The sequence below is a fragment of the Burkholderia sp. Bp9015 genome, from assembly GCF_003853505.1.
Taxonomy (GTDB): domain Bacteria; phylum Pseudomonadota; class Gammaproteobacteria; order Burkholderiales; family Burkholderiaceae; genus Burkholderia.
Genome location: NZ_QTPZ01000021.1, coordinates 1 through 112,696, shown reverse-complemented (window position 1 = coordinate 112,696; position 112,696 = coordinate 1). Strand labels below are relative to the sequence as shown.

Genomic DNA, 112,696 nt, shown 5'->3' with positions numbered 1-112,696 from the left:
TATCGTGCAGCGGATGCACGGCGCGGCGGCACATGGCGCTCCCGCGCCCGATACGCCGCTGATCGACTGGCCGCACGTGCTGCCGCTGAAGCTGCGCCGCTTGCGCGCGTGCTTCGATGCGTGGCGCGCGAACGGCGGGCCGTTGCGCGACGCGTTCGAGCAATTCCGTGCGGCAGGCGGCGCGGCGCTCGACGCACACGCGCGCTTCGACGCGCTGCAGGCGTTCTGCATCGAACACGGGATCGGCGCGGACTGGCGGCAATGGCCCGCGCCGTGGCGCATGCCGGACTCGGCCGAGGTCGACGCCTTCGCACACGCGCATGCCGAGACGATCGCGTTCCATGCGTTCCTGCAATGGTGCGCGTCGGACGCACTCGGCAACGCACAGCATGCGGCGTGCGAGGCCGGGATGGCGATCGGGCTGATCGCCGATCTCGCGGTCGGCTCCGATCGCGCCGGCAGCGACGCATGGGCGCACGGCACGACGCTGCTACGCGGCGTGTCGGTCGGCGCGCCGCCCGACCTGTTCAATGCGGACGGCCAGGCCTGGGGCGTGACGACGTGGACGCCCGCCGCGCTGCGCGCGACCGGCTTCGCGCCGTTCGTCGACCTGTTGCGCGCGGCCTTCGCGCAGGCGGGCGGGGTTCGTATCGACCACGTGCTCGGCTTCGCGCGGATGTGGATCGTGCCGGACGGCGGCTCGCCGCGCGACGGCGCGTACTTGCACTATCCGCTCGACGATCTCGTGCGGCTGGTCGCGCTGGAGGCGGCACGGCATCGCGCGGTCGCGATCGGCGAGGATCTCGGCACGGTACCGGCCGGGTTTCGCGAGCGCCTCGGCGCGCGGGGGATCGCGGGAATGCGCGTGCTGTGGTTCGAGCGTGAGGCGGATGGCGCGTTTCGGCCGCCATCGGCGTGGGATCGCGACACGATCGCGATGACGTCGACGCACGATCTGCCGACCGTGGCGGGTTGGTGGCGTGGTGTCGATCTCGAGTGGCGGCGGGGGTTAGGTGATGCAGATGCAGATGCCTCCGAGGATGCACGCACCGACGACGGGAGCGGCCAAACGCAACGCACCGCGAGCGCGCGTAATGTCGGTGACGACATCGGTCGCGCCGCGGCCGCACACGGAGCGGGACGTTACGAACGAAACAAACCTGCTTTGCGTGACGAGCACCCCGCCAAGGATGTCGGTCACGGCGTACCCCAACCGCGCGACACGCCGCCGCCCGCCCCCGACCTCGCCCTCACTGCGGCCCGGGCCGAACGCGCGACCGAGCGCGCGGCACTATGGCGCGCGTTGCAGCAAGCGGGCTGCGCGCCGCCCGGCGATCCGGTACCGCCTGCCGGCACGCCACCCGTCGATGCAGTCCTCGCGTATGTCGCGCGCAGCCCGTCGCCGCTCGCGATCGTGCCGCTCGAGGATCTGCTCGCACTGGACGCCCAACCGAATCTCCCCGGCCCGCCGCGCGGCCATCCGAACTGGCTGCGCCGGCTGCCGCGCGCGGTCGACGCGCTGTTCGACGCCGACGTACGCAGACGCATCGCGGCGCTCGAGCGCGCACGCCGCGCCCGGGAGCAGGACGTATGATTCCGCGCGCGACCCTGCGACTGCAACTGCACGCCGGCTTCACGTTCGACGACGCGGCCGCGCACACCGACTATTTCGCGCGGCTCGGCGTGAGCCACCTGTACCTGTCGCCGATCACGACGGCCGAGCCCGGTTCGCTGCACGGCTACGACACCGTCGACCATCACACGATCAGCGCGGAACTCGGCGGCGCAGCCGGCTTCCGCCGCCTCGTCGACGCGTTGCACGCGCGCGGCCTCGGCGTGATCGCCGACATCGTGCCGAACCACATGGGCGTCGGCGGCGCATCGAACGGCTGGTGGAACGACGTGCTCGAATGGGGGCCGGCGAGCCCGTACGCGCGGTACTTCGACATCGACTGGCATCCGCCTGACGCGACGCTCCACGACAAGGTGCTGCTGCCCTGCCTCGGCGCGCCCTACGGCGACGCGCTCGCCGCCGGCGACGTCGCGCTCGGCGCCGAGCCGTCCAGCGGGCGTTTCTTCATCGCATGCCCGGGCAGGACGCTGCCGGTCGCCGCCGCGACCTACGCCGAGATCCTGCGCATCGCCAACCGTGCGGACCTGAACGCGCTCGCCGAACGGTTCGTCGCCGCGCCGGTGCGCGGCAGCACGCGCCTCGCGGACGCGCACACGGCACTGCGCGAATACGCCGCCGCACAGGGCCCGCATGCGTTCGACGCGATACTGCGCGGCGCCGATCCGCGCCGCGCACGCTCGCGCGCGTGCCTGCATCGATTGCTCGAACGCCAGCACTACCGGCTCGCGTGGTGGCGCACGGCCGCCGACGAGCTGAACTGGCGACGCTTCTTCGACATCGCGACCCTCGCGGCCGTCCGCGTCGAAGACGAAGCGGTGTTCGACGCGGTGCACGCGCTGCCGCTGGCGCTTCATGCGGCCGGCTGCCTCGACGGCCTGCGTGTCGATCACGTCGACGGCCTCGCCGACCCGGGCGCGTACTGCCGCCGCCTGCATGCGCGGCTCGCCGCGCAGCGCGACGAGCGGCCGTATCTCGTCGTCGAGAAGATCCTCGCGCCGGGCGAGACGCTGCGTGAAGACTGGCGCGTCGACGGCACGACCGGCTACGACTTCATGAACGACGTCGCCGCGCTGCTGCACGATCCGGCCGGCGCGGCGCCGCTCGCCGCGCACTGGGCGGCCGTGTCGGGATCGGCGCGGTCGTTCGCGCAGGAGGCGGTGGCCGGCAAGCGGCGCGTGCTGAAGCGGCAGCTCGCCGGCGAGCACGAACGTGTCGCGCGGGCGTTGCACCGCATTGCGCGCGCGGCACCCGCGACGCGCGACCTCAGCCGGATCGCGATTCATCGCGTGCTGGGCGAACTCGCGGTGCACCTTCCCGTGTACCGGATGTACCCGACACCCGGCAACGAGCCGACCGGCGCCGATCGTCGCGTGCTGGCGCACGCGTACGACGCGGCGTGCGCGACGATCGATCCGTCCGACCGCTACGCGCTCGATCGCGTCGCCGGCTGGCTCGGGCTGCCGGGCCTGCGCGCGCCGCGCGCGGATGCCGCGGCGCTGCACGCGGCGCGCGTCGCGTTCGCGCAGCTCACCGCGCCGCTCGCCGCGAAGGGCGTCGAGGATACCGCCAACTATCGCTACGGCCGGCTGCTGTCGCGCAACGAGGTCGGTGCCGATGCGGGCGATTTCAGCCTGTCGCGCGGGGCGTTCCATGCGCGCAACCGCCGTCGCGCGCGCACCGTTCCGCATACGCTCGTCGCGACCGCGACCCACGATCACAAGCGCGGCGAAGATGCGCGCGCGCGGCTCGCGGTGCTCAGTGAAGTGCCGGACCTGTGGCGTGCGGTGTCGCTCGACTGGTCCGCGCTGAACCAGCCGCGGCGCGGCGGCGCGCATCGCGATCTCGTGTGGGCGCCGGGGCCGGCTGCGGAAGCGCTGCTGTACCAGACGCTCGTCGGCTGCTGGCCGCCGGCGCTCGCGCCCGACGATGCGGCCGGGCTGGCTGCGCTTGCCGGGCGCGTGGTGCGCTGGCAGACGAAGGCGCTGCGCGAAGCGAAACAGCATACGGACTGGCTCGCACCCGACGCGGACTACGAGCGCGATTGCGAACGGTTCGTCCGCGCGATCCTGACGCCGCATGGCGCGGGCGATTTCGTGCACCGGCTGCATGGGTTCGTCGCGCGGATCGCGCCGGCCGGTGTCGTCAACAGCCTCGCGCAGGCGGCGCTGCGGATGGCGTCGCCGGGTGTGCCCGATCTGTATCAAGGTACCGAGTCATGGGATCACTCGCTCGTCGATCCGGACAACCGGCGCGACGTGCCGTTCGCGCAGCTCGCGGCCGAGCGGGTCGACGAACCGGTCGCCGCGTACCTGCGGGATTGGCCCGACGCACGCGTGAAGCGCGCGCTCGTCGAGCGGATGCTCGCGCTGCGCGCCCGCCGGCCGGCAACGTTCTCGGATGGTGCGTATGTGCCGCTGCGCGTGCGCGGCAGGCTCGGGCGGCATGCGCTCGCGTTCGCGCGCTGCGACGCGACGGCGACGGTCGTGGTCGTCGTGACGCGGCTCGCGTGCCGGTTGCTCGGCGAAGTGCCGGAGTTGCCGCGCATCGCGCCTCAGGAATGGGGCGATACCGCGATCGTGTTGCCGCGCGGCACGAGCGAGCGGTGGATCGACTGGCTGAACGACGGGAGCGAAATCGAGGCGCCGGACGGCATGCTGCGGCTCGATCGCTGTCTTGCCGCGTTGCCGGTCGCGGCGCTGGTGGCAGCCGATACGATGAGCCGGTAGCGGTAATCGGATTTGTGCAAAGACGGTCGGCGCCCCGAGGCAAACCATCTCACCGCGTTCCAGCATTTCCGCTCAACACGCCAACAACATGGCAGTGGCAGCGTCCGGACACACGCCTTGAAACTGGCTGGACGCCAGCAACGGGCGCGGTACATCCTCGCGGGCGACGCGCACGAAACCAAAACCGTCGAAATAGTCCTCCGCGGTCGTCGTCAGCAACCCGATCGCATGGACCGAGCGTGCGCGGCACGTCGCGATCAGCCGCGCAACGATCGCGCGGCCGACGCCGCTCCCTTGCGCGCGCGGTGCGACGGCGATCGACCGGATCAGCGCGAAGTCTCCGTGGTATTCCATACCACCGCATCCGGTCAACGCGGGCGGATCGGCGAGCACGATGAAGTTTTCCAGATGCTCCGCGACACCCGCAGTCGGCAGGTTCGACGCGCGAAGCAATGCCTCGATCGCGGCCAGGTCGGATAACGCTGCAGAACGAAGTTGCATGACATCGATTCCCGATTGGATGAGCGGTACCCGTACGGTTCAAATCCCCCGCTGATTCACCCGCTTCGACAACGCCTCCGCGCTTTCCTTCCGTTCGCTGTACCGGTCGACCAGATACGGGCCGATGTCGCGCGTCAGCAGCGTGAACTTCACCAGTTCCTCCATCACGTCGACGACGCGATCGAAATAGGCCGACGGCTTCATCCGCCCCGCTTCGTCGAATTCCATGAACGCCTTGGCCACCGACGACTGGTTCGGGATCGTCAGCATGCGCATCCAGCGTCCGAGCACGCGCATCTGGTTCACCGCATTGAACGACTGCGATCCGCCGCTGACCTGCATCACCGCGAGCGTCTTGCCCTGCGTCGGCCGCACCGCGCCGACCGACAGCGGAATCCAGTCGATCTGCGACTTCATGATGCCGGTCATCGCGCCGTGTCGTTCCGGCGAGCACCAGACCATCCCCTCCGACCACATCACCAGCTCGCGCAATTCGACCACCTTCGGGTGACTTTCGGGCGCATCGTCGGGCAGCGGCAGGCCGCTCGGATTGAACACGCGCACCTCGGCGCCCATCGCCGTGAGCAGGCGCTCGGCCTCCTCGACCAGCAGGCGACTGAACGAACGCTCGCGCAGCGAGCCGTACAGCAGCAGGAAACGCGGCGGATGGCCGGACGGCGACGCCGGCCGCAAGCGGCTCGCGTCCGGTACGCGGAAGAGTTCGGCGTCGAGTTGCGGCAGGTCGGTCAGTCGGTCGGTCATGAATGGCTTCCGTGGTTGGCTCAAGTGCGCTCGTACCAGCCCTTCGACCGGTTCACGACGCGCACCACCAGCAGCATGACCGGCACCTCGATCAGCACGCCGACGACGGTCGCGAGCGCCGCGCCGGAGTGGAAACCGAACAGGCTGATCGCGGCCGCGACGGCCAGCTCGAAGAAGTTGGACGCGCCGATCAGCGCCGACGGGCATGCAATGTTGTGCTTCTCGCCCACGGCGCGATTGAGCCAGTATGCGAGCGCGGCGTTGAAGAACACCTGGATCAGGATCGGCACCGCGAGCAGCGCGATCACCAGCGGCTGCCTCAGGATCGCTTCGCCCTGGAACGCGAACAGCAGTACGAGCGTGGCCAGCAGCGCGGCGATCGACCACGGGCCGATCTTCGCCATTGCTGCATCGAATGCCGCCTGTCCCTTCGAGAGCAATACCTTGCGCCAGATCTGCGCGAGGATCACCGGAATCACGATGTAGAGCACGACCGACGTGAGCAGCGTCGCCCACGGCACGGTAATCGCGGACATCCCCAGCAGCAGCCCGACCAGCGGCGCGAACGCGATCACCATGATGCTGTCGTTCAGCGCGACCTGCGACAGCGTGAACAGCGGATCGCCGCCGGTCAGCCGGCTCCACACGAACACCATCGCCGTGCACGGCGCGGCGGCCAGCAGGATCAAACCGGCGATGTAGCTGTCGAGCTGGCCCGCCGGCAGCATCGGCGCGAACAGATGCCGGATGAACAGCCAGCCGAGAAACGCCATCGAGAACGGCTTGACCAGCCAGTTCACGCTGAGCGTGACGCCGATCCCTTTGACGTGCTGACGCACTTCATGCAACGCCCCGAAGTCGACCTTGACCAGCATCGGGATGATCATCACCCAGATCAGCAGCCCGACCGGCAGGTTGACCTGCGCGTACTCCATGCGGCCGATCTGCTGGAACACGCCGGGCAGCATCTGGCCGAGCGCGATGCCGGCGACGATGCACAGCGCGACCCAGAGCGTCAGGTAGCGTTCGAAGAAATTGATCGCGGGCTTCGCAATGGCGTGGCGAGGCGGGATCGCGTTGGACGTGTTCATCGAAGAGGATTCCGTGCGGGAGCAACGCACGCGGCACGCCGGTTCACGCGCGCCGCCGTGCGAGCGCTCAGTTTCGCGAGATGGCGGTCAACGCCGCCTGCAGTTCGGCATCGCTCATGCGCTCGAGCGGCAGCGCCAGCAGTTGCAGCATCCGGTAGCCGAGCGCCTCGCGCGTCAGTTCGAACGCGAGCCGCTTGCCGGCATCGCCGCCCTCGGCGTTCGACGGATCGGCGTAGCCCCAATGCACGTTCACCGGGCTGCCGGGCCAGTACGGGCAGGCCTCCGCGGCCGCGCTGTCGCATACCGTGATGACGACGCGCAGGCGCGGCGCGCCTTCGCCGACGAATTCGTCCCAGCTCTTGCTGCGGTATCCGGTGACGTCGACACCGGCGCGCGTGAGCGCATCCAGCGCGAACGGATTGAGCCGGCCGCTCGGCGCGCTGCCGGCGCTGTAGGCGCGCACGTCGCGGCCGAGTTTCCGGGCCCAGTGGTTGAGCATCCCCTCCGCGAGCACGCTGCGCGCGGAGTTGTGGGTACAGAGAATAAGGACGTTGGTGGTCATGGGGGGGCGGGTGTATGCGTACTCAGGTCTGGCCGGAGCAGGACGTCGAACAGGCAGACACCGGCGTGCACGGATTGCCGCCGCAACAGTTCTCGGTGAGGTAGCCGATCAGCCCGTTCATCGTCGCAAAGTTCGCGCAATAGAACACGAAGCGGCCTTCCTGGCGGCTCGTGACGAGCTGCGCATGGGCCAGTTCCTTCAGATGAAACGACAGCGACGACGGCGGCACGTCGAGCAGCGTCGCGATTTGCCCGGCCGGCAAGCCCGACGGGCCGGCCTGCACGAGCGCGCGGAAGACGGCGAGGCGCGACTCATGCGCGAGTGCCGCCAGGGCGGCGATGGTCTGGTTCGTTTCCATGTTTCGATAATACTCGAAATATGGAAACAATGGCAGTAACGTATCGCGTCCCGCCGCCGCGCGTCACACCGTCACGACCATTCTTCGGGCGGCATCGCGCCGCCGTCATCCTCCCACTGCGGCTCGCCCGCCCCTTCCCTGCGACTCGGCGCCACCGGCCCGTTCCCGCTGCTGCGTTCGTTTCGCCGCGTGCCGTCGCGGGACGTCGCCGCGCGCACCCGCGCCAGCGTGCGGGTCGGTGCGACGGTCCGCTGTTCGCTACCGCGGCGCTCGTCGGTCGACGCCGCGTCCTGGGTCTGTCGCGCATTCGAAGCTGCGTTCATGTGTGCCCTCCCGGCTCATTGAAAGAGACCTTCGTTGAAACGCGCAGCAATTCGGGTGCCGCCTGTCGGGCAAGCGCCTTGCTTCCCCGTTTCGTACCGCAACCCTTTCCGGAGCCGACCATGCCGATCGACCGCAGCACGCCGCCCGCAACGCGTCACCGTCTCGGCGAATGGATGGCCCGCGAGGAATCGCAGATGGCCGGGTACCGCGCGAACATCGCGAACGCAGCGCGCGCGCAGGCCGGCGAACAGCTGCGCACGCCGGCCGTGCAGGCGCTCGCGCGGCTGTTCGACGACCACGCGGTGCTGCGCATGAGCCTCACCCGCGCGATCGACGAGGCGCTCGAAGCGGGCCGCATGCTCGGCTACGCATCGATCGGCGAACTGATGACCGTGATCGACCACCTGATGACCTACACGCCGCCGTTCAGCGAAACGAGCCTGGTGGTGTGCCCGCTGAACGCGTTTCTCGACTGGCCGATGTGCATGCCGTCAGGCCACGCGGTGTTTCGCGACGCGGCGGTCAACGCGCACCTGAAGCAGGTGCTGAACGTGTGGTGCGACTTCCTCGGCGGCCCGCATTCGCGCGCGCATCTCGATACGTCGTCGCCCGACGGCTGGTTCTGCGATGCAGCGCGCACGCGCCTCGGCCTGTCGCAGTTCCAGTATCGCGAGGACCAGCCGCACTGGGGCTTCGACTCGTGGAACGACTTCTTCACGCGGCGCTTTCGCGCGGGTGCGCGGCCGGTCGCGGCGCCGGACGATCCGCACGTGATCGTCAGCGCGTGCGAGGCCGCGCCGTATCACACCGAATCCAGCGTGAAGATCCGCGACAGGTTCTGGATCAAGGGGCAGCCGTATTCGCTGCGCGACATCTTCACGCCCGCGCGGCTGCCGCTCGCCGAGCGCTTCGTCGGCGGCGACCTCTACCAGGCGTATCTGAGCGCGTACAACTATCACCGCTGGCACGCGCCGGTGCGCGGCACCGTCACGCACGCGTACCGGGTCGACGGCACCTACTACTCGGTCGCGGAAGCGGAAGGCCCGGACCCGGCCGGGCTCAACGACTCGCAGGGCTACATGACGGCCGTCGCCGCGCGCGCGGTGGTCGCGATCGACTGCGACGACCCGGGGATCGGGACGGTCGCCGCGGTGTTCGTCGGGATGGGCGACGTGTCGTCGTGCGTGATCGAGGTCGTGCCGGGGCAGCGGATCGACAAGGGCGACGAGATCGGCTATTTCCAGTACGGCGGCTCGACCTGCTGCCTGCTGTTCGAACCGGGCGTGATCGACCGCTTCCAGTGCGCGCCGCCGTTCGACGGCGATACGCCGGCCGTACAGGTCAACGCACCGGTCGCGATCGCGCACTGAGCCGCGCGGTTCGGCATCACGCGTCGGCACTGCCGAACCCGCGCCCGGCGTGCCGCAGCATGCGCTGCACGATCGACAGCCCGTCCGGCGTCAGGGCGAGCCGGCTCGCGCCCGATGCGTCGGCGCGCATCTCGATCAGGTGTTGTTCCACCAACGCGACGATATCTTCGCGGTCGGCCTGGATCTGTTCCGGCGCGCGATGGACCAGGAATAGTGCGGCAAATTCATGTGCGGTCAGCATGTTGTCTCCCCCATTTGACGGCTTGGCGCGATACGACGATGGCATCGCGCCGGCGCAGGCGCGAATCGTGCGCCGCGATTTGAGGAGACATGCAGGGAGTGTGCCAGTATCTGGGACGGAGCGGCCCGGCGCCCGGCCGGCGCGCGGCGTGATGTGTCACTTCAAGGCGCTCGGGAGCCGCTGCAAACTTTTCAACGGCGTGTAATGGCGCCCAATGGTGCGAATGGAACCGGACGGGCGCACTGCGGCACGCGCCGCATGCCCCACGACTCACGACTTCCGCGAACGGAACATCCCGGCGCGGGCGGTTTTGCCCGCCGCCTTGTCGCGCACGCGGAAGTAGCCGCTGTGGAGTTCCACGCCGCCCTTGCCGTCGACCAGCACGTCCGCGCAAGCGGCCTCGATGCGCGCGCGGCCGCGCTCGAACGCGTCGCGCAAGTCGGCTTCGAGCGCGGAGCGCGCGCCGAAATGATCCTCGAGCGCTTCGACCGTGATCGTGCAGGTTTGCGGCTTCCCGTCGACCTCGACGACGAAACGCATCAGCAGCGCCGCGCCGTCGAACTCGGGCGGCGCGTCGGTCAGCGTCACGTGGCGAACGGGTTCGGCTGGCATCGCTCAGGGCCCCCGCGACGCGAGGCACTGCACCAGCGCGCCGTTGAATGCGGGCAGGTCGGCCGGCTTGCGGCTCGTGATCAGGTTGCCGTCGCGCACGACCTCCTGGTCGACCCACTTGCCGCCCGCATTGCGGATGTCGTCCTGCAGGCTCGGCCAGCTCGTCATCGTGCGGCCGTCCACCAGCCCGGACGACACGAGCAGCCAGCCGCCGTGACAGATCGCGGCAATCGGCTTGCCCGCGCCGACGGCCGCGGTCACGAATTCGCGCGCGGCCGGCAGCATCCGGATCGCGTCGCCGTTGACCACGCCGCCCGGCAGCACGACCGCGTCGTAATCGCCTTCGCGCGCATCGTCGAACGTGCGGTCGACCTTCACGCGATCGCCCTTGTCGACGTGCCTGAACCCCTGGATCTCGCCGCGCTTCTGCGAAATCACGTCGACCTGCGCGCCCTCTGCCTTCAGCGCGCGCTGCGGTTCGACGAGTTCGGCTTCCTCGAAGCCGTCGACCGCGAGTATCGCTACCTTGCAATGATCCAGCTTGCCGATCATGGATCGCTCCCTTTCGTGTTGTGGCACCGGGTGTGCCGTACCCTGCCGTATCCATCGAAGCAGCAACGGGCGTGCCGCGCCCGTCGGGATGGCGGCCGGCGCGGTGCCGCCTTGAAGGGGCGCGACCCGCGATCGGCGGTTGGCGGCGCGCACGCGCGTCGCGGCGTGATGCGTGCCCCCATTGGATAGCGCCGCGCCTGCAAAGATTTCAACGGGATGTAACGTGACGCCGGCAATACCCGCGACTATCGGCGGCAGCCGCCCGGTGGCCTGCATGCGAGGCCGTACCCGCCGCCGGCCGGTGCCGGCCCGCCGCGCTCACTGCAGGTGACGCGCGGCGTCGAGCATCGCGTCGGTCAGCTCGATCGTCAGCGTCAGGTCCTCGGTGACGTCGGGCAGCGCGTCGAGCGTGGCCTGCACGCTGTCGTGCAGCATCGCGTGCACGCGCATCCGCGCGGGCTCGTCGAGGTCCGCATAGCGCTCCATCGTGTCGCAGTCGAGCGCGAGCACGACCGCGTGCCGCGCGGTATCGCGCGGCGCATCGGGCGCGAGCGCCCACGCCGCATGAAACATGATCCTGCCGGTCGCGACGTCGACATGAACCGTCGTATCGAGACCCTCGGTCTCGGCGGCGTCGGCGTCCAGCGCATCGTCGTCGAGCGAGATCCGGGAATTCGATTGCATGTTGTCCTCCTGCGTGGTGGCGACCGGCCGGCCTCGCGCGCGGTGTCCGCCAGCGCGCCGCGCCGGGGCGCCGGCGCGACGCCGAGATCGTCAATAGCTGCTGGAACCCGCGCTGCCCGTGCCACCGCCCGAGCCGGTCGCCCCCGGCAAGCGGCTAGTGCCGGCGCCCGCGCCGGTTCCGCCCGGGGCCGCACCGGCACCGCCCATGCCCGCGCTGCCGCCGGCACCGCTCGTGCCGGTGCTGCCCGTACCGGGGGTGCCCGTTCCGGTGCTACCGGTACCGCTGCCGGTACTGCCCGTTCCGGTGCCGCCGGTGCCGCCCGTCGCGCCGCCGCCCATGCTGCCGGTCCCGGCGCCAGTCATGCCGCCGGGCTTGCTGCGCACGTCCGGTTGACCGCGCGGACCCGTGCCGCGCGGCGCCTGCATGCGGGTCGCGGGCGGCGGCGCCGCGGTGTTGCCGTTCGACAGGTTGCCGCCGCTGCCCTGCGCCGACGTGTCCGGCGGCGACAGGATCGGCGCGCCGGTGCCCTCGTCGGAACGTTGCGAATTCTGTGCCCATGCGGCCGGTGCGGCCGCGACGAGCGCGACGGCCGCGCACGCGAGGATCCGGCGCGCGGCAGATTTCGATTCGGATGCTGGCTTCATGGAGCGCTCTCCCTCAATGGAACCGCCGTAGTGGAATGGCCTGCGCCTTCGATTCAGCAAGGCCCGTGCCGCCACCGACAGGCGGCACGCGAATTGCGGCACCACCCGGACACTCGAGACCCGCGATCCATCCCGATTCCATAGGGAGAGCCCTGCCATGCCTTCAGCTTCCGCTTCCCATCCGCACGGCAAACGCGCGACGCGCCGCCCGGGCCGTGCGCGCAGCAACGATCCGCAGCACCGCAAGCGCTGGTCCGCCGACGTCATGCAAAGAAGCGATGCGCTCGACATCGAGCCCGAGATCTTCAAGTCCGACGACCCGGGCAGGATCGCCGCGTCGCTCAAGCGCTCGGCCGAACACAGCCGCCGCCGCAAGGGGACGCCGTTCCAGTCGGCGATGTCGATGCTGAACTTCTACGTGAACCGCGCGGGCCGCAACCTGCCGAAAACGCGCCGCGCGACGCTCGAACGCGCGAAGCGCAAACTGCGCGAGGCGTTCGGCCGCAAGCCGTGACGGCCACCGCCGGTTCGCCGTCGACCTGCCCGGCCTGCCCGCATGCATGAAACGCTGTGGTATCTGATCATCGGCGCGGTGCTGATGGGCATGGGCATCGTGACGTCGGCGCTGCGTCATCTGCCGTGCAGCAGCGCGATGATCTATCTTGCTCTCGGTGTCGCGCTCGGCCCGTCCGGCGCCGGGCTCCTGCATCTCGACATCCAGCGCGACGCGCCGCTGCTGCGCGAGATCGTCGAGGTCGCGCTGCTGGTATCGCTGTTCGCGATCGGGCTGCGGCTGCGCGTGCCGCTGTCCGACCCGCTGTGGCGCGTGCCATGCCGGCTCGGCCTGCTCGCGATGATCGTCACGGTGCCGCTGCTCGCCGGCTGCGCGGTACTGACGCTCGGGCTCGGCTGGGGCCCCGCGCTGCTGCTCGCGGCGATCCTCGCGCCGACCGACCCGGTGCTCGCGCACGACGTGCAGGTGCATGATCCCGGCGATCGCGACCTGGTGCGCTTCGCGCTGTCCGGCGAAGGCGGGCTGAACGACGGCATCGCGCTGCCGTTCGCGCTCGCGGGCCTCGCGCTGTGCGGCGCGTCCGATACGCCGCATGGGACGCCGCCGCTGTCGGGCACGTTCGCACTGGCCGCGCTGTGGGGCATCGCGGGCGCCGCCGCGATCGGCGGCATGCTCGGCGCGGCGACCACCACCGCGATCGGCTGGCTGCGCACCCGTCATGCGCAGGCACTCGGCTTCGAAGGCTTCTTCGCGCTCGCGTTGATCGTGCTGTCGTTCGGTGCCGCGCAGCTCGCGCATACGTTCGGCTTCATCGCGACGTTCGCCGCGGGCGTCGCGATGCGCCGCGTCGAGCATCGCGCGAGCGGTGACCGCCGGCCGCGCGAAGTGATCGGCCGGGTCGATTCGGAAGACGTGGTCGCGACCGAGAAGCACCCGGAAAAGGCGCACGCGTTCATGACCGAATCGGTGCTCGACTTCACGATCGAGCTCGAGCGGATCGCCGAGGCGCTCGTGATGACGATGATCGGCGGCGTGCTCGCCACGCTGACGACGCCGCTCTTCACGTGGGGCTCGGCGGCGCTCGCCGTCGGGCTGTTCGTCGCCGTGCGGCCGCTCGCGGTGCTGCCGGCGCTCGCCGGCTCGCGCGCGACGCCGGCGCAGCGCCGGCTGCTGGCATGGTTCGGGATACGCGGGATCGGCTCGTTCTACTACCTGCTGTTCGCGCTCGAGCACGGGCCGTCGAGCGCCGTGCGGCCGCTCGCGGCGCCGGTGCTGGCCGTCGTGTCGGCGTCGGTGATCGCGCACGGCGTGTCCGCGACGCCGCTGATGGACTGGTATCACCGCCTGCAGCAGCGTCGGCGCTGACGGCGCCGTCACGACATGCCGAGACGCGCACGCATCTGCGCGGTGATCCGCTGCCGCGTGCCGGCATAGTCTTCCCAAGGGTCGCGCTTGAGCCGGTCGAGCCGCTCGTGCAGCGTGTCGATCGTCCATTGCGCGCCGCCCGTGGTGGTTGGCACCTCGTCCCAGCGCAGCGGCACCGACACGCCCAGCCCGGGCCGCGCCCGCACCGAATACGCGGCGATTGTGCTCGCACCGCGGCCGTTGCGCAGGTAGTCGATGAAGATCTTGCCGCGCCGGTGACGCGCGCCCATCGTCGCGGTGAAACGGTCGGGCAGCGCGCCCGCGACATGCCGCGCGAGCGCGCGCGAGAAGTCCTTCGCGTCGTCCCAGCCCAGGTGCCGCGCGATCGGCACGACGACGTGCAGCCCCTTGCCGCCGCTCGTCTTGCAGAACGACGCGAGGCCCAGTTCGTCGAGCAGCCCGCGCACGAGCTGCGCGGCGTCGGTCATCGCGCGCCACGGCAGCGCCGGATCGGGATCGAGGTCGAACACGATCCGGTCCGGCCGCTCGATGTTCGACGCGTGCGCGTTCCATGTATGCAGCTCGATCGTGCCCATCTGCGCGGCGCCGAGCAGCGCGTCGACGCTGTCGAGCGACAGCAGCGGACCGTGGCCCGGATCGAGTCCTGCGTGCTGCGTGACGAACGGGATCTCGCGGCGCTCCGCATGCTTCTGGAAGAACAGCTCGCCCGCGATGTCGCCGGGCGCGCGCACGAGCGCCACGGGCCGGCCCTTCAGGTCCGGCAGCAGCCACGGCGCGACCCATTGCCAGTAATGCGCGAGATCGATCTTGCGCGTGCCGCTCTGCGGATCGAGCACGCGCTCGGGATGGGTGATGCGCACGCGGCCGAGCATGTCGGAACCGGCATCGTCGCGTGCTGCGTGGGGGGACGGGCGTGAACGTGCGTGGTGCTTGCGAGCGCTCGCATCGTGCTCGGCGCGATCTGCGTGATCGGCATGCTCGGCATGCGACGCGTGATCGACGTGCTCCGTGTGCGCCGCGTGCTTGCGTTCGTGCATTTCGTGATGCGTGGTCTGGCGTCGCTCCATCACCCCCTCCGTTTCCGGTTGCTTCGGCACTTCGCGGACGATCTGCGACGCCGGCTTGTCCTCGCGCAGCGCGATGAACGCGGCCTGCCGCACGATGCCGTCGCCGGTCCACTCGGCGAATTCGCATTCGGCGACGAGCGTCGGCTCGATCCAGTGCACGCGCGTGCGCGAGCGTTCGCGCGGCGGCGGATCGAACGGCGTCGTATCGCGTTGCTGCTTGCGCAGGATCGGTGCGAGCCGGTCGAGCATCCGCGTGTCGAAGCCGGTGCCGACGCGGCCGACGTAGCGCAGCGGCGCAGGCCCGCGCCGCCGCTTGCCGGCCGCTGCCGGCTCGTGCACGCCGAGCAGCAGCGCGCCGAAGCCGTGCCGGCTGCCCGACGGCTCGGTGTAACCGCCGATCACGAACTCCTGCCGGCGCCGGCATTTGAGCTTGATCCACGCGGGCGAGCGACCGCCGCGATAGCGCGATTCCGCGCGCTTGCCGATCAGCCCTTCGAGGCCGGTATCGCAGGCGCTCGCGATCAGCGATGCGACGTCGTCGCCGAGATCCGGCGAAAAGCGCAGCCGCGCGGGGTCGCTGTCGGCGAGCAGCGCTTCGAGCAGGGCGCGGCGCGCGGTGAGCGGTGCGTCGCGCAAGTCGTAACCGTCGAGACAAGGCAGGTCGAACACGAACAGCGTGATCGCATCCGAATGTCCGGCGCCGATCGCGTTCTGCAGCGCCTGAAAGTCGGGGAGACCGTTCCTGCCGAGCACGACGGCCTCGCCGTCGAGCCAGGCGTCGTCGACGTCGAGCGCCGCGAGCGCGTCGCGCTGCGCGCGCAGCTTCGCGGTCCAGTCGCGGCCTTCGCGCGTCATCAGCTTCACATGCCGGCGGGCGCCCTTGCCCGCAATGCGCGCGAGGATCCGGTAGCCGTCGAATTTCAGTTCGTAGCGCCAGTCGCCCTGCGTCGGCGGGCCGTCGACCAGCGTCGCGAGTTGCGGCGCGACGCGCTCGGGCAGCGGCGCACGTACCGCACCGTCGATCTCGGACGGATCGGCGGGCCGGCGGGCGCGGCTTTCTCGGCTTTCTCGGCTTTCTCGGCTGTCTCGGCTGTCTCGGCTGTCTCGGCTGTCTCGGCTGTCTCGGCTGTCGCGGCTGTCGCGGCTGTCGCGGCCATCACGGCAATCACGGCCATCGCGGCCATGATCGTCATGCGCTGCGGCGCGCGTGTCGGTCGAGTCGCGCCGGCCGCGTTGCGCTCCGCGCGCGCGCGTCGAGCGGCCCGCGGCATCCGCACGCGTCGCCGACGCCGCCCCGTCATGCACACTCCCCGGCAGTTCGCCGACGACGTCGAATTCGGCCTCGCTGCGCGCGTCGTCGTCGCGCTCCTTGATCAGCAGCCACTGCACCTGCCGCCCCTCCTGCCGTCCGCTGCGCACGAGCGCCCAGCCGCCGTGCAGCTTTTCGCCGTCGAGCCGGAACGTCAGCTTGCCCGCGCGATAGCCGTCGCGTGCCTGCGCGAGACCGCCGTCCGGCGTCCACGTGCCTTCGTCCCATACGACGACCGCTCCCGCGCCGTAATGCCCGGCCGGAATCTCGCCTTCGAACGACGCGTATTCGAGCGGATGATCCTCGACCTGCACGGCGAGGCGCTTCACCGACGGATCGACGCTCGGCCCCTTCGGCACGGCCCACGACTTCAGCGTGCCGTCGAGTTCGAGCCGGAAGTCGTAATGCAGGCGCCGCGCGTGGTGCTCCTGGATCACGAAGCGCAGCGGGTGGCCGGCACGCCGGGTCGCCCGCCCGGAAGGTGTCGCGTTCGCCTTCGCGCGCCGCCGCCCGTGCGCGCCTTCGGGTTCCGGCGTCGCGTCGAAGCGGCGTTTGCGGCGATAGGGATCGAGCTTGCCGGCCATCGTGTCACCTCGCGTCGCCGCGCATCATGCGGCGTGCTTGCGGCGCGCGGCGGTTTTCTTCGCCGCATGCTCGCCGGTCGCGGCACGTTTCGCGGCCGGCCGCTTCGCCGCCGGCGTCTTCTCGGCGGAGCCTTTCGGCGCGGCCTTCGAAGCCGGCTTGCGGCGCGCGCCGCCGCGCGACGACGCAGAAGAAGACGACGCGGAAGAAGACGACGCTTCCGCCTCCGCGCCCTCGTCGTCGCCCGCATTGCGCGGGCCCGCCGCGCGCGCGCCACCGCCGCCGCCCTTCAGGCTGCGTTTCAGCAGCTCGGTCAGGTCGACCACGTTGGTCGCCGCGCGGCCCGTCTGCGGTGGCCGCTCTTCGATCTCCTCGATCTTGCCCGCGCGCACCTTGCGCTCGACCAGCTCGAGAATGTCGTCGCGAAACGTGTCGTGATACTCGTCCGGCGTCCACTTGCCCGCCATCTCGTCGATCAGCTTCTTCGCCATCCCGAGCTCGCGCGCGGTCACGCCCGCGTGTTTCGCGTCGTCGGCCGGCACCGTCAGTTCGTCGAGCGGCCGCAGTTCTTCCTGCCAGCGCAGCGTGTCGAGCGCGAGCAGCGGCCCGACCGGAATCAGCGCGCCGAGATGCTGGCGGTCGCGCATCACCACGAGCGCGATGCCGATCTTGCCGCTGTCCTTCAGCGCGTCGCGCAGCAGCGCATAGACCTTCTCGCCCTTGCGGTCCGGCACGAGGTAGTACGGCGTGTCGAGATACAGGAACGATACCGCGTCCGCGTCGACGAACGTCAGGATGTCGACGGTTTGCGTCGATTCCGGATTGGCCGCGCGAATCTCCTCGTCGGTCAGCACGACGTAGCGTTCCTTCTCGTACTCGTAGCCGCGCACGATGTCCTCGCGCGCGACCTCCTTGCCGGTGCGCTTGTTGATCTGCCGATAGCCGACCGGGTCCATCGAGCGCTTGTCGAGCAGCCGGAACGACGGCTTCACGGTGCGCGTCGCGGGAAACAGCTGCACGGGCACGTGAACGAGCCCGAAGCTGATCGCGCCTTTCCAGATCATCCGCGATGCCATGCGTGTTCTCCTTTGCCGGGTGCGCGAGCGCGTGGCGGCACACACCAGAAACCGTCACGGGCATGGATGCGCCGCACGGCGCGTGTCGCGACGGCGGCCAAAGCGTCGATGCGGGCTGCGTCGGTCAGGGCGCGCGCAACGCGCGGTCGAGTTCGGCGCGCGTCACGTCGAGCGCGACGCTGCATTCGATCTCGGCGTCCTCGACGCGCGGCTTGTGCTCGTCAACCGCGCGCCGCGCGAGGTCGCACAGCTGCGTGCGCACGCGCAGGCGATCGGCCGCGCCGAGCGACGCATAGCGCGTGAGCACGTCGGGATCGAAACGCAGGTCGACCGCGCAGCGCCATTGACGCGCGTCCTCATCGGACGGCACGCGCACCCACGACACCTGGATCGTCAGCCGCCCGGACGCGTCGTCCGCGTGCACGACGACGGTCGACTGCGACGGAAAGCCGTTCGCGAGCGCATGCTCGAGTTCCGCGATGCGCTGCGAACGGTCGGGGGCGGTCGTCATCGCCTGACAACCCCCAGCAGCAGCGTGACGAGGAAGATCACGACGAAGATGTAGAACAGGATCTTCGCGATCTCGGCCGCGCCGGCCGCGATGCCGCCGAAGCCGAACAAGGCGGCGACGAGCGCGATGATGAGGAAGATGATGGCGTAACGAAGCATGAATGCCTCCTGGAGTCCTGAAGAACGGTGATCGTCGATGCGTGTCGCCGTCGATCACGAATCGTGCTTGTGCCTGGGTTTGCCGTGGACCGGCGTCGAAGCCATTTTTTCGAGTTCCTTTTCGCTCATCGACTTGGCCATCGACTTCGCAGGCGGCTTCAGGTCCTTCATTTTCGTGTCGCCGCGCTTGGCCGACAGGGCGGCTCCTGCGGCGCGTTGCTGTGCCTGGGACTTGGCTGGCATGGCTTTCCTCCTCTCGGTGACGCGCGACGTCCGTGTGGCTCACGGGCGGGCCGCGCGCGGTTCGGACGGTATCGTCATGCGGCGTCGCGCCGGCGCAGGTCGGCCGGCGGAATCTTCATCGCCTGGCGATACTTCGTGACGGTACGACGCGCAAGAAGGATGCCGCGGCCCGCGAGGTTCTGCGCGAGCGCGACGTCGGACAGCGGATCGTTATGGCGCTCGGCGGCGATCATGTCGCGGATCAGCACCTTCGCGGCCGATGCCGAGCACACGCCCTTGCCGGCCGCCTCCAGCTTGCGGGGGAAGAAATGCTTGAATTCGAACGTGCCGTGCGGCGTGGCCATGTACTTGTTGCCCGTCGCGCGCGAGACCGTCGATTCGTGCAGGTCGAGCTCCTCGGCGATGTCGCGCAGCACGAGCGGCTTCATCGCGATCTCGCCGTAGCGGAAGAAGTCGCGCTGCCGCGCGACGATGCATTCGCCGACCCGCTGGATCGTGTCGAAGCGCTTCTGTACGTTGCGGATCAGCCAGCGCGCTTCCTGCAGCTGCTGGCCCAGCGGCGAATCGCGCTCGCCGCTCGACTGCGCGAACAGCGTCGCGTAGCGCTCGTGCAGCCGCGCGCGCGGCAGCACGGCCGGGTTGATCGTCACGATCCATTCGTCGCGCACCTGGCGCACGATCACGTCGGGTATCACGTAGTCGCCGCGCGTGCTGCCGTAGTGATTGCCGGGGCGCGGATCGAGCGCGCGCACCAGCGCGCAGGCGGCCTGCATCGTCGCCTGGTTGCAGCCGAGGCGCCGCTGGATCTCCGCCGTCTCGCGGCGCGCGAGCCGTTCGAGATGGTCGCGCGCGATGGCCTTCGCTTCCGCGAGCGCCGGCGTGCCGGCCGGAATCGCGTTGAGCTGCAGCAGCAGGCACTCGGACAGCGAGCGCGCGGCGATGCCCGGCCGGTCCAGCATCTGCACGAGCCGCAGCGCGACCGTGAGATCCTGTTCCGACAGCAGCCGCGCCGGATCGGCCGCGACCAGCAGCTCGCCCAGCTCCTGACGCAGGTAGCCGTCTTCGTCGAGCGCGTCGATCACGATGCGCGCGGCCTCGCGGTCGCGCCGGTTCAGCGGATAGAGCCGCAATGCCTCGTGCAGCTGCTGGTGCAGCGACGGCTCGGCGGCCATCCACTCGCCGGGCGACTGGTCGCCCGCGTCGTCGGCCTGTCGCCCGGTGCCTCGCGTGGTCGGCGCGGCCGTGTACGACACGTCGCCGTCCGGCGGGCGCACTTCCTCGTGCTCGGGTGGCGGCTCGGGCGGTGCGGCTTCGGCCTCGGGTTCGGGCGCGTCGGCGGCTTCTTCGTCGCCCTGCCCGTCTTCGAGAAACGGATTCGAGTCGAGCGCCTGTCGCAATTCCTGCTGGAATTCGAGCGAAGACAACTGCAGCAGGCGAAGCGACTGCTGAAGCCTCGGCGTGAGTGCCAGATGCTGTCGCATCTGGAGCGCAAGCGTGACGGACATCGATGCCCTCCTGACGGTGTGCGGAATGCGTTTATGCGAATCCATGCAGCTACCGTGCCAGGAAGGCGAAGCGCCGTCCGGCGGGGCTCTCGCGGGTTCGTACCCCGTCGGCCGCGGCCCCGGGCGCCCCCTTTTTTACAAGCGCCAGCAAGTTAGGGGGCACGGCATTCGCTCCGCGCGGATATGCCGTCGCCGTCGCGCAAATATGCCTTCGCAGGCGATATCGTTGCGCGGCATCCGTGCAGGGTGCCGCGGTCAGTACTGCATCGGCGGCGGCGTGCCCGGCAGCGTTTGACCGCCCTGCACGCCGTTCGGCCCCGGCGGCGGCACGTCGACCGGCTCGCCGCCGGTCGCGCCCGGCGGCAGCGTGTTGTACGGCGACGGGCGCGTGTCGTAACGCGTATTCGCGTCCGGCATCGTCGTGGTCGGCGACGCGCCGTGGCCGTCCGGTGGCGCCGGCGGTGCGCCACGCGTGCCGTAGGGGCCCTGCGGTTGCGTGCATGCGCCCAGCGCGCACGCAGCGGCGAACGCACAGGCGCACACGCGTATCGTCTGGATCGGTTTCATCGGAACCTCCTCCGTGAAGTGCGGTGCGCGGCACCGGGCCGGCCGTGACGGCGCGGCTCAGAGCCGGTTGAAATGGAAATCGCCCGCATACGCGTTCGGTGCGCGACGGGCCATCATCGTGTCGAATTCGGCCGCGACGCGCATCAGTGCGCCGCGTTGCCGCTCGATACCGGCCTGCTCGAGCGCCGCGAACGCGTCGGCGTCGAAAGTCACGGTCAGCGACGCCGGATGACCGTCGACGCGAAAGCCGAAATGCAGCGCGCCGGCCGGCTGCTCCTCGGCATGGAACGGCATCGCGCGCGCCTCGAAATGACGGCCGAGCGTCTCGGCCACGTCGCGCAGCATGCCGGGTTTCACGCTGATGCTCATCGTGGGCTCTCCGTGGGTGGGATGGACGCAATCGGCGGCCCGCCGGTCGACGGCGTGTGGACCGGCGGCGCGTGAATGGGCGGCACATGAATCGGCAGCGCGTGAATCGGCCGCACAGGAATCGGCGGCGCAGGAATCGGCAGCCCGTGGTTCGGCCGCGCGTGAACCGGCGGCGCCCGCGTCGGCGGCTCACGCTCCGGCGGCGGATGCCCGGGCGGGTCGCCTTCCGGATCCTGATAAGGCTCCGGCGTGCCGGGCGGCAGGTCATCCGGCGCGGGCGGCTCGGGGTCCGGTTCGACGTCGGGGATCGGCGGTTCGGGCCGGTGCAGCGACTGGGCGGGGTCTCGGTTCATCGGGGGGCATTCGATCGTTGCGTCGTCCTCGCGGGGCCTGATCGATTGGCGCGGCGTGCGCCGCCCGATCGTCCACGAAAGGCAGGGCCGCAAGCTGCGTGCCGTCTGCGTGCCGGCGTGCACGCCGCCTCGCACGCCGCCTTTCCGTGCGCCGGCGCGCGGTCGCGCGCGCCATCCCGCCGTACGCCGTGCCTTCGCTACACCACGCGCTGCAATTCTTTCAAGGGCAGCGCGCTACGCGTCGTACGCGGCCATCACGAGCCACAGCTCGTGGTCGTCGTCGCGCACCCGCGCGGCGAGCGCATACGGATCGGCCGGCTCGCACGCGCGCTGCAGCGCGAACCGCGCCGGCTCGGTCGAGCCGAACGTCTCGTCGCCGAGCGGCCGCACGTCGGCCTTGCCTTCGAACATCCGGCGATCGGGCCGGTAGATCAGCGGCTCCTGTTTCCACGCGCTGAAATGGCTCTTCACCGACTCGAACCCGCCGCCGCATACGTTGATCTCATAGCGCACCCCTGGCCGCCGTTTGGGAATCGTCATCGTGCCTCCCGCTTGATTTGCGTGTGTGTGTGTGCGGAGCATTGCACCGCGCGTTGTGGCCGGCATCCTGCGTCGTCGTCCTGCGTAGTCATCCATCGAAGAAGCGGCAAGTCCCGTGCCGCGCGGTCGCGACAGGCACGGCCGTTGCGCGATCACCGCGTCATCGTCACCGCCTCGGAGCCCCGCCATGAAGGAATCGACCCGAACCGGCCGCGACGCGCCGCACCAACCGCAGCGCGATCCGTCGCCGCCGTTGAAGGACCAGGATCAAACGAAGACGCGCCACTCGGAGCGCCATATCGACAAGCAGCTCGAGGACACGTTCCCCGCGAGCGATCCGCCCGCGACCGGCGGCGTCACGCGCATCGAGCCCGACACGCCGCCGGGCACGCACGACGACGGCCCGTGGCAGGACCCCGCCCGACGCCGCGACGAATGACGGCCGGCACTCGACGGACACCGCTGCCGAACGGCACGCCGCTTGCTGCCCGCTTGTTGCCCCGCACGGCCCGGATTCAACCCGCAAGGAGGACTTCATGCAACGCGTCAACGAAATCATGTCGCAGGACGTCGTGCGCATCGCGCCGACCGACTCGATCCGTCATGCGGCGCAATTGATGGAGCGCTATGACATCGGCGCGCTGCCCGTATGTGACAACAACCGGCTGATCGGCATGGTCACGGACCGCGATCTCGCGGTGCGCGCGATCTCGGCCGGCAAGCCGCCGGAAACGCGGATCCACGAAGTCGCCTCGGGTCCGATCGAATGGTGTTTCGAGGACGATTCGCTGGAAGAGATCCAGCACTACATGGCCGACGCGCAACTGCGCCGCCTGCCCGTCGTCGATCACGACAAGCGGCTCGTCGGCATGCTGTCGCTCGCGGACATCGCGACGCGCACGGCTGGCCCCGCACGCGACGACGTCGCGAACACGCTCGAAGGCGTGTCGCAACCGAAGCAGACGTGACGGGGCCATTCGCGCCCCGCCCCGACTACCCGCGCGACCCGCAGGGCCCATCCCGGGCACGGTCGCGCTCCACGCAGCCAGGAGGACAACCATGCAGACTCAAGGACAGACCCGCATCGTCGGCAAGGGGGCCGCAACCGCGGCCGGGCCCGGCCCGGACGTGATGGCGGCCGACACGCTGGAAGGCGACAAGGTCTATACGACCGATGGCGACGACGTCGGCAAGATCAAGGACATCATGCTCGATGTGCGCTCGGGCCGCGTCGCGTACGCCGTGCTGTCGAGCGGCGGCCTGCTCGGCATCGGCGACAAGCTGCTTGCGATTCCGTGGAGCGCGCTCACGCTCGATACCGAGCGCAAGTGTTTCCTGCTGTCGGTCTCATCCGAGCGAATCCGCAACGCGCCGGGCTTCGACAAGGATCACTGGCCGGCGATGGCCGACCCGCAATGGGCCGAGCCGCTGCACGAGTACTACGGCAGCACGCCGTACTGGAGCGCGGGCGACGAGCTCGGGCTGACCGATCCGACCGAGGACCTGAACGATCCGCGCGCGCGCGACCAGCATTGATCGCTCTCGATTTGCCGGTGTATTAGCCGACGTGCCCCGCGAAAGCGGGGCTTTTTTTGGGCTTTCTTCGTGACGGATCGCCGGGCCGGTCCGGTGCTGTGAAGCCGGCGTCGCGGCCACCTGCCGGGCGCGCGACAGTCGTGGCGCGCGCCGCCCGATTGATAACCAAACAACATCAATCCTTCCAAAATTCGCACTTAACGTTTCCCCGTCTCCGGGCGAACATTGCCAAAACGACAATCGGTCGCGCCCCGCGCCATTCCCGTATTCTCTGGAGACACCCTGATGCACCCCTCGCCCAGCCTTTCGACCGGACGTTCGAAGGCCGCCGCGGTATTCCGCGTGACGGCCGGCAACTTCCTCGAGCAGTTCGACTTCTTCCTGTTCGGCTTCTACGCGACGCAGATCGCCGCCGTGTTCTTTCCCACCGCGAACGAGTTCGCCTCGCTGATGATGACCTTCGCGGTCTTCGGCGCCGGCTTCCTGATGCGGCCGCTGGGCGCGATCGTGCTGGGCGCGTACATCGACGACGTCGGCCGCCGCAAGGGCCTGATCGTCACGCTCGCGATCATGGCGAGCGGCACCATCCTGATCGCGTTCGTCCCCGGTTATGCGACGATCGGCCTGCTCGCGCCCGCGCTCGTGCTGATCGGGCGACTGCTGCAGGGCTTTTCGGCAGGCGCGGAACTGGGCGGCGTGTCGGTCTACCTCGCCGAAATGGCCACGCCCGGCCGCAAGGGCTTCTTCACGAGCTGGCAGTCGGCCAGCCAGCAGGTCGCGATCGTCGTCGCGGCCGGCCTCGGCTTCGCGCTCAATCAATGGCTGAGCGCATCGGCGATCGCCGCGTGGGGATGGCGCGTGCCGTTCTTCGTCGGCTGCATGATCGTGCCGTTCATCTTCATGCTGCGCCGCAACCTCGAGGAAACGCAGGAGTTCAAGGCGCGCCGGCACCGCCCGAGCATGAAGGAAGTGTTCGGCACGCTGGCGCACAACTGGGGTGTCGTGGTCGCCGGCATGATGCTGGTCGCGATGACGACCACGAGCTTCTACCTGATCACCGTCTACGCGCCGACGTTCGGCAAGACGGTCCTGCACCTGAGCACCGCCGACAGCCTGCTCGTCACGCTGTGCGTCGGCGTATCGAACTTCGTGTGGCTGCCGATCGGCGGCGCGCTGTCCGATCGCATCGGCCGCCGGCCGCTGCTGGTCGGCATGACGCTGCTCGCGATCGCCACCGCGTACCCCGCGCTGTCGCTGCTCGCACATGCGCCGTCGTTCATCAACATGCTGCTCGTGCTGCTGTGGCTGTCGTTCATGTACGGGATCTACAACGGCGCGATGGTCGTCGCGCTGACGGAAGTGATGCCCGTCGAGGTGCGCGTGGCTGGCTTCTCGCTCGCCTACAGCCTCGCGACGGCCGTGTTCGGCGGCTTCACGCCTGCCATCTCCACGGCGCTGATTCACATGACCGGCGACAAGGCCGCACCCGGTTACTGGATGAGCCTCGCCGCGGTGTGCGCGCTGCTCGCGACGTTCGTACTCTATCGCCGCCATCCGGCGACGCTGACACCGGCGCACTGACGCCGCATTCCGAATCCCTGCCCCGACTTCGCACGACCCAGGCCACGACCACGACCATGAAGAACCTGCTCCTGAAACTGTGCGCGACCGCACTCGTCGCCACCTCCGCAATCGCCGCGAACGTGCAGGCCGCCGAGCTGCACGTGATGAGCTCGGGCGGCTTCACCGCCGCCTACAAGCGGCTCGGCCCGCAGTTCGCGGCCCGCACGGGCAACACGCTCGACACCGCGCTCGGCCCGTCGATGGGCAAGTCGCCTGAAGCGATTCCGAACCGGCTGGCGCGCGGCGAGCCGGCCGACGCGGTGATCATGGTCGGCTACGCGCTCGACGACCTGATCAAGCAAGGCAAGGTGATCCCCGGATCGCGCGTCGAGCTGGCCGATTCGCGGATCGGCATGGTCGTGCGCGACGGCGCGGCGAAACCCGACATCAGCTCGGCCGACGGCCTCAGGGAAGTGCTGCTGCATGCGAAGTCGATCGCGTACTCGGACAGCGCGAGCGGCGTCTACATCGAGCGGGAATTGTTCAAGAAGCTCGGCATCGAAGACCAGGTGAAATCGAAAGCGAAGATGATCCCGCGGATCCCGGTCGCCTCCGTGGTCGCGAACGGCGACTACGAAATCGGCTTTCAGCAGGTGAGCGAACTGCTGCCCGTGAAGGGCGCGACCTTCGTCGGCAAGATTCCCGAAGCGCTGCAGTCCGTCACGCGCTTCGCGGCCGGCATCCCGGTCGGCGCGCAGCATCCGGAGGAAGCGAAGGCGCTCCTCGACTATCTCGCGTCGCCCGACGTGCAGGCGGAAGTCAAATCGACCGGGCTGGATTCCGTCTCCGCGCATTGAGCCCGCAACCCGGGAAGGCGCGCGTCAGACCGCCTTCCCGTCGCGCCCGGCGCCGGCCCCGGCATCGTCGGCGCCATTCGGGCCTTCCGGCCCGGCCGCGTTCAGCACCCGCACGAGACGCGCACGATCGCACGCCCCTTCCCACGACGATACGAAGATCACCGCGCACGCATTGCTGATCACGCTCGTCAGCGCACGCGCCTCGGACATGAAGCGATCGATGCCGACCAGCAGCGCGACCCCGGCAACTGGCAGGTCGGGCATCACGGCAAGCGTCGCGACGAGGGCGACGAGCCCGCTGCCGGACACGCCGGCCGCGCCCTTCGACGTCAGCAGCATGACGGCCAGCATCGCCGCGATCTGCGGCGCGGACAGCGGCACGTCGCACGCCTGCGCAATGAACAATGCCGCGAGCGTCAGATAGATCGCGGTGCCGTCCAGGTTGAACGAATAGCCGGCCGGCAGCACGAGCCCCACCACGCCCTTGTCGCAACCGAGCGACTCCAGCTTGACGATCAGCCGCGGCAATACCGGCTCCGTCGACGAGGTCGCGAGGACGATCAGCAGTTCCTCGCGCAGGTAGCGCAGCAGCCGCCACAACGCGAATCCGTGCAACCGCGCGAGCGGTGCGAGCACCAGCGCGACGAACAGCCCGCAGGCCACGTAGAACGACATCATCAGCCGCGCGAGCGAGCCGACCGAGCCGATGCCGAAGCGGCCCACCGTGAAGGCCATCGCGCCGAATGCCCCGAGCGGGGCGAGCCGCATGATCATCGCCAGCACGCGAAAGACGATCTGCGCGACGCCGTCGATCAGCGCCAGCACGGGCCGGCCCGCCTGCGGAGCCGCATTGAGCGAAAAGCCGAACAGCAGCGCCAGCAGCAGCACCGGCAGCACCTCGCCCTGCTGGAACGCGCCGAGCATCGTGTCCGGGATCACGCTCAACGCAAACTCGACCAACCCGCGCGGCGGCGCATGCCGCGTATAGGGCGCAAGGACGCTCGCGTCGAGATGGCGCACGTCCACGTGCATGCCGGCGCCCGGCTGCAGCACGAACGCGGCGACGAGCCCGAAGGCGAGCGCGGCGGCGGTCAGCAGATAGAACAGCACCAGCGCGCGGACGATCGTGCGCCCGATGGCGGTCCCGTTCGCCAGCGACGTGATGCCCGACACGATCGTGCAGAACACGACCGGCGCGATCATCATCCGCACGAGGCCGACGAAGGCATCGCCGAGCGGCTTGAGCATCGCGCCCGCCGACGGCCAGAAATGGCCGACGCTCACGCCGAGCACCATCGCCAGCAGAACCTGCACGTAGAGCGAACGAAGCGGTCTTGCCAGCGTCACGATGCGGTCTTGCCCGATGTTCCGGCCGTATTCGCCGCATGCGCCACCTGTTTCGATCCATCGCCGCGCTTCGCATCGACGACCGCCTGGTGGAACGCTTCCGCGGCCGGTGTGAGCGGGCGTCCGCGCCGTTTCACGATGCCCACGCGGCGCTTGACCGCCGGCTCGACGAGCGGCACGCTCGTGAGCAGCGGATGGTCGTGCCCGGGCATCGCCATCGACGGTACCGCGGCGACGCCGAGCCCTGCCTCGACCAGCCCGAGCATGGTCGTCACGTGGCGCGTCTCGCACACGCTCGGCGCCCGCGGCGCGACGCTCGTCAGCGCCTGGTCGAGCAACAGGCGGTTGCCGGACGTCTTGTCCACCGACACGTACTCGTACTCGTAAAGCTCGTTCCAGGTCACGCGCTTCTTGCGCGCGAGCGGATGGTCGCGCCGGCACGCGGCGACGAACCGCTCCTGCAGCAGCAGCTTGAATTCGACCTCGGGCTCCTGGCTGCCCATGAAGCTCACGCCGAAATCGGCCTCGCCGCTGATGACGGCGCTCAGCACCTCGTTCGCGCTCGCGTCCAGCAGCTTGACCCGAATGCGCGGAAAGCGGCGGTGATAGCTTGCGATCACGTTCGGCAGAAAGTAGTAGGCGACCGACGGCACGCACGCGATCGTCACGTGACCGAGCCGGCTCGACGAAACGTCGCGGATGCCGAGCAGCGCGACGTCGAGATCGTCCAGCAACTGCTCGGCGCTCGGCGCGAACACGCGGCCGACGGTGGTCAGCGAGACGCTGCGCGTGGTGCGCTCGAACAGACGCACGCCGAGCGCTTCCTCCAGTTTGTCGATCCGGCGGCTCAACGCGGGCTGCGAAATGCTGATCGCCTCGGCGGCCTTCCGGAAGCTGCCCAGCTCCACCACCGCGCGAAACGCCTGCAAATCGGTCAAATCGAAGTTGATTCCCACGGGCCGTGTCTCCACATCTCGAATGCCCGGTATTTTGCATGATTCGGGCAGCCACACCCAGCCCGGAGATGCCGGCTCCGCCGCCCCGCTACGCGCGATGCCGCAACGCATCGATCACGATCGAAAACGCGCGCGACGCCTGGCGGCGGCTCGGGTAGTACGCGTGATAGCCGGGAAAGACCGGGCACCAGTCCGGCATCACGATGCGCAGCCTGCCGGCGTGCACGTGGTCGAGCACGATGTCCTCGGTGACGAACGCGATGCCGAATCCGTCGAGCGCCGCCTGCAGCATCTGCGGCTGCGTGTTGCAGGTGATCCGCCCGTTCACGCGCGCCTGGATCTCGTTCCTGCCCTTCTTCAGCTCCCATGCGTAGATGCCCTTCGCGGTCGCGAGCCGCAGCGTCACGCAATCGTGATCGAGCAGGTCCTGCGGCGTCTTCGGCGGCTTGCGGCCGTCGAAATAGGCCGGCGACGCAACCATCGCCATCCGGATGTCCGGGCTGATGCGCACCGCGATCATGTCCTTCGCGACCTGGTTGCCGTAGCGCACGCCGATGTCGTAGCGCTCCTCGACGATGTTCGACAGCCCGTAGTCGACCGAGAACTCGACGCGGATGTCGGGGTAGTCGGGCAGCACGTTCCTGAGCTTCGGCCAGATGATCGTGTCGATCGGATGCTCGGTGGCCGTGATCCGCACGACGCCGGCCGGCTTGTCGCGGAAATCGGCCACCGCGGCGAGCTTCGTTTCGATCTCGTCGATGCGCGGCGCGACAGTCCGGAACAGTTCCTCGCCCGCTTCGGTCGTCGCCACGCTGCGCGTCGTGCGCGTCAGCAGCCGCACGCCGAGCCGCGCTTCGAAATCGCGCACCGTCTGGCTCAGCGCCGATTGCGACACACCGAGGCGCGCCGCCGCGCGCGTGAAGCTCCGGTCGCGCGCCACCGCGAGAAACGCCAGCAGATCGTTGAGGTTTTCGCGCGGCATGTCGGACGGCTCCTGTCGAAACGGACGCCCATCCTAGCACCGACGCCGCCGCGCGCCACCCGGTACGGCTTCCGTCTATTCATTAGCCTGACTTATAAGTCCAAGCTCAGTGCGCTACTTAATCGATCGATCGTGGGTCGATAGACTGCGAAGCCTTCGGGTCCCCGTGCGGCCGTAGCCGACTTTTGGGGAGCTCCCCTGCATTCCTTTCCGGAGTCCGTCTCGTGAAATCCGCTCTTCGCCTTCTCGTCGCCGCACTTGCCGTGTCCGGCCCGTTGTTCGCCCATGCGCAGGGCCTGACGCGCGAGCAGGTGCGCGAAGACATGATTCGCTACGAAGCCGCCGGCTTCAATCCGGCACGCGCGAATCCGCGCACGTGGGTGGACGATGCCCAGGCCGCGTCCGTACGCGTCATGGCCGCGCACGATGCCGGCGCCCGCACGCATCTGGCCGATCGCGGCGCGGCCGCCGCGCGCTGCGACTGACCGACGCCGCCCCTTCGCCCACGATCCGCACCGCTTCGACGATGCAAGCCGTTGCCACTTCCGACCGGCGCCCCGCGCCCGTTCAAACCGCCGCATGGGGCGCCGTCCTCGCGATGGCGCTCGGCGCGTTCGCGCTCGTCGCGTCCGAATTCATGCCGGTCAGCCTGCTGACGCCGATCGCCACCGACCTGCACGTCAGCGAAGGCCAGGCGGGCCAGGCCATTTCCGTGTCCGGCGCCTTCGCGCTCGTGACGAGCCTGTTCATCGCGTCGCTGGCCGGGCGGCGCGATCGCAAGCGGCTGCTGCTCGTGCTGACGCTGCTGACGATCGTCTCCGGCACGATCGTTGCGTTCGCACCGAATTACGTTGCCTTCATCGCGGGGCGCGCACTGATCGGTGTTGCGATCGGCGGGTTCTGGTCGATGTCGGCCGCGACCGCGATGCGGCTGGTGCCCGATGGCGAGGTGCCGCGCGCGCTGGCGATCGTGAACGGCGGCAACGCGCTCGCGACCGTCGTCGCGGCGCCGCTCGGCAGCTTTCTCGGCGGCATCGTCGGCTGGCGCTGGGCATTCTTCTGCGTCGTGCCGGTCGCGGCGCTCGCGTTCGGCTGGAAACTCGTCAGCCTGCCGCCGATGAAAGCCGCATCGCACGCGGCGCCCGCCAATGCGCTCGCACTGCTCGGCCGCGTGCCGGTCGCGCTCGGCATGGCGGCCGTCAGCCTGCTGTTCATGGGACAGTTCGCGCTGTTCACGTACCTGCGGCCGTTCCTCGAAACGGTGACGCACGTCGGCAATGCCACGCTGTCGCTGATGCTGCTCGCGATCGGCGTGGCCGGGGTCGCGGGGACGATCCTGATCGGTGCGTGCCTGAAGAACGGGCTGTACCGCACGCTCGGCGTCACCCCGCTGCTGATGGCCGCGATCGCCGTCGCGCTCGTGTGGTGCGGCGCGTCGACCGCCGCCACCGCGGGCCTGCTTGCCCTGTGGGGACTGACCGGCACGGCCGCGCCCGTCGGCTGGTGGACGTGGCTCGCGCGCGCGCTGCCGCATGACGCGGAAGCCGGCGGCGGCCTGATGGTCGCGGTCGTGCAGCTCGCGATCGCGCTCGGCGCGACGACAGGCGGCCTGCTGTACGACCTGCACGGCTATCGCGCGACCTTCGCGATGAGTGCGGCGCTGCTCGTTTGCGCCGGCGTGGCGGCGTTCGCGGCGGGACGCGCCGCCGCTGCGCGCACGGCAGGCGGCTGAGCACCGCACGACGGCGCTCTAGGCCGCTCCGGGCCGCTCGATGCCGTTTTGCAAGTCGTACCGTGCAAGGCGGCTGGAACATCGCCGGGGGCTGCCTGGATCCCCTGTCCCCCGCCATCACCGGATGCGGCTCCGACACACGACGCGTCCATCTCGACCGCACGCGGCATGCCGGTTGCTGCATCTCGTCGATATCGACGATACGGGAGCCGCCGATGCACACACTGCCGATGTTCCGCCCCGGCAACGCCTTCGATCGGCCTGTCGCGCGCGCCCGAGCATGCCGCTTCGCGCGCGCGGCGTCGGCCTGCACCGGAGGACTGGCATGAAGCGCGACGCGAGCACGAAACCGGCGGCGGTCCCGGCCGCCGCCGACACACCGGCCACGCTCGACGCCTGCCGCCGCTGCGGGCTGTGGGAACATGCGACCCAGCCGGTGCCCGGCGCCGGGCCCGTCGACGCACGCATCATGCTGGTCGGCGAACAGCCGGGCGACCAGGAGGACCGCGCGGGCATCCCGTTCGTCGGCGCGGCGGGCCGCATGCTCGACCGCGCGCTCGACGAGGCCGGTATCGCACGCACGAGCGTCTACCTGACCAACGCGGTCAAGCACTTCAAATGGGAACCGCGCGGCAAGCGGCGGCTGCACAAGACGCCCGCGCAGCGCGAGGTCGCCGCCTGCCGCTACTGGCTCGAACGCGAGCTCGGCGCGGTGAACCCGCGCGTGATCGTCGCGCTCGGCGCGACGGCGCTGCGCGCGGTGCTGCAGGACAACGACGCGACGGTGGAGCGCACGCGCAAGCCGGTGCGCTCGCCGGATGGCTGTCTCGTCGTCGCGACCTATCACCCGTCCTACGTGCTGCGCACGCGCGGCGCCGATTCGCGCGAGCATGCGTACCGGACGCTCGTCGACGCGCTGCGCACCGCGTCGCGCCTCGCGCGCGGCAACGGCGGCGCGCACGAGGCATCCGGAGACGCCGAATGAGCAACCTGCGCGGCGGCGCGTCGCGCGACACCCCGGCCGCCACAACCGACCCGGCCGCCACCACCGCCGCGAAGCCCTGGTACCGGCGGCTCGGCCCCGGCCTGCTCGCGGGCGCGTCCGACGCCGATCCGAGCAACGTCGCCGTCTATGCGCAGGCCGGCAGCCAGTTCGGCTTCCACATGCTGTGGATGATCGTGATCACGCTGCCGATGATGGTGGCCGTGCAGCTCGCGGCGGCATTCATCGGGCGCGCCAACCGCGAAGGCCTCGTGGCCGGCATCCGCGAGCAGTTCTCCGTCCGCCTCGCCAAGGCCCTGATCGTCATGGTGGTGATCGTCAATGTCGTGAACGTCGGCGCCGACCTCGCCGCGATGGGTGATGCGACCGCGCTCGTCGCCGGCGGCCGCAGCTACTGGTATGCGCCCGTCTACGGCATCGCGTCGCTCGCGCTGCAGGTGCTGCTGTCCTACGAACGCTACGCGCGCTGGCTCAAATGGATGACGTTCGGCCTGCTCGCCTACGTGCTCGAACTCGGCTTCGTGCACATCGACTGGCGCGGCCTGCTGCACGCGATCGTCCTGCCGCACATCGCGTTCAGGCACGACTATGCGACGACGGCGGTCGCGGTGCTCGGCACGACGCTGAGCCCGTACCTGTTCGTATGGCAGGCCGCGCTCGAAGTCGAGGAAACCCAGGCCGAGCGCCGCAACGGCGACACCGCGTGCACGCCCGGCGTGCGCCGTGAAACCGGGCGGCGCATCACGTTCGACACCTGGACCGGGATGATCGTCACCAACGCGGTGTCGTTCTGCATCATGGTGATCGGCGCGGCGGTGTTCTTCTCGCACGGCAAGCACGACATCGGCTCCACCGCGCAGGCTGCCGAGGCGCTGCGCCCGATCGCCGGCGAGGCGGCATTCGTCGTGTTCGCGTTCGGCATCGTCGGCTGCGGGCTGCTCGCGATCCCCGCGTTCGCGGGCAGCGCCGCATACGGTTGCGCGGAGGCGTGGCGGTTCCGCGAAGGGCTGAACGAACCGGTGCGGCGCGCACCCGCGTTCTATGCGGTACTGGCCGGCTGCGTGGTCGTCGGCATCGCGATCTGCTTCAGCCCGGTCGATCCGATCAAGGCGTTGTACTGGAGCGCGGTGCTCAACGGCGTCGCGGCAGTGCCGATGCTGGTGCTCGTGATGCTGCTGTCGCAGCGGCGCGATGCGGCCGGCCAGCCGGGCAGCGGCATCGCGTCGAAGGTGTTCGGGTGGCTGGCGGTCGCGCTGATGGCGGCATCGGTGGTCGTGATGGCCGCGGACATGCTGAGCTTGAGCTGATTGGGGCGGCATGGTTGCGCCTGCAACCGTTCACGCGTGACGGACGGCGTGGAAAGCGAACGCCCCTGAGGGTCGGGTGGCAACCGGGCACGCCGCGCGAGCGGCGTCGCCCGGCTGCCCGACCGGCAGCGTCACATCATCTTGCCGCGCGACTTTTCGGCCCGCGCCGCATCGGCCGCCGACTCGACCTTCTTCACTTCTTCCGGCGGCGGCAGCACCGCCTTGAAGCCCATCGAGTCGATCCACATCTCGCGCGCCCAGCCGCGGGTGTGATACAGGTGATGGTCCTCGTCCGCCTCCACCTCGTCGTGCGCGGCCTTCAGCGCCTTCGCCGCGTCGCGATCGCGCAACTGGTCGGCCGCATAGCCGATCAGCTCCCAGTTCAGGTGGTCCTTCGTCTCGGCGAGCACCACGCACTCGGCCGCGACGATCTGCGCGACCGCCGGGTCGGCCTGCTTCTTCGCCTGCTCGATCACCTGGACGAGCGACTTGCCGGTCGCCGCGACGGCGGCGCGCCCCGGCGACTGCGTATCCGGATCGAGGCCGAGCGTGTCGAATACCTTGCGCAGCACTTCCTGGTGATGCATCGTTTCGCGGTGGTACTTCTCCCATTCCTTGTGCAGGTCCTCGTCGGTCGCACACTTGAGCGCGGCCTCGTAGATCTTCGCGCCGCCGAGCTCGGTTTCGTATGCCTGGCACAGCAACGCCAGGATGCCTTCGTGCTTCGATTGCCGTTGGCCCATGACTGCTTCTCCGAAAAAACGGGCCGCCCGCGCGGCCCTGGGGTTGAACCGGGCACGCGTTACTGCGCGCCCACCTTGCGCTGAAGTGCTTCCGCCATGCTCAGGTGATGCCTGAGCGTCGGCAGCGCGGCGGTCGCGAACGCCCGCAGCTGCGCGTCCTGGCCGCCGCGCGCCTCTTCTTCGAACAGTGCGACCGCCTTCTTGTGCGCGTCCGGGCCAGCCGCGGCCACATACGCCGTGTCGAAGTCGTGTCCGCTCTTGCCGCGCAGCGCTTCGACGTCCGGGTCGTGGATCTGCTCGACCTGCGGCTTCATGCCCGCGCGCGCGGCGACCTCGTCGAGCTTCGCGTTCGCCTTGCCGTGGTCGGCCACCATGCGTTGCGCGAACGCGCGCACGTCCGGCGACTGCGCCTGCTTCAACGCGAGCTGGCTCGCCTGCACTTCGGCCTTGCCGGCCAGCGCGGCCTTGTCGACGAATTCCGCATCGCCGCGCTGCGGCGTCTTCGCGATGCCCGGATCGCCCGCGCCGGCGGCGCCCGACGACGGGTTGATCACGCCGCCCGGCACATGCGAATTCGACGCGGGCGGCTCGCTCGGCGCCTGTGCCTGCGCGAGCCCCGCCATGGCGAGTACGCCCGCGGCGAGCGCCGCGATCGTCCAGTTGGGTTGTTTCATGCGCTTTCTCCTGGTGTGGCTCGATCGTCACCCGCCGACGATCGAGCCGCCGTTCGGATGCAAGGTCTGTCCCGTCATGTAGCTCGCGCCGTCCGACGCGAGCAGCACATAGCAGCCGATCAGCTCGTCCGGCTGCCCCGGCCGCTTGAGCGGCACGTTCGAGCCGAACGTCGCGACCTGTTCGGCGGTGAAGGTCGACGGGATCAGCGGCGTCCAGATCGGCCCCGGCGCGACGGCGTTCACGCGAATGTCGCGCTCGGCCAGCTCGATCGACAGCGAACGCGTGAACGCGACGATCGCGCCCTTGGTCGCCGAGTAGTCGGGCAGCTTCGGGCTGCCGTGATACGCGGTCACCGACGCGGTGTTGACGATGCGCCCGCCCGCTTTCATGTGCGGCAGCGCGGCCTGCGTGCAGAAGAACATGCCGTACACGTTCGTGCGGAACGTGCGCTCGAGCTGTTCCTCGGTCACGTCCTCGATGCCCGGCTGCGGATGCTGTTCGCCCGCGTTGTTGACCAGCACGTCGAGGCGCCCCAGCCGCTCGACCGTGCGCGCGACGGCATCGCGCGCCTGCCGGCGGTCGCCGACGTCGCAAGCGATGGCCTCGCAGCGCCGGCCCGCCTGCTCGATCAGGCGCTTCGTGTGCGCGGCATCGTCGGATTCGTTCAGGTAGACGATCGCGACGTCCGCGCCCTCCTTCGCGAAACCGATCGCGACCGCGCGGCCGATCCCGCTGTCGCCGCCCGTCACGAGCGCGACCTTGCCGGCGAGCCTGCCGCTGCCGACGTAGTCGGCCGCCTCGTCGCGCGGCTTCGGATGCATGTCCCGCTCGGTGCCTGGCTGCCGGGCCTGTTCCTGGGGTGGCAGGGTCTTTGCCGTCGTCATGGGTTCCTCCTTGAACGGGTGTCGGCGAGACGTCGCAAGCGGCATGCCGCGCGGCGGCCCGGCCCGGTGCACGCGCGATGCCCGCGCGCCGCGCGCCGCGTTGCAAGCGCGTGCAGAAACGGCATGCTCAGCGCGGCGTGCCCTGCGTCGTGCCGTCCGGCCGGCGCACCGGATCGAAGTCGCGCCATTCGCCGTCCTGCCAGTCGCCTTCGACACGTTCGATCGCTTGCGCACCGGTCGCACGCAGCACGTCTTCCGCGGTGGCCGCGGTCGTCGACGTCACGCGCGCGGCCAGGATCACGCCGGTTTCGGTCTTCGCGAGCGCGCCCTTGCCTTCGGCCTGCTCGCCGCGCATCCGGCCGAGCGCGCCGCCGAACGCACCGAGATAGGCACCGGCGAGCGCACCGGCGGCCGGCACGAACCAGTAGCGCACGCCGAACGCATAGACGATCAGCCCGACGATCGCGCCGATCAGCAGCCCGCGCAGCGCGCCGACCAGCGCGCCGCGCCCGCCGGGCTTCGCGGCCGTATCGGCATACACGTCGCCGCCGATCGGAAAGCGCGCGTGCTGGCCGCCCGGGTTCAGGAAGAAGATCGACACGTCGTCCGGGCCGAACGCGCGCTCGTAAAGGTGGCGCGCCCCACCTTCCGCTTCATCGAACGTCGTGAAGCGGCCTGCGACGATCATCGCCATGGTCGTGCTCCTCGTGGCCGTAGGGTGCCGCGCACGCGAGCGCGGGCGCGACGCGACGCGGGGGCGCTCACATGAGCCGCCCGAGTTCCTTCGATACCGATGCCGGCGTGCCGTATTCCCGGTCGGGGATCTGCCTGAGCATGTCGAGTACGCGCGGGTCGGCATGCGAGCGCTCCGCGCACTCGACCACCTCCGCCTTGCTCGCCGGATAGTCCATCCCCTTCAGCGCCTTCTGCACGTCGACCGGGCTCGGCGCCTTGCCGTGCCCGCTCTGGTGGCCGCCCTTGTCGTGATCCTGCTGCTCGCGCTCGCCTTCATGCGCGCGCGCGTGGCTGTATTCGTGGCCCGTATGTTGTCGGGATGACATGGAAACCTCCTTCGATTGAAAAACGGAAAGGCACGCCATTACGTCGGGCTGCGCCGCGACCGCGCGAACGCGGCAACCATCAGCGCCGCCGCGCCCAGCGCGACCGCGCCCGCGACCTTCGGCCGCTGCACCACCGCGTTGTATGCGCAAGCGCGCAGCACGGGCCCGTCCATCCCTTCGCGCTCGTGCAGCGCATGGCGGGACTCGTACAGCGCGTTGTCGTCGCGCGGCCGCGCGGGGCGCACCGTGCGCTGGCCGCGCGAGAACAGCGTGGCCGCGATGCGATCGAACAGGCGCGGCGCGTGATACGCGCCGGCCGACGTGAGCTTCGCGGCACCGCCGACGAACAGCGCGCGGCGCGGGTGCGCCGCCGCGAACAGGATCGCGTCGGCGACGAGCTCCGGGTCGTAGATAGGCGGCGGCAGCCGCGCCTCGACGTTCATGTAGTTCTTCGCGTGCATCACGAACATCGTGTCGATCGCGGCCGGCTTGATCAGCGTGACGGACACCGGCAGGCGATCGGACTCGAGCTCGAGGCGCAGCGAATCGGTGAAACCCTTCACCGCGTGCTTCGATGCCGCATACGCGCTCTGCAGCGGCACCGGCGCGTCGGACGCCTCGCTGCCCATGTTGATGATCGCGCCGCCGTGGAAATCGCTCTTGCGCCGGAAATGATCCGACGCGACGAGCGAGCCGTGCACGACACCCCAGTAGTTGGTGTCGAACAGCCGGCGCTGATCCTCGAGCGGCACCGCCGCCGCCGTGCCGAAGATCGACACGCCCGCGTTGTTGACCCAGGTGTCGAAGCCGCCATAGGTATCAGCCGCCGTCGCGGCCGCGCGCTGCAGGTCCTCGAGAATGCCGACGTCGCCGGCGACCGGCACCGCGAGGCCGCCGTGCTGGCGGATTTCCTCGCACAGCGTGTTCAGCGCGTCCGCGTTGCGCGCGAACAGCACCAGCTTCGCCCCGCGCCGTGCCGCCTTGCGCGCGGTGACGAGGCCGATGCCGCTGGTGGCGCCCGTGATCACGATCGTCTGCTCGCCGACCGGTTTGAGCATGCAGTTCATCACTGGACTCCTTCTGCGGGGCCGGTTATTTCGGGCGGATGGTCAGCTGGTCGCGCACGTCCTGCACGCCGTCGATCTGCCTGACCACGCCGACGGCCTGCGTGCGCTGCTGCTCGTCCGGCACGCTGCCGGTCAGCATCACGACGCCGTGACGCGTCTTCACGTGAATGTCGCCGGCCGACAGGCCGCTCGTGCCGACCAGCTCGGCCTTCGCCTTGGTCGTGATGGTCGCGTCGCGGATTTTCGTGCCGGTGCTCGAATGCGTCATCGACGACGATGACGACGACGACATGGATGACGATGCCGAGCCGTCGTCTCCGGCGGCGAACACATTCGGCGCGACGGCGATACAGGCGGTGGCCGCGGCGATCGCGACCGCCATGCCGAGACGGCTGGCGGGATGACGGCGGAATCGCGGTGCGCGGGCTTGCAGCGGGAATACCTTCATCGTGACCTCCTATCGTGAGGCCGGCGTGGCCGGCGGACGTCCGGGTGTCGCAAATCGCGTGCCGCGCGCAACCGGCCGCATCCCCGCTCGGCCCGCCGATCGGACGCCCTTTCATCCAACCCGTTGTAATTTTTTCGGCACCTGGGCGGGGCGTGCCGCCCGCAAAGTGACGGGCATGGCGATTGCCGCAGAGGGACGCAACGGGGCTCGCCGGCGCGGGCCCCGACCTCGGGAGCACTACCATGCAAAGAATCGCGTTGATCAGTGAACATGCGTCACCGCTGGGGGTGATCGGCGGCGTGGACGCGGGCGGCCAGAACATCTACGTCGCGAACGTCGCGAAGCAGTTGGCCGAGCGCGACCTCGACGTCGACGTCTACACCCGCTGCGACGATCCGCACCTGCCGGAAGTCGTGCAGATCGGCCCGCGCATGCGCGTGATCCACGTACCGGCCGGGCCGCCCGCCGCCGTGCCGAAGGAACGGCTGCTGCCGTACATGGGTGCGTTCGCGGACTACATGACCGCGCGCATGCGGCGCGAGCCCGACCCCGTCGACGTGATGCACGCGAACTTCTTCATGTCGGGCGAGGCCGCGCTGCGCGTGAAGCAGCGTCTCGGGATTCCGCTCGTCATGACGTTCCATGCGCTCGGCCGCGTGCGCCGGCTGCATCAGGGCGCGGCCGACGGTTTCCCCGACGAACGCTTCGCGATCGAGGACACGCTCGCGCGCCGCTCGGACCGGCTGATCGCCGAGTGCCCGCAGGATGCGCTCGACCTGACCACGCACTATCGCGCCGACGCCGCGCGCATCGAGATCGTGCCCTGCGGGTTCGATGCGGGTGAATTCCGGCCGGTGCCGCGCGTCGATGCGCGTGCGCGGCTCGGCTGGCCCCACGATGCATTCGTCGTGCTGCAGCTCGGGCGGCTCGTGCCGCGCAAGGGCATCGACACCGTGATCGACGCGCTCGCGCGGATGCCACGTGACCCGAACCGGCCGACGCGGCTCTACATCGTCGGCGGCAGCCACGCGACACCCGACCCGGCGCGCGATCCGGAACTCGCACGCCTCGCCGCGCTCGCGCACGACGCCGGCATCGCGGAACGCGTGACGTTCGTGGGCCGGCGCGAGCGCGACGCGCTGCACCTGTACTACAGCGCGGCGGACGTCTTCGTGACGACGCCGTGGTACGAGCCGTTCGGCATCACGCCGGTCGAGGCGATGGCATGTGCCGCGCCGGTGATCGGCAGCGACGTCGGCGGCATTCGTACGACGGTCGACGACGGCGTCACCGGCTACCTGGTGCCGCCGCGCGACCCGGCCGCGCTCGCCGGGCGGCTCGTGCAGCTGCGCGCGCAACCGGCGCTGTGCGATGCGCTCGGCCGGGCCGGTTATCTGCGCGCCCACCGCTTCTACACATGGCGCGGCGTGACCGACCGCCTCGTCGACATCTACCGCGACGTCGCGCATCCGCAACGTGCCGGCACGGCGGCCGGCAGCCGCCGCACGCCCGTCGCGACCACGCCGGGCGTACTCGCCCACCGCAAGGAGAATGCATGATGAAGGGCTACGATCGCAAACGGGTACTCGTCACCGGCGGCGCCGGGTTTCTCGGTTCGCATCTGTGCGAACGCCTCGTGACGGCCGGGCACGACGTGCTGTGCGTCGACAATTTCTACACGGGCGCGAAGGACAACATCGCGCACCTGCGCGATGCGCCGAACTTCGAGCTGATGCGGCACGACGTGACGTTTCCGCTGTACGTCGAGGTCGATGAAATCTACAACCTCGCATGCCCTGCGTCCCCCGTGCACTATCAGCGCGACCCGGTGCAGACGACCAAGACCAGCGTGCATGGCGCGATCAACCTGCTCGGCCTAGCGAAGCGCGTGAAGGCGCGCATCCTGCAGGCATCGACGAGCGAAGTGTACGGCGATCCCGACGTGCATCCGCAGGACGAGCGCTACTGCGGCCGCGTGAACCCGATCGGCATCCGCGCGTGCTACGACGAAGGCAAGCGCTGCGCGGAAACGCTGTTCATGGACTATCACCGCCAGTACGGCGTCGACGTGCGGATCGCGCGGATCTTCAACACGTACGGGCCGCGCATGCATCCGGCCGACGGGCGCGTCGTGTCGAACTTCATCACGCAGGCGCTGGCCGGCGAAGCATTGACCGTCTACGGCGACGGCAGGCAGACGCGCTCGTTCTGCTATGTCGACGACATGGTCGATGCGCTGATCCGGCTGATGGACGAACCCGGCGACGCCTGCGAGCCGGTGAACCTCGGCAGCGACGACGAGATCGCGATGATCGACGTGGCGCGCGAGGTCGTGAGGATCGTCGGCGCGACGGTCGCGATCGAGTTCCGTCCGTTGCCGTCCGACGATCCGCGTCAGCGCCGGCCCGATCTCGACGCCGCGCACCGGCGCCTCGGCTGGCGCGCGACGACGCCGCTCGCGAGCGGGCTCGCGCATACCGCGCGGTATTTCATCCATCGGCAGGTCGCGAATCACACGCCGGGCGATCTCGTGCGCAGCACGCGGATCGCGTCGCACATGCTCGCGCAGATCAGCACACGGAACCGGCCGGGGGCGGCGACGTGAACGGCACGACGTGACACGACGCTGCGTCGTCGCGCGCCCGGGGCGACGGGCGCCGCGCATCGGCCGACGCGCGTCAGCCGTCGCGCGTCGTCACGCGCGCGATCCGGCGGGCCAGCTCGCGCACGTCGACCGGCTTGCACAGATAGCCGTCGAAGCCCGCTTCGAGCGCACGGCGTTCGTCGCCGAGGCCCGCGTGCGCGGTGACCGCGAGCACGCGCAGGTTGGGCGGGCTGCCGCCGTTCGCGCCGCCGCGGCGCAACGCATCGAGCAGCCAGAAGCCGTCGCCGTCGGACATCGCCAGATCGGACAGCACGACGGTCGGCTTCACCTCCGCGACGATGGCGAGCGCGTCACGGCCCGACGACGCGACCGCGACGACCGCACCGAGCGTCGCCAGCGCGGCGGTCAGGCTCGCACGCGTGGTCGGGTCGTCGTCGACGATCAGGATGCGCTGCGACTCGAGCATCGGCGTACCGCGCGCGACGTCGTCCGGCGTGACGCTCCACGCCATCGCCCCCGCCGGCTGCCAGCCGGCCGGCAACGTCACGGTGAACGTGGCGCCGCGATTGCGGCCCGGGCTCGCGACGCTGACCGTGCCGCCGTGCAGCTCGGCGATATGCCGCACGATCGACAGGCCGAGCCCGAGCCCGCGCCGCGACGAGGCAGGCGACTCGTCCGCGCGGCGGAACATGTCGAACACGTACGGGATGAAATCCGGCGCGATGCCTTGCCCGGTATCGGCGACGGTCAGCATCGCGTGCCCGGCGTCGCGCGACAGCGTGACCGTCACCGCGCCGCCGGCCGGCGTGAATTTCAGCGCGTTCGACACGAGGTTCGACAGCATCTGCCGCAAGCGCTCCGCGTCGCCCGACACCACGCATGTGGACGTGGCGCAGTCGAATTCGAGCGCGATGCCGGCCGACGACGCGGCCGTCTGGAACGTGCCCGTCGCATCGGCGAACAGGCGCACCACGTCCACCGGCATCGAATCGATCCGCAGCTTGCCGGTCGCGAGCGACGATGCGTCGAGGATGTCGCCGACCATGCGCGTGAGCGAACGCGCGCTGCGATCGATCGCGTCGATCGCCTGCTGCTGCAATCCTTCTTCGCGCGAATTGCGCAGCACCTCGACCCAGCCGTAGATCACGTTCAGCGGCGTGCGCAGTTCGTGCGACACGGTCGCGAGCAATTCGTCCTTCAGGCGGTTCGACGTATCGGCCTGGTCGCGCGCGTCGCGCGCGCCCTGCAGCGAGCGGTGCGCGCGCAGGTCGCGGCGGCGCTGTGCGCCGGTCTCGCGCAGCGTCAGCGACAGCGCGACGCTGGCGCGCAGGTCGCCGCGCACCGGGCATGCGGACACCGTTGCGCGAAAGCGCCGGCCGTCGCGGCGCACGCACAGCAGTTCGAGCGGGCCGACCGGTTCGCGCATCGCGTCGAACGTTTCGGCCAACGGATTGCGCTGCAGCCAGCGCATCGCGACGAGCGATTCGAACGGGCGCCCGTAGGCCTCGGACTCGTCGTACCCGAAGATCCGCTGCGCGGCCGGGTTCCAGCTGACGATGCGGCCCTGGCCGTCGACCCCGACGATCGCGTCCGGCGATGCCTCGACGACCGCGAGCTGCAGCCGCGACTTGTCGGCGCGCGCGCGCGCCACGCCGGCATCGCAGAACAGCAGCACCGCGCCGTCGATGTTGCCGTCCGCATCGGCGATCGGCGCCGCCGCCTCGGCGATCGGCACCGGCGTGCTGCCGGCCGCGCCGTGCAGCCAGTGCCGGTCGGACAACGCATGCACGCCGCCGAGCGCCCGCTCGAGCGGCGTGGCCTGCACGCGCCGGCCGTCGTGATCGAACAGGCGCAGCACGTCGCTCACGGGCCGGCCCGTCGCCTCGTCCACGCCGCAGCCTGCCAGCTCGGCCGCCACCACATTCAGGTAAGTCACCCGGCCTTTCCCGTCGGTCGCGATCACGCCGTGCGGCAGCGACTGCAGCACGGCTTCGAGCTGCCGCCGCGCGGCCGCGTCACGCCGGCGCGCGACGTCATTCGTGAGCCGCGCGTGGTGCAGCATCGCCGCGCCCGCGCAGACCAGCATGCCGACCAGCAGGAAGACGAAGAGCTGCACGAGCCGGGCCGACAGCGGCCCGGTGTACGCGGCCGGATCGGACAGGAACAGCGTCCAGATCAGCAGCCCGCTGACCACGGTCGACACGATCCCGAACAGGAACGACGTCACCCAGGCCGCGCCGGCCAGCATCGGGTAGTACAGGATCAGCGACAGGTTCACGCCGCCGAAGCGGATCGCCAGCGCCTGCAGCACGGTGGCGATCGCGACGAACATCACGGCGGTTGCGTAATTTCCGACCTGCGGCCGTGCAAATTCAAACATCGGACACGCTCCTGCCGACCCGCCGGCGGCAGCCGGCCACGCGCAGCCGGACGGGCACGTCACCTGCTCGGCCGCCTGTGCTGACCTGGGAGACCTTCATACCATGACCGCTCCGACACGCTGGCTCGTCGTCTCGCCGCACCTCGACGACGCCGTATTCAGTTGCGGGCAGCTGCTCGCGCAGGCACCGGGCTCGGTCGTCGTCACGGTGTTCGCGGGCATTCCGGAACACGGTACGGCCGCGCCGCCGTGGGACCGTCGCGCGGGATTCCGCACGGCCGACGACGCGATGCGCAGGCGCCGCGACGAGGACCGTCATGCGCTCGCGCTGCTCGATGCGCGGCCCGTCTGGCTCGACTTCCTCGACGACCAGTACGGCACGCCGGCCGCGTCGGCGGCAATCGCCGCGCGCGTGGCCGACGCGATCGACGCGCACCCGGGCTTCGGCGTGCTGGCGCCGGCCGGCCTGTTCCATCGCGATCACCTGCAGGTGCAGCGGGCCGTGCTGGCACTGCTGCGCGATCACGGCCGGGCCGGCGACGCAGCGCGCGTGTGGCGCTTCTACGAGGATGTGCCGTACCGGCGGATCGACGGGTTGATGGCCCGGCGCGTGACCGGCTGGCGCGAGCACGGCTGGATCGGCCACCCGGTCGGCGCGCCGGGCGGCAACGGCATGGACGCGGCGGCAGCGAAGGCCGCTGCCGTCGACGCGTATGCGAGCCAGATTGCGCTGTTGGAGCCTCATATGCGTGCCGATCTCCGTGAACCCGAAACATACTGGCGGCTCGAATGCGACGGCACGTCCGCGTGACGCCCGCGCGTGTCGTGCTGCCGCCGCGCGAACCACGCGTGACCGCGGTGGTGCTGACCTGCCGGCGCTCGCTGGAGCTCGCGCGCACGCTGGCGCGGCTCTCCGCGCTGCCCGACCGGCCGGCGATCGTCGTCGTCGACAACGGCTCGGACGACGCGACCGCGGCGCTCATGCACAGCCGCTTTCCTCATGCGACGCTGGTGCATGCGCCGGCCAATCTCGGGGCCGCCGGCCGCAACCTCGGCGCGGCCGTCGCCCGCACGCGCCACGTCGCGTTCTGCGACGACGACACGTGGTGGGCGCCCGGTTCGCTCGCCGAAGCCGCGAACCTGCTCGATGCGTACCCGCATGTCGCGGCCGTCACCGCGCGCGTGCTGGTCGGCCCCGACCGGCGCGAAGACCCGACCTGCCGGCTGATGGCCGACAGCCCGCTCGATGCGCCCGTCGCGCTGCCGGGCCGCCCGATCCTCGGGCTGCTGGCCGGCGCGAGCGCATTCCGGCGCGACGCGTTCGTGGCCGCGGGCGGCTATCATCCGCGCTACTTCCTCGGCGGCGAGGAAGCGCTGCTCGCGCTCGACCTGTATCGCGCGGGCGCGTGGCTCGTCTATGCACCGCGTCTGACGGTTCATCATTACCCTTCGAAGCAACGCGACGTGCAGACGCGCGCGAGCGTGTCCGCCCGCAACGCGGTGTGGACCGCGTGGCTCAGATGGCCGGCCCGCGCCGCGCTCGCGCATACCGTCCGCATGCTGCCGCGCCTGTGGCGCGAACGCGGCATCGTGCCCGCCTTCGCGGGCCTGCCGTGGATCCTGCGCGAACGGTGCGCGCTGCCGCCGCACGTCGAACGCATGCGCCGCCGGCTCGACGACGACGCGCGTCGCCGCGCGGGCGGGCGCGCATGAGCGCGCCCGGCATGACATCAGGAGTCCGGTTTTTCCGCTTCGTCTTCCAGTTGCGCGAGCCGGTTGTAGATCGTCTTCAGGCTCACGTCCAGCACTTCGGCCGCCTGCGCCTTCACGCCGCCGCATTTCGCGATCGTGCCGAGAATCAGCTTGTGGTCGACTTCCTCGAGCGGCGTGCCGAACGGCACCGTCACGCGATCCTCGTGCGCGTCGACCATGTTCGACAGTTCGTCCATGATCGGCGGCGGCAGCGTGTCGATCACGTCCGCGTCGGCGAAGATGCTCGCTCGCTGCACGAAGTTGCGCAGCTCGCGCACGTTGCCGGGCCATGCGTAGGACTTCAGCGCTTCGCGCGCGGCGGGCGCAAAGCGCAGATTGCGGCCGCTTTCCTCGTTGTAGTGCTGCAGGAACGCGTCGGCGAGCATCGGGATGTCGTCGCCGCGCTCGCTCAGCGACGGCAGCGGAATCGGGAACACGTTGATCCGGTGATAGAGGTCGGGCCGCAGCTTGCCGTCGGCCATCGCGGCTTCCGGATCGCGGTTGGTCGCCGCGACGATGCGCACGTCGACGTCGATCTCGCGCGTCGAGCCGAGCCGCGTGAGCCGCCCGGTTTCCAGCACGCGCAGCAGCTTGACCTGCGATTCGACCGGCATCTCGGTGATTTCGTCGAGGAACAGCGTGCCGCCGTCCGCGCGTTCGAAGAAGCCCTTGTGCTGCCGCTCGGCGCCGGTGAAGCTGCCGCGGTCGTGGCCGAACATTTCGCTCTCGACGAGATTCGCGGCGATCGCGCCGCAGTTCACCGCGAGGAACGGGCCGCGGCGGCGCAGGCTCAGGTCGTGCACCGTCTGCGCGGCGAGTTCCTTGCCGGTGCCCGACTCGCCGGTGAGCAGCACCGACGCCTCGGTGCGCGCGACGCGACCGATCGCATCGTAGACGGCCTGCATCGCGGGCGAGCTGCCGAGCATCCGGCCGAAGCGGCCGAGACGCTTCAGTTCGGAGCGCAGTTCGGCGATTTCCTCATGCAGTGCGGTGGTGCGCGGCACGCGCGCGAAGATGCTGTTCAGCCGCTGCATGTTGATCGGCTTCACCAGATAGTCGGTCGCGCCGCGCCGCAATGCGTCGATCGCGGTTTCGAGGCTCGCGTGACCGGTGGTCAGCACCATTTCGCAATGCGCGCGCTTCGGCAACGCGTCGAACAGATCCATGCCGTTGCCGTCCGGCAGCACGAGATCGCACAACACGAGATCGGGGGTGTGCGTCGAGACGAGCGTGCGCGCTTCTTCGAGCGTCGCGGCCGTGTCGCATGCAAGCTGCTGCGCTTGCGCGAGGGTCGCGAGCATCGTTCGCGTATCGGCGTCGTCTTCGACGATCAGGACATAAGGCATCGAAGCTCCTGGTGGGTGCGGCCCGGGCGCAAGGCGTCGGCCGAAACCGCGGCGGGCGTGCGATGCGGGGTACGACGCCGGAACCCGGCGGCACATCCGCACCGCACACGAATGAGCAAATTAGCTGTCCTGCAGTGACAAACGCGTGCCTAGAAGTATAGAAGAAGTGCGTCGTGCCTTCGCCGATCATCGAATAAATCTATCTGTCGTCGACCACCGCATTGCCAGATTCAATCCGGCGAAACGGGCATAAAAGGTATGCTTTCCACATGAAAAAATGATGCGTGGCGGTCATTTTTTCGCGTGCTCCTCGACGGTTTCGGTCAATACTTCCAACTCGATACACTCATGTCGAAATCCGACGATGACGGCGCGCGGCTGTTCGGCCGCTCGTCAACGATTCAGGACCTGCTGCTGAAGGTAGCGCGTGTCGCCGCGACGCGCGTCAGCGTCCTGGTGGTCGGCGAGAGCGGCGCCGGCAAGGACATCGTCGCGCGGCTCATCCACGACATGAGCCCGCGCCGGCGCGGGCCGTTCGTGCCCGTCAACTGCGGGGCGATCCCGAAGGACATCGCGGAATCCCATTTGTTCGGACATGAAAAAGGCAGCTTCACCGGCGCGATCGCGCAACATGTGGGCATGTTCGAAGCCGCGCGCGGCGGCACGCTGTTTCTCGACGAAATCGCGGAAATGCCGGCGGAATTGCAGGTGAAACTGCTGCGCACGCTGGAGACGAACACGATCGTGCGCGTCGGCGGTCACGAAGCGATTCCGCTCGACGTGCGGATCGTCGCGGCCACCCATCACGATCCGGTCGAGGCCGTGCGCAGCGGCCGGCTGCGCGAGGATCTGTTCTACCGGATCGCGACGATCGCGCTGCACGTGCCCGCGCTGCGGCAGCGCGAGGACGACGTCGGCGACATCGCGCTGCAGATCGTCGAGCGGCTGAATGCGCGGCATCGCACGCGCAAGCGTCTGTCGCTGCAGGCGATGAAGGCGCTGCGCGCCTATACGTGGCCCGGCAACGTGCGCGAGCTGCGCAACGCGCTGGAGCGCGCGTTCATTCTCGCCGACGAGCAGATCGAACTGCAGCTGCCGCGCCGCCAGCCGCCGCGCGAGGAGGTGCGTCACAACGCGATGACGCTCCATATCGGCACGACGCTCGCGCATACGCAGCAGCGCTTCATCGTCGCGTCGCTGCGCCATTTCAACGGCGACAAGCCGCGCACCGCGAAGGCGCTCGGCATCAGCCTGAAGACGCTGTACAACCGGCTCGCGCTGTTGCCCGAACACGAGCGCAACGCGGCGAGCGGCGCGGCTGCGCCGACGCCCGCCGCGAGCAGCGCAAGCGGCGCCGGCGGCACCGCCGGTGCCGCCGGTGCGGCCGGCAGCCCGAGCGCCGGTATGCCGCCGGGCGCAACGAACCCGTAACCGGGCCGCGACGGCGGCCGCCCGGTCTACGCCGCGACGTCGCACAACGCGCTGTCCCACTCGCGCACGAACCGCTCGATCCCGAACCGCTCGCACGCGTCGCGCTTCGCCGCCGCGCCCCACTCGCGCGCGAGATCCGGATCGCGGAGCAGCATGCGCATCGCGTCGATCAATACGGCAGGCCGCGTATCGGCGACCCCGTTGCAGCCGCTCCTCACGAGCTGCGCCATCTCCGTCGTTGCGAGCGCAACGATCGGCAGCCCGATCATCATCGCCTCGATCACCGCGAGCCCGAGGCTCGTGTAGCGGATCGGATTGAAGAAGAAGCGGTAGTGCGACAGGAACTGCGGGAGCGCCGGATTCGGCACCTCGCCGATGCCGCCGAGTTCGGCCGAGCCCATCCCGACCAGATCGAGCGGCACGCTGTGACGCACGGTCTCGAACAGGTCGGCGCCGAGGCGCCGCCCGCGTCGCGCGAGGTGGTTCACGACCGTCACGCCCTTGGGCAGCGTGCCGCGATACTCGACACCGTCGGGCAGCAGCACGCCGTGCTCGATCACGCGCGTCGGCGTGACGCCGCTGTCCCACATCAGCGCGTTGAACGGCGTCACGTGCACCAGCAACACGTTCGGGTCCTGCACGGGGTGCAGCGTGTCGGTCGGGTGCTCGCGCGGCGGATCGTGTTCGACGAACAGCGCCGGCAGCGCACGCTGCGCGTCGCTCAGGAGCCGCAACCGGTCGTGCGCGTAGTGATTGTGATGCTGGTACAGCACGCAGTCGAACTCGGTGTCGCGCACGCACTCGACGGGCACCTCGTACACGTTGTCGCCCCACGGCAGGTGCCCGACCCGACCCGCGTAACCGGGCGGATGCTGCGGCTTCGTCACGATGTAGAAATCGTGCGGCGCCTGCGACAGGTAATACAGATAGTTGCCATGCACGTGCCAGGTGAGCACGCGCAAGCGCTTACGTGACATGACGTCTCTCCTCCGCGAGCAGCTTGCCCGCCCGCTCCATCACGTCGTCGACGCCGATCGCCGTCGCGCACTCGTGCCCGTACGGGCAGGTGTCGAACGCGCACGGCCGGCAGGCCGGATAGTGCGCGAGCACGCGATGGCGTTCGGCGTCGAGCGGCGCCCAGCGGGCCGTGTCGCTGCCGCATGCGACGACGATGCTCGGCGTGCCGAACGCCGCCGCGACATGCGACACGCCCGTGTCGTTGCACAGCACGAGCCGCGCGCGGCCGATCAGCGCGGCCAGCGCGCCGAGCGGCGTGCGCCCGCACAGGTTCACGCACGGCCGCGCGAGATGTTCGACGAACGCGCCGGCCAGCGCGAGTTCCGCGCGCGTGCCGGTCAACACGATCTGCCAGCCGTCGTCCGCGAGCTGGCGTGCCGCGCTCGCGAAACGCTCGACCGGCCAGCGCCGCGACGCCATCCGCGCGCCCGGATGAACGATCACGTAGCGGCCCGGATCGAGCGCATGCTCGTCGCACAGCACGTGCCACAGCGCGTAGTCGAGGCCGCCCAGCGGAAATTCCAGGTAGTCGCCCCAGTCCGGATAGCCGAGCTTGCGGGTCAGCGCCAGGTAGCGCGTGACCTCGGGCTCGCCGTCGCGCCAGACGAGCGCACAGTCGAGCGCGGTCGTGCCGCCGTCGGGCGGCACGAAACCGGCGGTGCGCGTCGCACCGAGCGACGCGACGATCGCGTTGGTCTGCACGCCGCTGCCGTGCAGCTGGATCGCGAGATCGAAGTCGCGCGCGCGGCATTCCGCGACGAATGCCTCGCGCGCGGCCGGCTCGGCGTCCGGCTGCTCGCCGAGGCCCGGCGCGCCTGGAAACGCGATGAAATTGTCGATGTAGTCCGAGAAGCGCGATGCGAACTCGCGCGCCCACGGCAAGCCGATCAGCGTGATGCGCGCATCCGGCTCGCCGCGCCGCAGCGCGCGCAGCGCCGGCACCGCGCACAGCATGTCGCCGAGCTGCAGCGCGCGGAACACCGCGATGCGCATCGGACCGGACGACGAAACGGATTCGAGCATCATAGGAAGAACACCCGGAAGTGGAGCGCACCGCGCACGCGCCAGTACAGCGACACGGGCGGAATCGCGATCGACGTGACGATCATCTCGGCGACATGCGACGGCGTGAGCCGCGTGCCGCGCAGCCGCTTCGCGCAGAATGCGGCCGTGATCACGGCCCAGGCCGCCGCGCATGCGATGCCCGGCACGCGCCATCCGGCCGCGAAACAGCCGAGCGCGCCGAGCGCGAACAGCACGGCCGCGTAGTAATTCCACGGCGGCATCGCGCGAATATGACGCCGGTAGGTCGCGCGATGCTTCTTGTACAGCAGCGCGTCGAAATACACCTTCGACTGCTGGCCGATGCTCGCGCCCCAGCGCGCGGGACGCACTGGATGCACGATCCGCGCGGCATCGACGCCGACGATCGGCCCCGCATGCTCGCGCAGCGCGAACATCAGGTCGGCGTCCTCGCGCCATGCGCGCGTGAAGCGCTCGTCGAACCCGCCTACGCGCTCCAGCGCCGCGCGCCGCACGAAGCAGTTCGCGGTCGCGAATTCCGCATGCGCGAGGCCGGCCGCGTCGCGCTCGTGGTCGGTCGGGCGCGCTCGCAACGGCACGTCGATGCGCCCGGCCGCGGCCGCCGCCGACGGTTCGGCCAGCAGCGCGGCAGCGCCGTGGCGCAGCCAGGTCGGATCGGGAATCGTGTCGTCGTCGGTGAACGCGATCAGCGCGCCGCGCGCGCTGCGCCAGCCGATGTTGCGCGCGCCCGCCGGCCCCTGCGTATCCGGCGCGGTCATGTAGCGGATCACCGGCACGTCGGTCATGCGCGCACGACACGCGTCGACGGTTTCCCATGCGCTGCCGGCCGGGTCGTCGTCGACGACGACGATCTCGTAGGTGGTCGGATCGAACACCTGCGCGCACAGCGCGTCGAGGCAGCGTTCGAGCAGGCGGGGCCGCCGGTACGTCGGCACGACGACCGACACGACCGGCGGCAGTTGCGTGTCGCGCATGTTCATCTCGGCTTCTCCAGCAGGAACGAACCGATCACGAGCGCGTCGAGCGGCGAAGTCCAGAAGCACTCGAGCGCGTCGCGCGGCGTGCAGACGATCGGTTCGCCGCGCGTGTTGAACGACGTGTTGACGAGCACCGGCACGCCGGTCAGCGCGTCGAACTCGGACAGCAGCGCATGCAGCAGCGGATGCTGGTGTGCGTCGACGGTCTGCACGCGCGCGGTGCCGTCGATGTGGCGCACCGCCGGAATCGTCGCCTCGGCGCCGGGCGCGATGTCGTACACGAACAGCATGAACGGCGCGCGCAGCGGCGTGCGCCGCCCGCCGTTGAACCAGTGGTGTGCGTGGCTTTCTAGCACGACCGGCGCAACCGGCCGGAAGTCCTCGCGATCCTTGATCCGGTTCAGCTTGCGCTGCATGTCCGGATCGATCGGCGACGCGAGGATCGAGCGCGCACCGAGCGCGCGCGGCCCGAACTCCATGCGGCCCTGGAACCAGCCGATCACGCGGTTTGCCGCGAGCAGCGCGGCCGTCTGGCTGGCGACGTCCGCGAGCCGCCGGTACGGCAGCCGCGCCTCCTTCAGGAACGCCTCGATCGCATCGTCGCCGTACGACGGCCCGAGATACGCGTGATCCATCCGCCAGTCGCCGCGCATCCCGCGCATCCGGAAATCGGTCCACAGCGCGGCGCCGAGCGCGGTGCCCGCGTCGCCTGCCGCCGGTTGAACCCACACGTCGTCGAACGGGCCGCGATCGCGGATCTTCGCGTTCATCACGCAGTTCAGCGCGACGCCGCCCGCCATCGCCAGTTGCTGCTCGCCGCTCTCGGCCGCGAGCCAGTCGACCGCCTGCAGCGTCGTTTCCTCGAGCACCAGCTGCAGCGCATGCGCGATGTCGCAGTGATGCGGCTCGATCGGTCCGCCGCGCTCGCGCGGCGCGCCGAACAGCGCGACGAGATCGCCGTCGGCAACCTCGTAGCGCCCGTCGCCGTTGTAGCTCACCAGCTTGCGCATCGCGTCCGCGAACACCGGCTTGCCGTACGACGCGAGCGCCATCACCTTGTACTCGTCCGACGAATGCAGGAAGCCGAGGTAGCGGGTCACGCGCTCGTACAGCAGGCCGAGCGAATGCGGCAGGTTGACCTGGCCGAGCCGCCGGTACGACTGGCCGTCGAACACGCCGTAGCTCGTCGTCGCGCGTTCGCCGCGTCCGTCCATCGTCATCACCGCGCAGTGCTCGTACGGCGCCGCGAGAAACGCGCTCGCCTCGTGCGCGAGATGGTGCTCGATGAAATGCCAGCGAAACGGCCCGTCGTGCGCGACGCCGCGAAAGCGCCGCTGCAGGTGGTGCGGCGCGCCGCCCGCGAGCTGGCGCGGCGCGTTCACGATCGACGACAGGAACAACGGATGCCACGGCGATGCGCCGTCGGCACGCCGCGCATGCGCGGACGGTGCGAGCGGCAGCGTCAGCTCGGGCGCGTCGCCGTGACGGTCCAGTTCGAGCCACGGATCGTACGAATACGCGACATGGTCGACGTCCGCGAGCGCGATGCCCGCTTCCGCCAGACAATAGTCGATCGCGTGAAACGGCAGCTCCCAAGTCGAGAACGGCACCGGCCGCTTCGCGTGCTTCACGTGCGTGAAGCGTTCGTCCTCGGCCGCCGCGATCACCGCGCCGTCGCGCACGAGGCACGCGGCGCTGTCGTGAAAGGCGGCATTGATGCCGAGCGTATAGGTCGGAGCAGGCATGCGTCAGGTCCTCGTGATGACTTGCGCGAACGGAATCACGTTCGACACGCTCGACGCGTTCGCCGCGACTGGCTCGGCAGCGTGCAAGGTGGCGCGCGCGGCCGCGTGTTGCGCATGGCGCGCGCTGCGGCGCAACAAGCCGTGCGTCGCCTCGACGACATCGTCGACGCTCACGCCGAGCAGGCACGGATGGCCGGGCTGGTTGCAGACGCTGCGGTAGCAGTTGCGGCACGGCACGTCGACGTTCAACGCGCGGTGCGGCACACGCCACGGCGTGTGCTGCGGATTGGTCAGCGCGTACAGATCGACGACCGGCGTGCCGAGCGCGGCCGCGAGATGCACGGGACCGCTGTTGTTCGTCAGCAGCAGGTCGGCCGTCTCGATCAGCGCGCCGAGCTCGCCGAGCGGCAGCACGCCGGCGAGCGGCACGGCGCGCGGCCCCGCGCGTTCGCACACGGCATCGACGAGCGCGCGCTCGTCGGTGCCGCCCGTCACCGCGATGCCGTCGAACAGCGGCGCGAGCCGCGCGGCCACGTCGCCGAAGCGCTCGGCCGGCCAGCGCCGCGATGCCGCGCTCGCGCCCGGATGCACGACCAGCCAGCGCGTGCGCGCCGGCGCCGGCCGGCGCGGGCCGCCGATGCGCAGCAGCGCCGCGCGCAAGCGCGAGTGCAGCGCGCGTCGCGCCGCATCGCCCGGCTCGAACGCCATGCGCCAGTCGCACGTCTTCGCGCCGATCGCGCGGACCAGCGCAAGCTGGCGCGCGACTTCGTGGCGCACGCGCGAATCCGGCTCGGTCTCGGGCACGCGGTCGGTCAGCAGTTCGTAGGGGTTCTCGCGGCAATGCGCGAGCCGCAGCGGGATGCCCGCGAGCCAGCACATCATCGCGGCCGGCAACGGACTCTGGCTGTATACGGTGAAGATCACGGCCGCGTCGAAGCGGCCGGCCAGCAGCCGGTCGATCATGTCGAGATCGACGACCGGATCGCCGCGCACGTCCGGATGCTTGACCCACGGCGCGTCGTACGTCCACACGTCGTCGACCATCGGCAGGTGTTTCGCCAGCGCGGCGCCGGTGCGCGACGTCAGCAGCGTGAGCCGGCGGCCGCGCCCGCTCTCCTTCAGCGCGCGCAATGCGGGGGTCGTCATCAGCACGTCGCCGAGGCTGTCGAGGCGCACGCACAGAATGCGCCGCGCGCGATCCCAGGCGGCGCTCATCGCCGCACCCACGAGCCGTGGCGGCGCACGGCCTCGCGCGCGACGAGGTCGGCGGCGAGGTCGAGCCGGTCGACCACATGGTGCGGCGTGCGCGCGGCATCGAGCCGCCATTGCGTCTCGTTGCCGCGGTCGACGAGTATCGTGCCGCAGCGCGCGGCGCGGCCGGCCTCGACGTCGTCGAGAATGTCGCCGATCATCCAGCTCCACTCGGCGACCGCGCCGAGCGTGGCGATCGCGCGGCGCACCATCCCCGGGCGCGGCTTGCGGCAGATGCAGTCGCAGGTGTAGCGCGGCACGCTGCCCGCCGGGTGATGCGGGCAATAAAAAAAGTCCGCCAGCACCGCGCCGTTCGCTTCGAACAATTCGGCGAGACGCTGACGGACCGCGCCAAGCTTCGATTCGGCAAAGTAGCCGAGCGCGACGCCCGGCTGGTTCGACACGACCGCGATCGGCATGCCCGTCGCGCCGAGCGTGCGCAATGCGCGCGCGGCGCCCGGCGCAAGCTGCATCCGCGCGGGGTCGACGTTGTACGGCAGGTCCTCCAGCAGCGTGCCGTCCTTGTCGAGCAGCACCGCGCCGGGCAGCCGTCGCGCGCGACTCACGGCCATGACGTCTCCTTCATCGGCAGCACCATCAGTTCCGGCACGACGGTGCCCGGCGGCTGCGTCAGCACGAAACGCACGGCCGCCGCGACGTGTTCCGGCGGCTGCAGCGTGTCCACGTCGATGTCGGGGAAGCGATCGAGGAGGAACGGCGTGTGCATCCCGCCCGCGACGATCGCCGACACGCTCACGCCGGCCGGCCGAAGCTCCGCATGCAACGCATGCGACAACCCGAGCAGCCCCCACTTCGTCGCGTGATACGCGGACGCATTCGGCCATGCGCGCTTCGATGCGGTCGACGCGATGTTGACGATGTGGCCGCTGCCGCGGGCCTTCATCATCGGCACGGCCGCGTGGCACATCAGGTACGGGCCGAACAGGTTGGTCATCATCACCTGCTGCCAGGCGGCGACGCTGACGTCGTCGATCGGCGCGGTCACGTCGATCGCCGCGTTGTTGACGATCACGTCGACGTCGCCGAGCGCCTCGCGCGCGTCGTGCATGACCTGCAGCACCGACGCCTCGTCGCGCACGTCGAGCGGCCGACCGACCGCGCGACCGCCATGCCGCTCGAGGCGCTGCGCGACGGCCGCCGCGCGATCGCCGTCGAGATCGGCAACGATCACGTGTGCGCCGTGTCGCGCCAGTTCCTCGCAAATGGCCTCGCCCAGGCCGCGACCGCCGCCCGTCACGAGCGCGGTGCGACCGGCGAGCGACGCTCGCGCTGGATCGTGAGTCGCGTTCAACATGCACCTCCTGTAAGCGTCCGGAATATCGAGGCGTTGACACTTGTCGTGACAAACGTCGTACCAGAGGTACAGCGAAAACCGTGCCATTGCGCGAACGCCCGCGCCACATCGCGCTCCCCCCGCGCGCCCGCTGGCTTTTTTATAACCGGCTGTAAAAACCGGCCCGCTCGCCCCGCGCTCAGATCGCGAGCGCGTCCGGCGTCGCCTGCGCGCGGTGTTTCGCGAGCGCACGCAGGCAGTGCGCGATGCAGCCCGCGAACGCCTCGTCGAACCAGGGCTGCGCACCCGACACGCCGACCACGATGCCGTGCTGCGCGACGCCGCCCCACAGGTTCGTGTCGCCCGCGCGCAGCCGGTACGGCTCGAGCGCCTGCACGACGTGGCCGTCGCGGCCGGTTTCCCACGACAGCCGCGCCTTCGCGCGGGCGTACGCACGATAATCGGCATCCCAGTCCTTCGGATCGGGCAGCGAGAACTCGTACAGGATCGCATCCTCGAACGCCGCGTCGCGCGGGCCGAGCGCCGGATCCATGATCACGACGTGCAGGCAGCCGCTGTCGCCGACGAAGTCGCTCTGCAACGCGGCCGACAACGTCGGCAACAGCAGCTCGACGGCGGCGACCGCGGCCTGGCGGTCGGCGAACGCGCTACCGGCGCGGCGCTCGGTCAGGACTTCGGGGGGCGTCGGATTCGAAAGGTTCGGCATGGATATCTCCGGAGGAAAGCGCGAGCGCCCGCAGCGTCGCGATCAGGTCGGCCGCTGCCGCGGGCTTGGTCAGATAGGCGTGGAAACCCGCTTCGACCGCGCGCGTGCGGTCGCGCTCGCGGGCATGGCCCGACAACGCGAGCGCTTCGAGCGGCGCCCGGCCGTCGCGCGCACGCTCGGCGTCGAGCTGGCGCACGCGGCGCATCACCGTGTAGCCGTCTTCCTCGTCGGCGCCAAGGTCGATGTCGCATACCAGGAGCGCCGGCCAGTCCGCGCGGCGCATGTTCCGCATCTCGTCGAGCAGCGCGTGGCCGGACGCGAACACACGCACGTCCGCACCGGCGACCTGCAGCAGCGCGGCAAGCGCTTCGCGCGCCTCGTCGTGATCGTCGACGCACGCGATGCGCACGCCGTCGAGCGGCTTCGCGTCCGCGGCCGCAACGGCGCCCGGCCCGGGATTCGGCGCGGCAGCGTCGGCCGGTTGCAGCGACGCCGGCGCAACCGCGCACAGCGGCAGCGACAGGTGCAACGTCACGCCGACGTCGTCGCGCTCGCGAACGACGTAGCCGCCCGCGTCCTCGATCGCGCCCTGCAGCCGTTCGAGATCGGCCAGCGACAGCTCCGGCGCGTCGACGCCGGTGCACGTGATCGTGATCCGCGCGTCGGGGTCGTGCCGCGCGGTGCGCACCTCGACCCGCCCGCCGCCGCTCGTGTCGATCCCGCCGCGACACAGCTCCCACACGAAGCGCCGCAGTGCGGCCGGATCGGCCTTGACGACCAGGTCCTCGTTCGACAGCTCGCGGAACACCGGCACGCCGCGGCGCGCGGCGGCTTCCGCCAGCGCATCGAGCACCTGCGCCACCAGCGGGTTGATCCGCACCGGCTGCAGCGCGAACTTCGCCTCGGTGCGCTCCAGTTCGCGCTGCTTCGCCTGCAGCGACCACATCTGCGCATACACGCCGTCGCTCGCCAGCAGTTCGTCGTGGGTGCCCTGCTCGACGAGCCGGCCATGCTCCATCACGAGGATCCGGTCCGCGTCGACGATCGTCGACAGCCGGTGCGCGATGACGAGACTCGTGCGGTGCCGCGCGACGCGCATCAGTTCCTGCTGGATCGCGCGCTCCGAGCGCGTATCGAGCGCCGACGTCGCCTCGTCGAACACGACGATCGGCGGCGCCTTCAGCAGCGCGCGCGCGATCGCGACACGCTGCCGCTCGCCGCCGGACAGCCGCACGCCGCGCTCGCCGACACGCGTGTCGTACGCATCGGGCAGCCGCTCGATGAACGCGTCGAGTTGCGCGCCGCGCGCGGCCGCGATCACGTCGCCACGCGTCGCGTCGCGCTTGCCGTATGCGATGTTGTAGGCCAGCGTGTCGTTGAACAGGATCGTGTCCTGCGGCACGATGCCGAGCGCATCGCGCAGGCTGCGCTCGGTCACGAGGCGCAGGTCCTGGCCGTCGATCCGGATCGTCCCCGCATCGGGCTGGTACAGCCGGAACAGCAGCCGCGCGAGCGTCGACTTCCCCGAGCCGCTCCCGCCGACCACCGCGACCGACTGTCCCGGCTCGACGCGAAACGACACGTCCCACAGAATCTGGCGGCTCGGCTCGTAGCCGAAGTCGACGTGCTCGAACTCGATCGCGCCGCCGCGCACCGCGAGCGGCTGCGCGCCGGGCGCGTCGCCCTCCTCGCCCGGCTTGCCGCGGGCGTCGAGCAGGCCGAACAATCGTTCGATGTTCGTCATCGCGTCGTGCGCCTCGCGGAACACGAAGCCGAGCGCGTTCAGCGGCAGGCTGATCTGGATGATGTACGCGTTGATCAGCACCAGATCGCCGACCGTCATCGTGCCGCGCGCGACATGCTGGCCGGCGAGCAGCATCACCGCCGCGATGCCCGCACCGATGCATGCGCTCTGCCCGATATGCAGCGCCGACAGCGCGTACTGGTTGTCGACGCCGGCCTCGCGCCATGCGTCGAGCACGCGTTCGAGCCGGCTGCGCTCGACGTCCTCGCGCGCGAAGTACTTGACCGTATCGACGTTGAGCAGGCTGTCGACCACGCGCGCGTTCGATTCGGCCTCGAGCACGTTCACGCGACGCTGGTAGCGCATCCGCCGGCGCGTGAAGACGGTCGTGTAGGCCGCATAGACGGCGAACGTGACGAGGATGATCGCGGTGAAGCCGCCGCCATACTTGCCGATCACGATCACCAGCACCGAGCCGATCTCGATCGCGGTCGGCACGACGGTAAACACCGCGACGCCGAGCAGGTAGCCGATCCCGGCCGTGCCTTTCTCGAGGTCGCGCACGACGGCGCCGGTCTCGCGCTGCGAATGAAAGCGCGCGCCGAGCCGGTGCAGATGACCGAACGTGCGGACCGTAAACGACGCGACCGCGTGCTGCGTGACCTGCACGAACGTCATGTCGCGCACTTCGTTCAGCGCGTTCGCCGCGAAGCGCACGACCGCATACGCGAACAGCAGCAGAACCGGCAGCGCGACCGGCTGGCCGGCCGTGCGGCCCAGCCCGTCGACGATGTCCTTCAGCAGCAGCGGCACCGAAACGGCCGCCGCCTTCGCGAGCAGCAGCAGCGCCAGCGCGGCCAGCACGCGCGCGCGGTAATGCCGGATCGCGCGCCACAGCTCGACCGCGATGCGCGCGCGCAGGCCACGTGCGTCGCGGCCGCGACCGTCGCGCGGCGCGCTGGCGCTCGAGTCGCGATCGTCGCGAATGTCGCCGTCGTCACGCGGTCCGTCGTCAGAGCCGGTCGTCATGCGCGCATTGGCTGTGTCCGTGGCCTTGGCCGAGTCGTCCCGCGCATCGGCCGTCAACGGCGCGGATCGCGCTCGCGACCGGCGCCGCTACCCGGTTCGGGATCGCGCGCCGCAGGCTGCGTCGGCGTGACCGTGCGTTGGGACGGATGCAGCACCATGCCCGTATCGGGTTGTTCGCCGTCGCGGCGCACGCGCACGCGGTTCTCGACGTCGCGCACGCCCATGCAGCCGTCGGCGATGTCCTCGATGTCGTGCTTCATCCAGCGCTGCGGCACGGTGCCGTCGAGTTCGACGCGGCCGTCGCGCACCTGCACGGAGACATCGCTCACGTCGATGTCGAGCGCATGCGCGAGCCGCTCGCAGACGTCCTCGCGAATCCGCTCGTCCGAACGCGTGTAGCCTTTCGGGCCGCGCCGATGCCGCATGGCCTCGCGTTGCGCGGCGTCGCCGAAGCGCGACAGGCCGGACGTATCGGCACGGCGCTGGTCGCGCCCGTTGTAGGCGTCGTAGTCGCCCTCGCCGCCATGCCAGCCCGTCCGGTGCTGGCCGCGGAACCGCGGCTGGTCGGCATGGGCGCCTTCACGTCCCTGGCCGCCTTCCGCTGTGCGGCCGCGGTTGCCGTAGCCGCGCCCGGACTCCCACGCCGGATCGCGCGAACCGCCGGGGCCGCCCGGCCCGCCCGGCGCACCGCGCCAGTCGGCGCCGGCGTCTGCGCCGCGCTGTTCGGCCGACGAGCGGGCCGAGCGCTCGCTCCATTCGCTGCCCCAGTCTTCCGGGCCGACGTCCTCGCTCGCGAACCGCCGGTACGCGGATTCGTAGTCGGCATCGTGGCGCCGGGATTCGTCGCCGCGAAAATCGCGCTCGCCGGTGTCCCGGTACGCGCGTTCGCCGCGCTCCTGCCAGTCGGGCGGGCCGCTCCGTTCGGCTTGCCGTCCGGGAGATCGTCGTTGCATCGTGTCCCTCCTTGATCGCGCCTGTGCCTGATCGCGCGTGTGCCGCGTGCGGACCCGGACCCATGTCGCGTCGCGGCGCACGTCGGTCAGGTTGATGCAAGTCGCGTGCCGCCCGTTGGCCAGCACACCGCGGGGGCGCGGCGAAGCCCAGGGCGGCACGCCCGCGCCGACGATCGCGGTCCACGTCGCGATCGCCGCGCAGCGCGCTGACGGGGGCAATGCGGATCGTCGCGCCTCGGCGGGTGTCCCTGGCAGGGCGCACCTGGCCGGGCACCCTTTGCGCGGTGCCCCTGGCCGGACGCCCCTATCTGCAACGCAATTGCAGTTTTTGCGCGGAGGGTCGCGGTACAGCGACCCTATGCGCCGCCCGCACCCGGTTCGTCCGGCGCATCCGGATCCTCGGTGCCGCCGGGCTCGCTCAGCCGTTCCGTGCGATCCGGCTCGATATCGGCGCCTTCCTCGAGCCCCGCGTCGCCGTCCGCCGACGCGCGCTCGCCAGTGCCCGCGCGGTCCGTATCGCTGTCGAGGGCCGCGTCGCCGCGCTCCAGCGCGTGCTCGTCGAGCGGCGAATCGACGTCGAACGGATGGCGCCGCGCGCCGGCCGTGTCGCTGCCGCTGTCGGACGAATCGCTCGGACCCAGCGCGCGGCCGTCGCGGCCGCGCCGTACGTTGTCGTCGTCCGGGCCGGCCGGTTCGTTGTCGGGGTTCAGTGTGCTGTTCATGTCGATGCCCTCGGGTAGCCGTGAAGCGGCGCGCCGCCGCCGGAGGCCGGCTTTCGCGCCGGGCCGGCCGCGGCGTGCGGACCGGAGGGCGACGCAATCGGCATGCCGCGCCGCCGTCGCCGGGCCGCCACCGGCAGGATTTCGCACTGCGGGCGCGACGCGGCACAGGCCATGCGCCCCCATTGATCAGGCGATTCGACCTCCCTTATGCTTTCGGGGTGTCAATCCGATTTGAATGGCCGCAGCCGGCTCGTCCGGCCGCGGCGGGGCGGCGTTTCTCCGCCCGCATCCGACTTGCCGTTCCGATGAAGAAAGACGACGCCATTTCCGATCTCCACCCGCCGCTCGGGCCCGCCGATGCACGCGACCTGCTGCACCGCTTCGCCGAGTTCCGTTTCGAGACCGTCGTCGGTGCGATCACCGACTATGCGGTGTTCATGCTCGACGCGCACGGTAACGTCGCGACGTGGAACGCGGGCGCGGAGCGCATCAAGGGCTATCGGACGGCCGAGATCGTCGGCCACCATTTCTCGCGTTTCTATCCGCCCGATGCGATCGTCGCCGGGCGGCCCGCATTCGGGCTCCGCGAAGCCGTCGTGCACGGCCGCTTCGAGGACGAAGGCTGGCGCGTGCGCAAGGACGGTTCGCTGTTCTGGGCCAGCGTGACGATCACGGCCGTGCACGACCATGCGGGCCAGCTGGCCGGCTTCATCAAGATCACGCGCGACATGACCGAGCGCAAGCGGCTCGCCGAACTCGAGGTGTCGACGCACCGGCTCAGCGTGTTCATCGCGATGCTCGCGCACGAGCTGCGCAACCATCTCGCGCCGCTGCGCAATTCGGTCGGCGTGCTGCAGAGCCTGCCCGATCCGGCACCCGCGCTCGCGCAATGCCGCGACGCCGTGCATCGCCAGGTCGGCCAGCTGACGCGGCTGGTCGACGACCTGCTCGACGTCGGGCGCATCACCGCCGGCAAGGTCCAACTCGACCACGCGCCGGTGACCGTGCGCGACGTCGTCTGCCGCGGCGTGGAAAGCGTCCAGCCGAAGCTGGCCGCACGCGAGCAGAACATTCGCGTCGACCTGCCGGCCGATCCGCTGGTGGTGCGCGGCGACGCCGCGCGGCTCGTGCAGGTGCTGCACAACCTGCTCGACAACGCGTCGAAATTCTCGCCGCAGGGCGCGCGCATCGACGTCAGCGCGAGCGCCGAAGGGGCGGTCGTCGCGATTCGCATCACCGATCACGGCGTCGGCATCGCGCCGGGTTCGCTCGAATCGATCTTCGACCTGTTCGAACAGGAAAGCGTGCCGGGCCGGCGCGCGTCGGACGGCTTCGGGCTCGGCCTCGCGATCTGCCGGTCGTTCGTCGAGCTGCACGGCGGGAGGATCACCGCGGAAAGCGCCGGCCCCGGCCACGGCGCGACGTTCACGGTGCGGCTGCCGCTCGAGCGCGCGATGCGCCCGACGCCGGGCGACGCGCCGGCGCCGGCGCCGCGCACGACCGAGCCGCCGGCCGGCGCGCCGCTGCGCATCGTCATAGTCGACGACAATCGCGACTCCGCCGACACGCTCGCCGTGCTGCTGCAGATCAAGGGCCACGCGCCGCGCGTCGCGTACCACGCGGACGACGCGCTGGCGCTCGCGCGCGACATCGTTCCGCACCTGATGCTCGTCGACTTGTCGATGCCCGACGTCGACGGCTTCACGCTGCTGCGCGAACTGCGCGCGATCGATGCGCTGGCCGGCACGACCTGCGTCGCGTTGTCCGGCCATGCGAGCCCGGCCGACTTCGCACGCACCGCGAGCGAGGGCTTCGACGATCACCTCGTGAAGCCCGTCGAGATGGCGGTGCTCGACGCGCTGCTGGAGCGCGTCGCGCGCAAGGTTCACGGCGCGCCGTAGCCGCTCATGCCATTGCGCGGCACATCGCCGCGCACGCATCGCATGCCAGCGCGCAGCGCCGGCAATGGTCGTGCGCATGCAGCAGGCATTCGGCCGCGCACACCTCGCACGCACGCGCGCACAGGGCGCACACCTGCGGCGCGAGCACGCTGTCGCGAGCCATCGCGGCCGAGGCAAGGCGGCACAGCTGCGCGCACTCGATGTCGAGCGCGATGCAAGCGGCCAGGGCGTGCGTGTCGGGGTCCGCCAGGCACCCCGCCGTACACGCGTCGCATGCATGCGCGCACGCATCGCACGCGGACATGCAGTTGTCGTAGAGATCATGGAACCCGTTCATGGCAGCACTCCTCGTTGCGGTTCGCAGCGTCATGGCGTCAGCTTCACTTTCAGCCAGCCCGGCTCGCGCACGTCGAACGCGCGATACGCGTCGATCGCGTTCGTCAGCGGCTCGCAGCGCGTCAGCACGGACGCCGGGTCGAACGCACCGCTGCGCACGAGCTCGATCAGGTGCGGCGTGACGGTCCGGTGATTGCAGTTGCCCATCTTGATCGTGAGGTTCCGGTTCATCGCCTCGCCGACCGGAAACACGCGCGCCTGCGGCGGATACACGCCGATCACCGCGACCGTGCCCGCCTTCGCGACCGCGCGCACCGCCCATTGCAGTACCTGCGAGGGCCCGTCGCCGGGCGTCCAGTAGCGGCCGTCGGGCTTGCGGCGCGGCGCGACGGCGTCGACTTCCGCATCGAATGCACGCGCCGCGTCGTGGTCGGCGGCGGCCGGCCCATGCGTCGCGCGCATCGCGTCGACGCCCACCGCATCGATCGCACGATCGACCCCGATCCCGCCGGTGAGCCGCAGCACCGTGTCGACGGGGTCTTCCTCGGAGAAGTCGATGGTCTCGGCGCCCTGCGCGCAGGCCATCTCGAGCCGCGACGCGATGCGGTCGATCGCGATCACGCGCCCGGCGCCCATCAGCTTCGCGCTCGCGATCGCGAACTGGCCGACCGGCCCGGCGCCGAACACGGCCACCGTGTCGCCCGGCTTCACTTCCGCGAGCTGCGCGCCGAAGTAGCCGGTCGGAAAAATGTCGGACATCAGGATCGCCCGGTCGTCGTCGATCGCGTCCGGCAACCGGATCAGGCTCGCGTTCGCGAGTGGCGTGCGCGCGTATTCGGCCTGCAGCCCGTCGAACGGCCCCGTGTCGGCCGGGCCGCCGTAGAACGCGGTGCCCGCGCGCGGCCCGCCCGGGTTCGCGACGTCGCATTGCGCGGTGTAGCCCGCGCGGCAGTACACGCAGCTGCCGCACGCGATCGTCGACGGAATCAGCACGCGATCGCCGCGCTTCAGGTTGCGCACGTCGCGCCCGACCGTCTCGACGATGCCGACACCCTCATGGCCGAGGATCGTGCCGGGCTTCATCCCGCCGAGCGTGCCGCGCACCATGTGCAGGTCGGTGCCGCAGATCGCGCTGGCCGTCAGGCGCACGACCGCATCGGTCACGTCGACGACTTGCGGGTCGGGTACCGTATCGATGCGAATGTCGCCGATGCCGTGAAATACGACTGCTTTCATGTCAGGCCCTCCTTGTCGAAAGCGGTAACGGTGCAAGTACCGTCACACTGTTCGAGCAAGGCGCGCGCCCGTGCGCGCAGGGGTCGGTGCGGTGCGTGGTCAGCCGGCCGGTGCGTCGTCGTCGATCGACATGCCGATCGCGGCCGGCAGCGCGGCCGTGCGGCGCATCGTGTCGACTGCACCTCCATGTCGGCACCGGAAATACCGGAATGTTCACGCTCGGGTTCATGATCGCGAACGGCGCCGCGATCACCTCGGTCGAGAAACCGCAGTCGAGAGTCACGGGAGTCTGTCCGGCTCGGCGGTCTCTGCGCAAGCCGCGACGATGCGATGACAGTTGTGTGCGCAACTCTTTTTTCCAGAGCGTGTACCGGTCAGCGCACAGTCGGCAGCCCGTTCACGCGCGCGTCGTGCCCTGCTGCTCGAGCGCCGCTTCCGCGCGCAGGCAGTCGAGATCGCGGCCGATCGTCGCGACCGCGAGCCGTGCGTTGCCGCGCCAGAACGCGACCGAAGCGTCATGCGTGCGCAGGTCGCCGTCGATCTCGACGCGGTCCCATTGCTCCGCATGTCCGACATAACGGACCGTCAGGTCGTAGTGCTGGCTCCAGAAGAACGGCACCGCGTCGAACGGCCGCTGCTGGCCGAGCATGTTGCGCGCCGCGGCGATGCCCTGCCGCTCAGCAACGACCCAGTGCTCGACGCGTATGCGTTCGCCCGTCAACGGATCGGGCCAGCGCGCGATGTCGCCGGCCGCGTAGATGTCCGGTGCGCTCGTCCGCAGGAAACGGTCGACCGTCACGCCGCGATCGACGGCGAGCCCCGCATCCTGCGCGAGCGCGAGGTCCGGATGCACGCCGATGCCGACCACCACCACATCGGCCGGCAGCGCGTCGCCGTTCGACAGCGTCACGCGCTCCGGCGCGATCTGCGTGGGCGTCGCGCCGAGATGGAACACCACGCCGTGCGCTTCGTGCAGCGCGCGGATCGTGTCGCCGAGCGCTTCGCCGAGCACGCGCGCCATCGGATGCGCGTCGGGCGCGACCACCTGCACGTCGAGCCCGCGCGTGCGCAGCGCGGCGGCCGCTTCGAGGCCGATGAAGCTCGCGCCGATCACGACGCAGCGCCGCGCCGTCTTCAGCTTGCCGATCAGCGCCTCGCAATCGGCCCGCGAACGCAGCACGCACACGTGCGGCAGATCCGCACCCGGCACGGTCAGCCGGTTCGGCTCGGCGCCGGTGGCCAGCAGCAGCGCGCCGTAGCCGACGCGGCTGCCGTCCGCGAGCTCGACCGCGTGCTGCGCGGGATCGATCCGCGTGACGCGCATGCCGCAGCGCACGTCGATGCGCTGGTCGGTATAGAACGACGCGCCGCGCAACGGCAGCCAGTCGGCCTCGGCCGTGCCGGCCAGATAGTCCTTCGACAGGTTCGGCCGGTCGTACGGCGGCTCGCTGTCCGCGCTCAGCAGCGTGATCGCATGCGGATAGCCTTCCTGGCGCAGCGTCACGGCCGCCGCGATCGCGGCCGCACCGCCGCCGACGATCACCACCGATGCGGGCAGCCCCGCCGCGTTCAGCGCGGGCGGCGATGCGGCTGGCCGCGCATCGAGCACGACCGCGCGGCCGTCGCGCCGCTCGACGCGCCAGCACGTCAGGCCGTCGAGCGCCGGCGCGCGCAACAGCTCGCCGGTGCGCAGGCAGAACGCCGCGTGATGCCACGGACAGCGGATCGTATCGCCGACCAGCAGCCCGTCGGCGAGCGGCGCGCCGTAGTGCGGGCATTGCGCGCCCACGGCAAACAGTTCGTCGGCGCGGCGCACCAGCAGCACCGTGGCGTCGCCGACCTGGCCCTCGATCATCGCGCCGTCGGCGAGGTCGTCGAGCGCGATCCCCTGCGCGAGATCGGGACGTGAAGACGAGGCGTCGCTTCCGGACATGGCGTGGCTCCCGGAGTGTGGGGTAACGATCCCATTATCGGCGTCCTTCCCGAAAAGAACAGGTACAGACGACCCCGCAGCGCACGCAAACACGGACTGTGGCTTGTACGCGATCCGCGACCGGCGTAGAACGTCATCGACGTTGCGGCGCAACACGCCGGATGCCCGTGCGCGGGGGGCCGGCGAGCCGAGCAATCCGCGTACCGCCCCGCCTTCATCCCGTCACGAGGAGCGACCCGATGGCGACCGTTCTATGCGTGCTCTATCCCGACCCGGTCGACGGCTATCCGCCGCATCACGTGCGCGACGCGATTCAGGTCATAACGCGAGCTTGCCGACCGTGACGATCGCGCGTTCGATCTCCGGCGACCACGGGCTGCTGTAGTTCAGCCGGATGAAATTGCGGTAGGTGTCCGCGATCGAGAACATGTAGCCGGGCCCGATCGTGATCCCCTGCTCCAGCGCGAGCTGGTACAACCGCATCGCATCGACCTGCGCCGGCAACTCGACCCACAGCACGTAGCCGCCCGCCGGGCTCGAGATGCGCGTGCCTTCCGGGAAGAACCGCGACACCATCGCGCGCATCAGGTTCGCTTGCTGCGCATACGCCTTGCGAATCCGCCGCAGGTGATGCTCGTAACCGTCGCGTTCGAGGAACTCGGCGATCGCCAGCTGCGGCAGCGACGGCGTCGCCAGCGTGTTCAGGAACTTCAGCTTCTCGACCTGTTCGCGATAACGGCCCGGCAACGCCCAGCCGATCCGGTACGCGGCCGTCAGGCTTTTCGAGAACGACGCGCAGTGCAGCACGATCCCGTTGCGGTCGAACGCCTTCAGCGCACTCGGGTGCGCATTGCCGAAATACAGTTCGTTGTATACGCCGTTCTCGATCACCGGCATATCGGCTTTCGTTGCGAATTCAACCAGTTCGCGCTTGCGCTCGTCGGGCATCTGGAAGCCGAGCGGATTCTGGAAGTTCGGCATCACCATGCATGCGGCGATCGGCTGCGACTTCGCGATCGCCGCCAGCGCCGCGATGTCGATTCCGTATTCAGGATGGGTCGCGACCTCGATCGCCTTCATCCCCATCCGTTCGATCGCGTGCAGCATCGCGTAGAACGTCGGCGACTCCACCGCGATCGTGTCGCCCGGTTTCGCGACCGCCTGCAGGCACAGGTTGATCGCCTCGGTCGCGCCGACCGTCACGATGATCTCGTTCGGGTCGACCGACATCCCGTTTTCCAGGTAGCGCCGTGCGATCTGCCGGATCAGGCGCGGATGGCCGGGCGGCAGCCCGTCGGTCACGCCCCACAGCGACTTGTCGCGGCCGGCCGCGTACGCGTAGCGGTTCAGCTTCTCGAACGGGAACAGGCTCGGGTCCGGGTACGGCGAGCCGAGCGGCACCGCGTCGTCGGTGCCGATCGCGCGCAGCGTGGACAGCACGAGCCGGCTCATGTCCACCGACGACGAGATCGCGATCGGCTTCGACGGCCGCAGCTCGCGCACCGGCGCGTGCCCGTCGTCGTTGCGCAGGTTCACGAAGTACCCCGACTGCGGGCGGCTCTCCAGCAGCCCGCGGCTTTCGAGCAGCAGGTACGCGTGCAGCACGGTCGTGATGCTGATCCGGTGCTGCTGGCTCGCCTGCCGCACCGACGGCACACGATCGCCATGTCGATACACGCGTTGCCGGATGAGTCTCTCTATGTCGTTCGCGAATTTCTCGTAGAGCTTCATCCGCCTCGCCCCGCCAGCGGTGAACCAGCCTGCGACGCGCAGGTGCGCGTGCCGTGCCGCTGCACGAAGCCGCATAGCCGTGTCCGGCCGCGGGCGTTCCGGTGCGAGCCACGTCCATTACCGAAATTGAAGGCGGATAGCAATGCGAAATCCATCATGAGAAGGATCGGCATCCTACTGCGTCATTTCGGCGAATGTAAGTGACAGTTTGGCGATCAAACCTCAAATCGCACACGTGTGGTGAACAGATGGAAACGCGGCAGCCGCGAGTCGGCGCCGCACCGAATCAATCTCGGTATAACGAAATGAACTACCGAACCGACACCCCCATCGATCGGCCCCGCACACACACGCATCACCGACGCGCGTGCACATCGTCCTCGACGTCGTCGACCTCCGCCGGAAAGCGATGCTGGCCGAAGCTGAGGATCAACACGCCTACCGCGAGCAGCACGATTCCGAACGTGGTCATCAGCATCCGCTCGGGGCTGTCGGTGGCGCCGCGCAGGATCAGGTCGCGCGCGAGCGACGTCATCGCAATGAACAGCGGAAAGCGCACCGGCAGCCGGCCGAGCCGCAGGTAACGCACGTTCATCGCGAGCACTTCGAGATAGAGGAACATCAGCAGCAGGTCGGTCAGCGACACCTCGCCCGCGAGCACGACCTTCCACGCTTCCTGCGTCATCGCGAACGCGGTCGCGAGGCCGATCACGATCAGCCCGGCCAGCTCGGCCGCGTGGAGGAAGTGTCCGAAGCGGCGGCGGATGCGCTCGGCGGCCGTATCGGCGGAAACAGTGGACGTATTCAAGGCGATGACCGGTGCAATGAGGGTTGTGCCGCGATCGACGCTGGGTCGACACGGCGGATGGTTTCGGGCGGCGGAAAGCCCGCGACGCGCGCATCGGGAAAGGTTGCGCACGCACCGGCCGCGGTGGTGGCCTGCGCGACCGCGGACAGCGTGCGCCGGCAGCACTGGTGGAACGCGACGCCCGCATCGGTACACGCCACGTCGCCGCCCGCACGCGCCAGCAACAGCTGGCAGCCGAGATACCGTTCGAGGCGGTCCAGCCGCTCGCTGACTTGCGCGCGTCCGAGCTTCAGTTCGGACGCCGCGGCGGACACCCCGCCATGCTCGACCACCGCGACATAAATACGCATCGCTTCCAGCAGGTTCATCATGATGGTCCTCGTCGGCGGGCGGAGCGAACCTAATCTACTGCACGCGCCACGCCCGCTCAAGAGCACAGCGCCGCGGGTTTCAGGAGTACAGCTGCAGGCCCGCGACGCAGAATCGGACCCCGATCAACCCATTCGAATGACAGATTGGCGATACGTGTTCCAAAGACCCGCCGAAGCTGCTAGATTGCATGCTCGACGACGTTACGCGGTGCGGCGAGGTCGCGCGCCGGGCGAACGCGCGGCCACCGAGCCTGCCTCCCCCTTGCGCGCCCGGGCGGCAGGCCGCCGCCGCTGCGGCCCGTTGCGCGATGCCCGCGCAACGTCCTTCATCCGCATGTCACAAAGAGAACAGTCGCATGACACAGTCCAACCGTTCGTCTTCGCGCGCCGCGGCATCCGCGGCCCGTCCGTCCCGACATGACTGACCGGCAGGCCGCGATGCAAACCCGTCCCCCGCTTTCCCAGGCCGTTCACAGCCCGGTCACGCGCAGCGCGATCTTCCTCGTTGCCACCGTCAACCCCGGCGCCGAGCGCGCCGACACGATCCGCGCGTGGTGCGGCGACATCGCCGCGCTCGTGCGCTCGGTCGGCAAGCGCGTGCCGGACGGCAACCTGTCCTGCGTATGCGGCTTCGGCGCCGACGCCTGGGATGCGCTGTTCGGCGATCCGCGCCCCGCGTCGCTGCATCCGTTCCGCGAATTCGGCGCCGGCCAGCGCGTCGCGATCGCGACGCCCGGCGACATCCTGCTGCACATCCGCGCCGACGCGATGGACCTGTGCTTCGAACTCGCGACCCAATTGCTCGGCGCGCTCGGCGACGCGGTCACGGTCGTCGACGAGGTGCACGGCTTCCGCAACTTCGACCAGCGCGCGATGATCGGCTTCGTCGACGGCACCGAGAACCCGGAGGGCCGCGACGCGGTCGACTTCACGGTGATCGGCGACGAAGATGCCGAATTCGCGGGCGGCAGCTACGTGATCGTGCAGAAGTACCTGCACGACATGGCCGGCTGGAATGCGCTCGCGGTCGAGACGCAGGAGCGCATCATCGGGCGCACCAAATTGTCCGACATCGAGCTCGCGCCGGACGTGAAGCCGTCGTGCTCGCACAGCTCGCTGACCACGCTCGACGAGAACGGCCAGGAAGTGAAGATCCTGCGCGACAACATGCCGTTCGGGCGCCCCGGCTCCGGCGAATTCGGCACCTACTTCATCGGCTACGCGCGCTCGCCGGCGCCGATCGAGCAGATGCTCGAGAACATGTTCGTCGGCCGCCCGCCCGGCAACTACGACCGGCTGCTCGACTATAGCCGCGCGGTCACCGGCTCGCTGTTCTTCGTGCCGTCGGCCGACCTGCTCGAGGCGCTCGCCGATCGCCCCGCACCGGGCGCCGAAGCCACCGCCACCGCCGCGCAGCCGGCCCCCGCATCGCCCGAGTCGCGTCGTGACGGCTCGCTGAACATCGGATCGCTGAAAGGAGCCAAAGCCTATGAATAACCTGCACCGCGAACTCGCGCCGATTTCCTCGTCCGCCTGGGAGCAGATCGAGGAAGAAGTCGCACGCACCTTCAAGCGCTCGGTGGCCGGGCGCCGCGTTGTCGACGTCGAGGGCCCGGCCGGCCCCGAGCTGTCGGCCGTCGGCACCGGGCACCTGCGCGAGGTCGCGGCACCGCGCGAGCTGGTCGGCGCACGGCTGCGCGAAGTCCGCACGATCGTCGAGCTGACGGTGCCGTTCGAGCTGAGCCGCGACGCGATCGACAGCGTCGAGCGCGGCGCGCGCGATGCCGACTGGCAGCCGGCGAAGGATGCCGCGCAACGGCTCGCGTTCGCGGAAGACGGCGCGATCTTCGACGGCTATCTGGCCGCGGACATCGTCGGCATCCGCGAAGGCACGTCGAACCGCAAGCTCACGCTGCCGGCCGACGTCAGCGCATATCCGGACGCGATCAGCGACGCGCTGGAAGCGCTGCGGCTCGCCGGCGTGGACGGCCCGTACTCGGTCGTGCTCGGCTCGGACGCCTACACGGCGCTCAGCGAGGCGCGCGACCAGGGCTATCCGGTCCTCGGCCACATCAAGCGCATCGTCAGCGGCGAGATCATCTGGGCGCCGGCGATCAGCGGCGGCTGCGTGCTGTCCACCCGCGGCGGCGACTATGAACTGCACCTCGGCGAAGACGTGTCGATCGGCTACACGAGCCATACCGACAAGGTCGTTCGCCTTTACCTGCGCGAAACGTTCACGTTCCTGATGCTGACGAGCGAGGCATCGGTGGCCGTGGCGCCGCAGGGCAACCCGGCGACCTGACGTTCCGCCCGCGCGATGCCCGACCGGCATCGCGCCCACCGGCCGCATGGCCGGCCGCACGTTCGTCGCCGATCGAACCATCCTGCATGGAGCGAGAAATGAGCGAATCGAATGAAGCACTACAGGCACTGCAAGCGTCGATCGACAGCCTGAAGCAGGCCGTCGACGCGAACGCGAGCCGCCAGGCCGGCGACACCGCCGTATTGTTCACCGTGGTGGCGCTGATGCTGGCCGAACTGCCGCCCGACACCCGCAACCTGATCGAGGATTCGTTCTCCGTCTGGGCCAATGGTCTGCAGAATGCGGCACTGTCAACCGACGTGAAGCAGATCGCACGGCAGAAACTTGCGATGACGCTCTCCGACTGACGCCGCCGCCTCGTCACGGTTGGGCCATGTCCGGCCCGCACCGTGCAAGCCGCCCGCTTCGCCAGCGGCCGCGCGCCACGCACCGGTTGCGGTGCGCGCGCGGCCCGGCCTGACCCGTGCGCGCACGCTGCCGCGCTGCGCGCTCGCGCCGATGCGCGCGCGCCGCGTTGCGTCGCGCGTCCCCCTTCCCGTTGGCTCCCTGCCGGCGCCCTGCGCGCCGATGTCGCACCGCGCTTCGCGCGCGTCGCACGCCGCCACGTTTGCGCAGCCCGCACGCCGCACCCGCATGCGCGCTCGTCTGTACTCCTTGCGTCTCATGCTCGCACGCTTGTGAGGGTGCAATTCCCGGCCGGGCCGATGCGGAACTGTGTCTTGGAGGCCCCGGGCCGATTCGCTATTTTGAACGCAGTCGAAGTGATGGCGCAGGCGCCGCGAAGCAACGGTATTGCCGGCGTCGAGCACGGCAGGTCGCCATGCCTGCGCGCGTGGCGCAAGGGCGCCGGCATGGCGCGCGCGCCGCCGGTCGCGTCGTGCGGCAGGCACGCCCCGGCGCCCTCGCGCATCGGGACTTCCCTTTCGATTCACGTTCATTGACAGGAGCCAGACCACCATGCCCGCACTTTGCGACATCTGTCACGCCCGGCCGGCCGTCGCGCGCGCCACCGTGATGCAGGACGGCGAGCGCAAGACGATCTCGATCTGCGACTACCACTTCCGTCAGCTGATGCGGCATCAGAGCATGCTGAACCCGTTCGACTCGCTGCTGGGCGGCGGCGCGTCGTCGCTGTTCGGCGAGTCCGGCGACACGTCGCCGCTTGCCGCGGAGATTCCGCGCGAGTCGGTCGACCCGACCGACGCATTCAGCGAGCAGACGCTCGAACTGCTGCAGCGCGCGGCCGAGAAGGCGCACGAGCTGCGCCGCAGCGAACTCGACACCGAACACCTGCTGTACGCGCTCGCGGACACCGACGTGTGCGCCGCGCTGCTGAAGGAACTGAAGCTGTCGCCGCAGGACATCAAGTCGTACATCGACGAGCACGCGCATACCGGCACGGCCTCCCCCGATGCGTCGCTCGACAAGCTGTCGATCTCGCCGCGCGTGAAGAAGGCCGTGCAGTACGCGTTCCAGGCGTCGCGCGACCTCGGTCACTCGTACATCGGCCCCGAGCACCTGCTGATCGGTCTCGCGTCGGTGCCGGACAGCATCGCCGGCACGCTGCTGAAGAAATACGGCGTGACGCCGGAGGCGCTGCGCCAGAAGGTCGTGAAGGTCGTCGGCAAGGGCGCGGAAGACGGCCGCGTCGATGCGCCGACCGGCACGCCGAATCTCGACAAGTTCGGCCGCGACCTCACCGCGATCGCGCGCCAGGGCAAGCTCGATCCGGTGCTCGGCCGCGCGCAGGAAATCGAGAGCACGATCGAGGTGCTCGCGCGCCGCAAGAAGAACAACCCGGTGCTGATCGGCGAGCCGGGCGTCGGCAAGACCGCGATCGTCGAAGGCCTCGCGCAGCGGATCGTGAACGGCGACGTGCCCGAAGTGCTGCGCGGCAAGCGGCTCGTCGAAGTCAACATCAACTCGATGGTCGCCGGCGCGAAGTATCGCGGCGAATTCGAGGAGCGCGCGAAGCAGCTGATCGACGAAGTGACCGCCAAGCATGACGAACTGATCCTGTTCATCGACGAGCTGCATACGATCGTCGGCGCGGGCCAGGGCGGCGGCGAAGGCGGGCTCGACATCGCGAACGTGCTGAAGCCGGCGCTCGCGCGCGGCGAGCTGAGCCTGATCGGCGCGACCACGCTGAACGAATACCAGAAGCACATCGAGAAGGACGCGGCGCTGGAGCGGCGCTTCCAGCCGGTGTTCGTGCCGGAGCCGAGCGTCGAGCAGACGATCGTGATCCTGCGCGGGCTGCGCGACAGCCTCGAGGCGCACCATCAGGTGACGTTCGCCGACGACGCGTTCGTCGCGGCCGCCGAGTTCGCCGACCGCTACATCACCGCGCGCTTCCTGCCCGACAAGGCGATCGACCTGATCGACCAGGCCGCCGCGCGCGTGCGGATCGGCGCGACCTCGCGCCCCGTCGACATCCAGGAAGGCGAAGCGCAGATCGCGCAGTTGAAGCGCGAGCAGGACTACGCGACGTCGCGCAAGCGCTTCGACGAAGCGAAGCAGTTCGAAGAACAGATCAACGAGAAGCAGAAGTCGCTCGACGAAAAGATGGAAGCTTGGCAGCGCAAGACCGGTTCCGAGACGCTCGAGGTGACCGTCGAATCGGTCGCCGAAGTCGTGTCGCGGCTGACCGGCATCCCGGTGTCCGAGCTTACACAGGAAGAGCGCCAGAAGCTGCTGAAGATGGAGGAGCAGCTGCGCGAGCGCGTGGTCGGCCAGAACGACGCGGTGGTCGCCGTCAGCGACGCGGTGCGGCTGTCGCGCGCCGGGCTCGGCCAGACGCACCGTCCGATCGCGACGTTCCTGTTCCTCGGGCCGACCGGCGTCGGCAAGACCGAGCTCGCGAAGGCGCTGGCCGAGACCGTGTTCGGCGACGAGCAGGCGATCATCCGCATCGACATGTCCGAGTACATGGAGCGGCACGCGGTCGCGCGGCTGATCGGCGCGCCGCCCGGCTACGTCGGCTACGACGAAGGCGGCCAGCTCACCGAGCGCGTGCGGCGCCGCCCGTACAGCGTGATCCTGCTCGACGAGATCGAGAAGGCCCATCCGGACGTCTACAACGTGCTGCTGCAGGTGTTCGACGACGGCCGGCTGACCGACGGCAAGGGCCGCGTGGTCGACTTCAGCAACACGATCATCATCGCGACGAGCAACCTCGGCGCCGCGATCATCATGGACAACCTCACGCAGCCGGAAGCCGCGCGCAAGACCGACAAGGCGATCCGCGAGCAGCTGATGCAGGTGCTGAAGGGCCATTTCCGCCCCGAGTTCCTGAACCGGATCGACGAGGTGATCGTGTTCCATGCGCTGTCGAAGGAGAACATCCGCTCGATCGTGCAGATCCAGCTCGACCGCGTGGTGCGCACCGCCGCCGCGCAGGACATCACGCTCGTGATGGGCGACTCGCTCGTCGAACACCTGACCGAAGCCGGCTACCAGCCGGAGTTCGGCGCGCGCGAGCTGAAGCGGCAAGTTCGGCAGATCATCGAAACGAAGCTCGCGAAGGAGATCCTCGCGGACAAGCTTCAGTCGGGCGACCGCGTCGAAGTCGACTACGACACGGCCGGCGACACGGTGACGTTCAACAAGCTCGCGCCGCCTGATGTGAAGGACGCGAAGCAGGACGCCGACGGCAAGGCCAGGCCGAACGGAAAGGCCACGAAGGCATCGGCCAATGAAAAGGATGACGAAGCAAATGCCGATACGCCGCCGCCCGTCGCGAAGGCATCCGGCAAGAAGTCGTCCGGTGCGAAGAAGGACGCGCACTGATACCACGCGGGCCCGCATGTCCGGGCCCGCATGACCGGCGCCGTCCGCCGGACGGCGCCGCCCCACGCCGCGACGCGGCGCAACCCGAGCCACCCCGCAGCGGGCCCGGCTCATGGAGATTCACATGACAAATCGACGCGAAGTGCCAGGCATCAGGAAGTACGATGGGCCCGCCGGCGGTTGGGGCGCGCTTCGCGCGACAGCCGAGGCCGTGCGCACGCAGATGGAAACCATCGAGGCGCCGATCGTGCTGATGCGGACCAACCAGCCCGACGGTTTCGACTGTCCCGGCTGCGCGTGGCCCGACAAGGAACACAAGTCGACGTTCCAGTTCTGCGAGAACGGCGCGAAGGCCGTCACGTGGGAGGCCACGACCAAGCGCGTGACGCCCGAGTTCTTCGCGGCGAACACCGTGTCGTCGCTGCTGCGGATGTCCGACTACGAGCTGGAGAACATGGGCCGGCTCACGCATCCGCTCGTCTACGATCGCGCGACCGACACGTTCCGCGCGGTCGAATGGGACGACGCGTTCGCGCGCATCGGCGAGGTGCTGCGTGCGCTGCCGCCCGAGCAGGTCGAGTTCTATACGTCGGGGCGCGCGTCGAACGAAGCCGCGTACCTGTATCAGCTGTTCGCGCGCGAGCTCGGCACCAACAACTTCCCCGACTGCTCGAACATGTGCCACGAGCCGACCAGCGTCGGCCTGCCGCAGTCGATCGGGATCGGCAAGGGCACCGTTTCGCTGGAGGATTTCGACCACTGCGAGCTGATCATCTCGATCGGCCACAACCCCGGCACGAACCATCCGCGGATGATGGGCACGCTGCACGAGTGCTCGCGCCGCAACGTGCCGATCATCGTGTTCAACCCGTTGCGCGAGCGCGCGCTCGAACGCTTCGCCGATCCGCAGGACATGATCGAGATGGCGTCGTTCGGTTCGACGCGCATCGCGTCGACGTACTACCAGGTCGACGCGGGCGGCGACGCGGCCGCTCTGAAGGGCATCATGAAGGCGCTGCTGCAGCTCGAGGCCGAGCGCGGCGACGTGCTCGACCGCGACTTCATCGCGCAGCACACCAGCGGCTTCGACGCGTTCTCCACCGACCTGCAGGCCACGTCGTGGGACGACATCGAGCGCGCGAGCGGCCTGAGCCAGGCGCAGCTCGAACAGGTTGCGCTCGCCTATGCGAAGTCGAACGCGACGATCGTCACGTACGGGATGGGTGTCACGCAGCACAACAAGGGCACCGCGACCGTGCGCCTGATCGCCGACCTGCTGCTGATGCGCGGCAACTTCGGCAAGCCCGGCGCGGGCGTATGCCCGCTGCGCGGCCACTCCAACGTGCAGGGCAACCGCACGGTCGGCATCACCGAGAAGCCGTCGGCCGAGTTCCTGCAGAAGATCGAGGACGTGTGCGGCTTCAAGCCGCCCGCGCATCATGGGCACGACGCCGTGCAGGCCATGCAGGCGATGGTCGACGGCCAGGCCAAGGCGCTGCTGTGCCTCGGCGGCAACTTCGCGGTCGCGCTGCCCGATCCCGAGCTGTCGTTCCCCGCGATGGCGAAGCTCGATCTCAGCGTGCATCTCGGCACGAAGCTGAACCGCTCGCATCTGCTGGTTGCGAAGGAAACCTACATCCTGCCCGTGCTCGGCCGCACCGAGCTCGACATGCAGGCGAGCGGCCGGCAATCGATCACCGTCGAGGATTCGATGTCGATGGTCCACGCGTCGGCCGGCAAGCTCAAGCCGGCGTCCGACGCGTTGCGCTCGGAGCCCGCGATCGTCGCGGGGATCGCGCATGCGACGCTGCCGAACAGCAAGGTCGCGTGGCTCGACCTGATCGCCGACTACGACCGTATCCGCGACCTGATCGACAAGACGGTGCCCGGCTTCGAGGCGTTCAACGAACGGATCCGCACGCCGGGCGGCTTCCGCCTGCCGCTGCCGCCCACCGAGCGCGTGTGGCCCACGCCGACCGGCAAGGCGATGTTCTCGGTCTACACGGGCGTGAAGGAAGACGCGGACGTGCTCGGCGCCGAACAGGTGCTGCGGCTGATCACGCTGCGCAGCCACGACCAGTACAACACGACGATCTACGGGCTCGACGACCGCTATCGCGGCGTGTTCGGGCGGCGCGACGTGCTGTTCATGAACGCGGCCGATCTCGCGAAGTACGGGCTCGAACACGGCGACCTCGTCGACATCGAGACGATCACCGCCTCGGGCCGCACGCTGCGCCTCGAGAAGATCACCGCGATCGAGTACGACATCGCGCCGGGCTCGGTCGGCGCGTACTACCCGGAAGCGAACGTGCTCGTGCCGCTCGATTACATCGACAAGGAAAGCGGCACGCCGTCGTACAAGTCGGTGCCGGTGCGGGTCGCGCGTTCCGCGGTCGTGTGATCCGCGGGCGCGGCAGGTTCGCGACGTACGGCACGCATGTGACATGCCGTGACGCCGAGAACCTGCCTGCCGCCCCGCCTCCCCGCTCTCCCGGCCGCTGCATCGCCTCCGATGCGGCGGCCGCTTCGTTTTCACGTGGCGAACGGCACGCGCCTTACCGCGCCGCCGACGGCGGCAGAGCCGCGCCCGTCTGCCGGCGACGGTACGCGCTGTCGCGCGTCGCGAGCGGACCCGTCGCGACGACCACGCGGTTCGCCTCGATCGTGCCGTCCGAGGTTTCGACGATGAACCCCGTCTTGCCCATGTTGCGCACGACGTTCTTCACTTCGACGCCGGTGCGGATCGGCGCGTCGAACTTGCGCGCATAGGCTTCGAAGTAGTCGGCGACCTGGTCCTTCGTGGCGAACGCATCGGGATCGAGGCCGTCGAATTCGAGGCCCGGAAAGCGGTCGTGCCACGCGGGGCCGTTCGCGACCAGCGAATCCCAGCGCCCGGTGCGCCAGCGCTCGGCGATGCGGTCGCGCTCCAGCACGAGATGCGGCACGCCGAGCTTGCCCAGGTGCTCGCTCATGGCCACGCCGGCCTGGCCGGCCCCGACGACCAGCGTATCGATTGAGGTTGTTTCCACTGCCACGGCTGTCTCCTTGAAGTGCGGCTCGCGGCGATGCTCGTGTCGTCGCGCGAGGGGGAATGGAGACATTCTGCTGACAGGCTCGCTAGGGCGAAACGATCATTTTTGTGGTTGTTGACGAGAAAAAAGCTGGGGCGATCGAGCATGGCTGGCGGAACGGGCATACCGCGCCGCGTTCGGTCCAACGCTATTCCTGCGTATGTGCGCGGTCAATGCGATGCCCGGAGGAAACGGGAAGCGTGTCCGAAACCGGCAGCGCCGGTTTCGCCGCATCGATCAACGTCGCTTTGTTGCCGTCCCACTTGGGCAGTTTGGCCGGCGGCAGCGGCACGACCTTGTCAAGGTTCGGCAGGCGAAGGTCCGGATCGCGCTCGAGGCGGTCGGCGAGTACGCTGTAACGCTCGGCACGAGCACGATCCTTCACGTTACCAACCACCGGATCACCATCGTCGAATGCGCCGAACAAATACCCGGCGCTCTTGGCGCTCCCGTATTTCACGCCATCATGCAGAATCTTGAGGGCTCGGTCGTTGTCTTCGCCAAGCGACTTGTCCGCGCCCACGAGTGTTGTCCCGAGCGCATAGGCGGCATCCCCGCTACCTTGGGCATATCCGCATTCCAGCATTTGAAGCGCAATCTTGCGATTACCCCAAAAGCCTGCTTTGGGATCGTCATAAATCGCGTCCATCTTGCCCCCCAGATATGCCATCGCATTCGGACTCCCCATATCCGCAGCCAGTTGCCAGAATGCATGGGCTCTGCTCGCATCCTGCTTCACCCCCATCCCGTCCATGTAATACGTGCCCATCAGATCGTAGGCCGCCGGAATGCCGAGTTTCATCGCCTGTTCAGCGATCTGAACGGCGTGTTCGGAATCACCATCCACACCTTCGCCGCGAGCGTACGCATTCGCCAGATTCAGCATCGCCTTCCAGTGTTTGCGCTCGGCGGCCTTCGCCCATAACTCGACGGCCCCCCTATAGTCGCGCTGATTCGGCCACAGCAACGAACTGGTGAGCGCGATCGCTCGCGTATTCCAACGATCTGCCTCTGGATCGATCCGAGGAACAACGTCGGCTTCATGCTTGCATTCGAACGCTTCGCGGTGCGGATTGAACGCAGTCAGCGACATGTTGCGAGGAAGCGAATCGTTCCTTGAACAGGCGGCACATCCAGCGATCAGAACAACGGAAGCCAATCGGATCAGCCGGCCACGGTCCACGGTAATCAGACGCAATCGAATTCGCACGATATCGAATACCTTGCACGACAAGAAATGAATGCACGGTCACGTGCGCGGTATGGAACGGCACAAACGGCCTGCTGACAAGGCCCTCATCCGGCAATTTCATGGGCCGTCGGCAATGGCCCGCAGTCGGGACAGCATCTCCGTTCATATGCCGCTGATTTTACGTTGCGTCCCTTTAACCTGTCCCCACCCCACAATTCTTGACTATGCGCACGCCGTCGAACTGGTAGGATGCGCATCACTAGGCGAGACGCATCCGGCGCACCTGATCGTTCCCCTTTTCGATCTCCCGCACGCGATCCCCTTGCCGCGCCGAGCCACCGGCTCAGCCCCCCGTCGAACCCCGCAACACCCCGGTGTCGGCCCCACCCGACCCGTTGCAGCAACCGTTGGAGTAGCGCACGTTGCGCCTGCAAGCATGAAGAAACTGAAGCAGCACTTCCGCATCCTGGGCGAGATCGATCGCACGCCGCTGGTACGCGCCGGCGCGCTGCTGTTGATGGCCGGCCTGCTGTACCTGCTGTGGCCGTCGGCCGAAACCGCCTACCTCGCGATGGAGTCGGTCATACGCTGACGCAGCACGCCCGTCCCCGCACTACGCTATACTCGCGCAATGGAAACCAAACCTGCCTCGCCGAACGTGCATCGCTGGTGGCGCGCCTGACCCAGGCGGCCCGTTTCCTTTTGCATGTCCCGAACGTGATGCCGCCAGCCATGGCGGCATTGTCGTTTCTGCGCCCGAATCATGGCTGGTGGCTTCGATAACCCGGAGCCAATCCACACCATGACGCACCCGACCCGACCGACCATCCTCACCGGCGACCGCACGACCGGCCCGCTGCATCTCGGCCACTACATCGGCTCGCTGCGCGCGCGCGTGCAGATGCAGCACGACGCGACGCAGTTCCTGCTGCTCGCCGACACGCAGGCGCTGACCGACAACATGGGCCGTCGCCAGCGCGTCACCGAGAACGTGATCGAGGTCGCGCTCGACTACCTGGCCGTCGGCATCGACCCGGCGATCTCGACGATCGTCGTCCAGTCGCAGGTGCCCGAGCTCGCCGAGCTGTCGCAATACCTGCTCAACCTCGTCACGGTCGCGCGCCTCGAGCGCAATCCGACCATCAAGGAAGAGATCCGCCTGCGCGGCTTCGAGCGCGACATCCCGGCCGGCTTCCTGACCTATCCCGTCAGCCAGGCCGCCGACATCACCGCGTTCAAGGCGACGCACGTGCCGGTCGGCGACGACCAGCTGCCGATGATCGAACAGACCAACGAACTCGTGCGCCGCTTCAACGCGACGGTCGACAAGCCGGTGCTGGTGGAATGCGAGGCCGTGCTGTCGGCGGTCACGCGGCTGCCGGGCATCGACGGCAAGGCGAAGATGAGCAAGTCGCTCGGCAACGCGATCACGCTCGGCTCGACGCCGGACGAGATCACGCAGGCCGTGAAGGACATGTACACGGATCCGAACCACCTGCGCGTCAGCGATCCCGGCCAGGTCGAAGGCAACGTCGTGTTCACGTTCCTCGACGCGTTCGAGCCCGACGTGCAGAAGGTCGACGAACTGAAGGCGCACTATCGCCGCGGCGGCCTCGGCGACAGCGTCGTCAAGCGCGTGCTGAACGAGCGGCTGCAGGCGCTGATCGAGCCGATCCGTGCGCGCCGCCGCGAATTCGAGGCGGACAAGGCGGAGGTAATGGCGATCCTGAAGCGCGGCACGATGCATGCGCGCGAGGTGGCCGGCGCGACGCTGGCCGAGGTGAAAGGCGCGATGGGGCTCACGTATTTCGATTGAGCCGTGCGCGGCAAACGCGGCCGGGCGGCGTGGCGTGGCGTGGCGCAATGCCGGCGCCGCGCTTACCCCGATGTCCACCGGCACACCGCGAAGCCGCGGTCAGTCGCCCGCAAGCACCGTCACGACCGCTCGTGCGCCGACGGCGCTACGTGGCACACAGCCTCGATCCGGTTGCCGGCAGGGTCGACGAGAAACGCCGCGTAGTAGTCGGCGTGATAATGCGGCCTCAATCCGGGATCGCCGTCGGACTGGCCGCCCGCGGAAAGCCCTGCCTCGAAGAATGCATGTACCTGCTCGCGAGAAGCGGCCTTGAAGCACCAGTGCCGCTTGCTCGTTCCGACTTCGGCGGGATCGAGATACACGGCCAGGAAAGTCGAGGCGGTGTCGTTTGCATTGCAGCGTTCGCCGTAACCGAGTGCGGCGGGCCGGTCGTAAACCTTGGCCGCGCCAAGTGCGGCCATGATGCCGTCATAGAAAGGGCGTGCCTGGTCGATATCAGGAACGCCGATGGACACGTGGTCGAGAAGTTGCATGGGATTGGCTCCGTTGAACGAGCACGAGTCTACACAAACATGTCACTTCGAACCGGCTAGCGGTACAACCAGATCGCAAAACCGGAGGACAGGATTCCATGACGGACGACCGCCGCATTTGGGAAGCACTGGAAGCTCGTTCGCGAGGAGGCGGCAATATCGAGCAAACAGCGGATTACCGCGGAGACCTCGATCGCCGACGATCTCGGACAAGCCGGAGACGACGCGGACATCTTCATGGAGCGCTTCTTCGCCCGATTCGGTGTGGATCGCCGCGACTACGATTTCGGGCGTTACTTCCTGATGGAGGGTGAAGGGCTCCTGTAACACCTGGTTCGCAACTTCATTCTCAGGAAGCCCCATACGTTCGATCGAGACGCATTGACCGTCGGCATGCTGGGCAAAGCCATCGCGCTGGGTGCGTGGGACGCCGATGCGATCAGGAACTGATGCTCACGCAGCGTCACCGACGCTTTGATCGGCACGTCGAACACCGCGCCCGCCACGCGTCACTTCATCTGCATCAGCTGCACGAGGTTGCCGCACGTATCGTCGAGCACCGCGACGCGCACGGGCCCCGCGTCCATCGGCGCCAGCGTGAAGCGCACGCCGAGCGCGTCGAGCCGCGCGAACTCCGCGTCGAGATCGTCGACCTGGAACGACGCCGCCGGAATGCCGTCCTCGTAGAGCGCCTGACGAAAAGGCCCGACCGCGCGATGATGGCTCGGCTCGAGCATCAGCTCGGTGCCGTCAGGCTGATCCTTCGACACGACCGTCAGCCAGCGGTACTCGCCCACCGGCACGTTGTTCTTCAACCGGAAGCCGAGGGTGTCGGTATAGAACGCGAGTGCCTTGTCCTGATCGTCGACAAAGATGCTCGTCACGTAGATGCGCATGTGATGTTCTCCGAATCACGCGTGCCGCCGCGCGCGTCGTCGCCGTGCCGCTCACGTGATCTGATACGTCGATGCCGGCACGAATTCCTCCGGCATCGCGCGATCGCCCAGCTCGAGCACCGACCGTTCGATCGTGCGCGCCATCGCATCGAGCGCGAGCGCGTTCGGCGCGAGGCCGAACGGCTCCGCGACCTCGTTCGCGATCGCTTCGAGCGCGATCAGCGTGTACGAAATGAACACGCAAATCAGCGGCGTGAAAAACTCCGTCGAATCGACGAGGCCGAACGGCAGCAGCACGCAATAAGCATAGACGGTGCGATGCAGCAGTACGCTGTACGAGAACGGAATCGGCGTCGTCAGGATCCGCTCGCAACCGCCCACCGCCTTGCCGAGTTCGACCAGCTGCGCATCGAACATCCAGCACGTCGCGTCGCTGCCCGGCGCGCGGCCCAGCGCGCGGACGATCCCGCCGCGCAGTTCGTCGAGAATCGCGACGGGCTGGTAGCACTTGTGCGCGAACGCGGCGGCGCGCTCGGCGCCGAGGATGCGCTGCAGGTCTTGCGCCGGATCGGTATGGCGCAGCTGATGCTTCAGCGCATACGTGAACGCGATCAGCAGATCGGCGAGCCGGTTGCGCTCCGCGTCGCCGACGCTGTCGGGCAGGTAGCGCCGCAGTTGCGACGTGACGGTGCGCGCGGCGATCAGCAGGTTGCCCCACAGAAGCCGCGCCTCCTTGAAGCGCTCGAAGCTCGCGTTGTTGCGAAACGCGAGAAAGATCGCGAGCGCGAGCCCGAACAGCGTGAACGGCGCGGTGTTCAGCGGAATCTTCTCGCCGAAGATGCGCCCGTTCGTGAAGACCGCCAGCGTGCTGACGACCGCCATGAACACGAGTTGCGGAATGATCGACTGCAGCACGGAGCCGTTCCATACGAACAGCATCCTGAGCCAGTTTTGTCGTGGTCTGACGATCATGGTGTTGTCTCGACTGCCAAGGGAATACGCAATGCGGCGCGCCGCCGCCCGATGTGCGACGGCCCGCGCGTGGCGGGCCGCTGTCCGATCGCAACCGGGCCGGGTGACGAGCCGCACGGCGGCTGCGCGAGATGATACGCCCGCGCACGCCGCACGCCGCACGCCGTCACCGGCCGCGCCGGTCAGTGATAGCCGGCGTCGCCCTCGCGCACCTTGCCGCGGAACACGCGGTACTGCATCGCGTTGTACACGAGGATGATCGGCAGCACGATCACGGTGCCGACGAGCGCGAACAGCTGGCTCGAATGGCTCGACGACGCATCCCAGATCGTCAGCGACGGCGGCACGATGTTCGGCCAGATGCTGATCACGAGGCCGGTATAGCCGAGGAACACGAGCGCGAGCGTCAGCAGGAACGGCGTTGCCTCGTGCCGGCGCTTCAGCGTGTGGAAGATGCCCCACACGCATGCGACGACGAGGACCGGCACCGGCAGGAACCAGCCGAGGTAGCCGCTGCCGAACCAGCGGTGCGCGACGGCCGGCAGCCCGATCACGGTCCACAGGCTGACCACGCCCATCACGGCGAGCAGCACGCCCGCGAGCGGCTTCATCAGCACGCGCATCTTGCGCTGCAGTTCGCCGTCGACCTTCAGGATCAGCCAGCCGCAGCCGAGCGTCGCATAGGTGACGAGCACGCCGATCCCGCAGAACAGGCTGAACGGCGACAGCCAGTCGAACGGCCCGCCCGCGAACTGGTTGTTCACGATCCGGATGCCCTGCAGCAGCGAACCGAGCGTGACGCCCTGGCAGAACGCGGCCAGCGCGGAGCCACCGATGAACGCGAGATCCCACAGGTGTTGCGTGCGGTTCGCCTTCGCGCGCAACTCGAACGCCGCGCCGCGGAAGATCAGCCCGACCACCATCAGGATCAGCGGCAGGTAGTTCGCCGGCAACAGCGTCGAGTAGACGACCGGGAATGCGCCGTACAGGCCCGCGCCGCCGAGCACCAGAAAGGTCTCGTTGCCGTCCCACACCGGCGCGACGGTATTCAGCATCACTTCGCGTTCGACCTTGGCGTCGAAGAACGGAAACAGCAGGCCGATGCCGAGGTCGAAGCCGTCCAGCATCACGTAGAGGAACACGCCGAGGCCGATGATCGCGGCCCACACGACAGGAAGATCGATCTGCATGGCTTACTCCGCTTCGGTGACGTTCAGCGGCGTGGACAGCGCGCTCTTGCGCAGCCCCGGATGCCGGTGCAGCTCGATGTATCCGGCGTGGGCAGCCGGTCCGCGCTTCATCAGGTTCAGCATGTAGTAGATACCCGTTCCGAACACCAGGAAATACACGACCACGAAGATCAGCAGCGACACGCCGACCTGCTGCGCGCTGAGCGGCGCGACCGAATCGACGGTGCGCAGCACGCCGTAGACGGTCCACGGCTGCCGCCCGACCTCGGTCGTGATCCAGCCGGCCAGCAGCGCGACGATGCCCGACGGCCCCATGCACACGACGAACCACTGGAACCAGCGCGTTTCATACAGGCGTCCGCCCTTTCTCAGCAGCAGGCCGAGCAGCGCGGTGAGCAGCATCAGCATCCCGAGGCCGGCCATGATCCGGAAGGTCCAGAACACGATCGGCGAATACGGACGGTCCTGCGCCGGGAATTCCTTCAGTCCGCGAATCTCGCCGCTCCAGCTGTGCGTGAGGATCAGGCTCCCGAGGTGCGGCACCTGGATCGCATAGCGCGTCGTCTCGGCCTGCATGTCGGGCAGGCCGACGAGGTTCAGCGCGGTGCCGCCCTTCTCGGTTTCCCACAGCCCTTCGATCGCCGCGATCTTCGCCGGCTGGTATTCGCGCGTGTTCAGCCCGTGCGCGTCGCCGACGACGATCTGGATCGGCGCGAGCAGCAGCAGCATCCACAGCGCCATCGAGAAGCTGCGCTTGACCGGCTCGTCGCGACGCCCCTTCAGCAGGTGCCACGCGCCGCACGCGGCGACGATGAAGCCCGCGACGATGAACGCGGCGATCGTCATGTGCACGAGGCGATACGGGAACGACGGGTTGAAGATGATCTTGAACCAGTCGACCGGCACGACGAGGCCGTTCTCGATCTTGTAGCCCTGCGGCGTCTGCATGAAGCTGTTCGACGCGAGGATCCAGAACGTCGAGATCAGCGTGCCGACCGCGACCATCAGCGTCGCGAAGAAGTGCGCGCGCGGGCTGACGCGCTGCCAGCCGAACAGCATCACGCCGAGGAAGCCGGCCTCGAGGAAGAAGGCCGTCAGGACTTCGTACGTGAGCAGCGGGCCGGTGATGTTGCCCGCGACGCGCGAGAAGCCCGCCCAGTTCGTGCCGAACTCGTAGGCCATCACGACGCCGGAGACGACGCCCATCCCGAAGCCGATCGCGAAGATCTTCGACCAGAACTGGAACATGGATTTGTAGGCGGCGTCGCCGGTGACGAGATAGCGCCATTCCAGCACCGCCAGGAAGCTCGCCATGCCGATGCTGATCGCCGGAAACACGATGTGGAACGACACCGTGAACGCGAATTGCAATCGGGCGAGATGGAACGCATCGAAGATTTCCATGACCGTAATTTGCTCGTGGTTGTGAGGACGTCAGCTCGAAGCAGGAAATCGCGCGACGGCTTCGCGACGGCACGTGCACACAACGACGGATCGCAGTGCACGGCAACGAAGCGTGAATGACGATATCGCGTTTCAGACGATACTCGCAATCGCGCGGACGTGCGCTGAAACTGTGCTTTCCCCGGGGCCGAAGATGTGTGTACGGAAAACCCGTTTCGGCGCCGCGAGGCTCTCGGCTGTACTGCTTTCCGCTCTGCAACGCTGTGCATCCGCGGCACCGCCGAACGCCCGTACCATCGGCTCCTGGCCTGCCCGTGGCGAGCGAGCGCGACCCCGCGCACCGCCCCCGCAGAATCCGTTTCGATCGCCCGGCGCCCGCGCCGGCCGATCCCCCTGGAGAAACCCGCATGGAGCCCAGCGACCGCCCCGACGATCCGGCCGGCACCCGCGCGTGTCATGTGACGCGTCATCGTGCCGGCGACGCGCGGGACACCGTCGATCGCGTGGTGGACGAAACGCCGGTTGCACTCGTATTCAACGGCATCGCGCACACGGTGATGATGGCGACGCCGATCGACCTCGACGCGTTCGGCCTCGGCTTCGCGCTGAGCGAAGGGATCGTCGAGCGCGCGTCGGACGTCTTCGATATCGAAAGCGAATGCCGGCCCGGCAGTGCCGAAGTGCGGCTCACCGTGGCGCAGCAGGCGTTCATGGCGCTGAAGGCGCACCGGCGCGCGCTGGCCGGCCGCACCGGCTGCGGCGTCTGCGGGATCGAGAGCATCGCGCAGCTCGACCTGCATCCGCCGCGCATCGCGGCCGCGGGCGCGGCGGCCGGCATCGGCGCCGACGCCGTCGCGCGCGCCGCCCGCGCGCTGCCGCAGCGGCAGCCGCTGATGCACGCGACCGGCGGCATCCACGCGGCCGCGTGGTGCGAGCGCGACGGCACGGTGCTGGAAGTCGTCGAGGACGTCGGCCGCCACAACGCGCTCGACAAGCTGATCGGCCGGCTGGCGCGGCGCCGCGCCGACCTGGGCGCGGGCTTCGTGTTCCTGTCCAGCCGCGCGAGCTACGAGCTCGTGCGCAAGGCCGCACGCGTCGGCATCCCGATGATCGCGACGATTTCTGCGCCGACCTCGCTCGCGATCGACGTCGCCCGCGAAGCCGGCGTGCGGCTGCTCGGCTTCTGCCGCGACGACGGCTTCGTCGAATACGTGTCGCCCGACCCGCTCCCGTTACCCGAACCGACGCCTGCGCAAGCGCAGGCGCTCACCGCTTGATGAAACCCCTGACCGATTTCGACACCGCCCAACGGCAGTTCGCCGGCGTATTTGCGCCGCCGCATGCGGCCGTCTCCATCCCGGTCGCGCAGGCGGCCGGCCACGTGCTCGCCACGCCGCTCACCGCCGTGCTCGACCAGCCGCCCGCCGACCAGAGCGCGATGGACGGCTACGCGGTCCGTCACGCGGACCTCGAACACGGCGAGCCGCTGCGCGTCGCGCAGCGCTGCTATGCGGGCGACGCGCCGGCGCCGCTCGCGCCGCGCACGGCCGCGCGCATCTTTACCGGCAGCCTGATTCCGCCGGGCGCCGACACCGTCGTGATGCAGGAGCACGCGCACGAACAGGATGGCTGGGTTGCGTTCGACACACCGCAGCGCAGCGGATCGCATATCCGCCGCCGCGGCGAGGAAGTGCGCGCGGGCGCCCTGCTGATGCCGGCCGGCATGCGGCTCGGCGCGATGCACGTCGGCGTCGCCGCCGCGCAGGGTTGCGCGCGCATCGACGTGCGCCCGCCGCTGCGGGTCGGCATCCTGACGACCGGCGACGAGCTTGTCCCGTGCGGCCAGCCGCGCGCGCCGCAGCAGATCTACAACAGCAACGCGCCGATGCTCGCCGCGCTGGTGTCGGGAACCGGTGCCGGCGTCGCGGCGAGCGAGCACGCCGCCGACACGCCGGCCGCCGTCGATCAGGCGCTGCGCGGCATGGCCGCGCGCTGCGACCTGGTCGTCTGCGTCGGCGGTGCATCGGTCGGCGACAAGGACCTGCTGCGTCCCGCGCTGACCGCGCTCGGCGCCGCGTTCGTGGTGTCGGGCGTGCGGATGAAACCCGGCAAGCCGGTCGCGCTCGCGCGGCTCGACGAACGGCCCGTGGTGCTGCTGCCCGGCAATCCGGGCGCCGCGATGACCGCGTTCGCGCTGTTCGTCACGCCGCTGATCCGCTGCCTGCAGGGGCGCGACGACTGCCTGCCAGCCGTGCCGTCGCTGCCGATCGACATCGACGTCGAACCCGATGCGCAGCGCGAGCGCTTCGTCCGCGTGCGCCGCACCCTCGACGCCAACGGCGCGCCCGTACTCGATACGCTGCGGCAACAAGGCGCCGGCACGCTGCAATCGCTCGTTCAGGCGAGCGGGCTCGCGCGGCTGCCGGCCGGCCGACGCATCGCGCGCGGCGACGCGGTGCCGTATTACGATTTCGCGCACTGGCTCGCGTGAGCATGCCCATGCGCGTCATGTCCGCCTTGCGTGCAGGCAGGATCACGAACTGTATTCCTGCATTTCGGGCGGGATTGTGTCCCTGTCGGAAAAATCCGGCGGACTATCCTCACGAAGAGGCTCGTCACGACCCGTGCGCCGACACGTCGGCACACAGGCGGCCGACCGGCGACGCCGTTCCGCTCACTTCATGCAGGTCGAAAAACCGATCGTGAATGCCATCGCTCCCGCACCGGCCGCCACTGCATCCGGCGGCGCATCGCCCGGCGCCTTCCCCCGCCCGCTCGACACGCTCGCGCGGCCGCTGCGCGATCTGCGGCTGTCCGTCATCGACCAGTGCAACTTCCGCTGCGGCTATTGCATGCCGCGCGACAGCTTCGGGCCCGACTATGCGTTCATGCCGTCGTCCGAGCGGCTGTCGTTCGCGCAACTGGAGAAGATCGCGCGCGCGTTCGTCTCGCTCGGCGTCGAGAAGATCCGCCTCACCGGCGGCGAGCCGCTGCTGCGCCGCAATCTCGAAGCGCTGATCGAACGGCTCGCGACGCTGACGACCGCCGACGGCAAGCCCATCGAAATCGCGCTGACGACCAACGGTTCGCTGCTCGCCGCGAAGGCACGCACGCTGCGCGATGCGGGCCTGTCGCGCGTGACCGTGAGCCTCGACGCGATCGACGATGCCGTGTTCCGCCGGATGACCGATACCGACGTGCCGGTCGCGCGCGTGCTGGCCGGCATCGAGGCTGCGCAGGCGGCCGGGCTCGCGCCCGTGAAGGTCAACGCCGTGATCGAGCGCGGCGCCAACGACGACCAGATCCTGCCGCTCGTGCGCCACTTCCGTCATAGCGGCGTGGCCGTGCGCTTCATCGAATACATGGACGTCGGCGGCGCGAGCGCGTGGTCCGGCGACAAGGTCGTGCCGGCCGCGCGGATGCGCGAACGCATCGACGCGAGTTATCCGCTCGTGCTCGTCGGCGAACCGGGCCACGACGCCACCGCCATCCGCTGCCGGCACATCGACGGCGCGGGCGAGGTCGGCTTCATCGCGAGCGTGTCGCATCCGTTCTGCGGCACGTGCTCGCGCGCCCGCGTGTCGGCCGACGGCCAGCTCTATACGTGCCTGTTCGCGATGCAGGGCACCGACCTGCGGCCGTGGCTCGACGACGGCGCATCGGTCGACCACCTCGCCGACGCCGTGCGTGCGCGATGGACGCGGCGCGACGACCGCTATTCCGAGCGGCGCGCCACGCGTGCGGCCCGGCCGTCGGGCAAGACCTATCCGACCGTGCGCATGTCGCTCGTCGGCGGCTGACGGCTGCCGCGCGCGGCGGCGCGCACCGCTTACTGGAGAACCGTCATGACGAGTTTCACCGAATCCCGTGCCGCGTCACCCGACGATCCGTCGCGTGACGCCGCCCATGCCGAACCCGCCGAGCCGCACGCCGAGCCGCCGCCGGCGATTGCCGCCGGCTTCGAGGTGCGTGTGCAGTACGCGGCGATCGACGCCGGCACCGAGATCGCACCGATCGTTCGGAATCCGAATGTCGGCGCGGTCGTGAATTTCCTCGGTGTCGTGCGCAACGAGGGCGACGTCGACGACGTGATCGCGCTCGAAGTCGAACACTATCCGACGATGACCGAGCAGGCGCTCTGGAGCATCGTCGAGGAAGCCAGCGCGCGCTGGCGGCTCGAAGCGGTCAGGATCGTGCATCGCGTCGGGCGCATTCCGCTCGGCCAGCCGGTCGTGATCGTCGTGGTGGCCGCCGCGCATCGTGCGTCGGCATTCGATGCGTGTGAATTCATCATGGACTTCCTGAAGACGCATGCGCCGTTCTGGAAGAAGGAGATCCGGCACGACGGCGTGGCCGGCTGGGTCGAGCCGAAGGTGCACGACGATCAGGCGATGCGGCGATGGGGTTGAGCGTGCCGGTCAATGCGTTGCCGATTCCGCCCATTCCGCCGATTTCGCCCGGGACATTTCAATGAAACTGACGATCAAATACTTTGCGAGCATTCGCGAACAGCTGCATATCGATCAGGAAGTCGTCGAGATCGATGCGCACGAGGTCACCGTCGACGCGCTGCGCGGCACGCTCGCCGCACGCGACGCGCGCAGCGGCGAAGCGTTGCGGATGGACCGGCCCGTGCGGGCGGCCGTGAATCTCGAGATGGTGACCGGGGGATTCGTCGTGCGGGAGGATAGCGAGGTGGCGTTCTTTCCGCCGGTGACGGGCGGGTGATCCGTTCGCATCGGGCGGCGACCGGCGGGCTTAGGCTGCCCGATGCCTGACTGGCGGCTAGACGAGCTCGCGAAGAAAATCCGGGACGGGTGGTCGATCGACGTCGGGTAGCCGGCCGGCGCGCCGGCCACTTTCCGCACGGCCGGACGCGCGGGCATCCGTTCGCGCCGGGCGAGCCGGTTCGGTGTTTCGGCCGTCGTCGGCGCGCCCTTGCGCGTGCCGAACAACGGCGTCATGTAGAACGCGATGCGCGCGTACGAAAAGGCTGCATCCAGCCCCCAAATTGGGGTCGACTACATTTCCGGTCGCAACGAAGTTGTCATGAACCCCGCCCGAGAAACAGACAAATGGATCATCAAGCCACGCGACTTGCCGTGACCTGCATCCAGCCTCATTTCTCCTGATTTTTATATTCAGAGTATTTTCGCGAGTCGCCCCTCACTCTGTCAGCCGGATACTTTGCCCGGTTGAGCTCCATCTTCTCAAGCACCGCCTGAAAAAGATCGACATCCATCTTGTCCGCGAGGCGAACCAGATACACCAATACGTCGGCCATCTCGTGACGAACGGCCGTCAGGTTGGCTTCGCCAAGTTCGCTCTTGTCGCCCGAAACGAGCCATTGAAACGGCTCCAGCAATTCACTCGCTTCGATGCTGAGCGCTGTCGCCAGGTTCTTCGGCGTGTGGAATTTGTCCCAGTCGCGCTCGTCGACAAACTGGCGGACGAGTTCGCGCAGTTCCACCAGATCATTCCGTAACTCAGACTTTTCCACGTAGCGACTCCTGGTGCATATCCAAAATCTATCGATGCCTTCGACGGCATGCGGGCATGAGAAATCCGCCCTTCGGCCTGCAAGTACAGCTCCCGCGCACGGACAGACCCGAATGATATAGGAGCTGGAAGCTGCCACGGCAAGCGTCGCACCAAGGGCAAGCGAAATGCCGTCCCGCCGTCAGGGCATCGTAGCGACGGCCCAAATTCACGATCGCGCCCCTGCGTCGAACCGTCCCGCTCCGGCCCACGCAGTTCGCGATTTTCCGCCCGCTTCGCATCCAGCTTCGATGCGCCCCGCCGGAGACCCGGCAAGACGGCTCACCCGCCACGCGCCGCAACTCTTATATAAGACATAAGACATTTGACGCCTGACCATATTGCGACTAGAATCCCGTCCAAGCAGTGAAGCAGTATCCGGAACAGCAGCCTCGGCGTGCCTGGAAAGCCCTTCCCCTGAAACGCAATCTCAGCAGGTCCCCCCATGCTTGAAAACTTTCGTGCTCACGTGGCCGCCCGCGCCGCGCTCGGTATTCCCCCCCTGCCGCTGACGGCCCAGCAAACCGCCGAACTGGTGGAACTGCTGGCGCACCCGCCCGCAGGCGAAGAGCAGACGCTGCTCGACCTGATCACCCACCGCGTGCCCGCCGGCGTCGACGAAGCCGCGCGCGTGAAGGCCGGCTTCCTGGCCGCCGTCGCGAAGGGCGAGACGGCCTGCCCGCTGATCTCGCGCGAGCGCGCGACCGAGCTGCTCGGCACGATGCTCGGCGGCTACAACATCCAGCCGCTGATCGAGCTGCTGTCCGACGAAGCGGTCGCGGCCGTCGCTGCCGACGCGCTGAAGAAAACCCTGCTGATGTTCGACCAGTTCCATGACGTGAAGGAACTCGCCGACCAGGGCAACGCGCACGCGAAGGCCGTGCTGCAGAGCTGGGCCGACGCCGAATGGTTCACGAGCCGTCCGGAAGTGCCGGAAAGCCTGACCATCACGGTGTTCAAGGTCACGGGCGAAACCAACACCGACGACCTGTCGCCGGCCCCGGACGCCACCACCCGCCCGGACATCCCGATGCACGCGCTGGCGATGCTGAAGAACGCGCGCCCCGGCATCACGCCGGAAGAAGACGGCAAGCGCGGCCCGGTCAAGTTCATCGAATCGCTGAAGGAAAAGGGTCACCTGGTCGCCTACGTCGGCGACGTGGTCGGCACCGGCTCCTCGCGCAAGTCGGCCACCAACTCGGTGCTGTGGTTCACCGGCGAAGACATCCCGTTCGTCCCGAACAAGCGCTTCGGCGGCGTGTGCCTCGGCGGCAAGATCGCCCCGATCTTCTACAACACGATGGAAGACGCCGGCGCGCTGCCGATCGAACTCGACGTGTCGCAGATGAACATGGGCGACGTGGTCGAACTGCGCCCGTACGAAGGCAAGGCGCTGAAGGACGGCAACGTGATCGCCGAATTCCAGGTCAAGTCCGACGTGCTGTTCGACGAAGTGCGCGCCGGCGGCCGCATTCCGCTGATCATCGGCCGCGGCCTGACCGCGAAGGCGCGTGAAGCGCTGGGCCTCGCCCCGTCGACGCTGTTCCGCCTGCCGCACCAGCCGGCCGACAGCGGCAAGGGCTTCTCGCTCGCGCAGAAGATGGTCGGCCGCGCATGCGGTTTGCCGGAAGGCCAGGGCGTACGCCCGGGCACGTACTGCGAACCGAAGATGACCTCGGTCGGCTCGCAGGACACCACGGGCCCGATGACCCGCGACGAACTGAAGGATCTGGCGTGCCTCGGCTTCTCGGCCGACCTCGTGATGCAGTCGTTCTGCCACACCGCCGCTTATCCGAAGCCCGTCGACGTGAAGACGCACCAGACGCTGCCGAACTTCATCAGCACCCGTGGCGGCATCGCGCTGCGTCCGGGCGACGGCGTGATCCACTCGTGGCTGAACCGCATGCTGCTGCCCGACACCGTCGGCACCGGCGGCGACTCGCACACGCGCTTCCCGATCGGCATCAGCTTCCCGGCAGGCTCGGGCCTGGTCGCGTTCGCGGCTGCCACCGGCACGATGCCGCTCGACATGCCGGAGTCGGTGCTCGTCCGCTTCAAGGGCAAGATGCAGCCGGGCGTCACGCTGCGTGACCTCGTCAACGCGATTCCGCTGTACGCGATCAAGCAGGGCATGCTGACGGTCGCCAAGCAAGGCAAGAAGAACATCTTCTCGGGCCGCATCCTCGAAATCGAAGGCCTGCCCGACCTGAAGGTCGAGCAAGCGTTCGAGCTGTCGGATGCGTCGGCAGAGCGTTCGGCCGCCGGTTGCACGGTGCGCCTGAACAAGGAACCGATCATCGAATACCTGAACAGCAATATCACGCTGCTGAAGTGGATGATTGCGCAGGGCTACCAGGATCCGCGCAGCCTGCAGCGCCGTATCGCGGCGATGGAGCAATGGCTGGCCGACCCGCAACTGCTCGCGCCGGATGCCGACGCCGAATACGCGGCCGTCATCGAGATCGACCTCGCCGACATCCACGAGCCGATCGTCGCATGCCCGAACGACCCGGACGACGTGAAGACGCTGTCCGACGTGGCTGGCGCCAAGATCGACGAAGTGTTCATCGGCTCGTGCATGACCAACATCGGTCACTTCCGTGCCGCGTCGAAGCTGCTGGAGGGCAAGCGCGACATCCCGGTCAAGCTGTGGGTCGCGCCGCCGACCAAGATGGACCAGAAGCAGCTGACGGAAGAAGGTCACTACGGCGTGTTCGGCACGGCCGGCGCACGCACCGAAATGCCGGGCTGCTCGCTGTGCATGGGTAACCAGGCACAGGTGCGCGAAGGCGCGACGGTGATGTCGACGTCGACCCGCAACTTCCCGAACCGCCTGGGCAAGAACACGAACGTGTACCTCGGCTCGGCGGAGCTGGCGGCGATCTGCTCGCGTCTGGGCAAGATCCCGACCAAGGAAGAGTACATGGCCGACATGGGCGTGCTCACGGCAAACGGCGACAAGATCTACCAGTACATGAACTTCGACCAGATCGAAGACTTCAAGGAAGTCGCCGACACCGTGCAGATCTAAGCATGCTGTCGCGCTGCGGCGGGTGATGCCCGTCGTGGCGATACGCAATGGCGCCGCGGGCTGAATGGCCGCGGCGCCATTTTTTTTGGATTTTTGAATGTCGCCGGCGCTATAAAACGGTCCGGCTCACACGTCAGGCCATCGCCTTCAGCCAGCCGAGCAGATCCGACTGCGCGCTTCCGTCCTTCACGGGCTCCGGCGTCAGCAGGCAATAGTGCGAGCCGTCCTCGACGAAACCCATCGGCGCGACCAGCACGCCGCTTTCGAGGTCGTCGCGAACGAGATGCCACGGCCCGATCGCGACACCCAGCCCCGCGACGGCCGCCTGAAGGCTGAAATAGAAATGGTCGAACATCTGCCCGCGTTCGCTTCCCGCCGGCTGATGCGCGGCCGCCGCCCAATCCTTCCACGCGTCCGGCCGCGTCCGGGTATGCAGTCGCGGCGCGCCCCGCTTCAACGCGCGGTCATGCCGACTGCCTGAAAACCACGCATCGACCTTGTCGGGCCGGCACACGGGACCGACCTTCTCCGCGAACAGTCGCTCCGCGTGATAGCCGGCGGGCCACGCAAAGTCATTGCGGCGAATCGCCATGTCGATGCCGTTGTCGAACGAGAACGGGCCGCCCGCCGCGGCGAGATGGATATCGACGCCCGCGTAAGCCGCCTGGAAATCCGGCCAGCGCGGAATCAGCCAGCGCATCAGCAGCGTCGGTTCGCACGACAGCACCCAACGCTGCGCGCGGGCCGCCTCGGTCCGCAATTCATGCGCGGCCTGTTTCATCAGATGCAGGCCGTCATGGACGGCCTGCGCCAGCTTGCGGCCCGCGTCGGTCAGGAAGACCCGACGACTGCGCCGCTCGAACAACGCCACACCGAGATCGTCTTCGAGCAGACGCACCGCGCGACTGACGGCGCCGTGCGTCAGATGCAGTTCATCGGCGGCGCGGCTGAAATGCTCATGGCGCGCCGCCGCCTCGAAGCAGCGCAGGGCCATCAACGACGGCAGATTGGCTCTAATTTCATGTGAGTCAAACTCACCATCCTGGTCAGAAAACATCGCTTTTCCTCGCGAATCGTGATCCCTAATATTCGCTCATCACGATGAATTTCAAAAGGACGAAGCAATGACGGAATGGATAGTCGTAGTCACCATCACGCTGCTGGCCGTCGTCAGCCCCGGGCCGGATTTCGCGATGGTCACACGCAACAGCCTGATGCTGTCGCGCCGCTCGGGCCTGCTCACCGCGTGGGGAATCGGCTTGGGTGTGACGGTTCACGTGAGCTACACGCTGCTCGGCGTCGGCCTCCTGATCCGCCAGTCGCTGTGGCTCTTCAATGCCGTGAAGCTCGTCGGCGCGCTCTACCTGATCTACCTCGGCGTGAAGATGCTCGCGGCCAAACCCGTGGACGGCCGCCCCGCGACGCAGGCCGCGCCCCTGTCGGATCTGGCGGCGCTGCGCACCGGCTTTCTGACGAACGCGCTGAATCCGAAAACCACCGTGTTCATCGTCAGCCTGTTCATGCAGGCGGTCCGCCCCGACACGCCATTACCGGTGCAGATCGGCTACGGCCTGTTCATCGCGCTGGCGCACGCGGGCTGGTTCAGTCTCGTGGCGCTCTGTTTCTCCGCCGACGCCGTCCGCGATCGCTTGCTGTCCTTGCGTCACTGGATCGATCGCACGTTTGGCGTGTTGCTCGTCGGCTTTGGCGTGATGCTGGCCATCGCGCGCGGCAGCCGCTGATCGCCGCACGCCGACGCCCGGGCGCGCATCAGCCCGGATATCGGCATCGAGCGAGCCGGCGCATGCGACGCGCACCGGCCTTCGACTCACCGCATGCACGACGCCGCGAGCTTGCCGACCGCGATCACCGCCTGCTCGATCTCCGGCGACCACGGGCTGCTGTAGTTCAGCCGGATGAAGTTCCGGTAGTTGTCGGTGATCGAGAACATGTAACCCGGACCGATCGTGATCCCCTGCTCCAGCGCGAGCTGGTATAGCCGCATCGCATCGACCTGCGCCGGCAACTCGACCCACAGCACGTAGCCGCCCGCCGGGCTCGAGATGCGCGTGCCTTCCGGGAAGAACCGCGACACCATCGCGCGCATCAGGTTCGCCTGCTGCGCATACGCCTTGCGCAGGCGCCGCAGGTGATGCTCGTAACCGTCGCGTTCGAGAAACTCGGCGATCGCCAGCTGCGGCAGCGACGGCGTCGCCAGCGTGTTCAGGAACTTCAGCTTCTCGACCTGATCGCGATACCGGCCCGGCAACGCCCAGCCGATCCGGTACGCGGCCGTCAGGCTCTTCGAGAACGACGCGCAGTGCAGCACGATCCCGCTGCGGTCGTAGGACTTCAGCGTGCTCGGATGCGACTCGCCGAAATACAGTTCGTTATACACACCGTTCTCGATGATCGGCATGTCTATTTTAGTTGCGAACTCAACCAGTTCGCGCTTGCGCTCGTCGGGCATCTGGAAGCCGAGCGGATTCTGGAAGTTCGGCATCACCATGCACGCGGCGATCGGCTGAGACTTCGCGATCGCCGCCAGCGCCGCGATGTCGATTCCGTATTCCGGATGCGTCGCCACCTCGATCGCCTTCATCCCCATCCGTTCGATCGCGTGCAGCATCGCGTAGAACGTCGGCGATTCCACCGCGATCGTGTCGCCCGGTTTCGCGACCGCCTGCAGGCACAGGTTGATCGCCTCCGTCGCGCCGACCGTCACGATGATCTCGTTCGGGTCGACCGACATCCCGTTTTCCAGGTAGCGTCGTGCGATCTGCCGGATCAGGCGCGGATGGCCCGGCGGCAGCCCGTCGGTCACGCCCCACAGCGACTTGTCGCGGCCGGCGGCGTACGCGTAGCGGTTCAGCTTCTCGAACGGGAACAGGCTCGGGTCCGGATACGGCGAGCCGAGCGGCACCGCGTCGTCGGTACCGATCGAGCGCAGCGTCGACAGCACGAGCCGGCTCATGTCCACCGACGACGAGATCGCGATCGGCTTCGACGGGCGCAGTTCGCGCACCGGCGCATGGTTGTCGTCGCGCCGCAGGTTCACGAAGTAGCCCGACTGCGGGCGGCTTTCCAGCAGCCCGCGGCTTTCGAGCAGCAGGTACGCGTGCAGCACGGTCGTGATGCTGATCCGGTGCTGCTGGCTCGCCTGCCGCACCGACGGAATCCGGTCGCCGTGCCGGTACACGCCCTGGCGGATCAGGCGTTCGATGTCGTCCGCGAGTTTTTCGTAGAGCTTCATCGCATGCTCCCCGCCGGCGCGCGCATGCGCGCCGCCCCTCCGTGCGCGTCCGATGCGCGCGTGTTCTGCCCGCCGACCGGGCTGTCGTGATGCCTGACTGCTTCCTCCGGTTTTGCCTTTTCCATCGCCGTGGCTCGCTTTTGAAGATGCGCCGGGCGGCCCGTGACGTCTGGGCTTGCGGCACTGTGCACTTGATGATCGAATCTTAAAAGCAGAACAGTTGGCGCGGAGTACACACATCGGATACGCACACAAGAGTACAGTTCGGCGCGAATTGGCGATTTCTAGCGAACTGTACGTCTTATGAATTGGGCGCAGAGGCTGGGAAATTGATGCGGTGGCTGGGGATTCGAGAGCGGTACCGTGCGATCGCGCAGTTCGCGGTTGCGTCCGCGGCATCCTGCGATGCAGTCCGGGCCCGGCAGGAATGGGTCGCGCCGACCCGCGATCGTCCCGTCGTGAAAATCACGCCAGAACGCCGCGGCGATTGGCACGCGCGTGAGCGCGTGTCTCCATGGTCGAGGAATCGGGCCCGGACGAGGTGCGGTCGCGCTCCGGTGAGAACACGGCATGCGGGCCGTTCGCCGACGCCCGGCGTGAGGATCACCATCGGCTGGCCCGATACAGGCAGCGAACCGTCAGCCGCCAGCCGCTGCACGCGATATCGCGCGCTGCGTGACGGCACAGCGCCGCTGCCGCGGCGGATCGTCGAAGTCGTTGCGGGTTGGCTCGGCGCGAACGGCGCGCGTCAGATCGACCCGAACAGCGCGCGCGGCCGGTCCTTCAGCGTGCCGGCCAGAATCCGCAGCCCGTTCACGAGTTCGTCGCGGGTCGCCGGACACGCGAGATTGATGCGCACGCCGTGCTCGATTTCCGCGCGATCGACCGCGAACGTCGACGACGGCATCACGATCACGCCGCGCGCCTTCGCGTTCGCGGCGAAGTCGTCGGCCCGCCACGGCGGCGGCAGCCGCAGCCACACGAACATGCATGCGGGATCCGACTTCAGGTGACCGGCCGGCAGCAGTTCCCGCGCCAGATCGACGCGCGCACGGATCTCCGCCAGCTGCGCGCTCATGATCCGCTCGGCGGTGCCGTTCTCGATCCACACCGTCGCGATCAGCATCGACGTCGGCGCGGGCATCCACGCGGTGGTGCGCACGGCTTCCGCGCACAGCGCGACGCTGTCGCGCGGGCAGCTCAGGTAGCCGAGGCGCAGCCCGGGCGCGAGGATCTTCGACGTCGCGCCGATATGGAACGTGAGCTCGGGACACAAGCCCGCGATCGCCGGCAGCCGGTCGCGCACGAGCGGCCCGTACACGTCGTCCTCGATGATCGTCACGTGATGGCGACGCGCGACGTCGACGAGCGCCATGCGGCGCGCGAGGCTCATCGTCGTCACGGTCGGGTTCTGCAGGTTCGGCACGACGAAGATCGCCTTGACGGGCATGCGCTGGCAGATCCGCTCGATCTCGTCGGGCAGCAGGCCGTCGTCGTCGGCCGGCGCGCTGACGATCTCGAACTGGAACACCGGCGCGAGCGCCTTCAGGCCGTAATACGTGAGCCGGTCGGCGACGATCACGCCGTCGGTGCCGATCAGGCTGTTCAGCACCGCATAAAGCCCGTGCTGCGCGCCGCTCGTGACGACCACCTGGTCGCGCGACGGCGTGAAGCCCGGCGCGGCCAGCCACTGCGCGCCCGCGGCGCGCGCCCAGTCGGGGCCCTGCGGCGGCTGGTATTCCTGCAGCGAAGCGAACCGCGGATCGGCCGGCAGCGTGCCGAACGTCTGCGCGAGGCACGCCAGAAACTCGCCGGTCGCCGGCCTGTTCACCGTCAGGTCGATCACCCCGTTGCCCGCCGCGAGCGACGCGCGGGCCGGCTCGATGCTCGGCATCGCGCCGCCGGTGACGAGCGACCCGCGCCGCTTGCTGCCGATCACGAGGCCGCGCAGCTGCAGCTCCTTGTACGCGCGCGACACGGTCGACACGTTGATGCCGAGCTCCGTCGCGAGCTGGCGCTGCGGCGGCAGGCGGCTGCCCGGCGGGTACATGCCGTTGCGGATTTCCGCCTCGATCGAGCTCGATACCTCGACATAGGTCGGCCGCTTCGCCTGCGCCGGCGCGTCGCCGTCGCGCTCACCGGAAAATTTGTCTGCTGCCATTCGTCGCCTGTATCCACACAAAAAGCGTTTGTCTGCCGTTCAAGCCTGCCCAGCGATTGTATATGACATCCCCTTCCGGTCAAACGTCAGCCGAAAGGTCAGTCAAAACAGTGACTTGAAATCGGGTAAACGCTAGCGCCATACAATCGCTTTTTGATTGCACACAAAAAATTACTGTGTGATTCTTTATCCCATCTTTGTGTGAATCACGCGTGCCGGAGGAGAGGCGACATGGCGAACATCGCCATCGTGGGTGCAGGTTTCATCGGACTCGGCGCGGCGGCCTGGCTGCAGCGCGACGGGCACCGCGTCACGCTGTTCGATCCGGCCGGCGTCGGCCATGGCGCATCATTCGGCAACGCCGCGACGTTCGCGCCGTATGGCTGCGTGCCCGTCAACGGCCCGTCCGTGTTCCGCGACATGCCGCACTTCCTGTTCGGCGCCGACAGCCCGCTGCGCATCCGCTGGCCTTACCTGCTGCGCGGCGCGCCGTGGCTCGCACGGTTCCTGGTCGCGTCGACGCCCGCGCATCACGCGCGCAGCGCGAGCGCGCTGGCCGCGCTGCTGACGCGCGCCGCCGACGGCTATGCGCCGTTGCTCGCGCCGTCGCGGCTCGCGGCATTCGTGCGGCCGCGCGAATGCCTGTATCTGTACGCACGGCAGGCGTCGTTCGACGCCGCGCAGCCGTCGCTCGCGCTGCGGCGCCGGCTCGGCGTGCCGTTCGACACGCTCGACGCGGACGCGATCCGCCGGCTCGAGCCCGCGCTCGCGCCGATCTTCACGCGCGGCGTGCTGTTCCACGGGAGCTGGCATTTCTCCGATCCCTGCGGGTTCCTCGACGAACTGTTCGCGCACCTGGCAACCGGCGGCGCGACGCTCGAACGCGCGCAGGTCGAACGGATCGAGCCCGTCGGCGACGGCGTGAGCCTGCATGCGGGCGGCACCGTGCGCCGCTTCGATCATGTGGTGATTGCCGCCGGCGCCCGCTCGCGCGCATTCGCCGCCGCGTGCGGCGACGCCGTACCGCTCGACACCGAGCGCGGCTACCACGTGCAGTTCGCCGCGCACGAGCAGATCGTTACGCGGCCGGTCGGCTGGGCCGAGCGCGGGTTCTACATGACGCCGCTCGACGAAGGATTGCGCGCGGCCGGCACCGTCGAACTCGGCGGCTTCGACGCCGGCATGAACCGCTCGCTGGTCGCGCTGCTCACCCGCTCCGCGCGCGAGGCATTGCCATCGCTCGGCGCGCCGACGCGCAGCTGGCTCGGCTTTCGGCCCACGCTGCCGGACGGCGTGCCCGTGATCGGCCGCGCGCGGCGCAGCGAGCGCGTGATCCACGCGTTCGGCCACCAGCATCTCGGCGTCACGCTCGCCGGCATCACCGGGCGGATCGTCGCCGATCTCGTCGCGCAACGCGCGCCGCCGCTGGATCTCACCCCATACCGGGCCGCGCGATTCTGACGCGCGCCGCCACTTCCACCACTGCAAGGAGGCATCATGAATCGTCGTAACTGGCTGGCATGGCTGGCCGTCTGCTCGATCGGCACGGTCACCGCGTCCGCGCAGGCCGCGGACCCGGAAACCGTCAAGATCGGCTTCGCCGGCCCGCTGACGGGCCCGGTCGCGCGCGTCGGCAAGGACCTGCAATACGGCGCGCAGCTCGCGCTCGACGAGGAGAACGCGAAACACCCGACCATCGGCGGCAAGCCCGTGCGCTTCGTGCTCGACGTGCAGGACGACCAGGCCGATCCGCGCATCGCGATCCAGGTCGGGCAGAAGCTCGTCGACGACGGCGTGGTCGGCGTGGTCGGCCACTACAACTCGGGCTGCAGCATCCCCGCGTCGGCCGTCTACCGGCAGGCGAACGTCGCGATGATCACGCCCGGCTCGACCAACCCGCAACTGACGATGCAGGGCTTCAAGAACGTGTTCCGCACGATGGGGCACGACGGCGTCGGCGGCGTGGTCGCCGGACGCTTCGCGGTCGAGCAGCTGAAGGCCAAGCGGATCGGCATCATCGATGACCGCACCGCATTCGGCCAGGGGCTCGCGGACGCATTCGAGAAAGGCGTGAAGGACGCGCACGGCACCATCGTCGGCCGCGAATACACGAACGACAAGGCGGTCGATTTCCGCGGCATCCTGACCACGATGAAGAGCAACAACATCGACCTGCTGTTCTTCGGCGGCCTCGACGAACAGGGCGCGATGCTCGTCAAGCAGATGCGCTCGCTCGGCATCCGCGCGCAGCTGTTCGGCGCCGGCGCGCTGAAAAGCAATGCGTTCCTGAAGATCGCCGGCAATGCGGGCGAAGGTACGCAGGATCTCGAACCGGGGCCGGCGCTCGACAAGCTGCCGTCGGCGATCGCGTTCGCGCAGCGCTACAAGGCGCGCTTCAACCAGGACGTCGAGCTGTATGCGCCGTTTGCGTACGACGCGACGCTCGCGATGATCGCGGCGATCCGCAAGGCCGACTCGGTCGACCGCAGCAAGATCGTCGCGAGCCTGCCGGGCGTGTCGGTCACGGGCGTGACCGGGAAGATCTCGTTCGACGAGCGCGGCGACCTGATCAAGCCGCCCTACACGCTGTTCCGCGTCGAACAGGGGCAGTGGCACAGCATTCGCACGGTCGGCGGCGCGTCGAACTGATCGACGCCGAGCAGCGCGCGGCAGGCGGCGTCATCGCGCCGTCTGCTGCCGCTGCACCTCCTGCGCCTTCATCTGCAGATACGCGCCGCGCTCGACTTCGTGCAGTTGCTGCGGATACTGCTCGGTCGCGTCGAACCAGCGCGCGAGGCGCTGGTCGAGCGGCTTGTCGAGCGTCGCGAGATAGGTGTCGATCGCGAGGTAGTAGCGCATCGTGTTGCGCTCCAGCAAGCCGCGCACGCCGCCGATGTATTGCGGCTGCGCAGCCGATGCGCCGCTCGCGGCCGTGAACCCGACCTTGTCGCTGCCGACCGTCGCGAGGTAGGTCTTCATCGCCATGCGGCCGACCGTGCCGAAGCCGTACGAATACGTGAGGTGCAGGAACGTGCGCGACGCGCCGACCGGCACGGCCTCCAGCGCGATCCGGTAATCCTTCGTGCCCATCGGGCCGCTGTCGGCGGTCAGGTCGACCTGGAAGTAGTCGGGCGTCGCGGCGGCCACGCGGTAGCGGAACTGCACGCGGTAGGTGTCCGACAGCTTCTGCTCGATCTTGCGGCCGAGGTTCACGTCGAGCACCGGACCGTTGCCGCCGGTCGACGCGTGACAGTACTTCGTGTTCAGGTGCAGGATCAGCACCGCGCACCAGTTCGCGGGGCCCTGCGCGGGATCGTTCAGCTTGCCGTTGACGACGGCGAACGGATAGTCGACGACCGCGTAGATATCGCCCTTCAGCGATGACGATGCCTCGGACGATTCGAGGTACAGCGGGCGGTGGAACGGGTTGTTCTTCAGTTGCTCGCCGAGGCTGTGGTAACGGTCGAGCAGGGCCGCCGCGCCTTCGGCGCCATCCGCGCCGAACGACAGCGCGCTCCAGCCGACGCATAGCGCCGCGACGAGCGCGTGCCAGGCGCGGCGGGCGTAGCGCGGGGCTTGCGGGTATGTGGATGTCTCCATTCTTGTGCTCCAGCGGGGGCGCGGGGGAAGCGCGCATGGTTCACAGAATACGCCGACCGCTATCGGCTCCGCTTCACCGGCACCGGCAGTTGCGCGGCCGTGATCCGGATCAGCGTCGACAGCCATTCGCGGTCGTCCCAGCGCTCTCCTCCAATGACGAGATGCGGCTTCGCCGACGGATACGGCGGACCTTCCTCGCACGCACCGAGAAACGCACGCCCGTCGGGCGTCGGCTTGACGAACAACCGGTCGTCGCACACCAGCGCGACCATCTTGCCGTCGCAGTAGATGCCGTATTCGCCGAACATCTTGCGGGCCGACACGGCGCCCGCCGCAGCCATCTGCTCGACGATGAAATCGACGGTTCCCTGACTCGATGCCATTCATGCGCTCCGTGATCGAATAACCGTTCTGACCGTCACCGATGCGGTGTCGTTCCGTTCAATCGTCGCGCAATCGCTCGTGCACCGTGCTCCCCCTGCTCCCCAGCTCATTTGTCAGCCGAAAACGCACTCGACATCTGCCGCGCCCGCTTCACGTCGTCCCCATGCAGATAGATCGACGTCGTCGAGATCGACGCATGCCGCAGGTTGTCGCGCACCGTCGTCAGCTCCGCGCCGCGCGCGAGCGCATGCGTCGCGTGCGTATGGCGCATCCAGTGCGGGCTGGCCTGCCGCAGCTTCTGCGCGAGCGCAGGCTTGTCGTCATCGACCAGCGCGGCCGTCTGCGCGAAGAACCGCTGCATCACCTTCCACAGCCGCACGCTCGTGATGCCGGCCGCGCCGTCTTCCGCGAGGCTCGGAATCAGCGGCGTATCCGGCCGCCAGCGCGCCGGCGTCACCGGCAGCCGCCGCGCGACCAGATGCCGGTCGAGCGCCGTGCGCGCGAGCGGCGGCAGCGCGACACGCGCGGCCTTGCTGCCTTTGCCGATCACCTTCAGCCATGCATCGCCGTGCGCGTCCGTTTCGATGTCGCCGAGCGTCGCGCCGACCAGCTCGCTCGCACGCAGCCCGGTCGCATAGCCGAAATCGAGGATGAAGCGCAGCCGTTGCGCGGCGGCCGGCGTCCAGCCGGACCGCGGCGCGCCGGAGGGTTTGTCCTTGCGGAACTCGAGCCCGTCCGCGATCGTGCGCACGAGCAGCCACTCGCCTTCGGTGAACGCATGCGACGTGTCGAGCGCATTCGCGCCGCGCGTGTCGCGCACCTTGACGCCCGCGAACGGATTCGCGAGCAGGTAGCGCTGCTCGATCAGCCAGCGGAACAGCGCGCCGAGCACCGACAGCGTGTACGCGGCCGAGCGCGCGGACAGCCCGCCCGAAAACGGCCGCCAGTCCGGCGCGCCGCGCGGCCGCACCGGCCCGACCCAGCGCTCGTGCGGCGCCGGGTTGCGCAGGAACGCGCGATACGCGACCGCATCCTCGGTGGTCAGCGACGACAGCGCGCGCCCGCGCTCGACGATCGCCCACAGGATCAGCCGCTCGGCTTCCTTCCGGTACGCGCGGCGCGTCGCGGCCGATTCGTGCAGCGACAGCCACGCGTGCACGGCCGCGTAATCGTTGTCCGCGTCGAGCGTGCTGGTTGCGCGCGGGGCGCGGAACGTGCCGTTCGATCCGTCGACTTCGTGCGGCAGCTTCAGCTGCTCCCACGGCACGATGCCGCTGCGCGGCGTGGCCGCGATCAGCGCGCGCGCCCGCTCGGTCAGGTCGGGATGCGCGGAAAAGAACGCCTCGATATGCCGCGCGCTCGCCATGCCGAGCCCCGCGATCGCGCGCCACCACTGACGCCGCCGCGGAATCCGCACGGTCAGGTCGGCCAGCGTCGCGATCCCGTGCGCACGCAGCGCGACGACGGCGCGCGCCGGCAGCCACAAGCCGACGTCGTCGCTGATCTGCGGCACCGGCGCGCGCGCATGGCGCAGCACGCCGATCGCATCGGTCGCGGCCTTCGCCATCCGGATGCGCGCGCTGTCGGCATGACCGAGCTGCTCCGCGAGGTCGGGTCGCCCGGCCTGCCGCGCGACGCGCACGAGGCCGCGACGAATCCCGCCGATCACGCCGCGCGCCGACCGCCCGTCGCCAAGACGATCGGGCAGATAGCGCTCGACGGCCTGACGCACGGTCATGCCCGCATACCACGCACGCAGCGCGGCCAGTTCGTCGGCATCGGGAAAGCCTGCGGGCGCAGGCGCGGAATCGGAGGAAGGCGGTGAGGCGAGGCGCGGTGTCATGGGCGCCAGTTTGACAGAACTGCCGACGCTCGAAAACGCCTCGAGCGCTGCGAGACACGCGCGCGATGCCGGGGTTTACGGCTTCGCGCGGGAACGGTCAGCCTGTCACAGGCATGCGCCGCATGGGCACAACCGACGCCGGCCGCGCGTCACCCCTCGCCCTTCGGCCCCGGGTTGAGCATCACGACAAAGCACGCCACGCCGACGATCAACGCGATCGCACCGCCGCGCAGCGCGATCGTCGTGTCGAACAGCAGCCCGGTCACGACGGCCATCATCCCCGCAAGCGACACGAACACGGCGATCGCCGCGACGACGATCCGGTACTGGCGACGTATCATCGCGCGCTCGCGTCAGGCTGCCGCGGCGGACGCCGGCTCGCCGGCATCGTCGCCGCGAATCAGCAGCACCGGGCACTTCGCGCCGCGCACGAAGCGCTCGGCGACGCTCCCGAGCAGCACGCGCCGGATGCCGCGCCGCCCGTGCGTGCCGACCACCGCGAGATCGATCCCACGCTCCGTCACGTAACGCTGCAGGCGTTCCGCGACGTCCTCGCCGATGCTCTCGGTTTCGACGAGCTCGCCCTCGCCCTTCGCGCCGGCCAGCGCGATGATCTGTTCGGCTTCACGCAGCACCTTGCGCCCGTCGTCGCGGATTTCCTCGATGAGCGCGTGCGGGTCGAAACGGCCCGCGTACGTGAACAGCACCGACTTGTCGACCACATAGACGGCGCTGACGTGCGTGTCGCCCGCCAGTGCCACCTTCACTGCCTCGGCAAGCGCCTGTTTCGACGAAGCGCTGCCGTCGACGGCCACCATGATCTTCTTGTACATGCGAACCTCGCTGGGGTGAGTTGCCGGGCGCGGTCGCGCGCGGCCATGTGCCCATCATCGGCGGACGGCCGGTTCGAAGGTTGACGGCGATCAAGATTCCCCGAAAGCGGGTCGTGCGGCAAAGCGCCACGCGGAGCAGCCGGGGCGCCGTCCCGGTGGCCGAACCGTGCTGCCGAGCGGCCATGCCGCCGAAGGCGCTATCATCGACGTTACGACCTTCGTCCGGCCCTTTTTTGCCGGCCCACTTTCAACTCGCTCAACCGACATGACAACGACTACCGAACGCGTGGACGGCGCCGCCCAGCATCTCGTCGCCGCCCGCCATGCCGGCGTGCCCGGCCCGCTGCTGCCCGACGCCTTGCGCCCCGAGAACGTCGATACCGCACTCGCGATCCAGCATCGCGTCGCCGACCTGCTCGGCGAATCCATCGGCGGATGGAAATGCGCGCTGCCGCCGCCCGACCGCGTGATCGTCGCGCCGATCTTCGCGTCGACGATCCGCGCGGCCGATGCGCCGTACCGCGTCGTCGGCGGCCCGATCGTGCGGATCGAGCCGGAAATCGCGTTCGTGCTCGATCGCGACCTGCCCGCCCGCGCGCAGCCGTACGACGAGCACGACGTGCGCGGCGCGATCCGCGAAGTGCGCATCGTGCTCGAGGTGCTGGGTTGCCGCTATGCGGAGCCCGCACGCGCATCGAAGTTCGAACTGCTTGCCGACGGGCAGTTCAACCAGGGATTGTGCGTGGGTCCCGTCGTGCCCGACGGATTGAACGTGCCGCTCGAGACGCTCGCGCTGTCGTTCGAGGGTGCGCTGAATCGCACGATCGACGGCCGTCATCCGGACGGCGATCCGCTCAAGCCGCTGGTATGGCTGGTCAATTTCCTCGCATCGCGCGGCGCCGGCGCGCAGGCCGGCCAGATCGTGACGACCGGTTCGTATGCGGGTGCGATCGACGTGCCGCTCGGCGATGCGCTGACGGTGCGCTTCGGCGAACTCGGCAGCCTGTCGGTGACGCTGACGGCTTGACGGGCTGACGGCCTGACGTTCAGCGGCGGGGGCGGCTCGCGACGAACGCGGCGCCCGCCCCGCCTGCCGACGCTGCGTGATACCGTTGCACAACGCCCGTCACGCTTGAACCGCGTGCCTTTCCGTCATTCGCCATGCCGCCGACACCGTTGCCCGCCCTGCTGGACGAAGTCCTGCGCACCGTCGATCGCCGCTACCGGTTGCCGCCGCTCGTGCGCGCGCCGTCGCTGGCCGACGCCGCGAACCCGGCCGTCGTCATCGCCGTCGCGATCGAGGAAGCGCGCCGGATGCAGGCCGACGGCCGCACGCCCGACCCCGCATTGCAACGCCGCTTCATCGATGCGCTCGCGCGGATGATCGGCGACGCGATGGACCCGCAAACCGGCGACCCCGCCTTCCAGGCCGCGGTGCTTCGGCATCGCGCGGCGGCCGTGCGCGAATACGCATCGCTCGCCGCGCATGCCGAGCAGGACCGGCGCGCGCTGCGCTCGGCCGTCAACACGATCGCGCATCCGGCCCGGCTCGAACGGCATGCGCAGGCATGGCAACGCGAGCCGCTCGCGCGGCTGCATGCGGCTGCGGCCGGCGCGTCGTGGGACGATCTCGACGCCGCGCTGCGGCAGCTGCTCGCGCGGCCGGAGATGGCGACCGACACCGCGTTCGAACAGGACGTCGCCAGACTGAAGGACAGCGCCGCGCTCGCCCGGCTGCGGCGTCTCGATGCGCTGGCGCCGGATCCGGACGTCCGGCAGTACCGCACGCTGTGGAGCCGCCAGGGTCCGCTCGAAGGCAGCGCGCTCGCCGTCGCGCAAGGTGTCACGTCGCAACAGCGGGGCGCGGCCGTCGAGGCGCTGGCCGCGCAGGCGCTCGACGCCCTGGCCGCGCAGCTCGACGCGAGCGATGCGCAGCGCACGTATCGCGTGGTCACGTCGATGCGCGTGCCGGCCTCGATACCGGCCAAGCACGACCGCGCGAAAACCGAGTGGGATGCGGTGCTGCTCGGGCGCGCGCGCGGCGACGATCCGTCGGCCGCGTGGCACGTCGTATTTCTCGTCGAAGCGAAAGCGTCCGCGGATGCCGCGACGACCGATCTGCCGCGCCTGCTGCGCGGCCTGAGCCTGCTCGCGCAAGCCGATCCGGACACCGTCTATGCGTTCGACACGCGCGAAGGCACGGTACGCCTGCACGGCGCGTCGCTGCGCGCGCTGACGATCGACGACGCGGCCTTGCAGCGCGAAGTGCTGTACTGCTGCGATGCGTCGGCAGACCCGGCGCCACGCCTGCTGGGTGCCGCGAGCCGGATGCAGTTGCTGTCGGCGCCGGCGAGCCTCGAATACGCGAGCGCGCTCGCGCAATGCACGGATGCCGATCCGCACGGCCTCGGCGCCGTCTGGCAAGCGCTGCTGGAACTGCCGTCATGGCGCACGGTGCTGCATCAGTACGAATCGCTGCGGCAGGTTCGGGCGCTGATGGTGAGCGTCGACGATCTGATGGCCGCGATCGAAGGCGACCTGGGCGACAGCGCTGCGAACGAGGCGTGACGTGCGAGCGCGAATGGAACGAATGGAACGAATGGCGCGACTTCCGCGTTGAATCGTCACGCGTCATTTGCTCAGTTGTTCAGCACCCCGAACGGTAGCGTCCACCCCTTCAGTCGCCCGCCGTCTCCCCAGCGGCTTTCATCGTCCGCGCCGAACGGCAGCAGAACCGGCGCCGCCGCGCATGCCGGCGTTTCCTTCGGCGTATGGCCGAACTCGGCCTTGAACAGCCGATGGAAGTACTTCTCGTCCGGAAAGCCGTGCGCCCATGCAATCTCCGCGATGCGCTGGTGCCGGCGCTGCGGATCGCCGAGCACGTGGTACGCGTGACGCAGCCGCCTGCGCGTGAGCTGCCGCATCACGCCGCCCTCTTCCTTGAACAGCTGATAAAGCCGCGCCCGCGACACGCCGATGTCCCGGCAGATCCGCTCGGGTGCGAGGTCGGGCTCCAGCAGGTGCGCGTCGATATAGCGCCGCACGCGCTCGATCAGCGCGGTGTCGATCGGGCTGCGCGCCTCGTCGAACGCCTGTGCGCTCGGGGCGACGGCCGCGCTCATGAGCAGCAGCAACGATTGCACGACGCTCGGCAATTCGTGCGTGCGCAGGTTCGGCAGGTTGCGGTGCAGCGACAGCATCTGGTCGCCGAGCAGCCGCCCGACACCGCTCGCCAGCGTCTGCCCGTGCGCGTTCGCCGCATGGGCCGGCAGCAGATAGCGCGGCACCACGAGGCTGATCACGTCGCCGGCCTCGACCCGGCAATCGTTGACCTGCGCGACGTCATAGACGAACAGGTCGCCCGCGCGCTTGACCAGCTCCGGCCCGCCGGTGCGGCACGTGAGGTGCCCGCCCAGCAGCAGCGTGAAGCGGATCGAATCCTGGCCGTCGAGCCGGATCCGCCGCGTCGTGCGGTGCACCGAGTAGGTCGGCGCGCGCGACCGCCAGCGCCGGCTCGAGAAGATCAGCGGGCCGAGCGCCGCGCCGGTCGCTTCCGCGTTGAACGCGCCGTAGCCGCCGACGTCGTCCAGCCGGTAGTCGCAGAGCATGTCCTTGACCCACACGTGGAATCGGTCCCGCACCGGATAGTCGGTGGTACGAAACTTGAAGACGGGGATGGCATCCGCTTGATCCATGGCAGTTTTCATTCGAGCCGACAGGAAAGGAAGGGATCGGTTCGTCGATTATCGGACCAAAATGCGGCGGTGGACAGCGGGTTCGTCGCAGTGCCCGCCGCGCCGTCGATCGACAGGCGCGCGGCGGGCAGCGCGGGCGTCAGCGACGCGGATGGCATTCCCAGTCGTTGTACGTCGGCCGGTCGATCGGCGTGAGACCGGGAATCATGAACACGGTGCAGGTGAAGCGCCGTCCCTTGCCGGTGGTCGCGTCGTAACTCACCTGCTGGCCGCCGAGCCCGTTCTTCTTCCCGTACTGCACGTTGGCGATCGTGATTTCGTCCGACGACGCAAGGCCGATCGTCTTCGCGGTCGATGTCTGCACGTCGGTCATGTTCATCTGCGTCGTGCCGCAACCGGCCAGCGCGAGGCCGGCGGCCGCGGCGCCCAGCGCGGTCCGTACGGTGCAAAGCAAGGTCTTCTTCATGGCTTCTCCTTCGGTTTCCCGTGCAACGCGATCACGAGCCCGGGGTATAGAAACTGGACTGCAGCTGGCTGCCGATACTCGCGACGTACGATTGCCAGAGGAGTGCCATCGACCCCGTCGCGTTGACGGCCAGCGCCGGCCACGATGCGCTCTGTGGCGCCACCGTCGACGCGCTCCACGCCCCGTCCCGGTAGCGGGCCGCGATGACGGCCGACGCGCCCGGCAAGCCCGTGTCCTGCCATGCGACCGTCACGTGGCCCGCCGCGTCGATCACCAGCGGCGGGTACTGGGCGGCCGCCCCGTTCAGGTGTTCCGTCAGCCGCTGCAGCGGCCCCCAGTTTCCGCTGGCATCGGACACGCTCGCCTGCAGCACCGCGCCGCCCTCCGCCCACATCACGGCCGCGATGCCGTTGTCGTTGACGGTCAGCATCGGCGTCGCGATGAAGCCGGTCGGCTCCGTGATCGCCGGCGCCACCGGTGCGGCCGGCTGCCACCTGGTGCCGGCGACGAAGCGTTGCGCCATCGTGGTCGTCTCGAGATGCCCGCCGGTCACATCGAGCTGCCCCCACACCAGCGTGATGTTGCCCTTCGCGTCCATGCCGGCCGCCGGCGAGATGATCGTCGTAAACAGGCTCGTGTTCGACACGGCCTGGTTGACGTCGGTCCAGCCGTTGGTCGGGTCGTACGTGGCCGTCCACAGCGCCGAATGCGTATGGTTGGTCTGCCGCCACGCGAGCACCGCGCGGCCGGACGACAGGACCGACATCATCGGCCTCACGTTGTCCGTATCGCCGGTCACCGCACCCGGCCCGGTCTGCACCGGCATCTGGATCAGCGCCGTGGGCGACCACTGTCCCGCCTGCGTATAACGCGTCCAGGCGATGCGCGTATCGAGCAGGCTGATCGACTGCGTCCAGGCGACGAGCGCGTTGCCCTGGCTGTCGATCCCGGCCGTATAGGACGAACCGCTCATGTCCGCTGCCAGTTCGGACGCCGTGCCCCAGCCGGCGCCCGGGCTGTACGGGCGCGCCCACAATGCGTACGTGTTGGGGCCCGGCATCCATTCGGTCCAGAACGCGACCGCCTGGCCGCTCGCATTGCCGACCAGCAGCGGCAGAACGCCGGTCAACCCGTTCATCGAATGCGTACCGTCGCTCGTGTCGAGCCGCGTCGCGCTTTGCCAGCCCGAACCGGGGACATAGCGCGCGCCCCACATTTCGTTGCCGTACGGACTGGCCGGGTCGACGGTCATCCAGGTGGCGAGTGCATTGCCGCTCGCGTCGATCGTCACGCTCGGGTCGCCTTCCCGCCCCTTGCCGTCCACCGCGACGGCCATCGACCAGCCGGCCTGCGGCTGCGTGGTTCCGCCGCCGGTCGGCCCGCCATTCGAGCCGCCGTTCGAGCCGCCGCCGGGCGATGTCGTGCCGGAAGGTGATCCGGGAGAGGTCGGTGTCGACTGCGACGCACCGCTCTTGGTCGAGACGTCGTCGCCGCCGCATGCGGTCAACGCGAGAACGACGGCCATGGCCGTCCAGGTAACGGGTTTCATCACAATCCTCTTGTTCTGGATTGACGGCATGTGCTTGCCCGTGCAGCAGGTCGAACCTGCCGCGCATATTGATAAGCAGTGCCATTCAATGGATATGGAATGCCGCGCTTTCGTCGAGCCTCGCCCGGTTCGATCGCACGGACGGCCTTTGCTTCCGGTACGGACGACGGCTTGCGTACTGCCTCTGTCGCCCAGCGCCGGACACCCCGAAGTGCCGGCTGCATCTTAATTCATACGATCCGGAATCAAGGTGGGGTTGCGTCTACAGTGAGTGGAGATGCATTTCGCCGGGCATTGGCACGCGCATGAGCCGGTGATGCGCGGATGCGGATTGCCGCGCCAGCCGCCAGCCGCCAGCCGCGGGGTGCGGGGTGCGGGGTGCGGGGTGCGGAGGGCGGTGGGCGGTGGGCGGTGGG

107 protein-coding genes and 1 pseudogene (1 of these 108 cut by a window edge) are annotated in these 112,696 nt (G+C 69.1%); 39 read left to right on the top strand and 69 right to left on the bottom strand.

Features of this window, described 5'->3' with window-relative positions:
• Together malQ and treY are read left to right on the top strand one after the other, a co-directional pair.
• Nucleotides 1–1,594, top strand: the 3' portion of a protein-coding gene (gene malQ / locus DIE12_RS22435; RefSeq protein ID WP_124521833.1) for a 4-alpha-glucanotransferase. It extends 707 nt beyond the left edge of the window; only the last 1,594 of its 2,301 coding nucleotides appear in the window; its start codon lies beyond the left edge, outside the window; it ends in the stop codon at nt 1,592–1,594.
• Nucleotides 1,591–4,359 carry a malto-oligosyltrehalose synthase gene (gene treY / locus DIE12_RS22430; RefSeq protein ID WP_124521832.1) on the top strand — a complete coding sequence of 923 codons (2,769 nt, stop codon included), beginning with the start codon at nt 1,591–1,593 and terminating at the stop codon, nt 4,357–4,359. The genes malQ and treY overlap by 4 nt, the downstream gene beginning before the upstream one ends.
• A gap of 72 nt (nt 4,360–4,431) precedes the next feature.
• Here treY and arsN2 read toward each other — a convergent pair whose 3' ends face one another.
• The 6 genes from arsN2 to DIE12_RS22400 all read right to left on the bottom strand — a co-directional run bounded on the left by arsN2 (nt 4,432) and on the right by DIE12_RS22400 (nt 7,956).
• On the bottom strand, nt 4,432–4,860 hold the full coding sequence (arsN2, locus tag DIE12_RS22425; RefSeq protein ID WP_124521830.1) for an arsenic resistance N-acetyltransferase ArsN2: 429 nt from the start codon (nt 4,858–4,860) through the stop codon (nt 4,432–4,434).
• Nucleotides 4,861–4,899: 39 nt separating this feature from the next.
• A complete protein-coding gene (gene arsH / locus DIE12_RS22420) occupies nt 4,900–5,622 on the bottom strand; it encodes an arsenical resistance protein ArsH (RefSeq protein ID WP_124521829.1) in 723 nt (240 codons plus the stop codon).
• 20 nt (nt 5,623–5,642) lie between these two features.
• Entirely contained in the window at nt 5,643–6,713 is a 1,071-nt protein-coding gene (gene arsB, locus DIE12_RS22415) for an ACR3 family arsenite efflux transporter (protein ID WP_124521828.1), read from the bottom strand.
• 67 nt (nt 6,714–6,780) lie between these two features.
• Nucleotides 6,781–7,275: an arsenate reductase ArsC gene (locus DIE12_RS22410; protein WP_124521826.1), complete on the bottom strand. Its 495-nt coding sequence runs from the start codon at nt 7,273–7,275 to the stop codon at nt 6,781–6,783.
• A gap of 22 nt (nt 7,276–7,297) precedes the next feature.
• A complete protein-coding gene (locus DIE12_RS22405; RefSeq protein WP_124521825.1) occupies nt 7,298–7,633 on the bottom strand; it encodes a helix-turn-helix transcriptional regulator in 336 nt (111 codons plus the stop codon).
• A gap of 71 nt (nt 7,634–7,704) precedes the next feature.
• Nucleotides 7,705–7,956: a hypothetical protein gene (locus DIE12_RS22400; protein WP_124521823.1), complete on the bottom strand. Its 252-nt coding sequence runs from the start codon at nt 7,954–7,956 to the stop codon at nt 7,705–7,707.
• A 120-nt stretch (nt 7,957–8,076) separates the two neighbouring features.
• Here DIE12_RS22400 and DIE12_RS22395 point away from each other — a divergent pair, with 120 nt between their 5' ends.
• On the top strand, nt 8,077–9,327 hold the full coding sequence (locus DIE12_RS22395) for a phosphatidylserine decarboxylase family protein (RefSeq protein WP_124521822.1): 1,251 nt from the start codon (nt 8,077–8,079) through the stop codon (nt 9,325–9,327).
• Nucleotides 9,328–9,343: 16 nt separating this feature from the next.
• On the opposite strand, the gene DIE12_RS22390 is transcribed toward DIE12_RS22395, so the two are convergent.
• The 5 genes from DIE12_RS22390 to DIE12_RS22370 form a co-directional block, all read right to left on the bottom strand.
• Entirely contained in the window at nt 9,344–9,568 is a 225-nt protein-coding gene (locus DIE12_RS22390; protein ID WP_044843397.1) for a hypothetical protein, read from the bottom strand.
• 270 nt (nt 9,569–9,838) lie between these two features.
• On the bottom strand, nt 9,839–10,180 hold the full coding sequence (locus DIE12_RS22385) for a DUF1488 domain-containing protein (protein WP_044843396.1): 342 nt from the start codon (nt 10,178–10,180) through the stop codon (nt 9,839–9,841).
• A gap of 3 nt (nt 10,181–10,183) precedes the next feature.
• The gene (locus DIE12_RS22380) at nt 10,184–10,732 is read right to left on the bottom strand and encodes a type 1 glutamine amidotransferase domain-containing protein (RefSeq protein WP_124521725.1); all 549 of its coding nucleotides are present in this window, start codon (nt 10,730–10,732) and stop codon (nt 10,184–10,186) included.
• A 318-nt stretch (nt 10,733–11,050) separates the two neighbouring features.
• A complete protein-coding gene (locus tag DIE12_RS22375) occupies nt 11,051–11,416 on the bottom strand; it encodes a DUF3022 domain-containing protein (RefSeq protein WP_124485804.1) in 366 nt (121 codons plus the stop codon).
• A 90-nt stretch (nt 11,417–11,506) separates the two neighbouring features.
• A complete protein-coding gene (locus DIE12_RS22370; RefSeq protein WP_124521821.1) occupies nt 11,507–12,061 on the bottom strand; it encodes a hypothetical protein in 555 nt (184 codons plus the stop codon).
• Between the two features lie 157 nt (nt 12,062–12,218).
• Between DIE12_RS22370 and DIE12_RS22365 the strand changes: the two genes are divergently transcribed.
• Together DIE12_RS22365 and DIE12_RS22360 are read left to right on the top strand one after the other, a co-directional pair.
• On the top strand, nt 12,219–12,575 hold the full coding sequence (locus tag DIE12_RS22365; protein WP_124485802.1) for a DUF3175 domain-containing protein: 357 nt from the start codon (nt 12,219–12,221) through the stop codon (nt 12,573–12,575).
• 42 nt (nt 12,576–12,617) lie between these two features.
• Nucleotides 12,618–13,940: a sodium:proton antiporter gene (locus DIE12_RS22360; RefSeq protein ID WP_124521721.1), complete on the top strand. Its 1,323-nt coding sequence runs from the start codon at nt 12,618–12,620 to the stop codon at nt 13,938–13,940.
• Between the two features lie 8 nt (nt 13,941–13,948).
• Here DIE12_RS22360 and ligD read toward each other — a convergent pair whose 3' ends face one another.
• The 10 genes from ligD to DIE12_RS22310 all read right to left on the bottom strand — a co-directional run bounded on the left by ligD (nt 13,949) and on the right by DIE12_RS22310 (nt 22,241).
• Complete coding sequence (gene ligD, locus DIE12_RS22355) at nt 13,949–16,921, bottom strand: DNA ligase D (protein WP_124551373.1); 2,973 nt, start codon at nt 16,919–16,921, stop codon at nt 13,949–13,951.
• A 24-nt stretch (nt 16,922–16,945) separates the two neighbouring features.
• Nucleotides 16,946–17,995, bottom strand: coding sequence for a Ku protein (locus DIE12_RS22350; RefSeq protein WP_124521716.1), 1,050 nt, complete (start codon nt 17,993–17,995; stop codon nt 16,946–16,948).
• Between the two features lie 124 nt (nt 17,996–18,119).
• The gene (locus tag DIE12_RS22345; protein WP_124521714.1) at nt 18,120–18,506 is read right to left on the bottom strand and encodes a DUF3022 domain-containing protein; all 387 of its coding nucleotides are present in this window, start codon (nt 18,504–18,506) and stop codon (nt 18,120–18,122) included.
• Nucleotides 18,503–18,664, bottom strand: a complete 162-nt coding sequence (locus DIE12_RS22340; RefSeq protein ID WP_044843387.1) for a DUF1328 domain-containing protein — start codon at nt 18,662–18,664, stop codon at nt 18,503–18,505. Before DIE12_RS22340 ends, DIE12_RS22345 begins: the two co-directional genes overlap by 4 nt.
• A 54-nt stretch (nt 18,665–18,718) precedes the next feature.
• Nucleotides 18,719–18,907, bottom strand: a complete 189-nt coding sequence (locus tag DIE12_RS22335) for a DUF3008 family protein (RefSeq protein WP_044843386.1) — start codon at nt 18,905–18,907, stop codon at nt 18,719–18,721.
• Nucleotides 18,908–18,981: 74 nt separating this feature from the next.
• On the bottom strand, nt 18,982–20,412 hold the full coding sequence (locus tag DIE12_RS22330; RefSeq protein WP_124521818.1) for an RNA polymerase factor sigma-54: 1,431 nt from the start codon (nt 20,410–20,412) through the stop codon (nt 18,982–18,984).
• 255 nt (nt 20,413–20,667) lie between these two features.
• Nucleotides 20,668–20,979 (bottom strand): hypothetical protein, encoded by a 312-nt coding sequence (locus tag DIE12_RS22325; protein WP_124485798.1) that lies wholly within the window; start codon nt 20,977–20,979, stop codon nt 20,668–20,670.
• A 57-nt stretch (nt 20,980–21,036) separates the two neighbouring features.
• Nucleotides 21,037–21,348, bottom strand: coding sequence for a hypothetical protein (locus tag DIE12_RS22320; protein WP_044843383.1), 312 nt, complete (start codon nt 21,346–21,348; stop codon nt 21,037–21,039).
• Nucleotides 21,345–21,701: a hypothetical protein gene (locus DIE12_RS38705; protein WP_260426161.1), complete on the bottom strand. Its 357-nt coding sequence runs from the start codon at nt 21,699–21,701 to the stop codon at nt 21,345–21,347. Before DIE12_RS38705 ends, DIE12_RS22320 begins: the two co-directional genes overlap by 4 nt.
• 234 nt (nt 21,702–21,935) lie before the next feature.
• Nucleotides 21,936–22,241 (bottom strand): hypothetical protein, encoded by a 306-nt coding sequence (locus DIE12_RS22310; RefSeq protein WP_044843382.1) that lies wholly within the window; start codon nt 22,239–22,241, stop codon nt 21,936–21,938.
• Nucleotides 22,242–22,428: 187 nt separating this feature from the next.
• Between DIE12_RS22310 and DIE12_RS22305 the strand changes: the two genes are divergently transcribed.
• From DIE12_RS22305 to DIE12_RS22285, 5 genes are all read left to right on the top strand, one after another.
• Entirely contained in the window at nt 22,429–22,680 is a 252-nt protein-coding gene (locus DIE12_RS22305; RefSeq protein WP_124521710.1) for a hypothetical protein, read from the top strand.
• A gap of 97 nt (nt 22,681–22,777) precedes the next feature.
• Nucleotides 22,778–23,209, top strand: coding sequence for a CBS domain-containing protein (locus DIE12_RS22300; RefSeq protein WP_044843380.1), 432 nt, complete (start codon nt 22,778–22,780; stop codon nt 23,207–23,209).
• A 91-nt stretch (nt 23,210–23,300) separates the two neighbouring features.
• Nucleotides 23,301–23,777 (top strand): PRC-barrel domain-containing protein, encoded by a 477-nt coding sequence (locus DIE12_RS22295; RefSeq protein ID WP_044843379.1) that lies wholly within the window; start codon nt 23,301–23,303, stop codon nt 23,775–23,777.
• A gap of 285 nt (nt 23,778–24,062) precedes the next feature.
• Complete coding sequence (locus DIE12_RS22290) at nt 24,063–25,358, top strand: MFS transporter (protein ID WP_124521708.1); 1,296 nt, start codon at nt 24,063–24,065, stop codon at nt 25,356–25,358.
• 56 nt (nt 25,359–25,414) lie between these two features.
• On the top strand, nt 25,415–26,197 hold the full coding sequence (locus DIE12_RS22285) for a substrate-binding domain-containing protein (RefSeq protein ID WP_124521706.1): 783 nt from the start codon (nt 25,415–25,417) through the stop codon (nt 26,195–26,197).
• Nucleotides 26,198–26,221: 24 nt separating this feature from the next.
• On the opposite strand, the gene dctA is transcribed toward DIE12_RS22285, so the two are convergent.
• The 3 genes from dctA to DIE12_RS22270 form a co-directional block, all read right to left on the bottom strand.
• Nucleotides 26,222–27,544 (bottom strand): C4-dicarboxylate transporter DctA, encoded by a 1,323-nt coding sequence (gene dctA, locus DIE12_RS22280; RefSeq protein WP_124521704.1) that lies wholly within the window; start codon nt 27,542–27,544, stop codon nt 26,222–26,224.
• A complete protein-coding gene (locus tag DIE12_RS22275; protein WP_044843375.1) occupies nt 27,541–28,500 on the bottom strand; it encodes a LysR family transcriptional regulator in 960 nt (319 codons plus the stop codon). The genes dctA and DIE12_RS22275 overlap by 4 nt, the downstream gene beginning before the upstream one ends.
• Before the next feature lie 88 nt (nt 28,501–28,588).
• Nucleotides 28,589–29,482 carry a LysR family transcriptional regulator gene (locus tag DIE12_RS22270; RefSeq protein WP_124521702.1) on the bottom strand — a complete coding sequence of 298 codons (894 nt, stop codon included), beginning with the start codon at nt 29,480–29,482 and terminating at the stop codon, nt 28,589–28,591.
• A gap of 224 nt (nt 29,483–29,706) precedes the next feature.
• Between DIE12_RS22270 and DIE12_RS22265 the strand changes: the two genes are divergently transcribed.
• From DIE12_RS22265 to DIE12_RS22250, 4 genes are all read left to right on the top strand, one after another.
• The gene (locus DIE12_RS22265; RefSeq protein WP_124521700.1) at nt 29,707–29,967 is read left to right on the top strand and encodes a DUF4148 domain-containing protein; all 261 of its coding nucleotides are present in this window, start codon (nt 29,707–29,709) and stop codon (nt 29,965–29,967) included.
• 41 nt (nt 29,968–30,008) lie between these two features.
• Nucleotides 30,009–31,214 (top strand): MFS transporter, encoded by a 1,206-nt coding sequence (locus tag DIE12_RS22260; protein WP_124521698.1) that lies wholly within the window; start codon nt 30,009–30,011, stop codon nt 31,212–31,214.
• Nucleotides 31,215–31,539: 325 nt separating this feature from the next.
• The gene (locus DIE12_RS22255; protein WP_124521817.1) at nt 31,540–32,199 is read left to right on the top strand and encodes a UdgX family uracil-DNA binding protein; all 660 of its coding nucleotides are present in this window, start codon (nt 31,540–31,542) and stop codon (nt 32,197–32,199) included.
• Nucleotides 32,196–33,524 (top strand): NRAMP family divalent metal transporter, encoded by a 1,329-nt coding sequence (locus tag DIE12_RS22250; protein ID WP_124521815.1) that lies wholly within the window; start codon nt 32,196–32,198, stop codon nt 33,522–33,524. The genes DIE12_RS22255 and DIE12_RS22250 overlap by 4 nt, the downstream gene beginning before the upstream one ends.
• A gap of 131 nt (nt 33,525–33,655) precedes the next feature.
• On the opposite strand, the gene DIE12_RS22245 is transcribed toward DIE12_RS22250, so the two are convergent.
• The 7 genes from DIE12_RS22245 to DIE12_RS22215 all read right to left on the bottom strand — a co-directional run bounded on the left by DIE12_RS22245 (nt 33,656) and on the right by DIE12_RS22215 (nt 38,402).
• Nucleotides 33,656–34,267: a DUF892 family protein gene (locus tag DIE12_RS22245; protein WP_044843370.1), complete on the bottom strand. Its 612-nt coding sequence runs from the start codon at nt 34,265–34,267 to the stop codon at nt 33,656–33,658.
• 59 nt (nt 34,268–34,326) lie between these two features.
• Entirely contained in the window at nt 34,327–34,941 is a 615-nt protein-coding gene (locus DIE12_RS22240; RefSeq protein WP_124521695.1) for a DUF4142 domain-containing protein, read from the bottom strand.
• Nucleotides 34,942–34,968: 27 nt separating this feature from the next.
• Nucleotides 34,969–35,826: an SDR family oxidoreductase gene (locus DIE12_RS22235; RefSeq protein WP_044843368.1), complete on the bottom strand. Its 858-nt coding sequence runs from the start codon at nt 35,824–35,826 to the stop codon at nt 34,969–34,971.
• A gap of 127 nt (nt 35,827–35,953) precedes the next feature.
• Nucleotides 35,954–36,520, bottom strand: coding sequence for a hypothetical protein (locus tag DIE12_RS22230; RefSeq protein WP_124485785.1), 567 nt, complete (start codon nt 36,518–36,520; stop codon nt 35,954–35,956).
• Between the two features lie 67 nt (nt 36,521–36,587).
• Entirely contained in the window at nt 36,588–36,887 is a 300-nt protein-coding gene (locus tag DIE12_RS22225; RefSeq protein ID WP_044843366.1) for a DUF2795 domain-containing protein, read from the bottom strand.
• A gap of 38 nt (nt 36,888–36,925) precedes the next feature.
• Nucleotides 36,926–37,954 carry an SDR family oxidoreductase gene (locus DIE12_RS22220; protein WP_124521814.1) on the bottom strand — a complete coding sequence of 343 codons (1,029 nt, stop codon included), beginning with the start codon at nt 37,952–37,954 and terminating at the stop codon, nt 36,926–36,928.
• A 25-nt stretch (nt 37,955–37,979) separates the two neighbouring features.
• Complete coding sequence (locus DIE12_RS22215) at nt 37,980–38,402, bottom strand: BON domain-containing protein (RefSeq protein WP_044843364.1); 423 nt, start codon at nt 38,400–38,402, stop codon at nt 37,980–37,982.
• A gap of 242 nt (nt 38,403–38,644) precedes the next feature.
• Between DIE12_RS22215 and DIE12_RS22210 the strand changes: the two genes are divergently transcribed.
• Together DIE12_RS22210 and DIE12_RS22205 are read left to right on the top strand one after the other, a co-directional pair.
• On the top strand, nt 38,645–39,961 hold the full coding sequence (locus tag DIE12_RS22210; RefSeq protein WP_044843363.1) for a glycosyltransferase family 1 protein: 1,317 nt from the start codon (nt 38,645–38,647) through the stop codon (nt 39,959–39,961).
• Nucleotides 39,961–41,007 carry a UDP-glucuronic acid decarboxylase family protein gene (locus DIE12_RS22205; RefSeq protein ID WP_044843362.1) on the top strand — a complete coding sequence of 349 codons (1,047 nt, stop codon included), beginning with the start codon at nt 39,961–39,963 and terminating at the stop codon, nt 41,005–41,007. The genes DIE12_RS22210 and DIE12_RS22205 overlap by 1 nt, the downstream gene beginning before the upstream one ends.
• Before the next feature lie 73 nt (nt 41,008–41,080).
• Here the strand turns inward: DIE12_RS22205 and DIE12_RS22200 are convergent, their stop codons facing one another.
• The gene (locus tag DIE12_RS22200) at nt 41,081–43,387 is read right to left on the bottom strand and encodes an ATP-binding protein (protein WP_124521813.1); all 2,307 of its coding nucleotides are present in this window, start codon (nt 43,385–43,387) and stop codon (nt 41,081–41,083) included.
• Between the two features lie 103 nt (nt 43,388–43,490).
• Between DIE12_RS22200 and DIE12_RS22195 the strand changes: the two genes are divergently transcribed.
• Both DIE12_RS22195 and DIE12_RS22190 read left to right on the top strand, forming a co-directional pair.
• A complete protein-coding gene (locus DIE12_RS22195; RefSeq protein ID WP_124521687.1) occupies nt 43,491–44,198 on the top strand; it encodes a PIG-L deacetylase family protein in 708 nt (235 codons plus the stop codon).
• Complete coding sequence (locus DIE12_RS22190) at nt 44,177–45,100, top strand: glycosyltransferase family 2 protein (RefSeq protein WP_044843359.1); 924 nt, start codon at nt 44,177–44,179, stop codon at nt 45,098–45,100. Before DIE12_RS22195 ends, DIE12_RS22190 begins: the two co-directional genes overlap by 22 nt.
• A gap of 17 nt (nt 45,101–45,117) precedes the next feature.
• On the opposite strand, the gene DIE12_RS22185 is transcribed toward DIE12_RS22190, so the two are convergent.
• A complete protein-coding gene (locus DIE12_RS22185; RefSeq protein ID WP_124521811.1) occupies nt 45,118–46,485 on the bottom strand; it encodes a sigma-54 dependent transcriptional regulator in 1,368 nt (455 codons plus the stop codon).
• 348 nt (nt 46,486–46,833) lie between these two features.
• Here DIE12_RS22185 and DIE12_RS22180 point away from each other — a divergent pair, with 348 nt between their 5' ends.
• Nucleotides 46,834–47,916, top strand: a complete 1,083-nt coding sequence (locus DIE12_RS22180; protein ID WP_124521683.1) for a sigma-54-dependent Fis family transcriptional regulator — start codon at nt 46,834–46,836, stop codon at nt 47,914–47,916.
• A 26-nt stretch (nt 47,917–47,942) separates the two neighbouring features.
• On the opposite strand, the gene DIE12_RS22175 is transcribed toward DIE12_RS22180, so the two are convergent.
• The 11 genes from DIE12_RS22175 to DIE12_RS22125 form a co-directional block, all read right to left on the bottom strand.
• Nucleotides 47,943–48,893 carry a glycosyltransferase gene (locus DIE12_RS22175; RefSeq protein WP_124521681.1) on the bottom strand — a complete coding sequence of 317 codons (951 nt, stop codon included), beginning with the start codon at nt 48,891–48,893 and terminating at the stop codon, nt 47,943–47,945.
• Nucleotides 48,883–49,959 carry a glycosyltransferase family 9 protein gene (locus tag DIE12_RS22170; RefSeq protein WP_124521679.1) on the bottom strand — a complete coding sequence of 359 codons (1,077 nt, stop codon included), beginning with the start codon at nt 49,957–49,959 and terminating at the stop codon, nt 48,883–48,885. Before DIE12_RS22170 ends, DIE12_RS22175 begins: the two co-directional genes overlap by 11 nt.
• The gene (locus DIE12_RS22165; protein ID WP_124485777.1) at nt 49,956–50,957 is read right to left on the bottom strand and encodes a glycosyltransferase family 2 protein; all 1,002 of its coding nucleotides are present in this window, start codon (nt 50,955–50,957) and stop codon (nt 49,956–49,958) included. The genes DIE12_RS22170 and DIE12_RS22165 overlap by 4 nt, the downstream gene beginning before the upstream one ends.
• Nucleotides 50,954–52,699, bottom strand: a complete 1,746-nt coding sequence (locus tag DIE12_RS22160; RefSeq protein WP_124521809.1) for a carbamoyltransferase C-terminal domain-containing protein — start codon at nt 52,697–52,699, stop codon at nt 50,954–50,956. Before DIE12_RS22160 ends, DIE12_RS22165 begins: the two co-directional genes overlap by 4 nt.
• A 3-nt stretch (nt 52,700–52,702) precedes the next feature.
• A complete protein-coding gene (locus tag DIE12_RS22155) occupies nt 52,703–53,914 on the bottom strand; it encodes a glycosyltransferase family 9 protein (RefSeq protein WP_124521808.1) in 1,212 nt (403 codons plus the stop codon).
• Nucleotides 53,911–54,522, bottom strand: a complete 612-nt coding sequence (locus DIE12_RS22150; protein WP_044848165.1) for an HAD-IIIA family hydrolase — start codon at nt 54,520–54,522, stop codon at nt 53,911–53,913. Before DIE12_RS22150 ends, DIE12_RS22155 begins: the two co-directional genes overlap by 4 nt.
• Nucleotides 54,513–55,265: an SDR family oxidoreductase gene (locus tag DIE12_RS22145; RefSeq protein WP_124521673.1), complete on the bottom strand. Its 753-nt coding sequence runs from the start codon at nt 55,263–55,265 to the stop codon at nt 54,513–54,515. Before DIE12_RS22145 ends, DIE12_RS22150 begins: the two co-directional genes overlap by 10 nt.
• 178 nt (nt 55,266–55,443) lie before the next feature.
• Nucleotides 55,444–55,971 carry a hypothetical protein gene (locus DIE12_RS22140; protein ID WP_082088721.1) on the bottom strand — a complete coding sequence of 176 codons (528 nt, stop codon included), beginning with the start codon at nt 55,969–55,971 and terminating at the stop codon, nt 55,444–55,446.
• Nucleotides 55,913–58,744 carry an ABC transporter transmembrane domain-containing protein gene (locus DIE12_RS22135; RefSeq protein ID WP_185641248.1) on the bottom strand — a complete coding sequence of 944 codons (2,832 nt, stop codon included), beginning with the start codon at nt 58,742–58,744 and terminating at the stop codon, nt 55,913–55,915. Before DIE12_RS22135 ends, DIE12_RS22140 begins: the two co-directional genes overlap by 59 nt.
• Before the next feature lie 53 nt (nt 58,745–58,797).
• A complete protein-coding gene (locus tag DIE12_RS22130) occupies nt 58,798–59,697 on the bottom strand; it encodes a BON domain-containing protein (protein ID WP_124521671.1) in 900 nt (299 codons plus the stop codon).
• Nucleotides 59,698–60,053: 356 nt separating this feature from the next.
• Nucleotides 60,054–60,419, bottom strand: coding sequence for a chemotaxis protein (locus DIE12_RS22125; RefSeq protein ID WP_124485772.1), 366 nt, complete (start codon nt 60,417–60,419; stop codon nt 60,054–60,056).
• Nucleotides 60,420–60,724: 305 nt separating this feature from the next.
• On the opposite strand from DIE12_RS22125, the gene DIE12_RS22120 reads away from it, so the two are divergent.
• Nucleotides 60,725–62,320, top strand: a complete 1,596-nt coding sequence (locus DIE12_RS22120) for an ATP-binding protein (RefSeq protein WP_124521669.1) — start codon at nt 60,725–60,727, stop codon at nt 62,318–62,320.
• Nucleotides 62,321–62,324: 4 nt separating this feature from the next.
• On the opposite strand, the gene DIE12_RS22115 is transcribed toward DIE12_RS22120, so the two are convergent.
• The 6 genes from DIE12_RS22115 to DIE12_RS22090 all read right to left on the bottom strand — a co-directional run bounded on the left by DIE12_RS22115 (nt 62,325) and on the right by DIE12_RS22090 (nt 68,735).
• Entirely contained in the window at nt 62,325–62,657 is a 333-nt protein-coding gene (locus DIE12_RS22115; RefSeq protein ID WP_124521807.1) for a four-helix bundle copper-binding protein, read from the bottom strand.
• Between the two features lie 29 nt (nt 62,658–62,686).
• Nucleotides 62,687–63,892, bottom strand: a complete 1,206-nt coding sequence (locus DIE12_RS22110; RefSeq protein ID WP_044848161.1) for a zinc-dependent alcohol dehydrogenase — start codon at nt 63,890–63,892, stop codon at nt 62,687–62,689.
• A gap of 397 nt (nt 63,893–64,289) precedes the next feature.
• Nucleotides 64,290–65,825: an FAD-dependent oxidoreductase gene (locus DIE12_RS22105; protein WP_124521665.1), complete on the bottom strand. Its 1,536-nt coding sequence runs from the start codon at nt 65,823–65,825 to the stop codon at nt 64,290–64,292.
• 318 nt (nt 65,826–66,143) lie between these two features.
• A complete protein-coding gene (locus tag DIE12_RS22100) occupies nt 66,144–67,556 on the bottom strand; it encodes a PLP-dependent aminotransferase family protein (protein ID WP_124521780.1) in 1,413 nt (470 codons plus the stop codon).
• 355 nt (nt 67,557–67,911) lie between these two features.
• Nucleotides 67,912–68,364, bottom strand: coding sequence for a phosphate-starvation-inducible protein PsiE (locus tag DIE12_RS22095; protein ID WP_044848158.1), 453 nt, complete (start codon nt 68,362–68,364; stop codon nt 67,912–67,914).
• On the bottom strand, nt 68,361–68,735 hold the full coding sequence (locus DIE12_RS22090; protein ID WP_260426162.1) for a LysR family transcriptional regulator: 375 nt from the start codon (nt 68,733–68,735) through the stop codon (nt 68,361–68,363). Before DIE12_RS22090 ends, DIE12_RS22095 begins: the two co-directional genes overlap by 4 nt.
• A 417-nt stretch (nt 68,736–69,152) precedes the next feature.
• On the opposite strand from DIE12_RS22090, the gene DIE12_RS22080 reads away from it, so the two are divergent.
• The 5 genes from DIE12_RS22080 (at nt 69,153) to DIE12_RS22060 (ending at nt 77,254) form a co-directional block, all read left to right on the top strand.
• Nucleotides 69,153–70,232, top strand: a complete 1,080-nt coding sequence (locus DIE12_RS22080) for a Dyp-type peroxidase (RefSeq protein ID WP_124485766.1) — start codon at nt 69,153–69,155, stop codon at nt 70,230–70,232.
• Nucleotides 70,225–71,040, top strand: a complete 816-nt coding sequence (locus tag DIE12_RS22075; protein ID WP_044848156.1) for a family 1 encapsulin nanocompartment shell protein — start codon at nt 70,225–70,227, stop codon at nt 71,038–71,040. The genes DIE12_RS22080 and DIE12_RS22075 overlap by 8 nt, the downstream gene beginning before the upstream one ends.
• Nucleotides 71,041–71,138: 98 nt before the next feature.
• Nucleotides 71,139–71,408, top strand: a complete 270-nt coding sequence (locus DIE12_RS22070; RefSeq protein ID WP_124521663.1) for a hypothetical protein — start codon at nt 71,139–71,141, stop codon at nt 71,406–71,408.
• A 610-nt stretch (nt 71,409–72,018) separates the two neighbouring features.
• Entirely contained in the window at nt 72,019–74,850 is a 2,832-nt protein-coding gene (locus DIE12_RS22065; protein ID WP_124521661.1) for an ATP-dependent Clp protease ATP-binding subunit, read from the top strand.
• 124 nt (nt 74,851–74,974) lie between these two features.
• The gene (locus DIE12_RS22060; protein WP_044848153.1) at nt 74,975–77,254 is read left to right on the top strand and encodes an FdhF/YdeP family oxidoreductase; all 2,280 of its coding nucleotides are present in this window, start codon (nt 74,975–74,977) and stop codon (nt 77,252–77,254) included.
• A gap of 226 nt (nt 77,255–77,480) precedes the next feature.
• Here DIE12_RS22060 and DIE12_RS22055 read toward each other — a convergent pair.
• Nucleotides 77,481–77,888 (bottom strand): annotated as a pseudogene (locus tag DIE12_RS22055) (NAD(P)-binding domain-containing protein); the annotation flags it as partial.
• A 184-nt stretch (nt 77,889–78,072) separates the two neighbouring features.
• Nucleotides 78,073–79,122, bottom strand: a complete 1,050-nt coding sequence (locus DIE12_RS22050; RefSeq protein WP_260426163.1) for a tetratricopeptide repeat protein — start codon at nt 79,120–79,122, stop codon at nt 78,073–78,075.
• 430 nt (nt 79,123–79,552) lie between these two features.
• Between DIE12_RS22050 and DIE12_RS38170 the strand changes: the two genes are divergently transcribed.
• Together DIE12_RS38170 and trpS are read left to right on the top strand one after the other, a co-directional pair.
• Nucleotides 79,553–79,708, top strand: a complete 156-nt coding sequence (locus tag DIE12_RS38170) for a hypothetical protein (protein ID WP_185640925.1) — start codon at nt 79,553–79,555, stop codon at nt 79,706–79,708.
• Nucleotides 79,709–79,918: 210 nt separating this feature from the next.
• Nucleotides 79,919–80,932: a tryptophan--tRNA ligase gene (gene trpS, locus DIE12_RS22045; RefSeq protein WP_124521659.1), complete on the top strand. Its 1,014-nt coding sequence runs from the start codon at nt 79,919–79,921 to the stop codon at nt 80,930–80,932.
• A 119-nt stretch (nt 80,933–81,051) separates the two neighbouring features.
• Here the strand turns inward: trpS and DIE12_RS22040 are convergent, their stop codons facing one another.
• Entirely contained in the window at nt 81,052–81,465 is a 414-nt protein-coding gene (locus DIE12_RS22040) for a VOC family protein (protein WP_124521657.1), read from the bottom strand.
• Nucleotides 81,466–81,621: 156 nt separating this feature from the next.
• On the opposite strand from DIE12_RS22040, the gene DIE12_RS38700 reads away from it, so the two are divergent.
• The gene (locus DIE12_RS38700) at nt 81,622–81,792 is read left to right on the top strand and encodes a DUF1493 family protein (RefSeq protein ID WP_311767563.1); all 171 of its coding nucleotides are present in this window, start codon (nt 81,622–81,624) and stop codon (nt 81,790–81,792) included.
• A gap of 182 nt (nt 81,793–81,974) precedes the next feature.
• Here the strand turns inward: DIE12_RS38700 and DIE12_RS22030 are convergent, their stop codons facing one another.
• The 4 genes from DIE12_RS22030 to DIE12_RS22015 form a co-directional block, all read right to left on the bottom strand.
• Nucleotides 81,975–82,361: a VOC family protein gene (locus DIE12_RS22030; RefSeq protein ID WP_124485760.1), complete on the bottom strand. Its 387-nt coding sequence runs from the start codon at nt 82,359–82,361 to the stop codon at nt 81,975–81,977.
• A gap of 51 nt (nt 82,362–82,412) precedes the next feature.
• Nucleotides 82,413–83,333 carry a bestrophin family protein gene (locus DIE12_RS22025; protein WP_124485759.1) on the bottom strand — a complete coding sequence of 307 codons (921 nt, stop codon included), beginning with the start codon at nt 83,331–83,333 and terminating at the stop codon, nt 82,413–82,415.
• 182 nt (nt 83,334–83,515) lie between these two features.
• Nucleotides 83,516–84,523 carry a cytochrome d ubiquinol oxidase subunit II gene (gene cydB, locus DIE12_RS22020; RefSeq protein WP_124521655.1) on the bottom strand — a complete coding sequence of 336 codons (1,008 nt, stop codon included), beginning with the start codon at nt 84,521–84,523 and terminating at the stop codon, nt 83,516–83,518.
• Nucleotides 84,524–84,526: 3 nt separating this feature from the next.
• Complete coding sequence (locus DIE12_RS22015; protein ID WP_044848141.1) at nt 84,527–85,927, bottom strand: cytochrome ubiquinol oxidase subunit I; 1,401 nt, start codon at nt 85,925–85,927, stop codon at nt 84,527–84,529.
• 407 nt (nt 85,928–86,334) lie between these two features.
• Here DIE12_RS22015 and fdhD point away from each other — a divergent pair, with 407 nt between their 5' ends.
• The 5 genes from fdhD to DIE12_RS21980 all read left to right on the top strand — a co-directional run bounded on the left by fdhD (nt 86,335) and on the right by DIE12_RS21980 (nt 90,655).
• On the top strand, nt 86,335–87,204 hold the full coding sequence (fdhD, locus tag DIE12_RS22005; RefSeq protein WP_124521653.1) for a formate dehydrogenase accessory sulfurtransferase FdhD: 870 nt from the start codon (nt 86,335–86,337) through the stop codon (nt 87,202–87,204).
• Entirely contained in the window at nt 87,204–88,418 is a 1,215-nt protein-coding gene (gene glp, locus DIE12_RS22000; protein ID WP_124521651.1) for a gephyrin-like molybdotransferase Glp, read from the top strand. The genes fdhD and glp overlap by 1 nt, the downstream gene beginning before the upstream one ends.
• Nucleotides 88,419–88,608: 190 nt before the next feature.
• Nucleotides 88,609–89,727, top strand: a complete 1,119-nt coding sequence (gene moaA / locus DIE12_RS21990) for a GTP 3',8-cyclase MoaA (protein ID WP_124521805.1) — start codon at nt 88,609–88,611, stop codon at nt 89,725–89,727.
• Nucleotides 89,728–89,772: 45 nt separating this feature from the next.
• Nucleotides 89,773–90,336: a molybdenum cofactor biosynthesis protein MoaE gene (locus DIE12_RS21985; protein WP_124521648.1), complete on the top strand. Its 564-nt coding sequence runs from the start codon at nt 89,773–89,775 to the stop codon at nt 90,334–90,336.
• 61 nt (nt 90,337–90,397) lie between these two features.
• Nucleotides 90,398–90,655 (top strand): MoaD/ThiS family protein, encoded by a 258-nt coding sequence (locus tag DIE12_RS21980; RefSeq protein WP_044848136.1) that lies wholly within the window; start codon nt 90,398–90,400, stop codon nt 90,653–90,655.
• 391 nt (nt 90,656–91,046) lie between these two features.
• On the opposite strand, the gene DIE12_RS21970 is transcribed toward DIE12_RS21980, so the two are convergent.
• Complete coding sequence (locus DIE12_RS21970; protein ID WP_044848135.1) at nt 91,047–91,427, bottom strand: nucleotide pyrophosphohydrolase; 381 nt, start codon at nt 91,425–91,427, stop codon at nt 91,047–91,049.
• A gap of 483 nt (nt 91,428–91,910) precedes the next feature.
• On the opposite strand from DIE12_RS21970, the gene acnB reads away from it, so the two are divergent.
• Nucleotides 91,911–94,496 carry a bifunctional aconitate hydratase 2/2-methylisocitrate dehydratase gene (gene acnB / locus DIE12_RS21965; RefSeq protein ID WP_124521645.1) on the top strand — a complete coding sequence of 862 codons (2,586 nt, stop codon included), beginning with the start codon at nt 91,911–91,913 and terminating at the stop codon, nt 94,494–94,496.
• Between the two features lie 133 nt (nt 94,497–94,629).
• Here acnB and DIE12_RS21960 read toward each other — a convergent pair whose 3' ends face one another.
• Nucleotides 94,630–95,553 (bottom strand): LysR family transcriptional regulator, encoded by a 924-nt coding sequence (locus DIE12_RS21960; protein ID WP_124521643.1) that lies wholly within the window; start codon nt 95,551–95,553, stop codon nt 94,630–94,632.
• 67 nt (nt 95,554–95,620) lie between these two features.
• On the opposite strand from DIE12_RS21960, the gene DIE12_RS21955 reads away from it, so the two are divergent.
• On the top strand, nt 95,621–96,238 hold the full coding sequence (locus tag DIE12_RS21955; protein WP_124521641.1) for a LysE family translocator: 618 nt from the start codon (nt 95,621–95,623) through the stop codon (nt 96,236–96,238).
• An 86-nt stretch (nt 96,239–96,324) separates the two neighbouring features.
• On the opposite strand, the gene DIE12_RS21950 is transcribed toward DIE12_RS21955, so the two are convergent.
• Nucleotides 96,325–97,749 (bottom strand): PLP-dependent aminotransferase family protein, encoded by a 1,425-nt coding sequence (locus DIE12_RS21950; protein WP_044848131.1) that lies wholly within the window; start codon nt 97,747–97,749, stop codon nt 96,325–96,327.
• A gap of 748 nt (nt 97,750–98,497) precedes the next feature.
• Nucleotides 98,498–99,910 (bottom strand): PLP-dependent aminotransferase family protein, encoded by a 1,413-nt coding sequence (locus DIE12_RS21945; protein ID WP_044848130.1) that lies wholly within the window; start codon nt 99,908–99,910, stop codon nt 98,498–98,500.
• Between the two features lie 231 nt (nt 99,911–100,141).
• Between DIE12_RS21945 and DIE12_RS21940 the strand changes: the two genes are divergently transcribed.
• Nucleotides 100,142–101,371, top strand: a complete 1,230-nt coding sequence (locus DIE12_RS21940; protein ID WP_124485748.1) for an FAD-binding oxidoreductase — start codon at nt 100,142–100,144, stop codon at nt 101,369–101,371.
• Between the two features lie 36 nt (nt 101,372–101,407).
• Entirely contained in the window at nt 101,408–102,559 is a 1,152-nt protein-coding gene (locus DIE12_RS21935) for a branched-chain amino acid ABC transporter substrate-binding protein (protein WP_124521804.1), read from the top strand.
• Nucleotides 102,560–102,589: 30 nt separating this feature from the next.
• Here the strand turns inward: DIE12_RS21935 and DIE12_RS21930 are convergent, their stop codons facing one another.
• The 5 genes from DIE12_RS21930 to DIE12_RS21910 all read right to left on the bottom strand — a co-directional run bounded on the left by DIE12_RS21930 (nt 102,590) and on the right by DIE12_RS21910 (nt 106,570).
• Nucleotides 102,590–103,510 (bottom strand): hypothetical protein, encoded by a 921-nt coding sequence (locus DIE12_RS21930; RefSeq protein ID WP_124521638.1) that lies wholly within the window; start codon nt 103,508–103,510, stop codon nt 102,590–102,592.
• A 59-nt stretch (nt 103,511–103,569) separates the two neighbouring features.
• A complete protein-coding gene (locus tag DIE12_RS21925; protein ID WP_044848126.1) occupies nt 103,570–103,893 on the bottom strand; it encodes a TfoX/Sxy family protein in 324 nt (107 codons plus the stop codon).
• A 107-nt stretch (nt 103,894–104,000) separates the two neighbouring features.
• Complete coding sequence (locus tag DIE12_RS21920) at nt 104,001–105,737, bottom strand: site-specific integrase (RefSeq protein ID WP_124521636.1); 1,737 nt, start codon at nt 105,735–105,737, stop codon at nt 104,001–104,003.
• Nucleotides 105,738–105,886: 149 nt separating this feature from the next.
• Nucleotides 105,887–106,078, bottom strand: coding sequence for a DUF2964 family protein (locus DIE12_RS21915; RefSeq protein ID WP_124485744.1), 192 nt, complete (start codon nt 106,076–106,078; stop codon nt 105,887–105,889).
• A 12-nt stretch (nt 106,079–106,090) separates the two neighbouring features.
• Nucleotides 106,091–106,570: a universal stress protein gene (locus DIE12_RS21910; protein WP_124485743.1), complete on the bottom strand. Its 480-nt coding sequence runs from the start codon at nt 106,568–106,570 to the stop codon at nt 106,091–106,093.
• Between the two features lie 265 nt (nt 106,571–106,835).
• Between DIE12_RS21910 and DIE12_RS21905 the strand changes: the two genes are divergently transcribed.
• A complete protein-coding gene (locus tag DIE12_RS21905; protein ID WP_124521803.1) occupies nt 106,836–107,597 on the top strand; it encodes a 2-keto-4-pentenoate hydratase in 762 nt (253 codons plus the stop codon).
• Between the two features lie 134 nt (nt 107,598–107,731).
• Complete coding sequence (locus tag DIE12_RS21900; protein ID WP_124521802.1) at nt 107,732–109,138, top strand: 3-deoxy-D-arabino-heptulosonate 7-phosphate synthase; 1,407 nt, start codon at nt 107,732–107,734, stop codon at nt 109,136–109,138.
• 71 nt (nt 109,139–109,209) lie between these two features.
• Here the strand turns inward: DIE12_RS21900 and DIE12_RS21895 are convergent, their stop codons facing one another.
• From DIE12_RS21895 to DIE12_RS21885, 3 genes are all read right to left on the bottom strand, one after another.
• On the bottom strand, nt 109,210–110,265 hold the full coding sequence (locus tag DIE12_RS21895) for a helix-turn-helix domain-containing protein (RefSeq protein ID WP_124521801.1): 1,056 nt from the start codon (nt 110,263–110,265) through the stop codon (nt 109,210–109,212).
• A gap of 139 nt (nt 110,266–110,404) precedes the next feature.
• Nucleotides 110,405–110,731, bottom strand: a complete 327-nt coding sequence (locus tag DIE12_RS21890) for a hypothetical protein (protein ID WP_044848119.1) — start codon at nt 110,729–110,731, stop codon at nt 110,405–110,407.
• A gap of 31 nt (nt 110,732–110,762) precedes the next feature.
• Nucleotides 110,763–112,280, bottom strand: coding sequence for a hypothetical protein (locus tag DIE12_RS21885; protein WP_124521799.1), 1,518 nt, complete (start codon nt 112,278–112,280; stop codon nt 110,763–110,765).
• Between the last annotated feature and the right edge of the window lie 416 nt (nt 112,281–112,696).

Bases quoted from the DNA above. Each gene is read 5' to 3' on its own strand.
- treY (WP_124521832.1), top strand. From the start codon at position 1,591: ATGATTCCGCGCGCGACCCTGCGACTGCAACTGCACGCCGGCTTCACG.
- arsN2 (WP_124521830.1), bottom strand. From the start codon at position 4,860: ATGCAACTTCGTTCTGCAGCGTTATCCGACCTGGCCGCGATCGAGGCA.
- arsH (WP_124521829.1), bottom strand. From the start codon at position 5,622: ATGACCGACCGACTGACCGACCTGCCGCAACTCGACGCCGAACTCTTC.
- arsB (WP_124521828.1), bottom strand. From the start codon at position 6,713: ATGAACACGTCCAACGCGATCCCGCCTCGCCACGCCATTGCGAAGCCC.
- DIE12_RS22410 (WP_124521826.1), bottom strand. From the start codon at position 7,275: ATGACCACCAACGTCCTTATTCTCTGTACCCACAACTCCGCGCGCAGC.
- DIE12_RS22405 (WP_124521825.1), bottom strand. From the start codon at position 7,633: ATGGAAACGAACCAGACCATCGCCGCCCTGGCGGCACTCGCGCATGAG.
- DIE12_RS22400 (WP_124521823.1), bottom strand. From the start codon at position 7,956: ATGAACGCAGCTTCGAATGCGCGACAGACCCAGGACGCGGCGTCGACC.
- DIE12_RS22395 (WP_124521822.1), top strand. From the start codon at position 8,077: ATGCCGATCGACCGCAGCACGCCGCCCGCAACGCGTCACCGTCTCGGC.
- DIE12_RS22390 (WP_044843397.1), bottom strand. From the start codon at position 9,568: ATGCTGACCGCACATGAATTTGCCGCACTATTCCTGGTCCATCGCGCG.
- DIE12_RS22385 (WP_044843396.1), bottom strand. From the start codon at position 10,180: ATGCCAGCCGAACCCGTTCGCCACGTGACGCTGACCGACGCGCCGCCC.
- DIE12_RS22380 (WP_124521725.1), bottom strand. From the start codon at position 10,732: ATGATCGGCAAGCTGGATCATTGCAAGGTAGCGATACTCGCGGTCGAC.
- DIE12_RS22375 (WP_124485804.1), bottom strand. From the start codon at position 11,416: ATGCAATCGAATTCCCGGATCTCGCTCGACGACGATGCGCTGGACGCC.
- DIE12_RS22370 (WP_124521821.1), bottom strand. From the start codon at position 12,061: ATGAAGCCAGCATCCGAATCGAAATCTGCCGCGCGCCGGATCCTCGCG.
- DIE12_RS22365 (WP_124485802.1), top strand. From the start codon at position 12,219: ATGCCTTCAGCTTCCGCTTCCCATCCGCACGGCAAACGCGCGACGCGC.
- DIE12_RS22360 (WP_124521721.1), top strand. From the start codon at position 12,618: ATGCATGAAACGCTGTGGTATCTGATCATCGGCGCGGTGCTGATGGGC.
- ligD (WP_124551373.1), bottom strand. From the start codon at position 16,921: ATGGCCGGCAAGCTCGATCCCTATCGCCGCAAACGCCGCTTCGACGCG.
- DIE12_RS22350 (WP_124521716.1), bottom strand. From the start codon at position 17,995: ATGGCATCGCGGATGATCTGGAAAGGCGCGATCAGCTTCGGGCTCGTT.
- DIE12_RS22345 (WP_124521714.1), bottom strand. From the start codon at position 18,506: ATGACGACCGCCCCCGACCGTTCGCAGCGCATCGCGGAACTCGAGCAT.
- DIE12_RS22340 (WP_044843387.1), bottom strand. From the start codon at position 18,664: ATGCTTCGTTACGCCATCATCTTCCTCATCATCGCGCTCGTCGCCGCC.
- DIE12_RS22335 (WP_044843386.1), bottom strand. From the start codon at position 18,907: ATGCCAGCCAAGTCCCAGGCACAGCAACGCGCCGCAGGAGCCGCCCTG.
- DIE12_RS22330 (WP_124521818.1), bottom strand. From the start codon at position 20,412: ATGTCCGTCACGCTTGCGCTCCAGATGCGACAGCATCTGGCACTCACG.
- DIE12_RS22325 (WP_124485798.1), bottom strand. From the start codon at position 20,979: ATGAAACCGATCCAGACGATACGCGTGTGCGCCTGTGCGTTCGCCGCT.
- DIE12_RS22320 (WP_044843383.1), bottom strand. From the start codon at position 21,348: ATGAGCATCAGCGTGAAACCCGGCATGCTGCGCGACGTGGCCGAGACG.
- DIE12_RS38705 (WP_260426161.1), bottom strand. From the start codon at position 21,701: ATGAACCGAGACCCCGCCCAGTCGCTGCACCGGCCCGAACCGCCGATC.
- DIE12_RS22310 (WP_044843382.1), bottom strand. From the start codon at position 22,241: ATGACGATTCCCAAACGGCGGCCAGGGGTGCGCTATGAGATCAACGTA.
- DIE12_RS22305 (WP_124521710.1), top strand. From the start codon at position 22,429: ATGAAGGAATCGACCCGAACCGGCCGCGACGCGCCGCACCAACCGCAG.
- DIE12_RS22300 (WP_044843380.1), top strand. From the start codon at position 22,778: ATGCAACGCGTCAACGAAATCATGTCGCAGGACGTCGTGCGCATCGCG.
- DIE12_RS22295 (WP_044843379.1), top strand. From the start codon at position 23,301: ATGCAGACTCAAGGACAGACCCGCATCGTCGGCAAGGGGGCCGCAACC.
- DIE12_RS22290 (WP_124521708.1), top strand. From the start codon at position 24,063: ATGCACCCCTCGCCCAGCCTTTCGACCGGACGTTCGAAGGCCGCCGCG.
- DIE12_RS22285 (WP_124521706.1), top strand. From the start codon at position 25,415: ATGAAGAACCTGCTCCTGAAACTGTGCGCGACCGCACTCGTCGCCACC.
- DIE12_RS22270 (WP_124521702.1), bottom strand. From the start codon at position 29,482: ATGCCGCGCGAAAACCTCAACGATCTGCTGGCGTTTCTCGCGGTGGCG.
- DIE12_RS22260 (WP_124521698.1), top strand. From the start codon at position 30,009: ATGCAAGCCGTTGCCACTTCCGACCGGCGCCCCGCGCCCGTTCAAACC.
- DIE12_RS22255 (WP_124521817.1), top strand. From the start codon at position 31,540: ATGAAGCGCGACGCGAGCACGAAACCGGCGGCGGTCCCGGCCGCCGCC.
- DIE12_RS22250 (WP_124521815.1), top strand. From the start codon at position 32,196: ATGAGCAACCTGCGCGGCGGCGCGTCGCGCGACACCCCGGCCGCCACA.
- DIE12_RS22245 (WP_044843370.1), bottom strand. From the start codon at position 34,267: ATGGGCCAACGGCAATCGAAGCACGAAGGCATCCTGGCGTTGCTGTGC.
- DIE12_RS22240 (WP_124521695.1), bottom strand. From the start codon at position 34,941: ATGAAACAACCCAACTGGACGATCGCGGCGCTCGCCGCGGGCGTACTC.
- DIE12_RS22235 (WP_044843368.1), bottom strand. From the start codon at position 35,826: ATGACGACGGCAAAGACCCTGCCACCCCAGGAACAGGCCCGGCAGCCA.
- DIE12_RS22230 (WP_124485785.1), bottom strand. From the start codon at position 36,520: ATGGCGATGATCGTCGCAGGCCGCTTCACGACGTTCGATGAAGCGGAA.
- DIE12_RS22225 (WP_044843366.1), bottom strand. From the start codon at position 36,887: ATGTCATCCCGACAACATACGGGCCACGAATACAGCCACGCGCGCGCG.
- DIE12_RS22220 (WP_124521814.1), bottom strand. From the start codon at position 37,954: ATGAACTGCATGCTCAAACCGGTCGGCGAGCAGACGATCGTGATCACG.
- DIE12_RS22215 (WP_044843364.1), bottom strand. From the start codon at position 38,402: ATGAAGGTATTCCCGCTGCAAGCCCGCGCACCGCGATTCCGCCGTCAT.
- DIE12_RS22210 (WP_044843363.1), top strand. From the start codon at position 38,645: ATGCAAAGAATCGCGTTGATCAGTGAACATGCGTCACCGCTGGGGGTG.
- DIE12_RS22205 (WP_044843362.1), top strand. From the start codon at position 39,961: ATGAAGGGCTACGATCGCAAACGGGTACTCGTCACCGGCGGCGCCGGG.
- DIE12_RS22200 (WP_124521813.1), bottom strand. From the start codon at position 43,387: ATGTTTGAATTTGCACGGCCGCAGGTCGGAAATTACGCAACCGCCGTG.
- DIE12_RS22195 (WP_124521687.1), top strand. From the start codon at position 43,491: ATGACCGCTCCGACACGCTGGCTCGTCGTCTCGCCGCACCTCGACGAC.
- DIE12_RS22190 (WP_044843359.1), top strand. From the start codon at position 44,177: ATGCGACGGCACGTCCGCGTGACGCCCGCGCGTGTCGTGCTGCCGCCG.
- DIE12_RS22185 (WP_124521811.1), bottom strand. From the start codon at position 46,485: ATGCCTTATGTCCTGATCGTCGAAGACGACGCCGATACGCGAACGATG.
- DIE12_RS22180 (WP_124521683.1), top strand. From the start codon at position 46,834: ATGTCGAAATCCGACGATGACGGCGCGCGGCTGTTCGGCCGCTCGTCA.
- DIE12_RS22175 (WP_124521681.1), bottom strand. From the start codon at position 48,893: ATGTCACGTAAGCGCTTGCGCGTGCTCACCTGGCACGTGCATGGCAAC.
- DIE12_RS22170 (WP_124521679.1), bottom strand. From the start codon at position 49,959: ATGATGCTCGAATCCGTTTCGTCGTCCGGTCCGATGCGCATCGCGGTG.
- DIE12_RS22165 (WP_124485777.1), bottom strand. From the start codon at position 50,957: ATGAACATGCGCGACACGCAACTGCCGCCGGTCGTGTCGGTCGTCGTG.
- DIE12_RS22160 (WP_124521809.1), bottom strand. From the start codon at position 52,699: ATGCCTGCTCCGACCTATACGCTCGGCATCAATGCCGCCTTTCACGAC.
- DIE12_RS22155 (WP_124521808.1), bottom strand. From the start codon at position 53,914: ATGAGCGCCGCCTGGGATCGCGCGCGGCGCATTCTGTGCGTGCGCCTC.
- DIE12_RS22150 (WP_044848165.1), bottom strand. From the start codon at position 54,522: ATGGCCGTGAGTCGCGCGCGACGGCTGCCCGGCGCGGTGCTGCTCGAC.
- DIE12_RS22145 (WP_124521673.1), bottom strand. From the start codon at position 55,265: ATGTTGAACGCGACTCACGATCCAGCGCGAGCGTCGCTCGCCGGTCGC.
- DIE12_RS22140 (WP_082088721.1), bottom strand. From the start codon at position 55,971: ATGCCGAACCTTTCGAATCCGACGCCCCCCGAAGTCCTGACCGAGCGC.
- DIE12_RS22135 (WP_185641248.1), bottom strand. From the start codon at position 58,744: ATGACGACCGGCTCTGACGACGGACCGCGTGACGACGGCGACATTCGC.
- DIE12_RS22130 (WP_124521671.1), bottom strand. From the start codon at position 59,697: ATGCAACGACGATCTCCCGGACGGCAAGCCGAACGGAGCGGCCCGCCC.
- DIE12_RS22125 (WP_124485772.1), bottom strand. From the start codon at position 60,419: ATGAACAGCACACTGAACCCCGACAACGAACCGGCCGGCCCGGACGAC.
- DIE12_RS22120 (WP_124521669.1), top strand. From the start codon at position 60,725: ATGAAGAAAGACGACGCCATTTCCGATCTCCACCCGCCGCTCGGGCCC.
- DIE12_RS22115 (WP_124521807.1), bottom strand. From the start codon at position 62,657: ATGAACGGGTTCCATGATCTCTACGACAACTGCATGTCCGCGTGCGAT.
- DIE12_RS22110 (WP_044848161.1), bottom strand. From the start codon at position 63,892: ATGAAAGCAGTCGTATTTCACGGCATCGGCGACATTCGCATCGATACG.
- DIE12_RS22105 (WP_124521665.1), bottom strand. From the start codon at position 65,825: ATGTCCGGAAGCGACGCCTCGTCTTCACGTCCCGATCTCGCGCAGGGG.
- DIE12_RS22100 (WP_124521780.1), bottom strand. From the start codon at position 67,556: ATGAAGCTCTACGAGAAATTCGCGAACGACATAGAGAGACTCATCCGG.
- DIE12_RS22090 (WP_260426162.1), bottom strand. From the start codon at position 68,735: ATGATGAACCTGCTGGAAGCGATGCGTATTTATGTCGCGGTGGTCGAG.
- DIE12_RS22080 (WP_124485766.1), top strand. From the start codon at position 69,153: ATGACTGACCGGCAGGCCGCGATGCAAACCCGTCCCCCGCTTTCCCAG.
- DIE12_RS22075 (WP_044848156.1), top strand. From the start codon at position 70,225: ATGAATAACCTGCACCGCGAACTCGCGCCGATTTCCTCGTCCGCCTGG.
- DIE12_RS22070 (WP_124521663.1), top strand. From the start codon at position 71,139: ATGAGCGAATCGAATGAAGCACTACAGGCACTGCAAGCGTCGATCGAC.
- DIE12_RS22065 (WP_124521661.1), top strand. From the start codon at position 72,019: ATGCCCGCACTTTGCGACATCTGTCACGCCCGGCCGGCCGTCGCGCGC.
- DIE12_RS22060 (WP_044848153.1), top strand. From the start codon at position 74,975: ATGACAAATCGACGCGAAGTGCCAGGCATCAGGAAGTACGATGGGCCC.
- DIE12_RS38170 (WP_185640925.1), top strand. From the start codon at position 79,553: ATGAAGAAACTGAAGCAGCACTTCCGCATCCTGGGCGAGATCGATCGC.
- trpS (WP_124521659.1), top strand. From the start codon at position 79,919: ATGACGCACCCGACCCGACCGACCATCCTCACCGGCGACCGCACGACC.
- DIE12_RS22040 (WP_124521657.1), bottom strand. From the start codon at position 81,465: ATGCAACTTCTCGACCACGTGTCCATCGGCGTTCCTGATATCGACCAG.
- DIE12_RS22030 (WP_124485760.1), bottom strand. From the start codon at position 82,361: ATGCGCATCTACGTGACGAGCATCTTTGTCGACGATCAGGACAAGGCA.
- DIE12_RS22025 (WP_124485759.1), bottom strand. From the start codon at position 83,333: ATGATCGTCAGACCACGACAAAACTGGCTCAGGATGCTGTTCGTATGG.
- cydB (WP_124521655.1), bottom strand. From the start codon at position 84,523: ATGCAGATCGATCTTCCTGTCGTGTGGGCCGCGATCATCGGCCTCGGC.
- DIE12_RS22015 (WP_044848141.1), bottom strand. From the start codon at position 85,927: ATGGAAATCTTCGATGCGTTCCATCTCGCCCGATTGCAATTCGCGTTC.
- fdhD (WP_124521653.1), top strand. From the start codon at position 86,335: ATGGAGCCCAGCGACCGCCCCGACGATCCGGCCGGCACCCGCGCGTGT.
- glp (WP_124521651.1), top strand. From the start codon at position 87,204: ATGAAACCCCTGACCGATTTCGACACCGCCCAACGGCAGTTCGCCGGC.
- moaA (WP_124521805.1), top strand. From the start codon at position 88,609: ATGCAGGTCGAAAAACCGATCGTGAATGCCATCGCTCCCGCACCGGCC.
- DIE12_RS21985 (WP_124521648.1), top strand. From the start codon at position 89,773: ATGACGAGTTTCACCGAATCCCGTGCCGCGTCACCCGACGATCCGTCG.
- DIE12_RS21980 (WP_044848136.1), top strand. From the start codon at position 90,398: ATGAAACTGACGATCAAATACTTTGCGAGCATTCGCGAACAGCTGCAT.
- acnB (WP_124521645.1), top strand. From the start codon at position 91,911: ATGCTTGAAAACTTTCGTGCTCACGTGGCCGCCCGCGCCGCGCTCGGT.
- DIE12_RS21960 (WP_124521643.1), bottom strand. From the start codon at position 95,553: ATGTTTTCTGACCAGGATGGTGAGTTTGACTCACATGAAATTAGAGCC.
- DIE12_RS21955 (WP_124521641.1), top strand. From the start codon at position 95,621: ATGACGGAATGGATAGTCGTAGTCACCATCACGCTGCTGGCCGTCGTC.
- DIE12_RS21950 (WP_044848131.1), bottom strand. From the start codon at position 97,749: ATGAAGCTCTACGAAAAACTCGCGGACGACATCGAACGCCTGATCCGC.
- DIE12_RS21945 (WP_044848130.1), bottom strand. From the start codon at position 99,910: ATGGCAGCAGACAAATTTTCCGGTGAGCGCGACGGCGACGCGCCGGCG.
- DIE12_RS21940 (WP_124485748.1), top strand. From the start codon at position 100,142: ATGGCGAACATCGCCATCGTGGGTGCAGGTTTCATCGGACTCGGCGCG.
- DIE12_RS21935 (WP_124521804.1), top strand. From the start codon at position 101,408: ATGAATCGTCGTAACTGGCTGGCATGGCTGGCCGTCTGCTCGATCGGC.
- DIE12_RS21930 (WP_124521638.1), bottom strand. From the start codon at position 103,510: ATGGAGACATCCACATACCCGCAAGCCCCGCGCTACGCCCGCCGCGCC.
- DIE12_RS21925 (WP_044848126.1), bottom strand. From the start codon at position 103,893: ATGGCATCGAGTCAGGGAACCGTCGATTTCATCGTCGAGCAGATGGCT.
- DIE12_RS21920 (WP_124521636.1), bottom strand. From the start codon at position 105,737: ATGACACCGCGCCTCGCCTCACCGCCTTCCTCCGATTCCGCGCCTGCG.
- DIE12_RS21915 (WP_124485744.1), bottom strand. From the start codon at position 106,078: ATGATACGTCGCCAGTACCGGATCGTCGTCGCGGCGATCGCCGTGTTC.
- DIE12_RS21910 (WP_124485743.1), bottom strand. From the start codon at position 106,570: ATGTACAAGAAGATCATGGTGGCCGTCGACGGCAGCGCTTCGTCGAAA.
- DIE12_RS21905 (WP_124521803.1), top strand. From the start codon at position 106,836: ATGACAACGACTACCGAACGCGTGGACGGCGCCGCCCAGCATCTCGTC.
- DIE12_RS21900 (WP_124521802.1), top strand. From the start codon at position 107,732: ATGCCGCCGACACCGTTGCCCGCCCTGCTGGACGAAGTCCTGCGCACC.
- DIE12_RS21895 (WP_124521801.1), bottom strand. From the start codon at position 110,265: ATGGATCAAGCGGATGCCATCCCCGTCTTCAAGTTTCGTACCACCGAC.
- DIE12_RS21890 (WP_044848119.1), bottom strand. From the start codon at position 110,731: ATGAAGAAGACCTTGCTTTGCACCGTACGGACCGCGCTGGGCGCCGCG.
- DIE12_RS21885 (WP_124521799.1), bottom strand. From the start codon at position 112,280: ATGAAACCCGTTACCTGGACGGCCATGGCCGTCGTTCTCGCGTTGACC.